The organism is Aquamicrobium terrae (assembly GCF_040545735.1).
Classification (GTDB): domain Bacteria; phylum Pseudomonadota; class Alphaproteobacteria; order Rhizobiales; family Rhizobiaceae; genus Mesorhizobium; species Mesorhizobium terrae_A.
In genome coordinates this window covers 1-112,419 of sequence record NZ_JBEPML010000016.1, presented here as the reverse complement: position 1 = coordinate 112,419, position 112,419 = coordinate 1, and the positions used below count along the sequence as shown (strand labels likewise).

Genomic DNA, 112,419 nt, shown 5'->3' with positions numbered 1-112,419 from the left:
CTGAACCGATGATCCCGAACGCATGCTCGATCCCATGCATCTGCAAGACCTTAACAAACGCTTCTTCCGTCGTCATCTTCATCGTCGTCGTTCCTGTAGCTTGCAGTGGCGGGCGGCCGGCATGCCCGCATCGAGCGCCGGCCGCGTCTCATTTCTATCTTCAAGGTCGCAATCCGGCGTCCTCGCGGCCAGCGCCGGGACCGGGCCGCCGCCATATCCGCCCCATGAACGGCAGCACCAGGATCAGCACGATGACTGCCATGATGGTGCCCGAAATGGGCCGCGTGAAGAAGACGGTCCAGTCGTTTCCGAAGCTTATCATGGAGTTCATGAACGCCTCCTCCGCCAGCGGGCCGAGGATCACGCCGAGCACCATGGGCGCGATCGGGAAGCGCAACCGCTCGAAGGCATAGCCGACGAAGCCGAACGCGATCATCAGCCACAGGTCGGTGATGTTTGAGCGGATCGACAGGGCCCCGACGAAGCAGAAGACCATGACGAAGGCCGAGACCACGGCTTCCGGCAGGTCGAGCACTTTGACCAGCGGGCGGATCGCGAAATAGCCGAGGACGCACATCAGCACGACGCCCAGGAACAGCGAGGCGAAGATGGTGTAGACCATGTCGGCAGACGTCAGCAGCACCTGCGGGCCGGGCTGGACGCCGTGCAGCATGAAGGCGCCCATGATCACCGCGGTCGCGCCCGATCCCGGTATGCCGAGCGCGAGCAGAGGAACCAGCGCACCGCCGACGGAAGCGGTGGCGGCAGCCTGCGGCGCCACGATGCCTTCCGGAACACCTTTGCCAAGTCTCTTCTTGCCCCTGTCGAGCTGTGATTCCACGCCGTAGCATACGAAGGAAGCGATGGTCGCACCGGCCCCCGGTACAATGCCGACGATGTTTCCCAGCACGGAGGAACGCAGGAACAGCATCTTGAATCCCAACATCTCGCGCAAGGAGGGCAGTTGGGTCTTCGCGCCGGAACGGGTGTCGATCGTCTTGGTCGTGAATCCGGTCTCAAGCCGCGACAACACCTCACCGACACCATAGGCGCCGACCATGACGACGAGGAACTCGATGCCGTCGGCGAGGATCGGCAGGTCGAAGGTGAAACGATAGGCGCCATAGGTGGCATCGCTGCCGACCGATGCCACCAGCAAGCCGAGTCCGAGACTGACGAGCGCATTGCTGAGGGAGCTGCCACCCAGCGCGATGACGCTCGCCAGCCCGAACAGCACGATGGCGAAATATTCCGGTGACGAGAAGCGCAGGGCGAAACTGGCGACGGGTTGCGTCATGAACACCATGATGATGCCGGAGATGAGGCCGCCAACCAGCGCCGCGACCAGCGTCCAGCCCAGAGCCTTGGCCGGTTGGCCCTTCTGCGCCATCGCGTAGCCGTCCCAAAGCAGCGGGACGTGGATCGGCTCGCCCGGTATGCGAAACAGGATGGAGGTGAACGCGCCGCCATAGGTTCCCGAGACATACATGGCGGTCAGCAGGATGATCGCGGAGGTGATGTCCATCTGGTAGGTGAAGGGCAGGAACAACACGACGCCCATGACCAATGTCAGACCGGGCAGGACCCCGACCAGCAGGCCGATCAGGATACCAAGCACGAGCACGGCCATGTGGACAGGAGTAAAGCAAGCCAGGAAGCCTGCTCCCAGTTGCGTAAGGATGTCGAGCATCGCGCTCTCCTCAACCTTGTTCGGTCAGAACATATTGACGATCAGGTCGGTAACTCGGTCGAATGGCGGTACGCCTCGCGGCAGCGAGACATAGACAAGGCGCATAAACAGGATACAGAAGACCAGCGTGCCCAGCGCCGCGTTGAGCCATATCGCCAGATGCCTGCGATAGCGCCCCACATACATGAAACAGACGAAATACAGGAATGTCGTGAGTGGAAAGCCGAGCCAGGGCAACAGGAGACCGTAGGCCACGGTGAGCGCCGCCCCGGCTACCAGAAGACGCGGGTACTTCGCAGAGACCTCTTCCTCCGCATCGTCAGCGGAGGTCAGGGTGGCGGCGAGACCTTGCGTATCGTTCGACCGGCCGAGGAAGAACGCCCTGGCAAGTTCATAGGCGCAGGTGATCCCGATCAGCAGGATAGCAGCCTTGGGCCAGAAATCTGGCCCCAACGTGCCCGGCCGCGCGGCATAGTCGATCCCGTCGGCTATGAACCAGAAGAAAACCGCCACCAGCAGCATCACTGCATAGGGCAGCCAGGCCGTCGTCTTCAGGCGTTCCATGTCGTTCCTCCCCGATTGGCCGCCAGTTCCGCGGTTGCTTTATTGCAAGGCGGCGGCCCGCTTCATGTCCTCCAGTTGGCGTGCCATGAAATCCGCCGCCTCCTGGCCGGTCAGGAAACTGTTCGCAACGCCGTATTGCTCCTCGAGAAAGGCCTTGTACTCGTCGGCCGCCGCGACCTTGGCGAGCGCCGCCGACAATTTCTCGATCGCCTCGAGCGGCGTGCCGCTGCGCACGACGATCGCCCGGAACTGCGGCAATGCCACATCGTAGCCCAGCTCCTTCGAACTGGGAACGTCGGGGAAGGCCTCCATCCGCTCCTCGCCGAATATCATCAGCGGCCGCATCTCGCCGCTATCGAGGAACTGCCGGACGTCGCCCGCCTGCTCATAGAGCAGATCGGCATGACCGCCGAGGATGGAGATGTATCTTTCGCCGGGCTTGGCGAAGGGAACCTGCACGACCTTCACGTCCTTCGCGGCCAGCGTGCGCAGGCTGAAATCGTCCACGCTGCCGAAGCCGAGCGTGGCTACCTTCAGCGTATCCGGCTTGGCCTTGGCGGCCGCCTCGAAATCGGCCCAGGTCGCATACGGGCTGTTCTTGGGTGCGAACAGAAACGACGGCCCCTGAATCATGACCGCGACAGGAACGATGTCGTCCATGCTCCAGCGCGCACCGGTGCCGGCCAGCAAGGCGTGGCTGTCGGCGATATAGATGGCCATGGAGTACCCGTCGGCGGGCGAGGCGAGAAGCTTGGCCATGCCCGTGGCACCGGTGCCGCCCGGCACATTGACCACGGGAATACCGACACCGAGCTCCGATTCGAGCATCTTTCCGACGAGGCGCGCGAGCTGGTCGGCGCCGCCGCCCGGTCCCCAGGGAACCACCAGTTCCACGGGCCGGGCCGGATAGTCCTGCGCCAGAGCCGATCCGGCACCGACAACCGATGCAAGCACGGCAAACGCGCCTGCCATTGCCATCTTCTTGAACATCGTTCTTCTCCTCCACTTGGGCAAGGATCGTTTCTTGCGACGATTGCCTTGCGTTGACGCATCCTTACTGGATGCCGGGACAGTTCATGACGGTGCCGACATATCTCTCTCCATGCCGGCACCCTCCTCCGACACCTTTGAAAACCGGGCGGGGCGACCCTGGAGTGCGGCGCGGACGGCCCCGACGATCTCGCCCGGCGTATCGACCACCCTGGCGCCGGCGTCTTCGAGCGCCCTGCGCTTGGAAGCATAGCTGCCCTTGTCGCCGCTGACGATGGCGCCGGCGTGGCCCATCTTCTTTCCGGCCGGCGAGGCACGGCCGGCGATGAAGGAGACGACCGGCTTCGTCATCGTCGCGGCATAGTCCGCGGCCTCCTCCTCCATCGACCCGCCGATCTCGCCGACGAGAACGACGGCATCCGTGTTCGCGTCCGCATCCAGCGCCTGCAATGCATCACGCGTCGTCGTGCCGATCATCGGATCACCGCCGATTCCCAAGAAGGCCGACTGGCCGAGCCCCGCCCGCGTCAGGTTGAGACAGATCAGCGTACCGAGGCTACCCGAGCGCGAGATGACGCCGACGCGCCCGGGCCGGAAGACGTTCGAGTTGTGTCCCGGCATGATACCCACAAAGGCTTCGCCGGGCGTAACCAGCCCGGCCGTGTTGGGGCCGACGATGCGCATGCCCGACGCGCGTGCTGCCGCATGCATTTCCATCACGTCATGCGCCGGAATATGCTCCGTCAAGGCGACCAGCAATCGGGCGCCGGCCTCCGCCGCATCAATGGCGGCCGCCTTCGCCATCAACGGCGGAATGAACATGACCGCGACCTCGAAGGGCTCCTCGTCCATCGCCTTGCAGGCCGTGGCAAAGACCGGCAGGCCGAGATGGCTTTCCCCCGCGCGCTTCGGATTGACGCCGCCCACGACGCGAGTTCCGCACTCTATCATCTTTTCGGTCCAGAATGTGCCCTGCTTGCCCGTCATGCCCTGGACGAGGACCTTGGTGGACCGGCGCACGATCAGGTTCATTGGCGGGTTCATCGGGCCGCCTCCACCGCTGCCTGCACGGCATCCTCCATCAAGTCGTAGGGTTCGATGCCGAGTTGCTGGCGCACGAGCGCGACCGCCCTTTCCTCGCCTGTTCCATGAATGGAGAAGAAGACCGGCACCGTGGGCTTCAGCGCCTCCCACGCCCGGACAACGCCCTCGGCCATCACATCGGTCCTTGCGAAAGCCCCGCAGAAGTTGACGACCAGGCTTTTGACGCCCGGATTGGACAGGACGAGATCGAGCGCGGTCTCGGCCTTCGTATAGGCCTCGCCGCCGATCTCGAGGAAATTGGCGGGCCGGCCGCCGAAATGACTGATCACGTCCATCGTCGTCATCGTCAGGCCCGCGCCGTTGGCGAGAACCCCGACATTGCCCTCGAGCTGGATGAACTTCAGGCCCGCCTCGACGCCCCGGCGCTCAAGCTCGCTCATCGGCTCCTCCGCGGCCATGGCCACCAGCTCCGGCTGCCTCGACGCCGACGAATCGTCCAGCGTGAGCTTCGCATCGAGCGCCACCACGCGCCCGTCGGCCAGTTCGGCCAAGGGATTGATCTCGATGAGCTCGGCATCCTTTTCCACGAAGAGGCTATGGAGGGCAGAAAGGACACGGGCGATGGCCGGCGCGGCATTGCCGAGATCGAGCCCGGACAGCATCGCTGCAGCTTCCTCGACACCGAACCGCTCGCCCGGCGCAATCGTGCGCTTGCGAATGGCCGACGGGCTCGTCGCGGCGAGTTCCTCGATGTCCATGCCGCCCTCGGCCGAGAAGAGCACCAGGGCACCGCGCGAGGCAACGTCCAGCAGGACGGCCGCGTAGAACTCGCGCGCGATTTCCGCCCGCTCCTCCAGAAGCACGCTGCTCACACGGTGGCCGCCGATCGTCATCGCAAGGATCTGTTCGGCGGTCCGGCGGGCGTCGTCTGGCGTATCGGCCGTTTTTATGCCGCCGGCCTTGCCGCGCTTGCCGGTCGGCACCTGAGCCTTGACCACACAGGGGCCGATTTCGGCGAAGGCGGCGGCGGCACCGGCCGGACTGTCGGCCACGCTTCCCTTCGGCACGGCGATGCCGGCGGGGGCGAGGACAAAAGTCTTGGCGACATGCTCTACGAAATTCATGGCGCCCTCCTCAGTGCCCGTACCTGGCCCAGTGCGGTCCGAACAGTTCCTCCTCGCTGGGGCGATCCTCGGGAATGACGGTCACCAGATGCGTTATGTTGAGGAAGTCGCGATAGCTCAGGTTCCACGAGATGGAGTTCTTCTGCCACGAGCCACAGCCCATCGACAGGGTGAAGCCGAGGCCTGAATCGAACCCGCCGCCATTGCCGAACGTATGCGCGAAATTGACCAGCACCCGCACGACGTCGAGGTCTTCCGCAAGCTCGCGCGCGTGGTCCATGTCCCTTGTGTGTATGCCGAGGGAATGGCCTCGCCCCTGATGATCGAGGATGCGGCGCACCGTCTCCTTGGCATCCGCGAAATCCCGGGCACGATAGACGGCTAGCACCAGCGCGAGCTTCTCGCCGGAGAGCGGATAGGCCTTCCCGATGCCGCTCTCCTCGACCATGAAGAACGCGGCATCCCGCGCGCCGGGCGACAGGGAGAATGCCTCAGCGAGGATAGGCGCGTCGCGCGCGATCAGATCGCGGTTGAGCTTGCCGTTGCGCCACAGCGTGCCGACGATCCGCTCCTTTTCCGCAACATCACAGAGATAGCCGCCCGCCCGCTCCAGTGCGGCGATGGCCTGGTCGTAGACGGCGTCGACGATCACGACGGCGTTTTCGGACGAGCAGGAGGTCGAATTGTCGAAGATCTTCGACGCGCAGATCTTGCGCGCAGCCTCGTCGAGATCGGCGCTTTCATCGATGATCACCGGCACGTTGCCCGCGCCCACGCCAATGGCCGGGGTGCCGCTGGAATAGGCGCGGCGCACATTGTCCTGGCTGCCGGTAACGACGACGAGGTCGACGGCACCCATGAGCGCCTGGGTCGCGTCCTTGGTGACAGGCTCGGGCAGAATCTGCACCAGATCCTGCGGCAGGCCGATCCTGGCGAGTTCAGCGCGCATGAACTCGACGGCGCGCGCCGTGGTCCGGTAGCCGAGCGGGGACGGGGCGATGACGATCGCATTGCGCCCCTTGATGGCCATCATCGCCTTGTTCACCGGAGTCGCGCCCGGATTGGTCGAGGGCGTCACCGCGCCGATCACGCCCATCGGCTTGGCATATTTGACGATGCCCTTTTCGCGATCCTCCTCGATGATGCCCACCGACTTTCCGCGCAGCAGATCGCGCAGCGTGCCGAAGGTCTTGCGCTGCTTCTTGGTGATCTTGTCGGCCACATTGCCAAGCCCGGTATCGATGACGGCAAGTTCGGCGACCTCGCGGGCATGCTCGGGCTTGTAGAGGGACCAGGCGAGCGCCCTGACCGCCTCGTCGGTCCGTTCCTGGCTCGCCTCGGCGAAACTCTCCTGGGCGACCCGGGCGCGCCCGACCACGGCCGCCACCATCGCCTTCGTTTCATCTGGCCCTTCCGTGGATCGCCCGTCTTCGGACCGCCGTTCTCTGGTCTCTGCTGGGGCAATCGTCATGTCGGCCATTCCTCCCGTTTGCCATGACGCACCGGCCCTCCCAGGCCCGGTGGCGAATGCCGAGCATCGCTGCCCGATCTCACAGTCAGCTTAGGTCTTGTGATCTTCTAAGAAAAATTTATTTTCTTCATCCAGGTCATTCACAGGATTTATGATGATCGACTTTGAACCAGGCGTGCTCCGGACATTCGTGGCGGTCGTCGAGACCGGCAGCCTGACCGGTGCCGGCCGGCGCGTGGGCCGCACCCAACCGGCCGTGACGCACCAGCTCAACCGGCTGGAGCAGGCGATCATGCGGCCGCTGTTCGGGCCCGACCGCAGAAACCTAGTGCTGACCGCCGACGGCGAGATGCTGCTCCATTATGCGCGCGCTATCCTGCGGCTCAACGAGGAGACCCAGGAGCATTTCTCCTCCCCGCCGCTGGAGGGGCGCGTCATACTTGGCACTCCCGATCTTTACGCCGCCTATCTGCTACCCGACATTCTGTCGCGGTTTTCCCGCTCCTATCCCGGGATCGAGTTGGAACTGCGCTGCCGTCGCAGCATCTATCTTGAAACCGCCCTGCAGGAGGGCGAGCTTGATCTTGCCCTGGTCACGCGCCAGCCCGAGGGAATGGAAGGACAGCTTGTCCGTCGCGAGCCGCTGGTCTGGGTCGCCGGCGCCGAAGTCCATCCAGAGGCGGACGAGGCGGTGCCACTTGCCCTTCTGCCGGAAGGCAGCGTCTATCGGGAACAGGCTCTCGAGGCACTGGATTCCGCACGCAGGCGCTGGCGTATCGTATCGGTCAGCGATTCCATCGCAGGGCTGCTTGCGGCAGTCCTTGCCGGGCTCGCGGTGGCTGTTTTCCCGCGGTGCGCCCTGCAGCCGGGGGTGCGTCGGCTGGGGCAGCGTGACGGCTTTCCGCCCTTGCCCCAGCTTGACCTGCTGCTTCTTCGCCGCCAGTCGAAAATCTCCGATGCCGCAAAACATCTGGCCGACTACATTGCACGTGAGCTGTAGGGATATAGTCAGCAACCAACACTGCCGACTACATGGATCACTTCCTCATGACGGCATCAGGCGCACGCCCGCCAAGTCCGGCTCATGCCGGCTCATGCGGTTTCGGCTTTCACCAGCTTCAGGTCGCGCGCGCTCAGCTCCAATATGCCCATGGAATGCCGCTGCGCGGCGGCGCTGTCGCGCATGCGCAGCGCCTCCACCAGCAGGCCATGGGCCCTGACCGCCTCCTCGCGCGTCACGACCGCGTTGTTGGACTGCTGCAGCATGTAGTTGAGAGCCGCCTCGATGGTGCGGGCAAGCTGGGCAAAGACCTGGTTGTGGCTGGCCTTGAGCAGGCAGGCATGGAACTGCGCATCGGCTTCGGTAAACGCCACGGGATCGTGCTCGCTGTCGCGCATCATCTGCCAGGCCTGCTCCAGGTCAGCGATCTCCTGGAGGCTGGCCTTTTCGGCGGCCAGCACCGCGGCGGCCGGCTCGATCACCTGCCGGGCCTCAAGAATGCATTCCAGCAGGCCGAGCTCGAGAATGGTGTCGCCCAGCCATTCGATCAGCTGCGGGTCGATGATGTTCCATTCGTCGCGCTCGCACACAACGGTGCCGACGCGCGAGCGGCCGCGCACCAGCCCCTTGGCCTCCAGAACCTTCAAGGCCTCGCGGATCACGGTGCGGCTGACACCATAGCGTTCGCACAGGTCGTTTTCCCGCGGCAGGAACGAGCCAGGCTGGAACACCGAGGTACAGATGTCCAGGGCCAGCGCGGTCGTCACGCCGCTCTTCACGCGGGGCCGCGCCATCGTCATCACTTCACTGCGCGCATCCTGCTCCAACCCATTCACGAACATTCCCTCCGCCGTATTTGCTACGGATTCCGTCACTGCCTTAGCGGCATGCCGCGTGATTATAAAGGAAATCATTCATCATACAAGAACCGTTGACTGGTGTGATGATAATGCATAGAGTTTCCCGGTCATTGCCTTAACGCGGCTGGAACGGGAGGTTATCCTTATGCGTTTTCTCAATACTATATTGTTGGCAGGGGCAGTCGTCCTGATGAGCATGGTTTCGTCCTTTGCCGACGACGTGAAGATCGGCTTTGTCGTGAAGCAACCGGAAGAGCCCTGGTTCCAGGATGAGTGGAAGTTTGCCGACATCGCCGCCAAGGAAAAGGGCTTCACCCTCGTCAAGATCGCTGCCCAGGATGGCGAGAAGGTCCAGGCCGCGCTCGACAATCTCGGCGCACAGGGTGCTCAAGGCGTGATCATCTGCACGCCCGACGTCAAGCTTGGTCCCGGCATTGTCGCCAAGGCCGCTTCGCTGGACCTCAAACTGATGACGGTCGACGACCGTCTCGTCGGCCCTGACAACCAGCCGCTGGAAGACGTTGCCCATATGGGCATATCGGCAACCAAGATCGGTGAGGACGTTGGTTCTGCCATCGCCGCCGAAGTCGCCAAGCGCGGCTGGGACTGGAAGGACGTCGGGGCGATCCGCGTGTCCTATGATCAGCTTCCGACTGCCGTCGACCGTGTCGAGGGCGCGCTCTCCAAGCTGAAGGAAGCTGGCCTTCCGGAAGCCAACATCTTCGACGCTCCGCAGGCCAAGACCGATACCGAAGCCGCGCTGAACGCCTCGACTGTGGTGCTCAACAAGAACCCGCAGATCAAGTACTGGGTCGCCGTCGGCCTCAATGACGAAGCTGTGCTGGGGGCGGTGCGCGCCACCGAAAGCGTCGGCATCGACGCAGCCAATGTGGTCGTTGTCGGCATCGGCGGTTCGGACTCGGCCATCAATGAGTTCAAGAAGCCCGACGCTACCGGCTTCTTCGGCTCGGTTATCATCTCGCCGAAGCGCCACGGCTATGAAACCGCCGTCAACATGTACGACTGGATCGCCGAAGGCAAGGAGCCGGAAAAGCTGATCCTCACCTCGGGCCAGCTTGCGCTGCGCGACAATTTCGAGGCCGTCCGCAAGGAGCTTGGCATCGAATAATTTGGCTGACGGCGCGGCCGGCTTCGCTGGCCGCGTTCGCCTGTCCTTGCCTGTCGATCCCGCATCGGAGTTGTCATGGCGTCATTTCTCGACTTCCGCAACATTTCCAAATCCTATCCCGGCGTGAAGGCCCTGTCGGATGTGTCCTTCGGCGTGGCTAAGGGTGCCGTGCACGGCATCATGGGCGAGAACGGCGCCGGAAAATCCACGCTCATCCGCATCCTGTCGGGCGACCAGCCGGCCAATGAGGGTACGATCCACATAGACGGCGTCGAACAGAAATACGCATCCGCCCGCGATGCCTTCGATGCCGGCGTGGTCGTCATCCATCAGGAACTGCAGCTCGTTCCCGAGTTGACCGTGGCCGAAAATCTCTGGCTCGGGCGCTTTCCTAACAAGGGCGGGGTCGTCAATCTGCGCGCCCTAACCCACCAGGTCGCCGCCAAGCTGGCCGATATCGGCATTGACATCGATCCGGCGCAGAAGGTGGCGAAGCTTTCGATCGGCGAACGGCAGATGGTCGAGATCGCCAAGGCGATAATGCTCGATGCGCGCATCATCGCGCTCGACGAGCCGACATCTTCCCTGTCGTCGCGCGAGAGCGAAATCCTGTTCCGCCTGATCGCCCGCCTCAAGGCGGAAGGCAAGGTCATCCTCTACATCTCGCACCGCCTCGACGAGATCTTCCAGCTTTGCGACGGGTTGACCGTGCTGCGCGACGGGCGGCTGGCCGCCCACCATCCCGACCTTGAGGGCGTCACCCGCGACCAGATCATCGCCGAAATGGTCGGCCGCGAGATTATCGACATCTGGGCTTGGCGCGGCCGCCCCATCGGAGACGAAACGCGCCTGTCGGTCGACGGCGTAAGCGGCCACTTCCTGCCGCAGCCGGCCAGCTTCAAGGCGCGACGGGGCGAGATTCTCGGCCTGTTCGGCCTCATCGGCGCTGGCCGCTCGGAATTGCTGCGCCTCGTCTACGGAGCCGATACGCGCCGCACCGGAACGGTCACCGTCGACGGCAAAGCCGTGTCCGGCAACAGCCCGCGCAAGTCCGTCGAAGCCGGCGTCATGCTGTGCCCGGAGGACCGCAAGTTCGACGGCATCATCCAGGGCCGTTCGATCGAGGAAAACATCACCATCTCCGCCCGGCGCAATTTCTCGCCAGTCGGTCTCATCAATCCGTCGAAGGAAGCCGACCTGGCCGAACGCATCATCAAGCAATTGAGGGTTCGCACCCCTTCGCGCAGGCAGGACATCGTCAACCTGTCCGGCGGCAATCAGCAGAAGGTCATTCTGGGCCGCTGGTTGTCGGAGAGCAACGTCAAGGTCCTGATGATCGACGAGCCGACCCGCGGCATCGATGTCGGTGCCAAGGCCGAGATCTACGAATTGCTCTACGGCCTTGCCGAATCCGGCATCGCCATTGTCGTCGTCTCCAGCGAGCTGCCGGAGGTGATGGGCATTTCCGACCGAATCCTGGTGATGTGCGAAGGCCACATCGCCGCATCCCTCGACAGGAGCGAGTTCAACGAGCGGGCCATTCTGGCGGCCGCCCTGCCCGATCGCTCGTCCGCTCCCGCAAACGAATTCGACAAGGTTGCTGCATCATGACGGCTGTCAAGAAACTCCTGCTCGGCGAACAGGGACTGGTTGTTCTGTTCGCGATCGCCTTTGCCGTGGTCTCGCTGACGGTTCCGAATTTCCTCACCGAGCGCAATATGCTGGGCCTGCTGCAGTCGGTAGTCACGATCGGCATCGTCGCCTGCACCATGATGCTGTGCCTGGCTTCCCGCGATTTCGACCTTTCGGTCGGCTCCACCGTCGCCTTCACCGGCATGATGGCGGTCATGGCCTCTAACGCCAGCGGCTCCATCCTGATCGGCCTTCTGGCGGCGCTGGCCTCCGGTTTCATCGTCGGCTTGTTCAACGGCGTGGTGATCGCCCGCTTCAAGGTCAATGCGCTGATCGCAACGCTCGCCACCATGCAGATCGTGCGCGGTCTGGCGCTGATCTCCTCCGACGGGCGTGCCGTCGGCATCGGCGACCCCAACTTCTACCAGCTTGCCTTGTCCAAATTCTTCGGCATTCCGACCCCGATCTGGGTGATGGGCGCGCTGTTCATCATCTTCGGCTTCGTGCTCAACCGCACCGTGTTCGGCAAGAACACGCTGGCGATCGGCGGCAATCCGGAAGCCTCGCGCCTGGCCGGTGTCAATGTCGCCTCGATGCGCACCTGGATCTTCGCCTTGCAGGGGCTAATCTGCGCCATCGCCGGCATCCTGCTGGCCGCCCGCATCACCTCCGGGCAGCCCAATGCGGCAACCGGACTGGAGCTGTCGGTCATTTCCGCCTGCGTTCTCGGTGGCGTGTCGCTGGCCGGCGGGCGGGCCTCCATGCTCGGCGTCATCGTCGGCGTCATGATCATGGGCATTGCCGAGAATGTCATGAACCTGCTCAACATCCAGGCCTTTTACCAGTATGTGGTGCGCGGCCTGATCCTGCTGCTGGCGGTGTTGCTCGACAATCTGCGCTCTTCCACCATCGCGACGCGCGGCTGACAATCGAAACGGCCGCGCCCCGAAACTGCGTGGCCGTTCCTCTGACCAATATCGGAACAACCATGACGCCTTTCTGCGCGCTGATCGACTGGGGTACCTCATCCTTCCGCCTGTGGCTGGTGGACCGGCAAGGAACGGTGCTGGCTGAAAGCCGGAGCGATGAGGGCATGATGCAGTCATCGCAGACCGGCTTTGCTTCAGTGCTCGAAAACCACATGGGCAAGCTGGGCGCTCCCGCCGGCCTACCGGTTGTCATCAGCGGCATGGCGGGAGCCCGGCAGGGCTGGGTGGAAGCGCCCTATGTGGACATCCCGGCTCCGCTCGACGGGCTGACGGCCCTGGCGGTTCGCGTGCCCCACGAACCGCGAGACGTGCACATCCTGCCCGGAATGGCGCAAAACCGGGCCGACGCGGCCGATGTCATGCGCGGCGAAGAAACCCAGTTGGCCGGCATTGCCGCCACCCAACCTGACGGCCTGGTATGCATGCCCGGCACCCATTGCAAATGGGTGAGCCTTGAAGGCGGCCACGTCACCGGCATGTCCTCCTTCATGACCGGCGAGATCTTCGCAGTGGTCGGCCAGCATTCCATCCTCAAGCATGCACTGGAACCACAGGCCCGGTTCGATGCGGATCATCCGACCTTCCGCGCCGCCGCCAGTCGGGCGCTGGCCCAGCCCGCGCAAGCCATGGCCATGCTGTTTCCCATCCGCGCCGGCCAGTTGCTGGGCTTCGAGGGGCGCGATGACGGCGCACCGCATCTGTCGGGGGTGCTGATCGGGGCCGAGATCGCGGCCGCGCGCGAATTGTACGGCGCCGGCAGAGCCGCTCTGGTCGCCTCGCAACGGCTCAACGCGCTTTACAAGCCCGTCATGGAAGAGGCTGGCTTCAGCGTCGACCTGATCGATGGCGAGGAGGCCGTGCGCGCCGGGCTGGTGGCTGCCGCCCGCCAGCTTCATCCTGTTTCGGGAGAATGACATGACCGTGCACCCCGCCTGGCCCTCGCTCAAGCGCTCGCTGGTGGCGATCATCCGCGGCATCAGGCCCGAAGAGGTCGAGCCGATCCTCACCGCCCTGGTCGAGGAAGGCTTCGAGGCCATCGAGATCCCGCTCAATTCGCCGCAGCCATGGGTGTCGATCGGCTCAGCGGTGAGGCTGTTTTCCGACCGCACCCTGATCGGGGCCGGCACCATGTTGAGCACGGACAATGTCAGGCAGCTCGCCGACCTCGGCGGCAAGCTGATGGTCAGCCCCAACACCGATCCCGAGGTCATCGCCGCCGCCGCCGCCGCCGGTCTTTATTCCATGCCCGGCTGCTTCACCGCCTCGGAAGCCCTTCTGGCGCTCAAATCCGGGGCTTCGGCGCTGAAATTCTTCCCCGCCGGTGCACTCGGCCCCTCCGGCATTGCCGCCATCAGAACCGTCCTGCCGGCGACTGCGGTGGTGGGTGCGGTCGGCGGCGTTTCCGATGCCAGTTTCGCCGACTACGCCGGGGTCGGCGTCAGCACGTTCGGGCTGGGCACCAGCCTCTATCGCCCCGGCGACGACGCCGCCAAGGTGCGCGCGGCCGCGCGACGCACCATCGCGGCCTATGATGCCGCGTTCGGGAAAACGGCATGAGCCAGTTGCTCCAGCCGGAAAATCTGGCAAGGCTCGATGCGCCTTCGTGCAAGCTCGGCGAAGGCCCGACCTATGACCCCCGCACCGACACGGCCTGGTGGTTCGACATCATCGGCCGCAAATTGCTGGAACATCGCTTCCGTGACAGCCGCACACTGGTCCACGACCTGCCCTTCATGGCCAGCGCGCTGGCCCGCATCGACGACCGGCGCCAGCTTCTGTTTGCGGAAAACGGCCTGTATATCCGCACGGTCGCCGACGGCGCGTTGCACCCGCACCTGGCCATCGAGGCCGACAATGCGCTGACCCGCTGCAACGATGCGCGAGTTCACCAAAGCGGCGCGTTCTGGCTTGGCACCATGGGCCGGGACGCACAGCGGGGGGCGGGCTCGATCTATCACTATCGCGCCGGCAGGCTGACTCGCCTCTATGAGGGCATCACCATTTCCAACGGCATCTGCTTTGCGCCCGATGCCGCCACGGCCTACTACGCCGACACGGCGCTCGGCACCGTCATGAAGGTGGCGGTCGATCCACAGACCGGACTGCCCACAGGCGAGGCTTCGCCCTTCCTGAGCAGCTTTCCCGAAGGGGCAGGCCCCGACGGCGCAGTCTGCGATGCGCAAGGCAAGGTCTGGATCGCGCTGTGGGGCACCGGTTGCGTCAAAGGATACAGTTCCGAGGGCGAGTTCCTGTCGTCGTTCAGCCTGCCTGCCTCGCAGGTAAGCTGCCCGGCCTTCATCGGCCCGCAGGCCCGCGTCATGCTGGTCACCTCCGCCAACGACGGGCTCGACGACACGTCCGAGGCCGACCAGTCGGGCGCGACTTTCACCTTCGACCTGCCTTTCGCCGGGCGGTTCGAACCGGATGTTGTGCTGTAACCATGACGGAGGCACACGCGATGGATGGGACCGGGTTGATCGAACTGCGCTCTTCCACCATGACGGCGCATCTGCGCCTGCAAGGCGGGGCAATGCTCAGCCTGTGGTGGGGCGCAGGGGAAAACGGCGTGCCGCTGTTGCGACCCAGCCTGCCAGATGGCACCGCTCCCATCGACACGGCAGGATTTCCTCTGGTTCCCTTCGGCAATCGGCTGGGCAGCAACCGTTTTTCCTGCGGCGGCAAGACTTATGCGCTGGAGCCGAATTCCGATCTCGACCCGCTCTATATCCATGGCGACGGCTGGCTGGAAAGGTGGTCGCTTCAGGACCAAGGCACATCGGGCGCGACCCTTGCCTATCGCCACCGGGGCACAAACGGTCCCTATCGTTATCTGGCCGAACAGCGGTTCAGCCTAGACGACGAACGGCTGTCGCTGCGCCTAGCCGTGACCAATGAGGGCGACGACACCCTGCCCTTCGGGCTGGGCTGGCATCCTTATTTTGTGCTGGCGGACGACACCACCCTGCAATTCTCGGCCTCCAGCGTGCGGCCGGAAGGTGCCGGATCGCTACCCGGACCCGCCGTGATCCCGGCAGGCGCGTTCGACTTCGGCAAGGCCAGGCGTTTCCCCGCTGCGCGCCTCAACAATGGTTATTCGGGATGGGACGGCACGGCGCTGATCCGTTACCCCCGGCACGCGCTGGAGCTGGAGGTGAGTGCCGATCCGGTTTTTGCACACGCCTTCCTCTATGCCCCCTTCGGGGAGGCGAATGCCGGCTTCTTCTGCTTCGAGCCGATGAGCCACATGGCCGACGATCACAACCGCGACGGATTCGGCGATCTCAGGCTGCTGGAGCCGGGTCAGCGCCTCGAGGGATCGATCCGCCTTGCGCCGCGCAGCCGCCGGCCAGACTGACACCACCCGGCGCGTTTGGAACGCGCGCCTGCAAGCACGGGGGAACTGCCCATGAAGATCACCAAGCTGACCACCTATATCGTTCCGCCGCGCTGGCTATTCCTCAAGGTCGAGACCGACGAAGGCATTGCGGGCTGGGGCGAGCCGGTCATCGAGGGCCGCACCCGCACCGTCGAGGCGGCCGTGCATGAATTGTCCGGCTATCTGATCGGCAAGGACCCGCGCCTGATCGAGGACCACTGGAACGTGCTCTACCGTGGGGGCTTCTATCGCGGCGGCCCGATCCTGATGAGCGCGCTGGCCGGCATCGACCAGGCGCTGTGGGACATCAAGGGCAAGGCGCTGGGCGTGCCGGTCCACGAACTGCTGGGCGGCAAATGCCGCGACCGCATCCGCGTTTATTCCTGGGTCGGCGGCGACCGCCCCTCGGACGTTGCCGCCAATGCGCGCGACATGGTCGATCGCGGCTTTACCGCCCTGAAGATGAACGGCACGCAGGAATTGCAGATCCTCGACACCAATGACAAGCTCGAAGCCATCGTCGAGACCATCGGCCAGGTGCGTGACGCGGTCGGCCCGCATATCGGCATCGGCGTGGACTTCCACGGCCGCGTGCATCGCCCGATGGCCAAGGTGTTGGCCAGGGAACTCGAACCGTTCAGGCTGATGTTCATCGAGGAGCCGGTGCTGTCGGAACATGCCGAGGCGCTGAAGGAAATCGCCAATCACACATCCACCCCGATCGCGCTGGGCGAGCGGCTTTATTCGCGCTGGGACTTCAAGTCGATCCTGCAGGGCGGATATGTCGATGTGATCCAGCCCGACCTGTCCCATGCCGGCGGCATCACCGAATGCCGCAAGATCGCGGCCATGGCGGAAGCTTACGATGTGGCTCTAGCCCCGCACTGCCCGCTCGGCCCGATTGCGCTGGCCTCCTGCCTGCACGTGGATGCGGTGTCCTACAACGCCTTCATCCAGGAGCAGAGCCTCAACATCCATTACAACGAGTCCAATGACATTCTGGACTACATCGCCAATCGCGAGGTCTTCACCTATGAGGATGGCTTCGTCAGCATTCCCGACGGCCCCGGCCTCGGGGTCGAGATCGACGAGGACTATGTCAAGCAACGCGCCAGGATCGGCCACGACTGGAAAAACCCCATCTGGCGTCATGCCGATGGCAGCTTCGCCGAGTGGTAGCGGCATCCCGGCAATAAGGAAGAAAACATCATGGCTGGACGTCTGATCGGCAAGCGCATCTTCGTGACCGGGGCCGCGCAAGGCATCGGCCTTGCCATCGCGCAGGGATTTGCCCGCGAGGGGGCAGCTCTCTTTCTCGTCGATATGGACGGCGAACTGCTCGCCCAGGAGGCCGAGGCCCTGCGCGAGGCAGGCGCCACCCTTGGCCATGCCCGAGCCGACATTTCCGATGCGGCGGCCATTCAGGCGGCTTTCGAGCAGGCGCATGCCGAGATCGGCCGGATCAACGCGCTGGTCAACAATGCCGGCATCAACGTGTTCTCCAGGCCGCTGGAGATGGACGACGCCGCCTGGCAGCGCTGCTTCGACGTCAACCTGAAAGGGGCGTGGAACTGCTGCAAGGCGGCCCTGCCCGGCATGATCGAACAGGGCGGCGGCGTCATTCTCAACATCGCCTCGACCCATTCCTTCACCATCATTCCCCACACTTTCCCCTACCCGCTCGCCAAGCACGCGCTGCTGGGCATGACCAGGGCGCTGGGGCTGGAATATGCGCCGCAGCAGGTCCGCGTGAATGCGCTGGCCCCTGGCTATGTGCTGACGCAGAAGAACATCGATTACTGGAACAGCTTTGACGATCCCGAGGCCGCGCGGGCACAAACCATGCGCCTGCATCCCGGCGGGCGCATCGCCACGCCGGAGGAAATCGCCATGGCGGCGGTGTTCATGGTGTCCGACGAATGTCCCTTCATGAACGCCACCTGCCTGACGGTAGATGGCGGCCTGAGCGTCCAGCAGCATCCAGCCTGACACGCCCGCCAGACAATGAGCGGCATAAAGCGGGGAGATTGCGCCATGCATCTTGCGGATGGCATCTTGTGCATGGCGTTTTCCGTCTCTACATCAGCCGCGTCCGGGCTTTTTCCGGGCAGCCACCTCTTCAAGGCGCAGGTCCCCTCGGGAAAGGGACATCAGGCCTTGAGGTGACCGCACCTGTTCGGAGGAGACCTGACATGTTCAAGCCACGCCGCGCCAAGATATTCGCCCTGTTTGCAGGGCTGATGCTCGCCTTTTCCATGGTATCGGTGGACTATGCCGAGGCCCGGCGGGGCGGCAGCTTCGGCAGCCGCGGAACCCGCACCCACCAGAGCGTGCCGGCCACCCGCACCGCGCCGAACCAGGCAGCTCCCGTCGAGCGTTCCATGACGCCGAACACCGCACCCAATGCCGCCCGCCAGCCGTCGGCCGCCCAGCAGCGGCCCGGCTTCATGAACGGGCTCGGCGGCTCGCTCATGCGTGGCCTTCTGATCGGCGGCCTTATCGGCCTCCTCCTCGGGCAGGGTTTTGGCGGCCTTGCCGGCCTGCTCGGCCTGCTCTTGCAGGGCCTGCTGATCGCCGGCGCGGTGATGCTGGCCCTGCGCTTCTTCCGTGGCCAGAATGCCCGGCAGCCCGCCATGGCCGGCGCCGGCGGCGCGCCTGGCGCCAACCGCTACGGCCGTGACGCCCATTCGGATGCCGGCAAGCCGGTCGGCTTCACGGTCCCCACCATCGGCGGGCGATCGACTTCCGCGCAGGAAGCAACGACGACGCGGGATATGAAGCCGGATCAGGACGATCTTGACCGTTTCGAAGCCCTTCTCGGCGAAGTTCAGGGTGCCTTCGGCCGCGAGGATCATGCCGGACTGCGCCGGCTGGTCACGCCGGAAATGGTTTCCTACCTGTCGGAGGAGCTTGCCCGGAACGCCCATAACGGCGTGCGCAACGAGGTGAGCGATGTCCGCCTTCTGGAAGCCGATATCGCCGAAAGCTGGAGCGAGGGTGCGCGCGACTACGCCACCGCCGCCATGCGATATGAAGCCCGCGACGTGGTGCGCGACCGTGCCACCGGCAAGATCGTGGAAGGCGATGCGGACGCGGCCAGCGAGACCACCGAACTCTGGACCTTCGTGCGCGAGAACGGTCAGGACTGGAAGCTCTCCGCGATCCAGCAGCCCGCCTGACCAGGCCGACGCCTGTCGATCGGAAACGCCCGCGGGCCCACAGGTCCGCGGCGGCGATCTCCGCTAGGTCGCCGTCCGGTATTTTTCCTTGGCGGATGACAGCAGGCGTTGAGGAGCACTGTGACCGGCATTGAAGAGGAACAGCAGCAGCCGTGACCTGCCAATGATCTGCAATCCGATGATGGAGCAGACGACCGCGATTACCGGCAGGGTGAAGAAGGTGACGGGAAACAGCTCCGATCCGTAATTTCCGAAGAAGCGCCGGAATACGATCCCCAGGAAGTTGAACAGGATCGCGTGGCTGCAAAACAGGAAGAATGCATAAGGTTCAAGGCGCGCGCACAGGCCCGCCAGCCGCGAATGTTTCACCAGCCCTATGGCCGCCCAGAAACCGCCCGCCATGGTGATGCGCAACAGCGTGTCGAGCGAAAGCCGCACCATAGCATCCATTTCACTCAACAATATGCGTTCGATGCGGATGGTCAGGAAGATCGTGACCATGACCGCCAGACCTATCGTCAAGATCCACGCCCATCGCTCCATCGTACGCAGGTCGGGAGCAGCGATGCGCAACCACATGCCCAATGCGAAGAACAGGAGAAGCTGGGGTCGTTGCATGATAAGCCAGTCCTCGCCAAACGCCATAAACAGGGTCACCGCGAGGATCGTGGCGAGCGGGGAGCGCTTCAAGCCTGCTTGAAGCAACGGCGCAAAAAGGCAACAGACGAAAAGGTCCCGCAGGAACCACAAAGGGACATCGAGCGGCCATTGGGTGAGCGCCAGTAAGGCATTCGCCAGCCCCATGGGCGTGAACGAAGGCATGTCGTGCCACTTGCCGGTGAGCAGGCCATAAACCGCAAGCAAGGCCAGCATCAGGAGATTCCATGCCACCAGCGGCACCACCAGCGTGCGCAGTTTCGAAACGGCCAGTTTCCAGAAGCCCGACTTGTGCAGGCTGGCCACCACGAAATAGCCCGATACGATGCTCAGAAGAGAAACCGAACTGAGCCCCAGAAGCCGGGAGAATATGAAATAGACGACATCGAAGAACCCGGCATCGCGGTCATAGACGTTCTCGGCTATCCCCGGCTGAACATGTACGAACATCATCAGGAAAATGCACAGGAACCGTGCAATCCGGACACGTTCCGAAAGTTCCGGCGGAACGGCGGAAACCATCGGCTTTAGGGAAGGACTGGAATTGGTCTTCAAGTTTCATCTCCTTGAAGAGTTCATGGAATCATAGCGTCATGAGAAGCATGATCCGACTTCTCGGGTTGGGCGCGAAGAAGAAGGCACGCCCGCAACGGCCACGCCTGCAGCTCGATATGTCCGACCTCATCGTCTACGCGATGGGCGACGTGCATGGCTGCCTCGACGCCTTGCTGGCTCTGGAACGCCGTATCGCCGATGATGCGGTGGCACTGCCCGGCAGGAAGCTGCTCGTGATGCTGGGCGACTATGTCGACCGGGGTCCCGCCTCGGCCCAGGTACTCGACCATCTCGTCGCGCCGCCGCCGCCGGGGTTCCACCGCATCTGCCTCGCCGGCAATCACGAGGTCGCCATGCTGGACTATCTGGAAGGCCGCATCGATCTGCGGTCGTGGCTGCTCATGGGGGCCGGCCCCACGCTGCTGTCCTACGGGATTGACCACGATCGCCTGCGCCAGATGCATGGCAACAGGCGCAGCATCGACAACGCTGTCCGCGATGCGATTCCGGCCGAGCATGTCGCTTTCCTGCGAACACTCCCGGTGCTGGTGGAGAGCCAGCGCTATGTTTTCGTCCATGCCGGCATCCGGCCGGGCGTACCAATGAGGGAGCAGGACGAGAACGATCTCGTTCTCATCCGCGCCCCCTTCTTCGACAATGCCGACCGGCTGACGCGCTATGTGGTGCATGGGCACACGCCCGTGAAGCAGGCCGGGCGCGAGGGCATGCGCGTGAACCTCGACAGCGGCGCCTATTTCAGCGGGCAGTTGACGGCCTTGCGCATCTGGCGGGATACGGGCCGCTACCTGACCAACTGAACGGGCCGGCATGCCGCTCGACGCCGTCATGACGTTTCCACGCGGCCGGTGCCGCCAGCCGCCGTGGTCTCCTCGACATAATAGCTTTGATAACGGTCGAGATACTGTTCCGCGCCTCCGAACGGACCGTAGCGGGACAGCGCCTTCATGTCGGTCTTGTTGAGCACCGCGCCAAGCATCTTGGCGGCGACCGGGCGTTCGCTCTGCAACAGCGAGCGCGCCAGCATGCGCGGCGTCTGCCCCCATTCGATCACCATCATGAAACCGTCGGCCAGCGGCGCAAACGCCTTGGCGTCGACGACCGGACCGAGCGGCGGCAGATCGACCACGATGTAATCGAAGCTCTGGCGCATATCGTCCAGCAAGGCGGCCATGGCCGGTCCGGAAATCAGGCCGCTGGTGTGCGAAATCCTCTGGCGTCCCACCGTGGGCAGGATGGCCAGCCGCGTCTTGCGATCGGTCAGGCAGGCATCCTGCCAGCGCTGCTCGCCCAGAACCACCTCGACAAGCCCCCTTTCCGGCAGGCGCGGCAGGGAGCGGCTGAGGCGCGGATTGCGCAGGTCGGCATCGATGAGCAGGGTGCGCGCGCCATTGGCCGCCAGAAGGCCGGCGAAATTCGCGGCGGCTGTCGTCTTGCCCTCGCGCGGCAGAGCGGAAACGAAGCCGATCACCTTGCAGGGCGTGTGATGCAGGACGATATCGCCGGCGAGCTTCATGTTGCGCAGCGTTTCCGCGAAGGATGAACCCGGCGAATTGATCGCCACCCGCAGCATGCGCGGCGTCACGGTTTCGAGATCCGGCCCGCCGCCCCTGTCGCCTCCATTGCCGCCAGCGGTCCTGCCTCTCGCGCCCTGCCCGGCGGCATGATTGCTGACCAAGGGCAGATAGCCAAGAAAATTCATGTTGAGCGCATCGCGCACATCGTCGCCGGTCCGGAAGAAGCGCTCGCGAAATTCGCGCACCGCTGCCCCGCCCGCCCCTGCGAACAACCCGAGTACCAGCGAAAGCCCAAGAACCATGGCCTTGCGCGGGCTCGAGGGCGAAACCGGATTGTCGGCCTGCGAGATGACCCTGGCCTCGGCAATCGGGAAGGATCGGCGCTGCGACGTTTCCTCGTAGCGGGCGAGAAACGCCTGGTAGAGCGTGGCAAGGGCCTGCGACTTCTGCTCCAGTTCGCGAAGCTTCACCTGATCCGCCCCGGTGGCGGAATTCTTGCCCGAGAGCTCTCCGACATTGGCGCGCAGCGAATCCTCGCGCGACTTGGCCACCTGATATTCGTTGCGGTAGCTCTCCGTCAGGCGCTTGAGTTCGGAGAATATCTGCCCGCTGAGATTGGCCTCTTCGCGGCGCAACGCCACCGCCTGCGGATGGTCCTTGCCGAAGCGGTCGGTGATATCCTGCTCGCGCTTGGCGATGCCCAGATAACGGGCCTTCATTTCGTTGATGGCGGCGCTGTTGCTGCCGTTGGTGCCCTTTTCCTGCGGGATCGCGGCACTGTTGACGGCATTGTCCGGGCCGCTGTCGACAATGGCCTTGAACTGGTTGTAGCGGGCGAGTGCATTGGCGGTGTCGGCCTGCGCGAGGATGAGCTGGCTGTTCAGGTCGGAAAGCTGCTGTTCCGACATCAGTTCGCCACGCACCGCCGTCAGTCCGGCCTTCGCCCGGAACTGCTCGACGGCGAGCGCTGCCTCCTGGGAATTCTCGCGCAGTTCCTCCAGCCTCCCCTGCAGCCAGACCGTCGCGCGCTGGGTTGCGTCGAAATTGGCGTCAAGCTGATCGGAAAGATAGGCCTCCGCATAGGCGCGGGTGATCGCACCGGCAAGCTTCGGATCGTAGCCCTTGAAGGAAAGCTCGATAACCAGGCTGCGCCCGACGCGCTCGGCCGTCAAACCCGCCTGCAACAAGGCAGCCGCCTTGCCCACCTTTGCCTCCTCGGCGTTGCCGGCCGGTGTGGCGGGCGCGGATGCAAACAGACCGGCAGCCGACTTCACCGTGGATTTCAGCCAGGCCAGCGGCGAGCGCGGCGGGTTGAGGAAAGCCTCATTGTCCTGAAGGTTCTCGGCGCGAACCACGGTGCGGGCAAGCCGGTTCGACTTGAGAATCTCGACTTCGCTCAGCACCATCGCATCGGCCTGCGGCCCGATCGGCGGCGCGTCCTTGTCCTCGGCAAATTGCGACAGGCTGGTATCGAGCAGGATGCGGGTCGAGGCCGTATAGAGGGCCGGCGTGAACGCCAGATAAAGCCCGCCCAGAACCAACCCGAGAACGGCGAACAGGCAGATCAGCCCGAACTGGCGCCGCACCGCGGCGACCAGCATGTCGAGATCGATAAATTCGTTCGTTTCCGTGACCGGACCTATGCCCCGGTTCTGCAACGGATAGCTTCCATGATTCATGAGTTTGCCTGCCAATGCCGCCTTTCGTTCGAAGGGCCGGCCCGGCGGAATTTCCGCCGGGCCGGCCGAAGCGGTCAGGCCGCCCGCGTGCTGCGCCTGCTGGAAACGATCATCTCCTCGATGGGAGCGAGGACACTGTCGCGCATGTCCGCACGGGCCAGCGCGAAGGCGACATTGGCCTGGATGAAACCGTCCTTGGACCCGCAATCGAACATGCGGCCTTCGAAGGGGGATGCGAAAAAGAGCTGGCTTTCCGACAACCGCACCATCGCATCGGTCAACTGGATCTCATTGCCGGCACCCCGCTGCTGGGTGCTCAATATGTCGAAGATTTGCGGCTGCAACACGTAACGGCCATTGATGTAGTAGTTGGAGGGTGCTGCCTCCGGCGCCGGCTTTTCCACCATGCCGGTAATGGCGAAGCCGCTTCCCGTGGCGGCTCCCTTGCCGACTATGCCATAGCTGCCGGTGTCCATCGGATCGCACTGCTCGACAGCAACCACATTGCCACCGGTACGCGCATAAAGGTCGATCACGCCGGACAGGCACCCCTTGTCGCCGTAGGAAACCATGTCGGGCAGGAGCAGCGCGAAAGGCTCGTCGCCGACGATATCGCGCGCGCACCACACCGCATGGCCGAGCCCATGCGGCTCCTGCTGGCGCGTGAAGGAGATGGTGCCGGGTTGCGGCTGCAGACGGCCGAGCGAGGCAAGCTGTTCGAGCTTGCCGGTGCGGGTGAGCGTGTCGAGCAATTCGGGCTGGATATCGAAATAGTCCTCGATCACATGCTTGTTGCGGCCGGTGACAAAAACGATGTGCTCGATACCCGCTTCCAGCGCCTCATCGACCGCATATTGCACGACGGGCCGATCAACCACGGTGAGCATCTCCTTGGGCATCGCCTTGGTCGCGGGCAGGAATCGCGTGCCCAGTCCGGCCACGGGGATCACAGCTTTTCTGACTTTTTTCATCTTGATCTTCCCTGTTAACGCTCGGCTCCCCGCCGATTCAGTTGGTTTTCAATCTGCTTGCCGCGGGGTGAAACGCAGCCGCGAGCCGGCGCAACCGCACCATTATCGGCATGCTGAGGTGTCTCAGCGCCGCCGGGTCGCGCAGCGCCGTGCCGGCAGCGCGCAGCGGCGCCCTGTCCTTCAGATGCCGCACCAGAAGCAGGAAGGACGCCGCCCGCCGCAGGCTCTTCGTGCGCCGCGCCAAAGCGGCCTGGGCTTGCGGTTCCAGACGATAGGCCCTTCGGAAGGCGTCATCGGCCGCCAGCATCGCTTCGACATGATGCAGTTCGAGCACGCGCGAGAGGGAACCGCCGCGAATGTGATAGCGATAGCCGGCACGCGGCTCGACCGCGCAGCGCCCGCCTGCCGCCAGTGCCGAGGCGAGCAGGATGTAGTCCTCGCCGATACGCAGCGCCTCGTCATAGCGCAGGGCGTGACGCTCAAGGAAATCCCGCCGGAAGATCGGCTTCACATAGCCGAAGGAAAACCGGCCCTGGAACATGATGTTGCCGTCGATGAAATCGGCAAGGTGGAGTTCGGGGCGCGCTTCAAGGAAGGCTTCGTCGAACATGGTCCGCGGGGCAGCGGCATTCTCCACCACGTCGAGATTGTCGACGGCAATCTGCGCACCGGCCGTATTGGCCCTGTCGATCATGCGCCGCATCCTGTCCGGATGGATGCTATCGTCGGAATCGAGGACGGCGATCCAGCGCCCGGTCGCGGTATCGAACCCCGCATTACGCGCACCTCCCGGCCCCCGATTGCAAGGAAGCGCGACCACCGTAACCTGCCGGGGGGCAAAGGCGCGGGCGATCTCGACCGTACGGTCGCTCGAGCAATCATCCACGACGATCACCTCAACCGACACGCCACGCTGGGCGAGCGCGCTTTCTATTGCCTGTGAAATGCAGGCTTCGGCATTGTAGGCGGCGATGACGAAACTCACGTCAGGCTGCATGGGTCTGTCCTTTCGCGGGCTCGTCGCCATAGAGGCGGGCTTCACGCAGGCCGAGCAAGCCACCGGCCACGCCGGCATGCATGATGCCGCGCAGGATCTGCCGGTTGCGACGGTGGGGCACCGCGATAAAGGCAAGCGCGGCGCAGAAGCTGAACGCGGCTTTGGCAGCGGCGAGGCCTGCCTGCGGCAGCGGTGACACAGGTTCGGCCGCCAGCAGCCGCGCATGTGTCTGCCCCGAGCGGAAGCGCCGTCTGGCCAGCCAGAAGAACCGTGCGCGCTGCGGCGTTACCGGCTCGCAGGCCAGCGCATCCGGCGCATAGGCGATCCTGCCGCCCGACCGGTGAAGCTGCGCGAAATATTCCGTATCCTCGCCGCCGCTGCGCCCTAGCGCCAGATTGAAGCGCCGGCCCTCGACATGGGGCGAGGCGCGCCTCAGCAGCACGTTGCCGCTGTAACCTGTGCGGATTTCACCATCGACCCAGACCGGGCCGGTCGAATGGAAATCGCCCCGTCGCATCCAGCCGGGCGCGGAAGGAGAATAGATCGCGCGCACCGGCCCCAGAACCGCATCCGCCCCGGTCGCTTCGGCGACGGCGATCAGTTCCGCCAGCCATCGCGACGTTGCCGTGGAATCGTCGTCGATGAAGGCGAGGAACGTTCCCTGCGCGGCTTCGAGACAGGCGTTGCGGGCAAGCGAGATGTTGGACGCCGGGCAGTGGATGTAGTGCAACGCGACGGGCAGTTCGTTCGCCAGCGCATCAACCAGCGCCCTGGCGCTCGGCTGTGCGTCATTGTCTGCCACGACGATCCGCAGCCTCACTTGCGACGGCAGTTCCAAAGCGGCGAGCGAACGCAGCGTCTGTTCCAGATGGGCGCGCTGGTAGGTGCATACGCATATGTCTACCGGCACCGTACGTTGCGGGGCATTGTGGCTCATGATGCCGGCACCCCCCGCTGTTTCAGGCGTTGCTGGCGCCATGCGCGCAGATATTCCAGCCAGAAGCCGGTGGACCATGCCAGATGCATGATCATGGCCGAGATGCCGGCCAGCGGTCCGTGGGGGTTGCGCTCCCTCACCGCCATCCAGGCGCCATAGCCGAGGCATGCGCCCGCCCAAAGCGATACCGGCAGCAGCGCGGTGGCGCTGACGACGGCCAGCACCGCGCCCGCCACCGCCGGCGCCACCAGAAGCGGAAGCGCCTGCCGCGGCTTCAGCGGCGTGCCATGCTTCATGGCGTTCCTGGCCCTGCCCCGGCCATAGCCCAGATATTGCCGGAACAGGGCGGCCGGAGTCGTCCGCGGATAGTAGGTCATGAAGGTCTTGTCGGTCATCCAGATGCGATAGCCGGCAGCCGCAAGCCGGTGGTCCAGTTCCGCATCCTCGTTGTGGCTGAAGCTTTCGTCATAGCCCCCCACGGCGCGAAAAGCCGACACCCGCATCAGGGCGTGGTGGCCATGATCGGTCCAGTGGCCGGGAATGCCCTCACGATGGGGGGAGCCGCCATTGCCGAGCCGGGAATTCTGCGCGGCCGCCGCCGCCTTCTGGAACGGCCGGAACCCCACCGTTTCCATCGAAACCACTACGGAATCGGCGCCGGTTTCGCGCGCCTCCTGAAGCAGCCGCTCGCAATAGTCGTCCGGATAGCCGCCATGGGCGTCGATACGGATGAGGTATTCAACCTGATGGCCGAACTCGGCCACGGCAAGGTTCAGCGCGGCACTTTGCAGGCGGCGTGGATTGTCCAGCAGGATCACGCGTGACGTTGCGGCGGCGATCTCGCGCACCGTGGCGCGCGTGCCGTCCGTGCTGCCGCCATCCGCGACAACGATCCTCATATCGAGCCGCTCGGCCGGGTCGAGCAACTGGTCGAGCAGGTCGCCGATATGATCGACCTCGTTGAGACAAGGGATCACCACCATGCAGCGACTGCCGGCCATGGCCCTGTCGTGCGGTTTCTCGAGCGGCTCGGGCATCGTCATGCTGCGGCCTCCACCGGGGTTCGTGCCCAGGCGCCACCGGCAACCCCCTTCATGCGCTCCACCAGAGCGCGGCACTCGGCGGCATCGCACACCCAGGTTTCAGGCTTGTGCACCGCCACCGCCTCGCTCAAGGCGGCGTAACGCCCAGCGGTCATGTCCTCGAGCAGGGCGGTCAATGGCTCGGCCTCCGGCCTGTCAAGCAACAGGCCGATGCCATGTCCCGCAAGGAAGCGGCCTGTTTCCGTGCCCTGCATGGCCAGCGGAACGGCGCCGAAACGGCAACCTTCATAAAGCCGGTTCGGCAGCAGCCAGTCGGAGTTCATGCCCGCTTCGAAGAAGTCGATCGCCCAGGAAAAATGGACCTCGCCATAGATGGCCGGGAGATCCTGCGGGTTGCGGTATGGGCCTTCGAAACGCATATGCGGCTCTGCCGCGACGAAGCCGTCGAAATTATCGAACTCGACATGGGCCGGGCGACCGCGCAGCACGACCTCGAACCGGCCCTGCGTGGCGCGGGTGAAGGCGGCAAGAAGCGCGAGCGAGCGGGCGCAGCGCAGCGCACCGAACCAGCCGATCCGCCATGCCTCGCCTTCCGCTGGCGGTGAGGCAGCCCGCATGGGTTGCCCGGCCCCGCCGGAAAGCTCGAGCACCTTGTTCTCAAGCAGCATCACCGGGGCATGGGACTGGCCGCGCGCCTCGAAATATTCCCGCACGAAAGCAGGCGAACTGGTCACAAGCAGCGCGGCGTTGCGGCCAAGGAAGCGCTCCGCGCCGCGCATGGCCTTGCCCACCGCCCCCTCGTCCAGCAGCAGGCGGTGGATGTCGAGGCATTCATAGACGATCGGCACATTTGCGCCGAAGAGGGCATGGACCCGGTTGGCCAGCGCCAGCATCTCGAGATTGCGGGCGACGACGATGTCGGGCTTCATCAGGCCTTTCAACCGCGCGCCCAGCATGATTGCCGCCTTGCCCACCGCAATCAGGCGCTGGGCAAAGGCCCTGTCGCCTGTCATGCCGAGGTCGATGGGCGCAATGCCGTCAAAGGTGGGCAGCGCGCCCCGCCGGAAGCCGGCAAGCGTGACATGCGCGCCACCGGCTTGCAGCATTGCGACGCGTCGGGCCGTCGCCGGGTCGCACAGGTCGTGGACCAGGTAAAGAACGTGCAGCATGTGATCTGTCACCTATCGCAGGCGTGCCGGCTGATTGCGCCGCGCCCACAGGTCGCTTTGCTCATTGCGCATCCTGTTTCAGCTTGCAGGCAATCGATTCCGGGAACTGGCAAGGCTCGCCGGGCGCCGTATAGGCGACGCGGTCCACCTCGGCGGCGACAGGGCCGCCCGGGTCTTCGAAAGCGCCCATCCAGGATTTCAGCGTGTCGCTGCCCCAAAGGCTCAGGAAGATCTTCGAGGCATGGCTCGGCACCCTGGCAGGGTCGGTCTCCTCCTCGACCAGCGCGCCGTCGACATACCAGGCGATGCGATCCTTCTCCCAGACGAAGGCATAGTCGTGGAAATCCTTGTCGGCGCCGCCTGACACCTCGGCAAGCTTGGCGCTGCCGACGCTCTCGCCATCGACATACTGGTTGACCTGCACCCTGGCGGGGTCCTTGCCGAGCACCTCGAAATCGATCTCGTCATGGGGCTGCTTGTCGACCGGGCCGATATAGGTGAAGAAGCCGGTGTTGAGGCCGGAGCCGGCCACAGCCTTCATGCGCACTTCGTATACGCCGTAGCCGAAGCGTTGCCGGGTCTGCACCTCGCCGCAGACATGACTGCGCTGCTTGTAATCCTGCTTTGCGAAACCGAGCTTGAGCCGTCCGTCCTCGACCTTCGCCTGTTTGGACGACCAGGTGCAGTTCTGGTGGTCGCCGTTCGACCAGCCGTCGGAGATGTACCAACGCCCGGTGTCGAGCTTGTCGAAGGTTTCCACGAAGGATTCGCCCTTGGCCTGGTCCGCCGATTGTGCCTGCGCGGGCGTCGTTGCCGCCAGCGCCAGCACGCCGGTCAGGAGCCATGCCGGGAGGGTCGTCGCCTGTGGTTTCGCCATCGTCACCGTCCTACTTTCTGTTCAGCCCCGACATGGGTCCGCTTCAATTTCGAGCGAATGTTGAGTGGCGTTTAGGACGGTCGCGGGATGGCAATATGGCGCGTCCCCACATTTCGGAGAGCCGGCCGGTAACTTTTTATGAGCGCGGGTTAAGCCGCCGAGACGGAAAACCGGACCGGCACCGGCCGCAGGAGTACGTTTCCAAGGCGGGTAGCCACCTGACGTCCCTTCACCGCCGGTAACGAAACCTGCATACCCACATTCAGGCCGCCCGCATTTTGCGCTGCCGCACGAGTTCGAGCAGTTTCCTCAACAGGCCGCGCTCCATCAGGAAAAGAAGCAAGCCATACAGGACGGCGCCCGCCGCGATGCCAACCATCACCTGCGATGCCGCATTCCACCACAGGCCACCCGGCAGGTCGTCCTTCATCCGGTCCAGCAGCCACCGTACCGCCACGGCCATGATGAGCGAGGCGACCATCGGGCGGGTGGTGGTGTAGAAGCCGGACAGGAAAGGAACATTGCTGGTCCGGAACACCGCCCAGGAGTAGAAAATCAGGGTGATGCCGTTGGCGACGCACAGCCAGACCATGGCTGTGAAAAGGCCGCCGGTCACGGCGCCATAGCTGACAAGGCCGTAGACGAGCCCGGCGCGCAACATGGCGACCCACCACAAGACATCGGATCGGCCCGCCCCCTTGAGGAAGGGAATGTAGGTGCTGCAAGGCGACATGATCCCCTTGGAAACGGCGAGCAGGCCGAGCACCGGCCAGGCATGCGCCCATTGCGGGCCGAAGATCAGGTACATGCCCGGCTCCGCCACCGCCCACAGGCCGAACATCATCGGCGCCAGCGCCACCGTCGAGACCTGCGTGCTGAGCATCAGCGCATCGGTGCGCCGACGCGTATCGTCGCCCATATGGCTGAAAGCCGGAAACAGCACTCCCATGAGGCCGGCCAGCAGCACCTGATTCGGAATGCTGGAAAAGCGGTTGGCTGCCGAATAGGCGCCCGCATCGGCAAGGCCCAGATAGCGCGACACCACCACCAGAGGTGACTGGAAGGTGATGAAATTGAAGAATTCGGAGCCCATGATGCCAAGGCTGTAGCGCGTCAGCGCGCCGACCCGGGCCAGCGAGAGCATGAATTTCGGCCGGTAGGCCGTAGCATGGAAGAGGCCACCAAGGCGCACGATCGCGGCCACGAAAAGCTGCGCCACCAGCGCCCAGACGCCAAAGCCCGCCAGCGCCAGTGCGACGGCGACCACCGCGCCGAGCGATTCGGAAATCACGCTCCAGGCGGCGTCCTTGCGGAAGGCCATGCGCCGCGCCAGCAGGGAATAGGCGACATCGCCGCTCAGTTGCAGCGGCACCAGAAGCGCCATCACCCGGAGCAGATAGGCCGCATCCTCCGCGCCCAGCCAGCGGGCGAAGGGCACGGCCCATATATAGATGCAGGCCGACATCGCCAGCGCCAGCGCGAGATTGACCCAGAACACCGAGTGCAGCGTCTCCTCGTCCTCCTCGCGTTCGAGCACCAGGGAGGCCGCAAGGCCCGCGCTGCCGATCATGGCCAGGAACATCACCACGGTCTGGGCGACGGCCACCGTGCCGAACTCTTCCGGGGAGAGGAGGCGCGCCAGGATCGGGACGGTGACAAATTTCAGCCCGAATATGCTGGTCTTGGAAAGCACGCTCCAGCCAACGCTGTTCGTCACGGTCTTCAAATTGATGGTCGTCGACATGGGCGAGCGCCGTTCCTTTGTGGGCGGACCCACGTTCGTCAGCGAGCCCTGCGGGGGGCACCGACCGGAATGCATCGGGCCCGTGGTGGCCCCCTAGACTCCTGAAGGCGCGAAAAAATGACGAAGTGCACAGTCATCATCCCCTACTACCAGCGAGAGCCCGGAATCCTGGGGCGGGCGTTGCGTTCCGTATTCGCGCAGACCCATGCCGATTTCGACGTGATCGTCGTCGACGACACCTCACCTTTGCCGGCCGAAACCGAGCTGCGGGAGTTCCAGCTGGAAGAACGGGCGCGGATTACCGTTATAAAACAACCGAATGCGGGACCGGGTGGGGCGCGCAACATGGGGCTCGACCATGTGCCTGCCGACAGCGCCTGCGTTGCCTTCCTCGATTCCGACGATGAGTGGGCGCCGAAGCATCTGGAGACGGCGGTGGCTGCGCTGTCACTTTTTGATGCCGACTGTTACTGGGCCTCGATCGGGGGCGGCGAGGAATTCTACTACCATTTCGGCGTGGCCGACCTGGCAGGCGCCGCACAGATGACACGGCTGAGCGACGATCCGCCCATTGTCGAGATTGCCGACCTTGGCGGCACCATGCTGAAGAACTGGAGCTTCCTGCATCTGTCCTGCATGGTTATCGGCCAGACCCTGGCCCGCAACATCCGCTTCGACGCAGCGCTGAGACTGGCGGCGGAGGACGTGTTGTTCTTCTACGATTGCGTGCGCAATGCGCGTCGTTGCGTGCTTTGCGAATCCATCGGCGCCACGCGCGGGGAAGGCATCAACATCTTCCACGGAATGGACAGCGATTCGCCGCAGTTCCTCAGGCAGCAGTTCAACACCTGGGTGGCGCTCGACCATCTGGAGAACCGGTTCGTCCATCGCCCCGAGGACCGGGCCTCGATCGAGGTCTACAAGCAGACCGCGCGCAATCAGGCGCTGTGGGGGCAGGCGCGTCTGGTCAAGACGCGCAAGGCTCCGCAATTGAAGCAGCTCGCACAATGGGCCTGGCGCGATCCGAAAATCCTGCGCAGCGCCCTGGCTCTCGCCGTCGGCAAGATTGCCCGATAGGAGGTCGAGAATGCAGCCCTTCTACTGGGAATCCGCCCATGGCAATTTCGGCGACGACCTCAACCTGTGGCTCTGGGATTTCCTCCTGCCCGGCCTGCGCGATATCCATCCCGAAACGCTGCTCGTGGGGGTAGGCACTGTCCTGAACCGGAAGCTATTGCCCGCAGGCGTGAAGAAACTCGTCATCGGCAGCGGCTTCGGCTACGGCGAAGCTCCCGACCTTTCCGATGCCGGCGAATGGGACATACGCGCGGTGCGCGGTCCGCTGACGGCGCGCACGCTCGGCCTCGACGAAGGGCTCGGCCTTGTCGATCCTGCCGTGCTGGTGGCGGACATGCCCGAATTCCGGAACCTGCAAAAGAGTGGCGGAACGATCTTCGTGCCGCATTGGGAATCCACGGTCGGCGGCATCTGGCCGCTGGTGTGCCACGAGGCAGGGCTTGGCTATGTCGATCCCTGCGGAGAGGCAAGGGACGTCATCCGCAAGATCGCGCAGGCCGATCTGGTGATCGCCGAATCGATGCATGCCGCCATACTGGCCGACGCCTTCCGCGTGCCCTGGGTGGCGGTGACGACCTCGCAGAGCATCAACAGTTTCAAATGGTGCGACTGGGCGGCCTCGCTCGAGGTGCGCTACGAACCCCGGCGCATTCCCCTCTCCTCACGCGCCGAGGCAGTCACCAAGGGCGCCCCCTTCTGGGGCATGAACTTTGCGCAGCGGGAGCACCCGGCCAACGGAGGACGCGCGCCGGACGCGGAGATGCTGGTCGCGACCCATCCGGAATCCGGATCACCGTTGCGCGCGGCAGCCAAGAAGATCCTTGCCCTGCCCGCCATCCTGGCGCTGCGCAAGGCGCGCATGGCCACACCGCAACTCAGCGCAGATGCCGTATTGGCCGGGAAGAAGGAACAGCTGGGGGCAGTGATCGAAACCGTACGTCGCGACTATTTCTGAGTGGCGATACGGGCCGCAAGCAGATAGCGCGGCGGGGCAGGCTCCTTTGAGCTTTGGCTATGGCGGCTCCGCCGCAGAGCCTCCAGCTTGTCGGCGGCGACGCCACGGATGATGGCCGGCAGTGCCGAGGGCCGTGCCAGCGCCTCAAATCCGGCGGGGATCAGGCCGCGCGTGCCCTTTCGGTCGAGGAAATGGCGCAATTCGAAGCGGCCGCGCACATGGCGTTCATGGCGAAGAAGCGCTCCTCTCGCCTCCGGCGTCAGATCGAAAGAGGCGAGCATGGCGCGATCGGCCTCGTAGAGCCGCTTCAGGTCCTCGGTGCGATGGCGGCCGCTCAGCGAATCGGCGCGCACCACGGCGCCGTAGCCGCAATCGTGCACGATCTTGTAGCGCGCGCCCTTCAACAGGGCCCGCGTGTAGAGATCGTAATCCTCGCCAAGGCGCAGGCTCTCGTCATAGCACAGGGCGTGGCGATCGAGAAAGGCGCGCCGCATCACCGGTTTCAGAAAACCGATCTCGCCGCGCGAGGCACCGCGCCGGGAAATGTTGCCGTCGATGAAACCGACCGCGTCGAGAAAACACGGCGCCGTCTCGAAGCGGGGCACCGCCAACTGCCGGTCGACCATGCTGCGCTCATCGATGAAGACGATATTGTCGGCGACGAAGTCCCAGTCTTCGCCATCGAGCATTCTGTCGAAACGGCCCGGCAGGAAGAAGTCATCGGCGTCGAGGATCGCCAGAAGCGGGGCCCTGGACATCGCGATGGCACGGTTGCGGGCATGGGCGGGCCCTCGATTGCTGTCCAGCCTCACGATGGCAAGGCGGCCGCTGCCGTCATCTGCCGCAAGCGCCCTTTCGGCGGTGGCATCGTCGGAGCCATCATCCACGACGACGACCTCGCTGACGCGCGCCTCCCGCAGCGCCGAAGCGACTGCACGCGCGATCGTCTCCTGGGCGTTCTTGGCCGCGATGATGACGCAGACGGTCGGGAATGCCATGCCGGTTTCCGCTTGAGTGCTTCCATGCGCCCGGCATGGAAATCTGTCGTTTCAGGACATGCGGCCGCAATGGGCCGACGACGTAGGCCACGCCTTATCCAGCATCACAAGGCAATTTGATGACCGCCAAGCGAAACACGCCCGGCGAAACGCCCGATCAGTGCAGCGAGGAACCCCTGGTGTTTCGCAGCGATGCGGCCTTGGCTTCGAGCTTGCCCTTCTTGGCCACCGGAGCACCGGCACCGCTTTCCGAGGGATCGCCGCCGCGTTCGCCCGGCGCACCGGATCGCCAGACCATGAACAGGATTGCTACGAAATAGCCAATCTGGATCAGCACCGCGCAAATGACAGTGCTGAGAAAGGTCGTCCATAATGATTGGGTGATCGCGTAGTTCACTATGGCAAACATGCCAAGGGCGATGAGGAAGCCGCGAAGGAACAGAGGAAAGGACATCTTATCCTTTCACACGCCGCGTGGCTGCAACACTCTCATGCAAAACCTTACTCCCGCCATTGCGAACGTGGATGAACGACTTTCACCGGCACACCCAAATCCTCGAAATGCAAAGCTTGAAAGCCTCCATTTCGTGATCGCTCGCACACCCGTAAATATAGGCGGTTTGGCAAGTCTCCGCAACATGAGTCCTGACTGCCGACTCTTTGCAACTTGATCTGGAACCAGCGGAAATTGAGCTTTCCGGAAGGCAAAAAGGCGTCACCGGCGACGCCACCCCGGAAAGCAGATGCGCCCTTTCAGAAGCAAGAAAGGCGCCTTCACCTCGAAGTAACTCAAATCACAATGATATTCTCTTATACACTTAAATAAATTATTGTTTTAAAATGATAATTATCACAAATACAATTAATATATCATTAATTATTACACTAATGAAACTAATCTACACCTGAAGCCGAGCGAACTGTTTCACTCGGTTACAAAACATGACTGACACACCCCTTTGGTGGCCGATTTTTGGCACAGAGCTGACCTATGCAGCGGCCCTTACCCTTCGCGTGCTGCAGCGCAGCATAAGTTTTCCGCTATTCAAACGGAGCAACAGGAACATGAGAGAAGCTGCCAGATTGGCCAACAGATTCTCATCCCGATCGCAAATCTGCGACCAGCAAACCCCTGGCGGCCCGTTCAAGCGCGGGTTTGACGTAATCGGAGCCATGGCGGCACTTGTGGTCTTGAGTCCCCTGCTCGCGATGCTGGCGGGGCTGATCAAGTTCGCCGACGGCGGCAGCGTGGTTTATGGCCATCGCCGAATCGGCCGTGGCGGCAAGGTCTTCCGATGCTGGAAGTTCCGGACCATGGTGGAGAATGGCGACGAAGTCCTGAACGCCTATCTGGCAGCCAACCCGCAGGCCCGCGAGGAATGGGAGGCGGCTCGCAAGTTGCAGGACGATCCGCGCGTCACCCGCGTGGGCGCCGTGTTGCGCAAATTCTCGCTGGACGAGCTGCCGCAGATCCTCAACATCCTGCGCGGCGAAATGAGCTTCGTCGGCCCCCGCCCCGTGGTGAAGGACGAGCTTGAGCTTTATGGCAATGCCGCACCCTACTATCTCAGCGCCCGTCCCGGCCTGACCGGGCTGTGGCAGGTCAGCGGCCGCAGCGATGTCTCCTATGGCGCGCGCGTCGCCTTCGACCGCCACTATGTTGAGAACTGGTCATTCACCTCCGATGTGAAGATCCTCATCCGCACCGTGCCCGCGGTGTTCTCTTCGCGCGGAAGCTATTGAGAGCGCCGCCTCTAAAGCCGCCCGGGCACAGGATTTGAAAGCTTTTCACATGCATGTCGCTTCTTCCTTCCTCCGTGCATTCACAGCTGCGATTTTCGTCCTGCTGGCGACGCTTGCCGGAGCGAGCGCGCAAACGGACGACGATTATCTGCTGGACACCATGGACCGGCTGCATATCCGCATCGCCGAATGGCAAAGCGCGGAAGGCGCGCTGCGCGACTGGTCGACGCTGAACGGCGAATATACGGTCGGGCCGTCGGGCGCTGTTTCGATGCCTTTCGTCGGCCAGCTTCCGGCGCGCGGCAAGACGGTCGGTGAACTGGCCACCGCCATCGGCGATCAGCTCCAGCAGCGGCTCGGCCTCTCCGACAGGCCGGAGGCCTCGGTGGAGATCGCCGAGTTCCGGCCGATCTTCATCGCCGGCGACGTGCAGACGCCGGGCAAATACCCCTATGGCCCGCAACTCACCGTGCTGAAGGCCCTCAGCCTGGCAGGGGGGCTGCGCCGCAGCGATGCCGGCGGCTTGGGTGGGGCCCGCGATTTCCTCAATGCACAGGGCAATCACGACGTGCTGATCGCGCAGCGCAACGGCCTGCTCGCCAGACGGGCGAGATTGATCGCCGAAGCGGAAGGAAAGGACGAGATCGACTTCCCCGACGAGCTTCGCAAGAGCGAGGCCGGCCGCAAGCTGATCAATGACGAGACCGCGCTCAAGGCGGCACGGGAAAGGCGGCTGCGGCTGCAGCTCGCCGGCCATGACGACCTGAAGAAGCTGCTGAGCTCCGAAATCGAGTCCCTCCAGCAGAAGATCGCCACCCAGAACCGCCAGCTCGAATTGCTGCGCACGGAGTTGAAGAGCATTGGCAATCTCCAGGAGAAGGGCCTGGTGGTGAACCAACGCATTCTCTCGCTGGAACAGAGCAATGCGGAACTGGAGGGCAAGATCCTCGATATGGAAACGGCAAGCCTGCGCGCCAAGCAGGACATCGCCAAGACGACGCAGGACGAGACCAGCCTCCAGAACGAGCGGGCGACGGAAATCGCGCGCGACCGTCAGCAGACCGAGGCCGACCTGCAAGAGCTCGACATGAAGATGCAGATGTATTCGGGCCTGATGATGGAGGCGCTGGAGCGGGCGCCCGCCGCTGCCGCCAACGCGCAGGACGGGGCCGAACCTATGGTGCGCTTCCGCATCACCCGCACCGATGCGGACGGCCAGTCTGTCGAAACCGAGGCGAAGGAAAACACGGCCGTCCTGCCGGGTGACGTGGTGAAGGTGGAGGTCGCCGTGCCGCAGCCGGAGAGGCCGGCCGCCGATTCGAACTGAGGTCAATCCACGCAGCCGTCCGCGACTGCGGGAAAGCGATGCCATGAAGATCCCGAAGGCCCTTCTGGTCGACCCTGAACGCAATGGCTTGTACGGCGCCCTTGCCGTGGCCTTGTCGATCTTCGTCTTCGCCTATTCCACCCGCTTCGGTCAGGTCTCCATTCTCGCCTATTACGCCTGCTGGCTGCCGCTGCTGCTCGTAGATCGAAGGCTGATCCTGGATCATTATTGGCGTTTCGGCTGGATCGCGGCCTTCGCACTTCTGGCCTGCCTCTCCACATTCTGGTCGGCGGCACCGGCAGTCAGCGCACGGGCCGGCCTGCAACTGCTTTCGCATGTGATCTGCGTCCTCATCGCCGCGCGCACGGTCAGCGTCAACACCTTGTGCCGGGGAGCTGTCATCGGCATCGGCGTCGTTCTGGCGTTTTCCTTCGTCTTCGGGCAATACAATTACGATCCGCTCGACGGCACCTACAGTTTCGTCGGCGCCTTCTCATCCAAGAACCAGATCGGACTGTTCGCCTCGCTCGGCATCTATTTCGCCTTTTCCTGCCTCTTCATCCTGCGTGAGCACATGGTCTGGCGGCTTCTGGCGCTGGGTTGCGGCCTCGTTTCAGCTATTGCCCTCGTCAAGGCCCAGTCGGCGACATCGGTCCTTGCCATCCTCGTCACGCTGGCCGTTCTGATCGCGCTGAAGGTCGCCTTGCGGTTTGCCCCCGCCACCCGCAAGGGCGCCATGGCGGCCGCCGTCATGATCGCAGTGGGCGCGGCCTTCGCCGCTGCCAATCTGGGCGCCATGGATGTCGTTCTCGGCGCCTTCGGAAAGGACTCGACGCTGACCGGCCGTACCTATCTGTGGTCGGAGGGACTGGCCGCCGCCGCCAATGCTCCCATTTTCGGCGTCGGCTATCAGGCCTATTGGGTGCAGGGATTTTCCGAGGCCGAGCGGCTGTGGGCCGAATTCTATATCGGCTCACGCAGCGGCTTCCATTTCCACAACACCTATATTGCAGCGGCAGTCGAGCTCGGCCTCGTCGGCCTTCTGCTCATCGCCTTCCTGATGGTGCGCACATCGCTGGGATTGCTGTCGCGTCTCGTCGGCTCACGCCGTGATCCGGCCGCCGTCGTCGCCTTCGGCATCGCCTGGATGTTCCTCATTCGCTCCTTCGTCGAAGTCGACGTGATCAACCCCTATGTCGTAGGCTCCTTCCTGCTCTGCTACGCCGCCGGTTTCCTGACCGCTCCGCAGCGCGAAGGTGATGCCGCCTGCGCCGCCACCCCCATCCCTCTGCTCCGGCACGGCGCTATATGAGCCGTCTTCTCGGCATACAATATTTGCGGGCCGCAGCGGCGCTGGGCGTGGTCATCTTCCATGCGGCCGAACGGGCCGGCGGCCATTTCGTCATCGGCGCGGCGGGCGTCGATGTGTTCTTCGTCATCAGCGGCTTCATCATGTGGGTTCTCGCCGAGATGCGGCAGCCTGCGCCCGCGACCTTCCTGCGCGACCGCATCGAACGCATCGTCCCGCTCTACTGGATCGTCACCGCCGTCATGGTGGCAGGGGCGCTGGCCGGGCTGTTTCCCAGCATCCGGCTCACCGTCGGGCACATCATCGGCTCCCTGATGTTCGTGCCGCACATATCACCCAGCAACGGCCAGATCTGGCCCCTGCTCGTGCAAGGCTGGACGCTGAACTACGAGCTGTTCTTCTACGCCGTGTTTTCAGCCGTGCTGATGCTTGCCGCCAGCAAGCGGCTTCCCGCCATCGCGGCCATATTTGCCGCTCTGGTCATCGCCGGGCTGCTCCTGCAGCCGCAAGCTCCTGTGTTCAAGACCTATACAAGCCCGCTGCTGCTTGAATTCCTGATGGGAATCTGCGTCGGCAAATTGTGGCTGGAGCGCCGGATGCCGTCAGCCCGGACAGGGCTGGCCCTCATGATCGTCGCGCTTGCCGGCTTTGCCTTCGTCGCCATCACTTACATCGGCTTCAACGCGTTCATCCTCGGGCCGCTGGCGTCTCTCCTTCTCATTGGCGTCCTTGCCGTCGAGGCCAGCGGGCATATGCCCCGGTCGAATACAGCCGCTTATCTCGGCGATGCCTCCTATTCGATCTATCTCTGGCACACGATGGCGATTTCAGTGGTCGCGAAATTCGGCATGCTGCTTTCCCTGCCGCCCTTGACAGTGTTCGCCATTGCCACCCTATCCGGCACAGCAATAGGGATGGTCGCCTATGAAGTGCTGGAAAAACCCATCACGGCCTTTCTGAAAAAGCGGCGTCGCAGGCAGCGACAGACAATCCCGGTTCTCGCCGACCCCGACCGTTCCAGGATGCATACCAACAAGGCAGCCAAAACCTCATAGTCCGGCATTGGCTCTAGCTGCCCGTCGTTCCCGTGGCGATCGCGACCAGCCATCGCCGGATGACTTTCTCCTCGTCCGGAGTAAGGTTCTCCACCAACGCTTCTTCCAGCTTGTAGACCTGTGTGCGGGCCGCCTTGAGCAGATCGGCGCCCTTGTCGGTCGGAAACAGCGACTTGATGCGGCCGTGAATTTCGTGCGGCTGACGGGCAATCAGCCCGGCACGCTCGAGATTTCCGATGATCACGCTGACCGTCTGCGGGGTGAGCAACGCCAGACGCGCAACGTCCGCGTTGGAAATCCCTGGATAGGCCGACAGCATCGTCAAAACCGAAAATTGCGGAGCGGTGATACCGAATTCCGCCAGGACCTGTTCCATGCGATGCCGATGGATACCCGTCGCCTGCCGCAACAGATAGCCGATACGCCCCGCTTCCCCCCGCTTGCCGGCGCCGGGAGCAGGTATCGGGGTTTGCGTCTTGCCCATTGTCAGAACTCTGATATGTTATTCGTGCACTGATATTATCAGGCATGCTTCAACAGGGATAGAGATGAACCATAACGATGAGCGAGTCAGCTACCCAGCCTTCATGGAGAAGGCCCCGGCAGCCTATGCCGGACTGGTCAGCCTCGTGAAAGCAATCCATGAATCCGGACTGGAGCCGGAGTTGATCGAACTGGTTGAAATTCGCGCCTCCCAGATAAACGGATGTGCCTTTTGCCTTCAGTACCATTTGTCGCTGGCAAGGAAGGTTCCCGTCTCCCAACAGAAACTCGACCTGCTCGCCGTCTGGCGCGAGGCCGGGATTTTCACCGCCCGGGAGAGCGCCGCACTCGCCTGGACGGAAGCCCTGACGAACATCGGCAGTGCCCACCCTTCGGACGAGACGTGGCTGGCGCTGAAGGACAAATTCACCGAGCAGGAGATCATTCTCCTCACGGTGGCCGTCGGCACGATCAACCAGTGGAACCGGATAGCCGGCGGCCTCCGCTTCAGCCCGATGATCGGGCCGGAGACGAAGCGATAATGGAACTCAGATCCGTCGAAACGTCAGGCGACCTGCACGCCTGTTTCGAACTGATGCGGGAGCTGCGGCCTCATTTGAAGACGTTTGAGGAATTCGCCGAACGGTGGTCCCGCCAACGCTTGTCCGGCTATCGGCTTGTGGCGCTGATGGATGGCGAATGTGCCGTTGCGCTGGCAGGTTTCCGGGTGCAGGAAAACCTTGTCCATGGCCGTCATCTCTATGTTGACGATCTTGTCACACGCGGTTCCGCGCGTGGAAATGGTTATGGCAAGGTGGTCATGGATGAGCTCAAGGCCGAAGCGCGGCGCTTGAATTGTTCAAAACTCGCGCTCGATACCCCAAGCACGAATTTCCGTGGCCATCGATTCTATTATCGCGAGGGGCTGGCCGCGACCGCCTTCCGGTTTGCAATGGATATAGGCTGACAGCATATGAACCAAACGCTTCTGCATCTTACCGTCAGCCCCCGCAAAACGGAGTCCTACAGCCGCCGTTACGGCCAGGAACTCGTACAAAGCCTTTGTCACGCCAATCCCGGTCTCCAGCCGACGATCAGAGACCTGACCTCTCCCGTTCTCCCACTGCCTGACGAGGGCTTTGTCGAAGCCAGCCTGAAGCCTGCCGACCAGCGCACCGAAAAGGACGAGAGCGCTCTGGCGCTATCGGAGCAACTTATTGCGGAGCTGAGTGCTGCGAGCAGCGTCGTCATCGATACGCCAATGCACAATTTCACCGTTCCCGCCTCGTTAAAGGCATGGGTCGATTACATTGTGAGGCCGAACCGGACGTTCAAAAACACGGGAAGCGGCAAGGTAGGGCTTCTGTCCAATCGCCCTGTATTCCTCATTGTCGCCTGCGGCGGGCCGGTATCGGAAGCAGCCGGTGCACAGACCGATCATCTGACGCCTTACTTGCGATACGTTTTCCAGACCATCGGCATCACGGACTTTCGGTCGAAAACACTCGACAGGATGCGTCGTGGCCCGCAAAGGGTAAAGCAAGCGGACCTGGAAGCCTTGCAATGGACCCGTCAACACCGGTTGCTGTCCAACCAAGTCGCCGGATGACGCTCGCCGCTATCGTCGTGATACTTCCGTGGTCAACGGTCCAGATCTGACCGCCAGGCAGCAAGGCGTTCCTGCATCACTTGCCGAGAGCGAACCCGCGCTTGTCGATGCCTCTTGCTCGGCAACAGGCAGCCGCGGCGCCGGGGTCTGCTCAACCCCGCCTTGCGGGCGCGCCTTATTTGTCCAGCGCTTCGGGAAACGTCGTATCGATTTCTGCAACTTGTCAGATTTAGTGGAGGGGCTTGCGGTCGGCCTTCTGTCCTATCCGCCGATCAGATTGCGCAGGCAAGCCAGCTCATCTATGAAGAAAAGGAGCTGGCCCAGGTCACTCGGCCCCCTAGGGATGCATCGCGCGCCCCTGTAGGGCAACAGGAGCACAGGGAGCAACCACAGTGCTCGGCGCAAAGATCGGGGCTCGGTTCAAAGCGGCTGTGGCTACGGAATCGCGTATGAATATCAGGTTCATAGAGACTGTAGTCTGCCTCGCCCAGTTGCGGAGCTTTCGTGCGACGGCCGAACAGATGGGCATCACGCCGGCTGCAATTTCGAGCCGGATACTCGCGATCGAGAACGAATTCGGCATCCGGCTTTTCGACCGCGATTCCAAAGAAGTTCGTATCACGCCCGATGGTGAGGAGTTCCTGTCGGGCGCGTTGAAGATAGTTGGAGACTATCGCTCACTGGTACAGACCTTGGCAAAGACCGGTGGCACGCAAGGACGCATCAGCCTCGGAGTGGTGCCGACTGTCGCACCAAGCCTGCTGCCCAGGATCATAGGCAGGCTTAAAACAGATTATCCCCGGCTGATTGTCTCGGTCGTGACCGATAGCGGGCGGCGTCTGCTTGAAATGCTCGATAATTCCGACCTGGACCTCATCCTGAGCGTCCGCAATGACGGAAGCCCTGGCAGGCGGGAAGCTCCCCTTTGGACATTGGGCATGTACTGGGTTGCCCAGACCGGCATTTTTCCTTCGGGTGCAAAACTCGGTATTCAGGACCTCATATCCCAGCCCATCATTTCCTATGAGAAGAGCTCATTGAATGGGCAAAGAATTCTCGATTATCTCGGTGCGGCGTCACAAGAAGAATACGTCATACACTATTCCAATTCGCTGGCGACCACCATCAATCTGGTCGAGGCGGGGGTCGGCATTTCGGTACTGCCGCTCATTGCCGTGCAGGAACAACTTCGCGACGGCACGCTCACGGCGCTAGATGTACAGCCGCGCTTTCCATCTACGGATTACTATATCCTCTGGTTGCAGGCATCCAACTCGCAGATGCACAGGCTTGTCGCTGAAGTGGCCTGCAATACGGCAAAGGAGATCGCGAGCGAATATTCCCGCGACCTTGTCATTCTCCCCGAATAGCACCGCAGGGAAACCGGGCGCCCAGACAGCAGAGCCGAGCGTCCACCTATCCCGTGGTTCAGCCGATCTTGGCGAGAACTTTGGCCGAAGCTCCGGACATCTCGCCCAGTTTCACCTCGCCACGGCGGACACGAGCCTCACGTTCCTTACCCGCGACCTGCATCCCGAGCGCCTTCTCCGCAACTGCCCTGACCTCGCCACGCGGAATGACGAGCACGCCGCTTTCGTCGGCGAGGATGGCATCGCCCGGCATGACCACGGCCCCGCCGCAGGATACCGGAATGTTCATCCCGCCGCCCAGATCGTAAAGCCGGGTGGTGATCGGAGCCAGTCCACGCGCCCACATGGGAAAGTCGCTGTCCTGGATCTCGGTCAGGTCGGTGCACGGACCGTCAACGATGCCCGCAACCGCGCCGGACGCCTTGGCCGCAACGGTAACGCCACCGCCCCAGCAGGCATATTTGTTATCACCCAGACGATCGACGACAAGAATGTCTCCCGGTCGCAGCAGGCCGGTCGCGTGATGCAGCAGGGTGGAATCCGAGCCCGAGATCGCAAGCGTTACCGCCGTCCCAACCACCCGGCGGCCCGGCAGCAGGGGCTGGATCGCGCGGTCCATGAAGCCCAGAAGCCTCCAGTGTCCGACCGTCGCGGTCTCGACACCGGAAAGCAGTTCCAGATCCTCTGCGGGAACCTGGACGGGCATGTCCTTGATGGTATACATCGTGCCTCCGTTAGTTGCAGGCCAGGCGGCGGTGCTGGGTCATGGGGATGAGATTGCGGACGCGCTTGATCTGCGCGGGATCGATGCGGGCAGTGACGAAGCCCTCTCCGTCCGAGGCGCGTGCGATGACATGTCCCCACGGATCGACGACCAGCGAATGTCCGTAGCAGGCCTTCGGAACGCCATCGACGATGTTCGTGCCGGTTTGCCCGCAAGCGACGAAGTAGGTCTGGGTTTCGACGGCTCGGGAGCGGGCCAGCAATTCCCAGTGGTCCTTGCCAGTCTGGAGGGTGAAGGCGGCGGGCAGCACGATGATGTCGCATCCGGCACCCTCGAGTTGCAGGAACAGCTCGAAGAAGCGGATGTCGTAGCAGATGGCGCAACCGACCTTCATGCCGTCGATGTCATAGGTAACGATCTCGTCGCCGGGCTTTACGCTGTCGGACTCGCGAAAGACCATGCCGTCCGGCGTCTCGATATCGAACATATGGATCTTACGGTAGGCCGCGACTTCCGTGCCGTCGCGGTCGAATACGAACGAGGTGTTGTAGATCCGGTTTTCGCCCTCCACCCGCTCCATTATGGTGCCGGCATGAACATAAACGCCGTGCTTGCGGGCGAAATTCTGGGCCATGGCATAAGCTTCGCCGCCGGGCGCCGGCTGGGCCGCAGCCAGCTTTTCGGCGACGCCCGTTCCGTACAGTTCGAAATATTCGGTCAGCACGATCAGGTCGGGAGAATCGGTTTTCACCGCCTCCTCCATCATGGCTTCCACGCGCGCCAGATTGGCGGCACGGTCCGGTCTGGCATGGTTCTGGATCATCGAGATTTTCATGGCACTTCCTTTTGTGAACGTGTTCAGGCCACGACGCTTTCGCGGCGCAGGACATCGACCGTGGACTGGATGCCGCCGCGCAACACCATATTTTGGGTGGCGATCACCAGCAGTTCAGCACCTTCCTCAAGGGCGAACTGCCGCTCGGCCGGTGTCCATGCGGGCATGATCCAGGTCTTGCCGGCCTCGCGGGCAGCACGGGCGATGCGGGTCAGGTCGGCGCGGTCGGCGTCGTTGAAGGCATAGGCGCCGCGACCGCAGGCCAGCGCCAGATCCGATGGGCCGGGAAACAGGCCGTCAACCGTGTCCAGCGCGATGATCTTTTCGACATCGGCGAGACTCTCGGCGGTTTCGATCATCGCGTAGCACTTCGTGCGGCGGTTCTCGTCCTCAAAGGCCGTGGTGGAAGGGCGGGCATAATCGAAGACCCGCCCGCCCGTATAGGAGCGCACACCGAGTGGTGGGTACTTCGCCGCCTTGGTGATCTCCGCGGCATGGGCCACATCGCGGATGTGGGGAATGACGACTCCCAGCGCGCCGAAATCCAGAACTTGCTGGATGGATTCCACGTTCGGTGCGATCACCTTGCAGATCGCGGGAATGTCCAGCGCCTTCGCCAGCGCCAGGAACTGGTCCAGCGTGGCAAGGTCAAAGGTGCCGTGCTCCAGCTCGACCACCAGTTTCTGAAAACCGCACAGCTTCGCCATTTCCAGAAAACTGAAATGAGGCTGCGACATCCAAAGTGCGATATTTTCCATGATAGAAGGAATGTTCCTTGTTGCGAGATGAGATCAGGGCGTCACTTGCCCATGGCCCTCGAGAAGCCCAGCGTGCGCTCGAGCACGACGATGACCAGCAGGGTGGCCAGGATGAGCGCGACGGAAACCGCGGCGGTCATCGGATCGGTCCGGCTTTCGACATAATCGAAAATCTCGACCGGAAGCGTGCGGACATTCGGCCCTGTGACGAACAGCGAGATGACCACCTCGTCGAAGGACATCAGGAACGACAGGGCAGCCGATGCTATGAACCCGGGCATCATCAGCGGCAGGGTAATGCGGCGGAAAACGGTGAAGGGCGATGCACCGAGCATTGTCGCGGCTTCCTCCACGAAAGGCGGCAGGGTGGAGAACGCCGTGGCCATGATGCGGATCACATAGGGCGTGGTCACGATCAGATGCGCGATCACCAGCCCCGTATAGGACCCCAGCAGCCGCATCTGCACGAACACCAGCAGGATTGCCAGGCCAAGCACGATGGAAGGCAGCAAAAGCGGCGCCGTGAACAGGTTCATCAGGAACTCGCACCCGGGGAACTGGAAGCGTTTCAGCGCGTATGCCGCCGGCACGCCGATCAGAAGGCTCAGGATGGTCACGACCGTGCCCAGCCATAGGCTGACCTTCAGTGCCTGCATCAGCCCTTCGTGCTGGAACATGGCGCGATACCAGCGAATTCCCCAGCTTTCGGGCGGAAACACCAAGAAGCTGTCCGCGCTGAACGACAAGGGAATGACGACCAGAACAGGCGCCAAAAGAAAGATATAGAGCAGGAACACCACGACCTTGAGCGGCAGGGACATTTGTCCGATCATCTTTGGCCTCACTCGTAGCGTTGCGACTGGCGCGAATAGAGCGCGAGAGCCAGGCCGAAGATGACCAGAACGATGACCGAGGTCGCTGCCGCCTTGGTCCATTCGAGTTGCACGACTGCCTGATCGTAGATTTCGGTGGCAAGCAGGAAGACCCGCCCGCCGCCAAGAAGCTTGGGCGTGATGAACGAGCTGATGGAGAGCACGAAGCAGAGCAGGCACCCCAGCAGCACGCCCGGCATGGTCAATGGCAGGATGATCCTACGAAAGCGCACAACGGCGTTTGCACCGAGGGTCGCGGCCGCTTCTTCATAGACTGCATCCAGCCTGCCGAAGCCGGCGATAAGCGCCAGAGCCATGTAAGGGATCAGGATTTCGATCATGCCGACATAGACGCCAAGCGCGTTGTTCATCAGCCGTATGGGAGATTCGACAACGCCTGCCTGCATCAGGAGCCCGTTGATCAGCCCCTGGTTTCCGAGGATGACCATCCAGCCATAGGTTCGCACCACGCTGGAGACCAGCAGCGGAGAAACCGTGATCACGAACAGGATATTGCGCCAGCGCGGGTTCACACGGTGCAGGAACAGCGCGATCGGGTAGGCGGCGATCAGCGTGCCGATGGTCACGATGAAGGACATGACCAGCGAGTTCCAGATGAGTTGGTAGCTGAAATAGTCGGTGAAGAAGTTGATGTAGTTGTCGAAGGTGAAGACATTGGTCAGGATGCCGCCCGACCGGCTTTCCAGCAGCGAGATCATGCCCAGCCGCGCCATCGGCAGGATGAACGCGAGCAGGTTCACCGCCGCCATCGGCAGCAACAGCGCCAGGATGAGCCAGCGCGTCGACCTCGGGGCAAAGCCGTCGGCGCTCATGATTCATCCCCATAGACGAACATGTCGGCGGGCGCCCATTCGCACATCAGCATCTCGCCCTCGACATGGCGGGGCCCGGAACTGAGCGTATGGTGCTCGACTTTGAGCTCCTGGCCACCGATATCGAGGTCGTACTGGATCAGGTCGCCGATATAGGTCACGCGCAGCAACCGCCCGCGCACGGCGTTCGTATGGTTGGAGACGATGCCCCGGTCGCGGTCCGGCGTCAGCGCGATGCGGTGGGGCCGGACGGTTGCGGTCACATCGCCCGAGATGCGGCCTTGCGTATCGGCCGAGAAGGTTTCCGAACCTATCTCGATCCTGTTGCGGCCGGTGACCCGGGCGCGGAACTTGTTGGTGCGGCCGACGAATTCCGCCACGAACAACGAATTGGGACGCTCGTAGATATCTTCGGGCGAGCCGAGTTGCGCCAGCTTGCCGCCGTGCATGACGCCCACCAGATCGCACATCGTCAGCGCCTCGACCTGATCGTGCGTCACGAAAAGCGTGGTGATCTTCAGGCGCTTCTGGATTTCGCGGATTTCGACGCGCATCTCATCGCGCAGCTTCGCGTCGAGGTTGGAGAGCGGCTCATCCAGAAGCAGGATCCTCGGGCGTATCACCAGCGCCCGCGCCAGCGAAACACGCTGCTGCTGGCCACCAGACAGTTCGCGCGGCCTGCGCGAACCCAAGCCCGGCAGACGCACCATTTCCAGCGCCTCCTCGATCTGTCCCTTGGCATCGCGGCGTGAAATCCCGCGCATTTCCAGACCGAAGGCCACGTTCTCGGCGACCGTCATGTGCGGGAACAGCGCATAGCTCTGGAAGACCAGGCCCATATCCCGCCGATGGGGCGGTTCTTGCGATACGTCCCGCCCACCGACACGAATATGTCCGGAAGTGTTCTGGACGAGGCCCGCGATCATGCGCAACGTGGTGGTCTTGCCGCAGCCGGATGGCCCCAGCAAGCCGAGCATCTTGCCTTCCGGCAGATCGACATCCAAGGCATCGACCGCCTTGTAGCCGTTCGGATACACCTTGCTGACCGAGGTGAGACTGAGGAAAGTGGGATCGGCTTCTGCCACGGCAGAAGAAATCCCCTTTGCTGGAGATTGGGTCATGCGCTGTCCTGACGTTGGGCGATCAGAGAGCCACCTGCACTGGGGCGCAGTGGCTCGGTGAGGATGTTCAGCGACCGGCGGGAATGATTTCGCGCCGCCAACTGGTCAGGAAGGTTTCGCGCAGGTCACCGATAGCCATCCAGTCGACATCGATCAGATTTGCGCGCTTTTCCGGGTCCGTAAACGGGATGCGGGCCGAGGTTTCCGGGTCCAGTTCGGTTTTCGAGTTGGTCGGAGCATAGAACATCGCCTTGGCGAAGTTGGCCTGCGCTTCAGGGCTGATCGCATAGTTGATGAAGGTTTGCGTTGCGTCCGAATCCGGCGACTTGGCGATCTGGCTGATCACGTTGATCTGCGCGGCGGTGCCTTCCTTGGGAGCGACGGAGGCGACCCGCCCGCCGGTCGAATCGAAGAAGAACTGCGCGCGTGCATTGTAGCCGATCGAGATGTTGGCCGTGCCGTCCGCCACGAGCGTATAGGCATCGGGCTTGGGCTCCCAAGTCTGCACCAGCGGAGCAACCTCGATCAGCTTGTCGATGCCGGGACGAATATCCTTCTTGTAGTCCTCCTCGCCGGCCATGCGGTTCGCCACGATGGTCAGCAGGATGGCCTGGATATCGCCGCCGCCTTGCGCCGGCAGGATGACCATGCCGTCGTTCTTCTTGTTCCACAGTTCCTCCCAGGAATCCGGGGGCGTGGGATAGACACCGGTGTTGTAGACCAGGCTAAGCGTGTCGAAGGTCAGCGGGATCGCCTTGCCGCCCAGATCCTTGCCGATGTCGGAGAGGTCGGCATAGTTCGGCAGCTTGTCCAGAGAAATATCCTCGACCAATCCCTCTTCCGAAGCGATCTTGGCGACAGACAGATCGTAGATCACGGCATTGACGGCGGGCGCGTCTTTCTGCGCGCGCATATTGCCCAGCGAGGTCGCCGCGTTCTGAACGCCGAAATACTTGACCTTGATATCAGGATGAGCAGCTTCGAACGGCTGGATCACCGCCTTGACGTAGTTCTCCTCAAACGCGCCACGATAGCCCATCACCGTTATCTCTTGCGCAATGGCGATCGTGGCGAATGCCGAACCCAGAGCCGTTGCGATCAGATAGCAGGACAGTTTCTTCATTTTTGAGTTCCCCTATTGGACTGGAGCAAGCTTGAGCGGGGCGTGGCATCAAGTCCAACGGGAAAATTGTGACGACCGACAAGAAAAGCTTTACGGGTCGGGGCCGGCTGGCCTCGCGCGACCCCTGTGAGGGCATCCGCTCCGCAATCCCTGCTAAGGCCTTAGCGGCATCATCGCTCGATAGACTGCAGGGAAACCGCACATCTTGCCGCTCAAATCTCAGGCGTGCTCGGCGATGACCGCGAGGAAGGCGGGGCCGTAGCGGTCGAGCTTGGCATCGCCGATGCCGGGCACGTTTGCCATCTCGGCGCGTGACGCGGGGCGCGACGCGGCAAGCTCGATCAGGGTCTTGTCGTGGAAAATCACATAGGGCGGCACGTTCTGCAGGCGCGCGATCTCCATGCGCTTCTGCCGCAGCGCCTGGAACAGCTCCTGGTCGGCACCGGCGACGGCAGATTGCGCCGCGCTGCGCGCGACCTTGCCACGCCTGGCGCGGCTCGGCGCCGGCACGCGCAGCATCAGCGCCGGCTTGTCGCGCAGGAAGTCGCGGCCGGCGGGGGCGATCGACAGGCCGCCATGGCCGGCGAGGTCGACATCGATCATGCGCAGCGCGATCAGCTGGCGCAGGATCGCCCGCCATGTGCGGTTGTCGTGTTCCCTGCCGATGCCATAGGTGGAGATGCAGTCATGGCCGAACTGGGCAATGCGCTCGTTTTCCACCCCCAGCAGCACGTCGACGATATAGGCCTGTCCGAAACGCTCGCCGGTGCGATAGATGCACGACAAGGCCTTTTGCGCGGCGATGGCGCCATCGAACAGCTTTGGCGGCTCCGCGCAGGTGTCGCAATTGCCGCACGGTTCACAATGGTCGCCGAAATAGGAGAGCAGGACCTGCCTGCGGCAGCTCGCCGTCTCGGCCAGTCCCAAAAGCGCGTCGAGTTTCTGCCGCTCCATGCGCTTGCGCTGCTCGGGCGCCTCGGACTCCTCGATGAAGCGGCTGCGCAACGCGATGTCGTCGTAGCCGTAGAGCATCAGCGTGTCGGACGGCAGGCCGTCACGCCCGGCGCGGCCGGTCTCCTGGTAATAGGCCTCGATGCTGCCAGGCAGGCCGATGTGGGCAACGAAGCGCACATCCGGCTTGTCGATGCCCATGCCGAAGGCGACGGTGGCGACCATGATGACCGCCTCGCCATGCTGGAAGCGCATCTGGTTGGCTTCGCGCGCCGCCTTGTCCATGCCGGCGTGATAGGCGAGCGCATCGTAGCCCAGACCCTGGAGCCAGGCGGCGGTTTCCTCCGTCCGACGCTTCGACAGGCAGTAGACGATGCCGCTCTCGCCCTCGTAGCGCTTGAGGAACTCCTTGAGCTGGGCGCGCGGATTGTCCTTTTCCTCGATTGCGTAGCGGATGTTGGGCCGGTCGAAACCGGCGATGAAGGCATCGGCCTCGTCGATTTCGAGATGCGACAGGATTTCCGCACGCGTCGGCTCGTCGGCCGTCGCCGTCAGCGCCATGCGCGGGGTGCCGGCAAAGCGGGTCACGACCGCGTCGAGCTGGCGATAGGAGGGACGAAAATCATGCCCCCATTGCGACAGGCAGTGCGCCTCGTCGATGGCGACCAGCGACAGCCTCACGCCATCGAGCAGCTCCAGAACGTCGGGCCTCAGCAAGGTTTCGGGTGCGACATAGAGGAGGTCGAGCGCACCGGAGCGAATGTCGCGCCACAGAGTGCGGCGTTCGTCGAGCGAAAGGTCGGAGTTGAGGCCTGCCGCGCGCACGCCCGCCTGCCGAAGTGCCGCCACCTGGTCGGCCATCAGCGCCAGCAGCGGCGAAACGACGAGACCCATGCCGGGGCGGACGATTGCAGGGATCTGGTAGCAGAGCGACTTGCCGCCCCCCGTCGGCATCAGCACGAAGGCGTTGTTGCCGGCAATCACATGCTCGACGATGCACGCCTGCGGCCCCCTGAAGGCATCATAGCCGTAGACGGTCTTGAGAATTTCGAGGGCGGTGGCGGTCATCGGCGGCACGGAGAATCACGGAAAGGCCCTTCATAGCAGCTTTCCCGCATTCAACGATGCGCCCATATCAAACGCTGGCCAAGGCGCACCGGGAGTGATCCGTCGCGCCTCTTGTCGCTGACACCGACGTACACCGGCTCATTGCAGCCGAGCAAATGCTTCCTCAATGGACAATTGCTTGAAAGCTTGCATAGTAAGGCGTGCAGTCAGGAGCGCACCATGCCCGAGCGAGGATCAGGAAATAATGCACAATCGACCTGAAAGCGGCGGCGGCAGGCTGGACGATGCCGCACGCGCCGGTTGGCTCTATTACGTGGCCGGCAACACGCAGGACCAGATCGCCGCGAAGCTCGGCATTTCGCGCCAGACCGCCCAGCGTCTGGTGTCCCTTGCCGTCTCGGAGCGGCTCATCAAGGTGCGGGTCGATCATCCGATCGCCAACTGCCTCGAACTGGCGGAGCGGCTTAGAGCGCGCTTCGCGCTGGATCTGGTGGAAGTCGCGCCGAGCGATCCCGCCTCGCCATCCACAACCCTCGGCATAGCTGAAGCGGCGGCGGCGGAGATCGAGCGGCGCCTGGGTTCGACGGAACCGATCGTCATGGCGATCGGCACGGGACGCACGCTGAAGGCCGCCATCGAGCAGTTGCCGTCCATGGATTGCCCCCGCCACAAGGTCGTGTCCCTGACCGGCAACATTTCGCCGGATGGTTCGGCCGCGTTCTACAACGTGATCTTCACAATGTCGGACCGTGTCAAGGCGCGCTCCTTCCCCATGCCGCTGCCGGTCATTGCGTCGTCGCCGCAGGAGCGGGAAATGCTGCTCAGCCAGCCGATGATCCAGCCGACGCTTGAACTGGCCGCAAGGGCGGACGTTACATTCGTGGGCATCGGTGACCTTGGTCCCACCGCACCGCTCTATGAGGACGGCTTCATAACAAAGGCGGAGCTGAAAGCCCTGCAAAAGGCAGGAGGCGTGGCCGAAATCGTTGGCTGGGCCTTCGACCACGAGGGGCGGCTGATCGAGGGCATCACCAACGACCGCGTCTCGTCGGCCCCGATCCCCTCACGGGAAAGCTCGCTGGTGGTCGCATTGGCCATGGGAGAGCGCAAGCTGCCCGGCATAGTGGCGGCGATGAACCGGCGCCTGATCAACGGCCTGATAACCGACGAACGGACAGCCGCCGCCATTCTGGCGAAATAGACCACCCTTCCCGACGTTGTGATGATCCGGGCGCTGGCGTGCCTGCCGCTTACGCCAGCGAGACCGCCCGTTTGTGTCGTGTTCCGGTGCGAGGGGTAAATCCAGCTTGACATAAATCACTTTAAATGAATAATTGCCCAATGCCAAGGCAAATGCTCATCTTGGCTTGGGAGGATTTTTGATGAGACTTCACACGATCATTCTCGGATTGTGTTCGGCCAGCGCCATCGCCTTTGGCGCACATGCCGAATCCATCACCATCGCCACGGTCAACAATGGCGACATGGTCCGCATGCAGAAGCTGACGGACGACTTCACCGCCAAGAACCCGGACATCCAGCTCCAGTGGGTCACGCTGGAGGAGAACGTCCTGCGGGAGCGCGTGACCACCGACATCGCCACCAAGGGTGGTCAGTATGATGTGATGACGATCGGCACATATGAGGTGCCTATCTGGGCGAAGCAGGATTGGCTCCTGCCGCTCGACAATCTCGGCGACACCTACGATGCCGGCGACATCATCCCGGCGATCGCGGGAGGCCTGTCACTCGACGGCAAGCTTTATGCCGCGCCATTCTATGGCGAAAGCTCGTTCGTGATGTACCGCAAGGACCTCATGGACAAGGCGGGGCTCACCATGCCCGAAGCGCCGACCTGGGAGTTCATCGCCGACGCGGCGCGCAAGATGACCGACCGCGCCAGCGACATCAACGGCATCTGCCTGCGTGGCAAGGCGGGCTGGGGCGAGAACATCGCGTTCCTGACCGCCATGGCGAACTCCTTCGGCGCGCGCTGGTTCGACGAGAACTGGCAGCCGCAGTTCGACCAGCCCGAGTGGAAGAACGCCTTGCAGTTCTATATCGACCTGATGAAGGACGCAGGGCCGCAAGGCGCCTCCTCCAACGGCTTCAACGAGAACCTGGCGCTGTTCCAGCAGGGCAAGTGCGGCATGTGGATCGACGCCACCGTGGCGGCTTCCTTCGTGTCGAACCCGACCGACTCCACCGTGGCCGACAAGGTCGGCTATGCGCTCGCGCCCGACACCGGGCTGGGCAAACGCGGCAACTGGCTCTGGGCCTGGTCGCTGGCCATCCCCGCAGGCACGCAGAAGGCGGAAGCCGCCCAGAAGTTCGTCGCCTGGGCCACAAGCAAGGAGTATCTCGAACTCGTGGCGTCGAAGGAAGGCTGGGCCAACGTTCCGCCCGGCACACGCACCTCGCTCTACGAAAACCCCGAGTACCAGCAGGCCGCGCCCTTTGCCAAGATGACGCTGGATTCGATCAACTCGGCCGATCCCACGCATCCCACCGTCAAGCCGGTGCCCTATGTCGGCGTCCAGTTCGTCGCTATTCCGGAGTTCCAGGGATTGGGCACGACCGTCGGCCAGCTCTTCTCGGCTGCCTTGGCCGGCCAGTCGAGCGTGGATGACGCGCTGGCCGGCGCCCAGACCGCGGCGGTGCGGGAAATGACCCGCGCCGGCTATATCAAATAAGGCCGCCTCCCAGCGCCTTGGCCGCCCGGTTCCCAGTCCGGGCGGCCACCTTCGACCGTATCGAAACTGTTCGACGCAGCGGTGATCCCCATGGCCACCCGACAGACCCGCACGCTTGCCCGCTTCATGATGGTGCCTTCCGTCATCCTTCTGCTGGTCTGGATGGTGGTGCCGCTGGCCATGACGCTGTGGTTCTCGTTCCAGAACTACAACCTGCTGAACCCGGCGAATGTCAGCTTCGGTGGCCTGTTCAATTATCGCTTCTTCTATACCGACCCGGCCTTCTTCCAGTCGATCTGGAACACGCTGGTCATCGTGGTGGGCGTGCTGCTGATCACGGTGATCGGCGGCATAGCGCTGGCGCTGCTGCTCGACCAGCCGATCTTCGGCCAGGGCATCGTGCGCATCCTGGTCATATCGCCATTCTTCGTCATGCCGCCGGTGGCGGCGCTGGTGTGGAAGAACATGCTCATGCACCCCGGCTACGGCGTGTTTGCCGACATCGCCCGCTTCGTCGGGCTGCGGCCAATCGACTGGTTCGCGCAATATCCGCTGTTTTCGATCATCCTAATCGTCGCCTGGCAATGGCTGCCTTTCGCCACGCTGATCTTGCTTACGTCTCTGCAGTCGCTCGACGGCGAGCAGAAGGAGGCGGCCGAGATGGACGGGGCGGGGGCGCTCAGCCGGTTCGTCTACCTCACCCTGCCGCACATGGCGCGCGCGATCACGGTGGTGATCCTGATCCAGAGCATCTTCCTGCTCGGCATCTACGCGGAGATCCTGGTCACCACCAATGGCGGCCCCGGCTACGCCTCGACCAACCTGCCGTTCCTGATCTATCGCACCGCGCTGCTCGGCTACGACGTCGGCGGGGCCTCGGCCGGCGGCATCATCGCGGTGGTTCTCGCCAATATCGTCGCCTTCTTCCTGATGCGCGCGGTTGGCAAGAACCTGGACAAATAGGGAGAACAGCCATGGCCCGCACCGTTCCCACCGGCACGAAACTCGGCTGGACGATCGCGGCATGGGTCGTCGCCCTGCTGATCTTCTTCCCGATCCTCTACACCATCGTGACCAGCTTCAAATCCGAAACGGAAGCAATTGCCGGGTTCAACCTTGTCCCCTCGGGCACGCTGGAGAGCTATCGCGAGGTCCAGTCGCAATACAACTATTTTAAGCCGTTCATGAACTCGGTGATCATAGCTGTCGGCTCGACCATTCTTGCATTGCTCGTGGCCATACCGGCGGCCTGGTCGATGGCCTTTTCACCGACAAAGCGCACCAAGGACATCCTGATGTGGATGCTGTCCACCAAGATGATGCCGGCGGTGGCCGTGCTTGTTCCCATGTATCTGATCTTCCGCGACTGGGGCCTGCTCGACAGCCGCATCGGGCTGACGGTGATGCTGATGCTCATCAACCTGCCGATCGTGGTGTGGATGCTTTACACCTATTTCCGCGAGATCCCCGGCGAGATCCTCGAGGCCGCGCGCATGGACGGAGCAACGCTGTGGGGCGAGATCGTCTATGTGCTAACGCCGATGGCCGTGCCCGGCATCGCCTCCACGCTGCTTCTCAACATCATCCTCGCCTGGAACGAGGCGTTCTGGACGATCCGGCTCACCACCACCAACGCGGCACCGCTGACGGCGTTCATCGTCTCGTTCTCCAGCCCCCAGGGCCTGTTCTGGGCCAAGCTGTCGGCCGCCTCCACGCTGGCCATAGCGCCGATCCTGGTGCTGGGCTGGTTCAGCCAGAAGCAACTGGTGCGCGGGCTGACCTTCGGCGCCGTCAAATAGTCCAGCACCGCTCGCGGAGTTATTTCATGGGCAACATAACACTTAGACAGGTCAGCAAGTCGTTCGGAGCGGCGACCATCATCCCCAACATCGACCTCAACATAGAGGACGGGGAGTTCGTCGTCTTCGTCGGCCCGTCCGGCTGCGGCAAGTCCACGCTGCTGCGCCTGATCGCCGGACTGGAGGACGTCAGCGGCGGCACGATCGGTATCGACGGCCGCGACGTCACCAACGAGGCGCCGGCCAGGCGCAAGCTGGCGATGGTGTTCCAGTCCTACGCGCTTTATCCGCACATGACCGTGGCCAAGAACATCGCCTTCCCGCTGAAGATGGCCGGTGAAAACCGGGAAACCATCGACCGCAAGGTCAGGGAAGCGGCGCGCGTGCTCAACCTTACCGACTATCTCGACCGACGGCCGGGGCAACTGTCCGGCGGCCAGCGCCAGCGCGTCGCCATCGGCCGCGCCATCGTGCGCCAGCCCACGGCCTTCCTGTTCGACGAGCCGCTGTCCAACCTCGATGCGGCGCTGCGCGGCACTATGCGGCTCGAGATCAGCGAGCTGCATCATCAGCTCAAGACGACCATGATCTACGTCACCCACGACCAGATCGAAGCCATGACCATGGCCGACAAGATCGTCGTGCTGAATGCAGGCAGGGTCGAGCAGGTCGGTTCGCCCATGGAGCTCTACAGGAGCCCGCAGAACCTGTTCGTCGCCGGTTTCATTGGCTCCCCGAGAATGAACCTGATCGATGGCGAGACCGCCGGGAAGCATGGCGCCCACACCATCGGCATCCGGCCCGAGCATTTGACAATATCGACCAGCGAAGGGGCATGGAAGGCAAGTGTCGGCGTGGCCGAGCATCTTGGCTCCGACACCTTCCTGCACGTCCAGGCCGAAGGTGTCGGCCCGCTCACCGTGCGGGCGGATGGCGAGTTCGCCGTCCGGCATGGCGATACCATCTATCTGAGCCCCATCTCCTCGAAGGTGCATCGCTTCGACCAGAACGGAAAGGCGATCTGAATGCGTCTGCAAGGCAAGTCGGCGCTCATCACAGGTTCGGCCCGCGGCATCGGCCGGGCTTTTGCCGAAGCCTATATCCGTGAAGGCGCGACGGTCGCCATTGCTGACATCGATCAACAGGCCGCCGAAACCACCGCGGCGGAGCTTGGTCCCGCCGCTTACGCGATCCATCTCGACGTAACCGATCAGGCTTCAATCGACGCCGCAATCAAGGCGGTCGAGCGGAAGACCGGCGGCATCGACATCCTCGTCAACAACGCCGCGCTGTTCGACCTCGCGCCCATCGTGGAGATCAGCCGGACGAGTTACGAGAAGCTTTTCTCCGTCAATGTCGCCGGAACCCTGTTCATACTGCAGGCAGCGGCGCGCTCGATGATCGCGCGCGGCAAGGGCGGCAAGATCATCAATATGGCAAGCCAGGCCGGGCGGCGCGGCGAGCCGCTGGTGGCCGTCTACTGCGCCACCAAGGCGGCGGTCATCTCCCTCACCCAGTCGGCAGGGCTCGACCTGATCAGGCACGGCATCAACGTCAACGCCATCGCGCCCGGCGTGGTCGATGGCGAGCACTGGGATCACGTCGATTCCCTCTTTGCAAAGTATGAGAACCGCCCGCTCGGCGAGAAGAAGCGTCTGGTCGGCGAGGCCGTGCCCTATGGGCGCATGGGCACGGCGCAGGACCTGGCCGGCATGGCCGTGTTCCTCGCCAGCGCGGAGGCCGACTACATCGTCTCCCAGACCTACAACGTCGATGGCGGCAACTGGATGAGCTGAGGGTCTTCCCGGCCTTGTGCCGGCTTTTGGAAGGAAATGCAGTCATGACCGTCAAGCTGTCTCTAGGAACCCTCGCAGCACTTCCCGCCGGGGTGGCCAAGCCGCGCTACGAGCGCGGCAGGCTGAGCCCCGGCATCCTGCATTTCGGCGTCGGCAATTTCCACCGTTCGCATCAGGCCGTCTATCTGGACGAGCTCTTCAACGCCGGCATCGGCCACGACTGGGCACTGGTCGGGGCCGGCGTGTTCGAAGGCGAAAGGCCAAACCGCGACAAGCTCATCGAGCAGGACTGGCTGACGACGGTGGTCGAGCAAGACGAGGACCATATCGGCGCGCGCGTTACCGGCGCGATGGTCGATTTCATCATGCCGGGAGATACCGCCGCCATCATCGGGCGGCTGGCCGACCCGGCGATCCGTATCGTTTCCCTGACCATCACCGAGGGCGGCTATTTCATCGATCCGGCGTCCGGCCATTTCGACCCCACCCATCCCGGCATCGTGACCGACGCCGCCAATATCGCCAGCCCGAAGACCGTGTTCGGACTCATACTGGCCGGGCTGATGCGACGCAGGACCGCCGGCATCGTGCACTTCACGGTGATGTCCTGCGACAACATCCCCCACAATGGCCGGGTGACCGCCGACGGGGTGATCGGGCTCGCCCGTCTGGTCGATGACGAACTCGCGGACTGGGTGGCGCAGACCGTCGCGTTCCCGAACAGCATGGTCGACCGCATCACGCCCGCGACCACGGATCGGGAACGCGCGATATTGGCGGAGGATTTCGGGGTCGAGGACAATTGGCCGGTTTTCTGCGAGCCCTTCCGGCAATGGGTGCTGGAAGACCACTTCACCGCCGGGCGCCCGCCGCTGGAACAGGCTGGCGTGCAGTTCGTCACCGACGTGGCGCCCTACGAACTGATGAAGATACGCATCCTCAATGGCGGGCACGCGGCCATCGCCTATCCTGCCGGGCTGATGGACATCCACTTCGTCCACGAGGCCATGCAGGAGAATCTGGTGCGCGATTTCCTGGCCAAAGTCGAGCATGAGGAAATCATCCCGACCGTGCCGCCAGTACCCGACACCAGCCTCGAGGATTACTACCAGCTTATCGAAAAGCGCTTTTCCAATCCGAAGATCGGCGACACGGTGCGCCGGCTGTGCCTCGACGGCTCCAACCGCCAGCCCAAATTCATCATCCCCACCATTGTCGACCGGCTGAAGGCCGGCAAATGCATTGCCGGGCTGGCGCTCGAATCCGCCCTGTGGTGCCGCTACTGCTTCGGCACCACAGATTCCGGTACCGCCATCGAGCCGAACGACCCGAACTGGGACCGCATGCAGGCAACCGCCAAAGCTGCCCGCAGCGACCCCGCCGCCTGGCTCGCGATGGAAGACATCTACGGCGAGGTGGGGCAGTCGGCCATCTTCTCAGCGGCCTTCGCGGCAGCCTTGCGGAATCTGTGGGCGAACGGCGCACGCGAAACCCTGCGCCGCTATTTGTCGAACCCATGAAGCCGCAGCCCTTGCCGTAGCGCCGGCCTCGCCCCCCACCCTCACCGCTTGCGTCGCCCCGTGCGGCCTTTATAGTCGCCGACAGTTGCGATGGCCGGCCTTGCAGGCGTGTGATCAAGAGAGCGGCGTGTTGAAGAGGGGATATGTCTGTGCTGTCGATGTTGGCACGGGCAGCGTGCGGGCCGGCATATTCGACCGCAATGGCATCCTGCTCGGCCGCGCCGCCTTCCCGATCGCCATGCACCAGCCCCTTCCCAATCATGCCGAGCACGATTCGGAAGACATCTGGCGGGCCATCTGCACGGCCGTGCGCACGGCGCGCGAAAAGGCTGAAATCGCCCCGCACGAAATCATCGGACTGGCCTTCGACGCCACATGCTCGCTGGTGGCGCGGGATCGGCAGGGCGGGCAGGTGAGCGTTTCGACTGGGAGCGAGCGGCGCTGGGACACCGTCGTCTGGCTCGACCATCGCGCCATCGCCGAAGCCGATGAATGCACGCATACGGGTCATGCCGTGCTGGACTTCATCGGCGGCGTCATGTCGCCGGAGATGGCGACGCCGAAGCTGATGTGGCTGAAGCGCCATCTGCCGCAAAGCTGGGCGCTGGCCGGCTATTTCTTCGACCTCGCCGACTTCCTCTCATGGAAGGCCACCGGATCGGCGGCGCGCTCGCAATGCACGCTCACCGCCAAATGGACCTATCTCGCCCATGAGGCCGAGCCGTGGCGTCCCGATTTCTTCGACCGGATCGGCCTTGGCGACCTGTTCGAGCGGGCAAACCTGCCGCGGCGTGCCAGTCCCGTGGGAGCCAGCCTCGGCGTGCTGTCGGTCGAAGCCGCCGATAAGCTTGGCCTGACGCGGGAATGCGTGGTCGGCACCGGGGTCATCGACGCCTATGCCGGCGCGCTGGGCGTGCTCGGGCGCTTCGCGGGCGACGCGTCCGGCATCGGCCGTCATCTTGCGCTGATTGCCGGCACGTCGAGTTGCGTCATGGCCCTGTCGCCCGAACCGCAGCCCTTCGCCGGCTTCTGGGGACCTTACTTTGGCGCGGCATTGCCGGGTCTGTGGCTGACGGAGGGCGGCCAGTCGGCCACCGGCGCGCTGCTCGACCATATCATCCGCTGCCACGGCGCGGGCGGCGAGCCAGATGTCGCCATGCATGCGCGGATCGTGGACCGCATCATGGAGTTGCGCGCCGCCGAAGGTCTCGACCTTGCCGGCCGCCTGAATGTGCTGCCGGATTTCCATGGCAACCGCTCACCGCTGGCCGATCCGCACGCCGTCGGCGTCATCAGCGGCCTGACGCTCGACGCCTCGTTCGACGGCCTGTGCCGGCTTTATTGGCGCACCGCCGTCTCCATAGCGCTTGGCGTTCGCCACATACTCGAAACGATGAACGACAACGGCTATCTGATCGACACGTTGCATGTGACGGGGGGCCACACGCGAAACCCGCTCCTGATGGAACTCTATGCCGACGCCACCGGCTGCACCGTGGTCGAGCCGCTGTCGGACGATTCCGTGCTCACCGGAACGGCCAGCCTGGCGGCAACGGCGGCCGGCCTCTATCCGGATCTTGCCGCCGCTTGCATCGGCATGCAGCAGAACGGAAGGCACAGGTTGCCGAACAGGCAAGCCGCCGCGCGTTTCGACCGCGACTATCGCATCTTCCTCGAGATGCACCGGCAAAGGCGTGCCCTCAACGCCATCGAATGAGCGGCATATGCTGCTGCCTCTGAGATCGCCCTCTGCGCGCTCCTGCATAGCTGCCTGCAACGGCACGGCATCTCCCGACTGCCCGATCTCCTCCAGCGCCCAACGGACGCGAAGATCGCGCTCGAAGCCGCAGGGGAACTCGGGCAGCCAGTTGAAGGTCTGGACGATGACGCTCAGCGGCTTTTGGCAGAGTCGAAGATCGGTTCGAACCCGCCCCACATCATGCGCATGCCGTCAAACGGCATTTCGGGAAATTCCTGTCCCTCCATGCTTGCTTCCATCGCTTTGGCCGCGGCGTCGCAGGTTGCCCTGTCTGCCCATGCCGTCCAGCTGAACAGCGGCACCTCGCCTTCCTCCGCCTTGGTCGCTCGATAGAAGTCGGTCTGCTTGCCATGTGGCACGTCGACACCCCAGGCTTCGACTATGCCCAGGCAGCCATTGGGCTTGAACGCACCTTCCCATGCTTCCTTGGCCAACTTGACGTAGGCGGCCTTGTTCTTCTCCGGCACCGCCAATGCGAAACCCTGGATATAGCCGAGGCTTCTGTCGGTGCCTTCCACGAAAATCGGCTCGAAGCCGCCAAAGATCATGCGACTGCCGTCAAACGGCATTTGCGGCATTTCCTTCATGGCCGGATCATTCTGCATCTTTTCCCAAGCAGTGTCGGCGGTCGGCTTGTCCGGCCATTCGATCCACGAGAAAACGACCGTTTCATCGTCCTTGGCATTCACCGCGCCATAGAGATCGGTGACTTTCCCCTTTTGAACGTCGACGCCCCAGTTCTCGACCATGCGGGTCGCGCCATAGTTTCGCATCAGCGGCCAGGCGACGTTCACGTGCTCGATGTATTTCTGCTTGTTCGCGGTCGGAACGGCTGCAACACAACCGGTATAATAGGCCATCTCTCTCCTCTCGGACCGGATCACAGCCCCCGCATACCCAGGATGACTCTTGTGGTACGAAAAAGCAACTGATAGTATTAAAAAATGACTAAGCACTATGAGACCTCGCGGATTCGCTATGACGAAGGCTGTCTGGCCGCGCACGCGCTGAACCTGATCGGCGATCGCTGGGCTCTGCTGGCAGTCCGCGAACTTGTGTTCGCGCCCAAGCGCTTTCAGATGATCCGTGCCGGCCTGCCGGGCATCACCGCCGGCGTGCTGAGCGGCCGGCTGGCGCAGTTGCACGAAACCGGGATCGTCGCGCATGACGAACGACTGGGCCTTTATTCCCTGACCGATGCCGGGCGAGGCCTACTGCCGGTCCTGGAAGCATTGTGCCGGTGGGCATTGACCGTACCGGGGCACGATCCCTCGCGCTTCATCAGCCCGTCGGCGCTGATGATCTCGATGGGCGTGAACCTGGTGTACGAACGGGCAGGCAGGCGCAGGGCACTGGCAGGTTTCGACTTCGGAAAGGAAGCCTTTGAGATGGAGCTGGTCGATGGCCGCCTGTCGACCGCATCGGTTGCCCGGCTCGATGCTCCCTTCGTCCTCATTGGAAACGGCAATGCGATGGCGGCAGCGGTCTATGGCACGGCGCCGCTGTCCCTGCTGATTGCCAAGGGCTTCATCGGGGTGCAAGGGGATATCCCGGCGGCTCAGGATTTCGTCGACATGTTCAGGCTCGAGGCTCGGTCTTGATCATCGTGCCGGGCAGCCGGTGCGCTCGGCCATGACCGCAACAGATCCGTAGGCGTCAGTAGGCGCGGACGGAGCCCACCACATCGACGATGACCTCGAGGCCGTCGAAGGAGGCCGGCAGGCCGCTGGCCTGTTCGCTGCGGGAAACGGAAACATTGAGGGCAAGGTCATCCTCACGTGGATTGAGGCAGATGCCGATGCCCAGAAGCCCTTTCCGATCGCCGAACCGTTCCTGGAAGGCTTTCTGGATTTCGCGCGCCTGCTCCATGGAGTGCTTGGTGGCGGCCATGTGTTACCTATATCAGCGTCACACCCAGTTCTTCGCACACCGATGATATAGGGTTCGCTCCCGTCATTCCAACGTTTCCGGCGCCGCCCGAAGCCGACCCTGCAAATAGCAGCGCCACCGGACGGCCCTCCTCGTCCACGATCAGGGACCCGCTGTCTCCGGGCCGGCTGAAAGGCTGCGGCGCCATGTCGGTCTCGATGACGATTTGCCCGTCGAACCGGGCCACGCCAACGCCGACATCGACCAGATAGTTATTGACATTGACGGCGCGCACCCGGCCACGCGTATGACGGGTTGTGCGCCCTGTCTTGAATACCGTCATGCCGGGCACCGCCTCGACCAGTGCATCCGGTCGCAGGGTGATGGCGGGCGCAGGCTCGTCGGAACTGTCATAGAGCGTGTGGCGGTCCTCGCGCCGGCCATGCTCGGTGAGCGCAGCGACCGCGGCATCCACCCGGTTGGGGAAGCCGCCGAACTGGATCGGCACGAAGCGGGCCAGCTCGCAGATGACGTCTTCCACCGGCCTGCCGCCGTCGCGCGCACCGGGCTGCATGATCGTCGTTCCGACAGCCACGGCGTTGACATCTGCAAGCACGTGATTGTTGGAAAGGATACCTGTCCTGCCACTCAGATTGTCGCGACAGAAGCAGCCAAGCGTGCCGGCATAAGGAACGGTCGTTGGGGCAATGCTCACGCCGGGCCTGATGGGATCGTTGCGCACAGTCGTCCAAAGCGGTTTCTGGCGACCGATGTAAAGCACATCGGCCTCGCCTCTGGCGAAGCCGACAATCTCGTCGACCACCGTGCTGCGAACCTTGTTGCGATTCTGCACGAGCACCGCCAGCCTGGCCTCGTCGCCTCGCGCGCCGGTGATGCCGAGCGCGATATCGTTCAGCCCTTGCCGCGGCGGCCTTCTCGGTCGCGCCGATTTCGTCTCGAACAGCATGGGATCGAGGAACAGTCCGGGGGACGGCCGGGCAACGCCCGCCATCGCCGGCAGTTCGATGAACTGGAAAATCTGCGAAAAGATGCGCGCCTGCAAATCGAGCGCGGATTCGAACTTCATCTCATCCTCCTCCAACGCCCGCCCGACGATTCGGAACTGTAGCAGAAAAGCTCACCCAGCGATTAGCGCCAGCAAACGCCATAACGGATGACGGCTGACGTGGCCGGCTTTTATCGTTGACGAAGCGCGTCGTTGAAGTAACCCGACGGACTTCGCCCCATGCTGCGCTTGAATGTTGCGGCGAATGCGCTCGCGCTTTGATAGCCGCAGTCCAATGCGACCGTTACAACGGGGCGTCCCTCTGCCAGAACGGGCAGGGCAGCGAGCAGCCGGGCCTGCTGCCGCCAACGGCCGTAGGTCATGCCGGTTTCGCGTTCGAAATGACGCATGAAACTACGCCTGCTCATCCCGGTTCGGGAGGCCGCCGCATCCAGTGATAGGTCGGTGTCCGGTTTCGCTTGCAACACGCGACAAAGGTCGCGCAGGCGTTGGTCCGAGGGCATGGGTAGATTGAGCGGTTCCGTTGGGAGAAACGTCAATTCGTCCAGCAACAGTTCGCTTATGCGTTGTGCGAAGGCCGTGACGGCGTGGCCCTGCAGTTCGACTAGGCGCAGGATCAACTCCCGCAACAGGGGCGAAACTTCCACCACGCCGCAGGATGGAGGCAAGGACCGGGCGGCATCCGAACGGACAAAGATTGTGCGAAACTGGACCGGCCCGTGGCTGCGGGTTGCATGTTCCACCATTGAAGGAACCCAGACCGCACGGTTGGGCGGCACAACCCATGTGCCGCTTTCGGTCGTGACCGACACCACGCCGGATCGCGCATAGATCAGTTGGGCATTCTGATGCCGATGCGGCGGACCGGCGAAGGAGACATCGTCCTGCGCGACGGCGGATACGGCAAGCGAAAGCGGTGCGGGATAATTCAACGACATGAGTTGACCCTTTTGCGCTCAATAATGACCTTTACGCGCAAGAATGCCAATGCTCACGTGCATATTATGGATCGCAGAAACGGATTTTCCGGAAAGCTGCCGAGTGTTCGCTTGCGCCCGCCCCCTCATGTCTTTTTCGACGGCATTCACCGCTCCGTTGGATGGCGTGCGCCTTGCTTCGTTCCTTCTTCTCCTTCGACTTACCGGCGACCGTTGGGCCTGATGGCGACCCGACGGTCGTAACCTGCCGTCAGTACCCGTTCCGTTGCCGAAGTCGCTGCCCGACGCAGCAGAAGGAATTTATTGCCATGATGCACAACCCCGTCCATAAATACCGTCCTTTCATTTCCCCGATCACGTTGCCCGACCGCCAATGGCCGAACCGCCGATTGACGCAGGCGCCACGCTGGGTTTCGACAGACCTGCGCGATGGCAATCAGGCGCTTGCCGATCCGATGGATGGCGAAAAGAAAATGCGCTTCTACCGGATGCTGCTGGAGATCGGATTCAAGGAAATCGAGGTTGCCTTTCCCTCGGCCTCGCAGACGGAGTTCAATTTCGTTCGTCGGCTCATCGAAGACGATCTTATCCCTGAGGATGTGACGATCCAGGTGTTGACGCAATCGCGCACCGACCTGATCGCGCGCACCTTCGAATCCCTGCGCGGAGCGCGACAGGCCATCGTGCATCTCTACAACGCGACGGCGCCGCTGTTTCGCCGCGTGGTGTTCAAGATGGAGAAGGAAGAGATCATCGATCTCGCGGTCTGCGGTGTAACCGCGATGCTGGAAGAAAGCCGGAAACAGCCCGAGACTCGCTGGACTTTCGAATATTCGCCGGAAACCTTCTGCTTTACCGAGCCTGATTTCGCGTTGGAAATTTGCGAACGAGTCCTCGACGTCTGGCAGCCGACGCCTGAAAACAAGGTGATCCTGAACCTGCCCGCTACGGTCGAAGTGGCAATGCCGAATGTCTATGCGGACCAGATCGAGTGGTTCTGCCGCAATCTCTCGCGCCGTGACAGCGTGATTATAAGCGTGCACCCGCATAACGACCGGGGCACGGCGGTTGCCGCGACGGAACAGGCTCTGCTCGCGGGGGCCGATCGTGTCGAGGGCTGCCTGTTCGGCAATGGCGAGCGCACCGGCAATGTCGATCTCGTGACGCTGGCGCTGAATCTCTATACGCAAGGCATCGACCCGCAACTCTATTTCCCCGAGATGCGCTCTGTGGTGCGCACGGTCGAGCATTGCAATGCCTTGCCGGTTCATCCACGTCATCCCTATGCTGGCGAACTGGTGCATACAGCCTTTTCCGGCTCCCATCAGGACGCCATCCGCAAGGGCTTTACCGCGCATGAAAGCCGCAATGACGGCATATGGGAAATGCCCTATCTGCCGATCGATCCAAAGGATATAGGCGAGACATATGAAGCCGTCATCCGCGTCAACAGCCAGTCAGGCAAGGGAGGCGTGGCATGGATACTGGAACAGGACCGCGGGCTGAAGCTGCCGCGTCCGCTGCAGATCGATTTCAGCCGCCGCGTTCAGGCATTTGCCGACGATACGGGCAAGGAAACGACTGCCGAAATGATCTGGTCGCTGTTCAGCGACGTTTATCATCTCGATAGGAACGCCGATTTCGAACTGCTGACCTACAAGGAAAGCAGACCGGCACGTAGCAGGGAAGCACGTATCTTCGCCGGGCGTATTCGACATCGCGGCAAGGAGATCGCCATAACGGGGCGAGGTAACGGTTTGATATCAAGCGCGGTCGCGGCTCTGCAGGCCAGTTGCGGCATCGACCTGGAAGTCGTCGACTATCACGAGCATTCACTGAAGAAGGGCACCTATGCGCAGGCCGCCGCCTATATTGAATGCCGCACCCATGATGGACGAAAAATCTTCGGCGTCGGAATCGATGACGATGTCGCGACCGCGTCGGTGCGGGCCGTCCTCAGCGCCGCTGCCGATTATACCGGCATCGCATAGCAATGTTCGTATCAGATAGCATATGAAAGCAATTAAAGCGGTTCCGTTTGAAACGGAACCGCTCGAACACGTTGCTTTTACGATTGAGCTCCAGGCGCCTTCGTCGCCGGAAACGAGCTCAGGTTCTTGGTCATTCGAGCCAGCCGCGCCCACAGGGCCACGCCGACGGTCTGGTTGCCATTCGTGAAGTCGTATTTCGGATTGTGCAGGATGGCGAAATCTTCGCCGTTCCGAGGCGCAGGAAGCAGCCCGGCTTGTGCTCGAGGGCGGCATGGGCCCGTGACAATCCTGGTCATTCCGCGATATCCGGAAGTATCTGATGCAGGACGATTGCCCAGACTGAACCGAAGGCGATAGACGATCCTAGAAGATATTGCATGAAGTCCGGCAGCGTTTTCACAAAATCTTGCGGAGCAAGCGTGGCGAACAGAGCCATCAGCACCGGTAGGCCGATCACCAGCATATTGCGCTCATTAAGCACGGTGGCGCGCACCACGCGGAAGCCGTTCATGGCGATAACCACGCACAAAACGCCGAACACACCGCCGATCACCGGTTCGGGAATGGAAGCAATGATGGCTGCGAGCTTACCGATCAGCCCGAAGACGACGAGGAAAATGCCGGCGGCCGCGAAGGCCACGCGGCTTGCGATGCCCGTGATTGCGATTATCCCGGCATTGGAGGAATAGCCTGTCACCGGCGTGCTGCACAAAAGTGCACTGATCAGGCAGCCGATACCCTCGCCTGTGGCACCCCGATCCAACTGCTCGTTGGATAGTGGTTTTCCGGTGACCGCGCCAATCGCAAACCACGTACCGGTCGTTTCCGCCAGCACTACGAGATAGACGATCAGCATGGAAAGGGCGGCCGGTAGCGAGAAGCTGACTTCGAGACTGGCGAATGCGAAGCGTGGCAGTGAAAACCAGCTTGCCGCTGCAACACCAGAAAAATTGAGCTGCCCCATGAAAAACGCCGCTACGCAGCCGGCTGCAAGCGCCAGAACCACCGAGAAAAGGCGGAGCCATGTTCCGCGCGCGCCAAGCACGATGCCTGTTAGCATGCAGCTGACCAGAACCGCCGCCGAAATGAAGGCTAGCAGGATATTGCCACCAACCGTTGCGCTACCGTGCACTGCAAACACGCTCGAATTGAGGGCGACCGGCATCAGCGCCACGCCAACCACGATAATGATCGTCCCGCCAACGACAGGTGGCACGAAGCGGCCCACGAGCTTGTGGAAGATCTTGGTCGGCGAACCGAGCAGGATCATCAGGATCGCGCCCGGAATCAAAGCCCCGATCACTGCCGAAAGGCCAGAAAGACCGCCGCCGGCCGCAAAGGCGATTGCCAGCACCGCGCCGATCGGCACAAAGGAAGGCCCCTGCATCACCGGCAAGCGCATGAACAGTTGCGACTGAATGAGCGTGGCGAGCCCCGCCGCCACGAAGGCTGACTGGATGAAAGAAGTGGCGTCGCCGAGCCCGAAGGAAAGTGCCGACGCGATGATGAAAGGTACGATGTAGACATCCATGGCCAGCACATGCTGCAGACCGAGCGCGGCAGCCTTGCCCGCCGGCAGGGGATCGTCCGGTTGGGCGATCAGTGTGACTTCCCTTTCGGAATGTTTCACCGCGATTTGTTCCATCTTGTTCCCCTCGATTGCGGCCGTTCCTCATATTCGAGCAGCTGCGTGCAAAGCATTGCATGCCGGTCGGTGGTCGATCATGGGATTGCATCGCAAGAAAAAACAGGGGTGCGCGGGTTTGCTCACCGGTTTTATTGTGGGTTATCCTGTACTTTCTCCCTCTTTTGATAACGGGAATCGGGATGAAAAAGCGCCCTTTCACACTTGCCGCGACAGCCTTTCACACACCGGAGCGGGGCATTTTGGAGGTGCTGGAGAAGCACCTGTTTTCAATCGATGCCGAAGGCCGTATCGCGGATATCCTCTCTCCCGCCGATGACGGGTATGAGCAAAAGAAGGAGGCCGCGCGGGCTGAGAGGACTCTGGTGGAGCTTGCGGCCGGCCAGTTTCTGCTGCCGGGGCTGATCGATTTGCATATCCACGCGCCGCAATGGCCACAGATGGGCAAGGCGCTCGATGTTCCACTCGAGGTCTGGTTGCAGAAATACACCTTTCCGCTGGAAGCGAAATATGCCGATCTCGATTTCGCCCGTACAGTCTATGCTGATCTCGTCGACGGACTGATTGCCAACGGCACGACCACCGCGCTTTACTTCGCTACCATTCACGGTCCCGCATCGTTGGCTCTGGCTGAAATATGCCTTGCAAAAGGCCAACGCGCGCTAATCGGCAAAGTGGTGATGGACGACCCCGTCCAGTGCCCAGACTTCTATCGCGATGCCGACGCAACCACGGCGATCAAGGAAACCGAACAGTTCATAGAGGCGGTGCGGGCGCTGGCACCGGGCAAGCGACCACTGGTGCAGCCGGTGATCACGCCGCGCTTCATTCCAAGTTGTACCGACGAAGCCCTGAAGGGACTCAGTCATCTCGCCGCTCGCTATGACTGCCATGTGCAAACCCATTGCTCCGAAAGCGATTGGGCGAAAACCTTTGTGGAAGACCGTTTCGGCCAAAGTGATGCGGCAAGCCTCGATGGCTTCGGCCTTCTCACGCGCCGCACCATCCTCGCCCATTCGAATTTCATCGATGAGGAGGATATGAACTTGATTGCAGCACGCGGCGCGGGCATCGCCCATTGCCCGCTTTCCAATGCCTATTTCGCCAATGCGGCGTTTCCGCTGCGCGCAGCCCTCGACCGGCATATGCATGTCGGGCTCGGAACCGATATTTCAGGAGGCTACAGCCCCTCGCTTTTCGATGGCTGCCGCCACGCCCTTTCCACCTCGCGAATGTTGCAAAGCGGCGTCCACGCCCATCTACCGCCGCAAGAACGAGGCCTCCCCGGCGCACCCATCAACCATTGCGAGGCCTTCTGGCTGGCAACGGCGGGCGGGGCCCAGGCACTCGACCTGCCTACCGGTAGCTTCCGGCGCGGCCTCGAATTCGACGCCCTGCTGCTCGACACTAGAGTCGCCCATTCCGATATCCACATCTATGACGGCTACGACACGCCGGAAGATGTGTTTCAGAAGATCGTCCTCAACGCTACTCACGGCAATATCGCAAAGGTATGGGTGAGCGGTAGGGAGATCTTGAAGGGAATTGAGCCCCGTTAGCGAAGATGTCTATCCCGAACAGGGTTGATTGCAGGGTTGCGTTGCAACCGTTGTGGTAATTCGGACGAGGTCTCCCCTTGAGGAGACCGTTTGATGTTCAAAGGCCGTCATTTCGACCGATCAATGATCCTGCTGTGCGTTTGCTGGTACCTCGCCTCTGGTCTGGGCTAAAGGCTTTGCAGCGCCACGGCAGGTCAGACCGCATCGTCATCGACGGGTAGCCGGACCAACCGGGAGGAGATCACCTCCTACGATGCCGGGAGCCGCTTGCGGGATAAGTCGGGGCGAGCGCTGAAGCGAATCAGCATCGCAAGAGCCAATACCTCAACAGCCGGATCGGGCAGGGTGATCGGCGCATCAAGCGCCGAACACAACCGTAGCCGTCACGTGGGCTCTGCAAGCTTGCGGAGACGGCCCGGCAGCTATTCAGGTGCGTTGACGATAACCTCGGTCTTCGCGAATTTCGTCACGTCGATCAGGCCCATGTCGGAAATGCGCAGTTCGGGGATGACAACCAGCGCCAGCAAAGAGTGCTGCATATAGGCGTTGTTGAGCCTACAGCCGCATTCGCGCATGGCTTCGACAAGACGGCCCGCCTTGTCGGCCACAGCTTCCGCGCGCTCGTCCGACATCAGGCCGGCGACGGGCAGCTCGACCAGCGCAACCTCCCTGCCCCCGGAGATCATGACGATGCCGCCGCCGACCTCCTGCAGGCGGTTCGCGGCCTGCGCCATGTCGGCCTTGTTGGTGCCGACCACGATCATGTGGTGGCTGTCATGCGCCACCGTGGAAGCCATGGCGCAATCGCCGGTGTATCCAAAGCCCGAGACGAAGGCGTTGACCACCTCGCCCGTGGCACGGTGGCGTTCCACCAGCGCGATCTGGCAGACATCGTTGGCGCAGTCCATCTGTACCAGTCCGTCCTTGACCGGCAGCTTGCGTTGCAGCGCCTTGGTCGGTGCCTGGTTCTCGACCACACCGATGACGCGCACATTCACCTCGGACGCACCGGGCGCGGCAATGTCGAAATCGGTGGCGGTCAGCTTCTTGCCGAGCTTCACCGTATTTTTGGCGCTGTCCGGATAGTGATAGGCCGGAATGTCGGCGACAAGCCTGCCGCCCTCAGCCAGCAGCTTGCCGCGGGCAAACACCATCTCGACCGGCAGTTCGGCCAGGTCCGAGGTGACGATCAGATCGGCGCGGCGGCCCGGCGCGATCGACCCCAGCTCGCGTTCGAGGCCGAAATGCTGGGCCGTGTTCAGCGTCGCCATCTGGATCGCGGTGACCGGCTTCAGCCCTTGTGCGATGGCATGGCGCACGACGCGGTTCATGTGCCCGTCATTGACCAGCGTGCCGGAGTGGCTGTCATCGGTGCACAGGATGAAGTTGCGCGGATCGAGCCCGCGCTCGGTGATCGCCTTGACCTGGGCTGCGACATCGTACCATGCCGAGCCGAGGCGCAGCATGGCGCGCATGCCCTGACGCACGCGGGCGATGGCGTCATCCACCGTGGTGCCTTCGTGATCGTCGGCCGGGCCGCCGGCGGCATAGGCATGGAAGGCACGGCCGAGATCCGGCGAAGCGTAGTGACCGCCCACCGTCAGGCGGGCGGCCTGCGTGGCGGAGATCTCGGCCATCATCTTGGCATCGTTGCCGGCGACACCGGGGAAATTCATCATTTCGCCGAGACCGACGATGTTGGGCCAGCCCAGTGCCTGGCGTACATCCTCGGCGCTCAGTTCCGCGCCGGCCCGCTCAAGTCCCGGCGCGCTCGGCACGCAGCTCGGCACCTGCACAAGGATGTTGATCGGCAGGCTCTGCGCCTCGTCGTTCATCAGCTTCACGCCGGCGAGGCCGAGCACGTTGGCGATCTCATGCGGATCGATGAACATGGTGGTAGTGCCATGCGGGATGACCGCGCGCGCGAATTCGGTGACCGTCACCAGTCCGCTCTCGACATGCATGTGACCGTCGCACAGTCCTGGCACCAGATAGCGCCCCGCAGCATCCACCACCTCGGTGGCCTCGCCGATGGCATGGCCGGCGTCCGGCCCGACATAGGCGAAGCGGCCGGCCGAAACGGCGATGTCGGTGTTGGGCACGATCTCGCCCGAATAGACGTTGACCCACCTGCCGTTGCGGATCACCAGATCGGCCGGCGTGCGCCCCATTGCCACATCGACCAGTCGTGGGGCGGTTTCGAACCATGGCTGCAGCATGTCCTGCATGTCCTTTCAATTCACATCACAAAACCGGACGGGACCAGACCGGCCCCGTCCTTGTCGTTGCCGGCTATTGAACCTGCATCACCAGCATGGCTGCAAGCAGGGCCACGAACCACATCACCGGCTTCACTTCTCTTGCCTTGCCGGCCACCAGCTTCAGCACGACATAGCCGATGATGGCGAGCGAGAGGCCGAGCGTTATGGAGAAGGTCAGCGGGATCAGAATAATCGCCAGGAAGGCGGGAATGGCATCCTCTACACTCGACCAGTTGATGCGGCCCATGGGCTCCGACATGAACAGGCCGGTCAGGATCAGCACCGGTGCCGTGGCAATCGCCGGCACCAGAGAAAGCAGTGGCGACAGGAACAGGAAGGGCAGGAACAGCACGCCCGAGACCAGCGCCACGAGGCCGGTGCGGCCGCCCTGGGCGATGCCGGCGCCCGATTCCAGATAGACGGTGGCCGGGCTGGTGCCGAGCGGGGCGGAGATCATCGCCGCGACGGCATCGACATGCATCGACTCCTTCACATTGCGCGGCATGCCATCCTCGTCCTTCAGATTGGCGGCTTCCGCCAGCGCAAGGAAGGTCGACAGCGCCTCGACGAAGTTGGTGAAGAGGAACACGAAGATGAAGGGCGCATAGGCGACCTGCAAGGCGCCAAGCAGGTCGATCCTGCCCACGAAGCTGAAGTCGGGCGCCGCCAGCATTCCGCTCCAGTTGACCAGCGTATGCAGGTCGGGGGTTTCGGGCCAGAAGACGCTGCCGTCACCCCACCAGCGGCCGATCGGAATGGCGAGGATGGTGGTGATGATCATGCCGGCCATCATTGCGCCGGGCACCCGGCGCACGACGAGCGCCACCGTCATGATGAAGCCGGCAATGAAGGTCAGGGTGACCGGATTGAAGGTCGTCAGTCCGACGATCGTGTCGGGGTTGGCGACGATGAACTTGGCATTCTCCAGACCGATGAGGGCGATGAACAGGCCGATGCCGCAGGCGATACCGTAGCGCAGGTCGGCGGGTATCGCCTCGATGACGGCCGTGCGCAGATTGAGAACCGCCAAGATGGTGAACAGCACGCCCGCCCACAGCACGCAACCGAGCGCGATTGCCAGCGGCACCTTGGCGCCGATCACCATCGTGTAGGCGAACAGCGCGTTGATGCCCATTCCGGGCGCCACCAGGATGGGGCTGCGGGCATAAAGGCCCATGGCGCAACTGCCGACGAAGCTCACCAGCACGGTCGCGGTGACGCCGGCCGAGAACGGAATGCCTGCATGTTGCAGGATCGAGGGGTTGACAATGATGACGTATGAAGCAGCCAGAAACGTAGTCAGGCCGGCGATGATCTCGGTACGGATCGTCGATCCGTACCGGCTTATTTCAAAGAAGCGGTCGAGGAAGCCGTGAAGCCCGGGTTGCCCCCGGCTTCCGGCGCGCGCCGCGATGTTCGACTGATAGCTCATTTTTCCTCCCGTATTGAACTTCATCGAACCGCAGAACCTCTCCTCATTCTGCGGCGATGGGCCTGGCCGTCGCGCCGGGCTCCGGCAGCAGCGGCGAGATGATCTCGAGATTGACGCAGTCCACCACGCCGAGGTCGGTGATGGCGTAATCCGGAATGGCGGTGATCTGGAGCACGAACATGTACATGAACGGCCACGGCAGATCGCAGCCGAGCGCGCGCGCCGCCTCGTCCAGCCTTATTTCGAGCGCCGCCATCTCCTGCGGATCGATGTCGGAGACAATGCCACCGATCGGCAGGTGCAGGAACTCGACGACCTTGCCGTCCTTCACCACCACCTGGCCGCCATTGTTGGCGATGAGGTGGTTGATGGCGACGGCCATGTCCTCGGCATTTGCACCGATGCAGATGATGTTGTTGTCGTCCGGGGCGGTCGAGGAGGCGATGGCGCCGGTCTTCAGGCCGAAGCCGGAGGTGAAGGCGACCGGGCGGTTGCGCGTCTTGCCGTAGCGCTCGACGACGGTGACATACTGCACATTCTGGCCGATATCGGCGAGCACCTTGCCGTCCCTGACCGGCAGTTTCACGTCGCGGCGCGTGCGCACGAAGATCTTCTCCGGCGTGACGGCGATCGCCAGCACGTCGGCGCTGTCGCCGCCACCGGCATAGGGAACGGCGAGATCGGCCGCCGTGACCGGCTCGACCCTGACCGATTTCAGCAGCGCCTCGCTGCGCACCGGCGGCATCAGTTCCACCGCCATGCGGCCGTCACGCGCGGCGACCGCACCATTGGCGATGACCGCCTCGACGCCGAAATTGCGCAGGTCGTCGACGATCAGGATGTCGGCGATCCGACCGGGCGAAATGGAGCCCACCTTGTGGTCGATGCGCAGCGCCTCGGCCCCGTTGATGGTCGCCATCTGGATCGCCGCCATCGGCGAGATGCCCATGGCAATCGCCATGCGCACCATATTGTCGAGATGGCCGCGCGCGAGGATATCGCTCGCCACCACATCGTCGGTGCAGAAGCTGATGCGGCGCAGCGCCTTCACGCCCATTTCAGTGACGATACGCAGATTGTCCGACAGGAAATGCGAGATCGAGGATTCGCGCACCACGACATGCATGCCGGCACGCAGCTTCTCCAGCATTTCCTCGGGCGTGTAACTCTCATGGTCGGCGCGCACGCCGGACTGCATATAGCCGTTGAGGCGCGCGCCGCGCGTCATCGGGCAGCAGCCGAGCACCGGCAGGCGACTCCGCTCGCCGATCTCGAGCGCCTTGAGCACGTCTTCATCCTCTTCCTGGATGAACTCGCGCACCGTCTCCCAAATGCCGACGCATTCGGGCCAATGGTGAGTGGCGAGATGATCTTCGGGGCTGAAATAATGGCCCACTGTCGAGCGCGGCATGGTGTAGGGCGTCTTGCAGGGCGCACCCCAGAAAACCTTGAGCGGCGTCTGCTTCGCCTCGTCAAGGAACTCGCGCGCGGCATCCGGGCCGCCGACGACGATGATCTGGTCGAGACCCGAGACGATCGAGGTGGTGCCGAGCGGCACCACGGCCTTGGCGAAGCTGGTGAGCGACAGCTTCGAGCATTCCACGTGGAGGTGGCCGTCGATCATGCCGGGGCACAGATATTTGCCGGTGGCGTCGACGATCTGCGTATTTGGGCCGACATGGTCGGAAATGTCGCCGATGGCGATGATGCGCTCGCCGTAGATGGCGATGTCGGCCTGGTAGATCTCCTCCGACACCACATTGACAAGTCGTCCGCCACGCACCGCCAGCGTTGCTTTGGCCTCCTTGCCCGACGCCGCGCGAATAAATTCCCGAATGTCCGTCACTTAAGCACCTCCTGATGGAAGGGGTAGTATTTGGTGACGCCGGCGTTTGCACAACTGGTCAAATCCAGCTATTTATCGGACATATCGTCCAATAAATTGAACGAGAACCATGGACCTCTCCCTTATCGACAGCTTCGTGAAGGTCGCCGACGCCCGTTCGATCTCCGCAGCCGCGCGGCTCCACCGCCTGCCGAAATCCACGCTCAGCCACCGCATCCGCCAGTTGGAAGACCAGTTCGGCGTCGAACTGTTCGTCCGCGAGGGACACAACCTGCACGTCACCGACGCGGGTTCGGAGCTGCTGCTGCATGCAAGGCGCATCCAGGCCAGCTATGACGACGCCTCGACCGCCATGGCCGAGATACGCCACGGCGTCGCCGGAACGCTGCGCGTCGGCTCCACCGGCGAGTTCGGCACGACGATCACCTCCGAACTGCTCTACGCCTTCCGCCAGCAATATCCGCAGGTCGTGCTCGACGTGGTGTTCCTGACCACGCACCAGCCTTTCGCCGATGTCACGGAAATGGCGCTCGACGGCATCTTCCACTGGGGCGAGCCGTCCGATGTCGACTATATCAGCCGGCGGCTGGCGACGGCCTCTTACGGCCTTTATGCAAGCCCCGCCTATCTCGCCCGCCACGGCACGCCACAGGTGCCCGACGACCTTTCGGAACATCGCGGCTTGGTCTTTCGCCAGCCTATCCGTCCGCAATCCTGGTATCTGGCCAAGGACAAGCGCTCCGACGTCAGCATCCTGGCGCCGGCCACCTGCCTGGCCAACGACTACTGGACGCTGAAATATTTCGCCGTGGCGGGCGAAGGCATCGCCTATCTTCCCGGCTTCTTCGTGGAAACGGAATGCCAGAGCAACCTTCTGGTGCCCGTACTACCTGACTGGCGCTCTCCCGAAACCGCGATCAACCTCATCTATTCGCGCCGCCGGCACGTATCGCGGCGCTTCAGGGCCTTCATCGAATTCTGCATCGAGTTTTATCGCGAGCGGGAGCGCGAGCAGGTGCCGCGCTACTATGTCGAGAAGGTGAAACGGGAGGAGCCGAGGAGGTGAACGGGGTGCCTGGGGCGGCCGGCCGTCAACAACGATCGGCTTCCGAGCCAAGGGCCTCGAGGATGGCCTCCGTGTGGGCGTCGATGCGAGGCGACTTGCGCTCGCCGCCCAACGCCTTGGGGCGAACGTCGCCACGTTCGCGCTCCAGTACCCGCCAACGGCTCACGCTGGTCGCGCTCATCCGCTCACCCGTGGCGCGATCTGCGAACGTGGAGCCTGGATCCCGGCTGACCGCAACATAGGTACGAAACATCTCGAAATCCTTGCCGCCATCGCCACGGCGCTGACCGGCCCAGTCGCTGTGAGAATGTTGCTGTAGAGCCTGGGCGACGTGACGAGCCAAATGCTCAAAAACTGATGATGAGCGTTTTCCGAATTCTGCGATCTCCGCGTCGCGCCGTTGGTCTGGAAGCGCACCCTGGACAACATCAAGCCGTACCTCGCCAGCCTGAGCATCTACCGCAAATACCGGCCCATGCGGACCGGCCGGACACCTGCAGCTTCGAAGAAGAGATGACAGGAACGCTCAAGAAGCAATCCGGTCCGGAAGCGATCATGCGCTGGATCGAAAAGGAGCGGTCGAAAGATGATGGTCGCCCCATGCTTGCCACGGTGACCAAAAAGCCAGTCAATACCTCGCGAGTGTCAACCACACGACCGAAAAGATTACCTCCTACGCGTCAAACGCCAGCACCGGCCTTGCCCTTCTCCATCCTGCCCCGCAGGCCGCGATGGGTTTTTATGGCTAGGTCTTTGAGGAACAGCGCGTTCATCGTGCCTTTCAGCCCGACACGCAACTCGCTAATCTCGCCCTCGACCAGCGTGACGATGGTGATGCCTGCAAATTTCAGGTGCTTGTAGAGGGTCGCCACGTCCGCCTTATCGCGGCTGATGCGGTCCAGCGCCTCGGCCAAGAGGATGTTGAACTCGCCGTGCTGCGCATCGCGCATAAGACGCTGGATGCCCGGCCACAGGATCGTGCTGGCACCGGAGATAGCCGCATCCTCGTAAGAACCCGACGATCTGCCACCGTTCCCGCGCCGCATGTTCCCGGCAAAGCCAGAAATGGTCCTCGATTGACGCCTCGTGCTGGTTGTCGGACGAATAGCGGGCGTAAAGGGCTGCGCGGGTCATAGCTTCAATCCTTTCTTCTTGGCGGTTCACTCCCGCGTCAATGCGGATTGGACATCGGTCACGGTGAAGTCATCGCCGACATACAGAAGCAGGGCCGAGTGCCGTTTGGCGAGGGCATAGGCAAAGCAGTCGCCGAAGTTCAGCCCGCCCCGTGTGCCGAACCCCTTGCCATAGTCCAGACGCGCCCGCATCGCGGCACGCGCGAGGCTTTCATCCGTGGGAGCAATGGAAATACGGAAATCGGCCAGAAACGCATCCAGATCGGCAATTGCTTCGTGCCGATCCCCAGTCTTGATCCTGTCTGCCATGACAGTGCCCGCCTCGACATAATTCACCGCCGAAATGAGGCGGGAACCATCCGCCTGGAGGGCGGTCATGCAGCCAGACGCTTCCGCCTCCTCAAACATGATCGCAATGATGGCGGACGCATCGACAACCATCATCGGGAGAAGCCAAGCTCTTCGGGCGTGTCGCCGACTGCTTCGTCCCATTCCTGCTTCGTGACCGGGCGGCGGTCATAACGTCCCGCGCGCTCGCGCACGAATGCCTTCATACGGGAAACGTAGTCGCTCTGCGCCTCCTGCTCGGCGCGCAGCCGATCCAGTCGCTCGCGCATGGCCTGCGTGATGGCGTCCGTCATCGTTTCGCCGGTCAGGCGGGACAGTTCCCGCGCCAGCCGGTCCGCCTCCTCGGTCTTAATGCTCAAGGCCATATCAGCCTCCTTCTAGATTTATAATCTAGATAACATTTCCACCCCGATCATTCAATGGCGAAGATCGGAATCCCCGCTGTTATTGATCGTCATCCTCGCAGGGACGATCTTCCTGCACGCCTGTCCGAGTCTTGAACGGCTTGTCGTCGTTTGCGGCCTGCAACGCCTCGGAGTGCTCCCGCGCGATCTGGCGTCCGATCAGGCGGGCAATGGTCAGCGCCACCGCGTCCACCCGCTCGACGCATCGGCCGCGTGCCCGGTATCCCGTCCATTGGGCGCGTGGTTGTCATTCGCCGGCCTCTGTTTTCCGTCATCGCCCCCGCTATCAGAAGACATCGAAGTCGCTGCGCGGCTTCCATCCGGCAGGTTAGGCGATCCAAAGATTGATGTCGGATTCATGCCAGCCCGCGCCGTTGGTGCTGATCTTGATCAGGCGTGGGAAGGTGCCTTCGGCGATGTTGCGGCGAAGCTACCGCACCATCGCCGAAGTGCTGCTCGGATTCAGCGGCACGAAAGGGGATTGGGAAATCGGCCCGCGCAAGAAAAGGCCCGCCGCCTCGTCGCCCACGGCATCAGGATGATGCGTGGCGGTTATCGGCTCTTATTGAATTATCGTATCGAGGAACATGTTAAGTGCCTTAGAGGTGTCTGTCCTTTGGTCTATATGCCGCCGTTTCTTGCGGCTGTGCGCCTGAGCATAGTCCGCTGCTTGACCAATAGCGCTCTTGAGTATGCCCGCATAAGTGCCGTCTCCCGCCCCCGGAAATTTGCGAAACAACCGTCGTCGGGAGCGGAATCCTTAAGCACAATACTCGACAAGCTCCGGATCGAGCGTTCTCCGTGCCTGTAGAACACGTTGCGATCGCCATCCAATCCTCTGTTGTCGGCCAATACCACGGCAATCGTACCCGCATCAGGGCCGGCCGCGGTGCGATTGTCTCGCCGCCTTCATCGGTGCTGGCACGGATTCTGCCACAAGGGCGTCACCGACCGCATGGGCGACATTGCTCAGTATCTTCCATTCCTGTTCGATCCGCCGCATGGCCGTCTGCCAGGAGCCATCCTTCGGCGTTTTGACCCGCCTTCGCGCCCACGCCAGCGAGCGGTAGAGTTCCAGCATGCTGCCTGTCGCGCGCTCGCGGGTGAACAGTCTCGCTGTCCGGCCTGCCGCCTTGCCAACAGCGCGACGTTTCCTGTCATCGAGTTCGCCAATCCACTGCACTGCTTCGGCGAAGCTGTGGGACGGCACGTCAGCGGGAAGAAGCCGGCCATTGAACCGGTCCCTGACCATCTCGCGGACACCGAAAGCGTCAAGTGCGACCACCGGCACACTGGCTGCCATCGCTTCGGCAAGCACGAGACCTTGCGTCTCGGAACGGGAAGAGAAGGCGAAGGCATCGATCGCGGCATACATCGACGCGAGGCGTTCACCCTCGCAGGCGCCTGGCATATGGATACGCTCGGCAAGGTCGTGTTCTTCGAAGAATCTGCTGATCGGTTCCTTCATCGGTCCGTCCCCGACGACAAGGAAGTGCGCACGTCTCTCGGCGGCCAGGAAACGGCCGATCGCGTCCGCGAGGTAGTCGAGGTTCTTTTCCGGGGCCAGGCGGCCGACATGGCCAACGACGAAGGCATCGGCCGGGATGCCGAGGTTCCTGCGAACCTCATTTCCGTCTCTCCCTGCAAATCCGTCAATCTCGATGCCTGTCGGGATCGTATTCACCGGGGCCTTGACGCCGCGGTCGATGAGGAAATCGGCCATGCTCCGACTCGGCGCGATGACCGCATCGCACAGATCGCTGTAGCCGAGCGCGATGCCAAGCACGAGGCGCTGCAGCACGGGAGAATCCCGGGCAATATGGTAGCTGCAGAGTTCGTAGCGCGTATGATGAGTATAAACGATCGGCAGATCGAACGACGCGGAAACCCTGAGCGCGGTATCGCCAAGCAGGAAGGGATGATGCGAATGGACAATGTCGGGAGCGAAACCGGCAAGCGTATCGCTTAGCGGCCGGGTTAGCGGAATGGGAACGGAAAAGTCGCTGCCCCGAAAATTCTGGACCGCCGGGATACGCACCACATCCGGCTCGTCCGAAGTGACGCCGGGGAACTCCGGCGCCACCACCAGCACCCGATGTCCGATCTCGCGCAAGCCATCCGCCTGCCAGGCGACGCTGTTTGCCACTCCGCTGATGTGAGGCCGGAACGTATTGGTGAACATTACGATATTCATCGGCTGCTCGGGTTATGTAACCTTTCGTTCTGCAGCAACACGAGTGCATCGAACGCCCGCGCCAGCCAAATGTTCCACTCTTGCTTTGACGGTGCCCCGAAGAAGCAAGGAAACCAGATGGCTGTGGCTATGCGTAAGTTCACCACGTCGAGGCGTTTTGAGTGCTTTCTTCCCGTCAGCCAACGTCAAGCCTGATGCTGGATGCGGTCCGGCGCCGACCGGGAAACATTGTCCACTGAAACCGATGGAGAGGAGAAAACGATGAGTGTCCAGATCATCTGATCTCCCGGGGGCCAAAACAACGGCAATCAGGTGCCGAGCGTCTTCCGCGACGATGGGCGCGATCCGTTCCTGCACAGGTCGAACTTCGCTTTCCGATGATGGAAGCGGCCATCGTACGAAAACCTCTCCCGCCCTGTTGCGGGAGAGGGACAGCTTCATGCCTTGCGATCTCCCGAAGCCCCTGCCGCAGATACCTGCTGGGCAGCGAGAAACATCAGCGCCGACGCGACGGTGCGTCGATCCCAGCCAGCGGATTCGGCCATGTCCAGCAGACCCGCCAGCAACGGCTTCAAGACGCTGCGGCATTCCGTTTCATAACCAAGGAACTCGTTCGCCGAATGTGTGGGCGGCGAAACGAATCCGATGCCGGTCATCTCGTTCATAGCTGTCTCCATGCTCTCTGCGCAAGGCACCCGCTCCCGATATCGGAAGCGGGCGCTTCGCCAGCACGCTAGAAGTCCATGCCACCGGCAGGCATGGCGGGCGCGGATGCTTCCTTCTTCGGCTTCTCGGCCACCATCGCCTCGGTGGTGACGAGCAGACCGGCGACCGAGGCCGCGTCCTGAAGCGCGGTGCGTACCACCTTGGCCGGGTCGATCACGCCTTGCTTGTAGAGATCGCCATATTCGCTGGTCTGAGCATTCCAACCCCAGGCGAATTCAGACTTTTCGCGCAGTTTGCCCACGATGATGGAACCTTCCGCACCGGCATTCTCGGCTATCTGGCGAACGGGAGCCTCGATGGCCCGGCGCACGATCTCGACACCGTGCTTCTGGTCCTCATTGTCGACGGTAACGCCGTCCAGGGCCCAGGCTGCTCGCAACAGGGCCACGCCGCCGCCGGGCAGGATGCCCTCTTCCACCGCCGCGCGGGTCGCATGCAGGGCGTCGTCAACGCGGTCCTTCTTCTCCTTGACCTCGACCTCGGTCGAGCCGCCGACGCGGATTACTGCGACCCCGCCACTCAGCTTGGCAAGACGCTCCTGGAGCTTCTCACGATCATAGTCGGAGGTGGTTTCCTCGATCTGGGCCTTGATCTGTTTCACGCGCCCTTCGATTTCTTCCTTCTTGCCCGAACCGTCGACGATGGTAGTGTTTTCCTTCTCGATCACCACCTTCTTGGCGCGACCAAGCATCTGCAAGGTCACATTTTCCAGCTTGATGCCGAGATCCTCGCTGATCGCGGTGCCACCGGTGAGGATGGCGATGTCCTCCAGCATGGCCTTGCGGCGATCGCCGAAGCCGGGAGCCTTGACGGCAGCGATCTTCAGGCCGCCGCGCAACTTGTTGACGACCAGCGTGGCAAGGGCCTCGCCTTCCACATCCTCGGCGATGATGAGCAGCGGCTTGGACGACTGCACGACAGCCTCGAGCACCGGCAGCAGGGCTTGCAGGTTGGAAAGCTTCTTCTCATGGATGAGCACGTAGGGCTCTTCCAATTCTACCCGCATCTTCTCCTGATTGGTGATGAAGTAGGGCGACAGGTAGCCGCGATCGAACTGCATGCCTTCGACGACTTCCAGCTCGGTGTCGGCGGTCTTGGCTTCCTCGACGGTGATGACGCCCTCGTTGCCGACCTTTTCCATCGCCTGCGCCAAAAAGCTGCCGATTTCGCTATCGCCATTGGCCGAGATGGTGCCGACCTGGGCGATCTCGTCGTTCTTCGTCACCTTGCGGGCATTGGCCTTGAGTTCAGCGACGACAGCATCGACAGCCTTGTCGATACCGCGCTTCAGATCCATCGGGTTCATGCCGGCGGCAACGGCCTTTGCGCCTTCCTGAACGATGGCCTGGGCGAGAACCGTGGCGGTGGTGGTGCCGTCACCGGCCAGATCATTGGTCTTCGACGCCACCTCGCGCACCATCTGCGCGCCCATGTTCTCGAACTTGTCCTCAAGCTCGATTTCCTTGGCGACGGAGACGCCGTCCTTGGTGATGCGCGGCGCACCGAAGGACTTGTCGATGACAACGTTGCGGCCCTTGGGACCAAGCGTCACCTTGACGGCATTGGCGAGGATATCGACGCCGCGCAGCATCTTCTCGCGGGCTTGTGCATTGAATTTAACTTCCTTGGCAGCCATTGGATCACTCCTTCGATAGGCAGCTTACTTTGACTGGAATGGATTTCCGGGGAAGAAGCCGTTAGGCGGCCTTCTTCACGGCAGTGGCCTGCTCGATCACGCCCATCACGTCGCTTTCCTTCATGATCAGGAGGTCTTCGCCGTTGAGCCTGATCTCGGTGCCCGACCATTTGCCGAACAGGATGCGGTCACCAACCTTGACATCGAGTTCGACCAGCTTGCCGCTCTCGTCGCGCGCGCCCGGGCCGACAGCGATCACTTCGCCCTCCTGTGGCTTCTCCTTGGCGGTGTCGGGGATGATGATGCCGCCGGCAGTCCTTTCATCGGCCTCGATGCGGCGGACCAGGACACGGTCATGCAATGGACGGAACGTCATATCGTTCTCCTTCTGGACAAACAGATTTTTGAGGTTCCTCCACACCGGACCGGTAATCGGACCGATGTGGGGCTCGCGCGACCCTTTCGGCATCGCGCGCATAACGAGCTAGTTTTGCGATTTTCGGGTTTCAAGAGGTTCCGCAAAAATTTTGGCACTCGTGCCAATCGAATGCTAGCGCGATGAAAACATACGGTTAAATTGGATTGCAGTCGCGTATTTCCGCTTGAATTTTTGAAGCGGTCGAACAAAATTATTCAAGCCCTCGCCACAGCGAGGCCTGGGAAACAGAAACCTCAATAAAGGAGCTTTTTGGAAAGACGGAGGACCAAGATGGACCGACAGAATCCTACGCCGATCATCCCTTCTCTTGTTCCCGAAACTTCCGATCTCACACTTGACCGACTGTTGTCGCCGGCAAGGCATTTCGAACATCCCGACGACGTCGTGAAAGACGACACCCTCGATATCCAGGAAAAGCGCGCGATCCTGTCGTCCTGGGCATCGGATGCCTGCGCCGTGGAATCCGTTCCCGCGCTACGAAAGCCGCCGGGCGCCGACCGGCCGGTCTCTTTCGATCAGATCATGGACGCGTTATGCCGGCTCGATATGGCGGCTACGCCATCGCGTTCGACAGGCGATCGACGGCACAATTTTGATCGCCTGGATGCTTGAAGGCGTAAGGCACAGGGGACACACATGGTCACTGCGGTCAGCAGGGAATTCCGCCTGCAGATGGAAGGCTGTGGCCTGCCCACGGCCGAAATTCACTATCATCTCCCCGATTATCCAGATCTACATCTGGCAGGAATACGATCAGGCGACTACTTTCCGGAGCTGAAGGGCACGCGTTCTTGACAGTGGCCATCCTTCGCCAATCAGCGCCTCATCGCCATTGAGCCGGGCTCAGGGCTGATGGCAATGGACAAGTTCCAAGGCACGGGCACGACCGTCGTCACCAGATTCTGAGGTGGCCGGGGGCTGATTGCCGGAAGAATCCGGCAATCAGTGGTGTATCTGCTCCTCAATCCGGGCCTTCTGCCGTCCAAAGGACGGAAGAAGCGGCAGGAAGAAAACGATGATCGCGATGCCGAGGCAGATCATGGATATGGGGTGCATGTAGAAGATGCTGATCTCATCGCCCGACATCACCATCGCCCGGCGGAAATTGGACTCCATCAGATAGCCCAGCACCAGCGCCAGTATGATCGGTGCCGGCTCGATCCGCACTTTCTGCAGGACATAGCCGACCACGCCGAAACCGACCGCGACCCAGATCGAGAAGATGTCCTTGGACTCCGAATATGTGCCAAGCAGGCAGATGGCGGCCACGATCGCGGTGATCACCCCGCGTGAAATCTGCGTTAGTTGCACCCAGAGCCGCGTGCCGTAAAGTCCGAGCATCACCATGAAAGGCATGCCGACCAGCAGTGCGATGTACATCGAGTAAGGCACTTCGGGATTGCGCTCGAAGATCAGCGGGCCCGGCTGGACGCCGTGGATCGCCAGCGCCCCGATCAGCACCGCCGTGCTTGCCTTGCCGGGAATACCGAGCGCAAGCATGGGAGCCAACGCGCCCGGCATGCAGGAATTGTTGGCCGTCTCCGCCGCCACCACGCCTTCCGGGTTGCCCTTTCCAAAGGTCTCAGGCGACTTCGACAGGCGTTTCTGGATCGAATAGGCGGTGATGGAGGCGATTGAAGCCCCAGCGCCCGGAATGACGCCGACAACATAACCCACCAGCGTGCTTCGGATCATGTTCCAGGTATGCGGTCTGATCAGGCTGAACTGGCCTGAAACGCTCGGGATATTGCGCAGCGGTATCACCGGCTCGTCCGCCGTTTCGAGCATGCGCAGCACTTCCGACAGGGCGAACAGGCCGATGAGCGCCGAAACGAAGGGAACGCCGGAAAGAAAGCCCTCCACCACGGCGAAGCGCGGGATGCCATCGACGGGATCGGTGCCGATCGTCGTCAGCAGGAGCCCGAAGAGCAGCGCGATGATGCCGCGCGTCACCGAGTCCCCCGACAGGGTGGAGATCAGGCTGAGGCCGAGCACGGCGATCGCGAAATATTCGGCAGGCCCGAAAGCCAGCGCGAACTTGGTCATCCAGCTCACGGTGAAGATAAGCAGGATCGTGCTCAGCACCGAACCGCCGGCCGAACCCAGAATGGAGAGCGTCAGCGCCTGTCCGGCCTCCCCGCGCTGACGCATGGGATAGCCGTCCAGCGCCGTGATCGCCGCCGAGGGTTCGCCGGGCGTATTGACCAGAATGGCGGGAATGGCGCCGGAATATTCGGATGCCATATAGAGGGTGATGAGCATCACGACCGAGACGATCGGATCGAGGCCGAAACTGAAAGGGATGAGCAGCGCCATGCCGACGCCGGCCGACAGGCCGGGCAGGGCGCCGACGAGATAGCCGATGATGACGCCGGCAAAAAGGCCCGCGATCACCTGCCAGCTCGAGAAGGCGGCGAGACCCGCCATGAATCCGTCGATCATCTGTCTCCTCCGGACATTTGCTGACGAGATTGGTCCGGCCTTCCCGGCGCGGACCGCAAGCGATTGGAGTCGAAACGCAGCCGGCGCCTATGGCAGAGGCGTGCCGAGCAGCATCTCGAAAACTAGCTTTGTAAAGAGCAGGAAGCCCCCGACATAGAGCACTATGGCAATCGGACTGCGGCAGTTCGCGACGTAGAGAAACGCTGAGAAGAATACGGCCATCGCGATGTAATAGCCGAGGGTGTCCATCATGAGCGGGAACATGATCAGGAGCGCGATGCCAAGCAGCACACGCATCGGCTGCCGCACGGTTATTCGCTCCTCGAGGCGGCCGGATATCATGCGCCGCACACCGGCGCCCGCGAAGATGAGGCTTGTCAGGCCAAGCAGAGCCGCCAGCCCTTTCGGGAAGTCGGCGGCGCCCACCGCCGTGCCGGAAAAGTCCGGCAGGACGGATGCCTGGAAGAAGAACCAGCTCGCCATGGCGGTGAGCGCCAGCCCGATAACGATATCACCGATTTCGAGCGAAAAGAACAGCGTGCGTGCTTCCGGCATCGTGTCCTGGTCCCGCATTTCGTCTGGGTTCGATTGCATAACCGGTCTGCTCCGACGTCGTTCAGTGCATCGACAGTCGCGTCATCCACTCTTTCGTGATCGTGTCTTGCTGATGTGCGAATTCGGTGAATTCGGCAGGCCCCTGGAACGCGGGCGTCAGCGAGGACTCCTTCATGTAGGTTTGCAGCTCCGGCGTTTCCAAAACGGCCTTGACCGCTTCTGCCAACTTGTTCTTGACGTCTTTGGGCATGCCCTTCGGCCCGATGATGCCGCGCATCTGCTGCCAGGAGGTATCCGCGTCATATCCCTGTTCCTTGAAGGTCTGCGCGTCCGGGAACTGCGGCACTCGTTCGTCCGCCATGACGGCGATGACGCGCAGATTGCCCGCCTCCACCTGGTTCTTGACCAGATCGACATAGGCGATCGCGACCTCCGCATGGCCGCCGACGGTCGCGGTCACGGCATCGCCGACGCTGTCATAGGGTATCCAGCGAACCTTGCTGCTTTCGAGATTGGCGGACTGCGCCATGATCTCCCAGGCGAAATGGCCGCCCGACCCGCGCACGAAGCCGGCCATGACGACGCTTCCCGGTTTGTCGTTCGCGACCTCGACGAGGTCCTTCATGGAATTGAGCTTACTGTCCTTGTTCACGACGAGCAGGTACGGCTCATTCACCAGTCGCGCGATCCAGTCGAAGCTGTCCACATTGTACTGCTTCAGTGTCTGATTGAAGGCGCCGATATGCGTGCTGGTAACCGATCCGATCGTATATCCATCGGGCGCGGACTTGTTGATATCGGCCAATTGCGCTGCTCCGCGCCCGCCCGCCTTGTTTTCGACAGGGACGGGAGTGCCGAGCGACTTTTCCAGACCAAGCGCGATCTTGCGCGCCATGATATCCGTCGCCCCGCCCGGCGAGACATGAAGAATATAGGATATCGGCCGTGTCGGGTAATCCTGTGCCGCTGCCGGCGCACTGATCAAGCCGATTGCCAAAGCCGCCAACGCCAGCTTTTTGAACATGTTTTCCTCCCGTTTTTGGAACATAAGTTCTCGCTTCGACCGTATACCCGCTCCTCACTTCGGGCCGGCCTGCCTCCGCAGGCCCAGCGATCAAGTCGACTCTATAGCGTAGTTGCGATTGATACAACTAAAAACTGGAACACGGCGCCGAGCGCAGTGTGCGGCTAAAACTCTACACTCGCGGAAAGGCAGAGATTGCCGTCCCCATCTCGCGCCCACAATTGATAGCCATCGCCGGAAGGCACGCCTTCTAGGAATATGCGTTCACCTGCAAAGATCGGTTTCATGGCCCGGAATCCGAAAGTTCTGAGACGTCGCACTGAGGTGTTGCGGCGCAGCGCGTTGAAAAGCAGTGTCGCGGTCAGCTGCCCATGCACGACCACATCCGGATATCCCTCGACTTCGCGCGCGTAAGGCGCGTCATAGTGAATGCGATGGGCGTTGAAGGTTACGGCGGAATAGCGGAACAGAAGTGCGGTATCGGGCTCGACCGTCTCGCTCCACGCCGCATTTTCCGGGGCGCGCTTAGGCGGGGGCGGAACCTCGTCGGGCCTGGGGTCGTCACGATAGACGATCGTCTGAACTTCAGTCAGCACATGTTCGCCGCCGCTACGGTAGGTGTTCTCGATCTTGAGGAACACCAGCAGGCCGGTCTTTCCGGCTTTCACTAATACGTCCGCAATTCGCGCTGTTTTTTCAACCTCCTCGCCGATGCGCATCGGGCGACCGAAGCTGATGTCGCTCGCGGCCCACATGCGCCTCGGCAGGCTGACCGGGGGCAGGAAACCTCCGCGCTGCGGATGCCCATCCTCTCCCATGCGTGAGCGCGGCACGGCCGGCACGAAGTAGAGCCACTGGCCGAGCGCCGGCACCTCGTCTCCTTCGCCCGTGCCGACGTCTTCCTCCAGTGCGGCTTTCAATCCCCGCACCGGCCAGGCGTCCAGCCTTTCGCGCGCGACTTCCGTACGGTCGATCCATTCCCGGTAGGTGGTCTCATCGATCTCGGTCACGAACATCTCTTCTGATTGTCAAAATCCGTATGGTTATAACGGAGTTGCTATTGCAACTACTAATGTCTCGATCTAGTGTGGAAGTCAACAGCAGCAGGAGCGAGGAGCCGTGATGGCCATTATCGACATAAAGACCGAGATTACCGGCAATGTGTGGAAGATCGTGGCCGAGGTGGGCCAGGCGATTGAGGAAGATGATCCGATTCTGATCCTCGAATCGATGAAAATGGAGATTCCGGTAACGGCGCCAGAAGGCGGCAAGCTCGTCGCCATTCTTACGGCGGAAGGCGACACTGTCACCGAGGGCACGGTGGTTGCCCGCATCGAAGCCTGAGCACTGGGATGAAGAAGATTCTGGTTGCAAACCGGGGCGAGATCGCACGCCGCATCTTTCGGTCTGCCCGCGCCCTCGGCATCGGCACGGTCGCAGTCTATTCCGAGGCCGACGCCAACGCCGCACATGTCATGGAAGCCGATGCGTCCGAGGCCATAGGTCCGGCTCCGGCGCGTGAAAGCTATCTGAACGCCGACCGCATTCTGGAAGCTGCGCGTTCGTCAGGAGCGGACGCCGTGCATCCCGGCTACGGTTTCCTGGCGGAAAACGCAGGCTTTGCAGAGCGTGTCATCGCCGCCGGGCTCACATGGGTGGGGCCTTCACCTCGCTCTATAATCGAAATGGGCGACAAGCAGCGTGCCCGCGAACTCGCCCAGGCAGCCGGCGTGCCGGTTGTCCCGGGCTCCTCCCGCTTTACCGTTGGCGACACCGAGGGGATCGAGGCCGCTGCCGAGGCGACCGGCTACCCGCTTCTGGTCAAGGCGTCTGCCGGCGGCGGCGGCATCGGGATGCGGCACGTCGACCGGCCCGATCAGCTACGCGCGACGGTCGAGGCAACGCAGTCCATGGCGCAGAAGGCTTTCGGTGACGGGTCCGTCTTCCTGGAACGCTTTGTGCCCAAGGCAAGACACGTCGAAATACAGGTATTCGGATTCGGCGACGGCAAGGCGGTGCATCTTTACGAGCGCGATTGCTCTCTGCAACGCCGCTTCCAGAAGGTGATCGAGGAGAGCCCCTCGCCCGGCCTGCCGGCCGAGGTTCGCGCCGCGATGACTTCGGCAGCTATCCGGCTGTGCGAAAAAACGCGCTATGCCGGCGCCGGCACGGTGGAATTCATCGTTGACGCGGAGAGCTTCGAGTTTTTCTTCCTGGAGATGAACACCCGCATCCAGGTGGAGCATCCCGTCACCGAAATGACCACCGGGCTCGATCTTGTCGGGATGCAGCTCGATTTCGCCCGCGGCAGACTCACCGGCATGGAGCAGTCGGCGGTGGCTACGAAGGGCCACGCCATCGAGTGCCGGTTGTACGCGGAAAACCCCGCAAAGATGTTCATGCCTTCCCCCGGAACGCTGAATGTTTACCGACCGCCGGCGACGGGAACCCATCTGCGTCTCGACAGCGCCTATCGCGAGGGAGATGCGGTGACGCCCTATTACGATCCGATGATCGGCAAGCTGGTTGTTTGGGGAGACACGCGCGACCAGGCAATCCGGCGTGCCGTCGAAGCGCTGGACGATTTCGCGATCGAGGGCCTTCACACGAACCGCGACTTCCTGGTCGCCTGCCTGAAAGACGATGGCTTCGCCTCGGGCGATGTTTTCACCGGCTTCATCGATACACATCAGAAACGGCTGCTGCTGGCAGCCTGAAAGAGGAGATTTCCGCCATGTCCAACGCACATGCAACGCTGGCCGACAGCGTCTGGTCCCGCGATCCCGCCAACAGCCTCGTCCGGGGTCTGATCCTGTCCGTCGCCGGCTCGATGTTCATCGCCGTCTGCGCGCGCATTCAGGTTCCTATGTGGCCGGTGCCGATCACCATGCTCACATTCGCGGTGCTGTTCGTGTCGCTGGTCTACGGTCCCCGCCTCGCGCTGGCGACGGTTTCGCTTTATCTGGCGCAGGGCATCGCCGGATTGCCGGTCTTCGCGGCAGGAGGCGGGATTGCCTACCTGATGGGACCGACAGGCGGCTACCTGCTTGCCTGCCTTCCCGCCGCCCTCGTCGTCGGCATGCTTGCGCAGCGGGGCTGGGGTTCCCGGGCCGTGCGGGTGTTCCTCGCCATGCTGGCCGGCAGCGCCATCTTCTATCTTGTCGGCGCAAGCTGGCTGGCCATCTTTGTCGGCCCTGAAAAAGCGATCGCCGCCGGCGTCATTCCCTTCCTGATCGGCGATGCGGTCAAGGCGATGCTGGCGGCGGCCTTGCTGCCTGCCGCATGGAAGCTGCTGCCCCGCAGCATCTGATCACAAATGCGCGGCCGGCCCTTGCGACCGGACCGCGCATTTACAAATCTTCATGTCGCATGCTAGTTCGAAACCTCCCGAAATGAATGTGAGGAGCAGGATTTGACCGCTAAGATTGCCGTCGTCGGCGCCGTTCCCGGTACGCTGGTCGCGGATCTGAAGCGGCTCGGCTTCACGGAATACGAATCCCGTATCTACGTTCAGCTCCTGCGCGAAAGCCCGGCCACGGCTTATGAAATTTCCAAAACCGCCGGCGTTCCCCGGCCGAACACCTACCACGCGCTGGAAGCGCTGTCCCAGCGCGGGGCCGTGCTTCCCGTCAGCGAGACGCCCGTCCGCTACATTGCGGCGCAGCCGAAGGAATTTCTCGACAGCCTGGCCCGCCGCACCAGCGACCTGTGCGCCAGCGTGGGCAACCAGCTCGCGAACATCGCCCAGCCGCTCGATGACCAGTATGTCTGGACGCTGACCGGCGAGTCGGCCGTGCATGAAAAAATCGATTCCCTGATCGATTCCAGCCAGTCCATCATCATGGTGAAGGCTGCTGACGACGTGTTGCGGCGGCATGCCGAGACGCTGCGGGCGGCAGCGGCGCGCGGCGTCGAGTTCCTGATCGTGCTGTTCGGGCAGAACGCAGACGAGTTCCGCTTCGCCGAAAATTCGCGTGTCTATATCCACGAGGGCAACGGCGTTCGCATGGGAACGACCGACAATCTGTTCACCATCACCTCGGACCGCAAGGAGATGGTCACCGCGGTGATGGCCGAGGATGTCACGGCCGTACATACGCGCAACCAGCCGATCGTCAACATGGCGGAATCGCTGATCCGCCATGACTACTACATGGCCGAAATCTTCGACCGGCTGGGACCAGAGATCGAATCCAATTTCGGACCCTATCTGCGCGACCTGCGCCTTGCCTGTTTCACACCTGAGCAGGCGGCTTCCTTCAAGGTCAAGACCGGACTGACCTGAGCACGTCGCCCGAGAACGGGAAATGGTTTCAGGCCAGCCTGCCTTCATTCAATTGCGGGCGGCCAGCCGCCGCTCCAGATGCCCCACGATCGACAGCGCGCGGGCCATGGCGGAAATTTCGTCGAACACCGGAACGCGGGCACGCGTGGCGCGTTCGCGATACTCACGGCGCTTCTGATCCAGTTCCGGCGAGCCATCAGTGCGCAGCGCCATGGCGAAATGCGCGATGCCCGGCCATTTGCGCAGGGTTTCCTCGACAACCGTGAAGAGATTATCGACCGGGTCCACAGTTCCCCGACCCACGAAAGCCGCGAGGTTCAGATGCATGGCAATGGCATCCGGGTTCGCATGTCTGAAGACATGCTCAAGAATCTCACCCGCGATCCAGCCGTCCTTTTCCTGTAGGGTTCTAACCGGCGTGTCGATCGGGTTGGCCGTGCTGGTGCCCGGCGGCAATCCCATCGCCGCCAGCGCCTTTCGCGCTGCGCCCTCGAAAGGTGCGATGCTCAGACCCATGCTCGCGAAGACATCGGTGCCAAGAACACTCGAACCGCCGCCATTTCCGAATAGCGTGACCTCATGCGTCGGCTTGGCGGGACGCAGGTCAAGATGCTGAAGCGCGAGCAGCGCGTCGATGAACTCGTCCACTGTCGAGACGAGCGCCGCCACCGCCTGCTTCTCGAGAGCTTCCCATGCCCGGTCGTCGCCGGCCAGTGCCCCGGTATGCGAGGCAGCAGCGAGACGGCCCTGCGAGGAGCGGCCACCCTTCAGGATGACGACCGGCTTCGTGGCGCGCCCGGACCGCAGCAGGTCGAAGAAGGCTCGTCCGTCCGTGATATCCTCCAGATAGACGCCGATGGCCTTGGTCTGCGGGTCGGCGAAATAGAAGTCCACCAGTTCCTGCGGCTGCACATCGGCGCTGTTGCCGATGCTGACCAACCCGGAAAAGCGCAGGCCCCGCCACTGGCCGCGCTTGATGATGTCGGTGCTCAATCCACCGGATTGGGAAACGATTCCGATCCGCCCGACTTCCTTCGGAGCGCCGGCGGGAAAGGTCAGGCCGCCGCGCGGCGAATAGGTGCCAAGACAATTCGGGCCGAGCACCCTTACGCCGGCCGTACGCGCTTTCTCCACGAGTTCCTTCTGAAGCTGCTCTCCTTCCTCGACCTCACCGAAACCGGACGAGATGACCTGGGCGATACGGCAACGGCCATTCGCCGCCCCAAGCACGTCGGGGATGCGCGTGGCGCCGATCGCCACATAGGCATAATCGACGATCTCCGGTGTCTCGGCCAGCGAGGGGTAGGCCTTGTAGCCTTCTATTTCTTCGGCGGAGGGGTGAATCGGGTAGATTTCACCATGGTAGCCAAAGTCGCGCGCACGGCGAATGAAGGTGTTGGCGATCGTCACGTCTTTGGTCGAGGCGCCGAGCACCGCAATCGTCTTCGGCTCGAACAGCGGGCGGAATTCTTCCAGTATGGAAGTAGGGCCCGGCGTGGTCGCCGCTTTTTCATCCTGAGCGAGGATGAAGCGGGCGTCGACTGCGATCACGCCGTCGCGGGAAGCGATGACCGGGTTGAGATCGACCTCGGCGACATGGTCGCCCAGTGTCATCAACAGGCCGTTCTCGCCACCGACCTTTACCATCGCATCGACCAGCGCCTCTTCGTTCGCGCCGGCCCCGCCGCGCGCGCCGCGCAGCAGCGCATGGCCTTTCAACTCTGCCAGCATGGCGCGGGCATCATCCCGGGAGACTGGGCAAATCCGGAAGGCCACATCCTTAAGAACTTCCACGAAGACACCGCCGAGGCCGACCATCAGCATGGGGCCGAAGCGGGAATCCCTGAACCCGCCAATGACGATTTCCAGCCCGGCGGGCGCCAATTCCTCGACCAGCCATCCCTCAACATGTGCCGAAGCGATGCCGGGCTTCCTGGTCATCGCGTCGACCGCCGCTTCGACGGCCGCGGCATCGGCCAACCCGAGCGCCACGCCGCCCACGTCGGATTTGTGCAGGATCTCGGGCGAGATGACCTTGACCACGAACGGTCCCTTCATGCCGGCGGCCAGTTCGGCCGCATGGGCGGCGTCACGCGCCACCGCCGAACGCGGCACATCGATGCCGAACTGGCGCAGCAGCGACTTGCCCGTGGATTCGTCGAGCGAGGTCTTTCCGGCTTCCAGCGCGCGGATCGCGATTTCAGCCATGGGCTGGCTTTGGATATTCATGATGCTTTCCTCAATAACTGGTCGGCCAGGTGCGCATGAGATGCTGGCCCACGCCCCCCGAGCGACGGCGGCGCTGGATTTCGAACATGCGGATGAGATAGGCCCGTGTTTCCTGAGGCTTGATCACATCCTGCGCGGAGAAGATGCGCGCCATGTCCCAGATCTCCAGATCCTTCTGGATATGGCCCAGCGCCTCTTCAAACCCTTCGTCTCCGGCCTTGAGGTTATGGACGATGCTGGTGGCGAAGACCGGGTCCATGAAGGAAACTTCCGCCCCCGGCCACGCGATCATGGCGTCGTTGTGCGCACCGCCGCCCATCGCCACATAGGCGCGCCCATACGCCTTACGGCAGATGACTGTGATCTGCGGCACGGTCGTAAGGCAGGTGGCGTTCATGAAATTCATGATGTGGCCGGGCGCGCCACGCCGCTCGGCGTCCGTGCCGACGACGAAGCCCGGCGTGTCCATCATTCTCACCAGCGGAATATTGAAGCTGTCGCACAACACCGTGAAGTCGATGATCTTACGGCAGGCCTCGGCCGAAAGCGCACCCCCGCCGACATTCGGATTGTTGGCGATGATCCCGATGACCTTGCCGTCGAGGCGGGCGAGCGCAACCATCGCCGAGCGGCCGAAACGCGGCTTGAGTTCGAACACGCTGCCGTTGTCGAAGATCAGCTCGATGATCTTCTTCATATTGTAAACTTGGGTTCTCTTTTCCGGGAGCACGTCGAGAATGCGTTCCTGCTCCAGACCCGAGCCGTCGGAAACCGGCGCGTCGGGTGGCAGTTCGCCATTATGGCTCGGCATATAGGACAGGAAGGCCCTCAAGGCCTGCATGGCCTCCTCGTCAGTATCAACAAAATGGTCGATGAGACCTGTCTGTTCGGCATGGAGCCGCCATCCCCCAAGCTCCTCCAGATCGACATTCTCGCCGATGGCCATCGAGACCAGACGGGGACTCGATACCGACATGATCGAACCCTTCTTCATCACCGCGAAGTCGGAGCAGCAGCACAGCCACGCGGACGAGCCGAACGAGGTGTCGAGGGCAGCCGCCACCCAAGGCGTATCGCGCATACGCCGGAACTGGGTAATGTCGTTGCCCAGCATGGTGCCCATGCCCTTGGACCCCATGGCGTCGGGCAACCGCGCTCCGGTGGACTCGCCCACATGGATGAAGGGCATGCCCTTCTCGGTGCAGGTTCTGCGGATATAGCCCATCTTCCTGGAATTCGTGGCGCTGGTGGACGCGCCCTTGGTGGTGAAGTCGTTCACCACCACGCCGACATCACGGCCGTCGATGCGCGCGAAACCAGTGATCTTTCCATCGCGCGGCGTACTGGCGGCATCTGCCTCCAAAGACGACTGGCCGAGCAGGCCGACCTCGAAAAAGGAATCCTTGTCGATCAGGGCGTCGAGACGCTCCTGAGCGTTGAGCTGCCCGCTTTCGCGCCGCTTGGCGAGCTTCCTCGGCCCGCCCATCGCCCTCGCAGCCTCGCGTCTTTTGTCCAGTTCGGCCAGCATCTCCTCATGCGCCATCGCAATGTCTCCTCGTTTTTTGCAATTGAAAGTGACGGCTGTCGATCGTCACGCGCTCCAGCGCCTCACGATCGACGGTTGGACGATAGCCAGCCGGTATGTGGATCGAGCCCGCCTCGAAACGCAGGGGTTCTACCAGCAGGCTTTCGCGCGATTTCAGGAAACCGTTGAACTCTCCCGCATTGCGGATCGTCTCTCGGGCCACGCATGCCTCGAGCCAGGCGTGAATGTCACTGCCGAGCCCGTCTCCCAGCACCGGCTCCATTCCGGCGGAACGAACCGCGCGCAGCCCTTCCTCCAGCCTTTCCAGACCGCCAAAGCGCTTCAGCTTGAGCTTGCAGAAGCGGACATTCGGAATGCTCGCCGCGCGTTCGATGTCCTCCAGCGAGCAGATTGGTTCATCGAGCATCAGAGGAACAGAGGAGGCATCGGCGACGGCCCTGTTGGCCTCCCAGTCGTCTGAATCGCAGGGTTGTTCGAAGAGATCGATATTTTCCGGATTCAGTTGACGCGCAAAGTCTGTTCCCTGATCCCGTGAATAGGCGCGATTGGCGTCAAGGCGCAGCGTGGCACGGCCGGCGACTGCATCCTGTATGGTTGCGACCCTGGCCAGATCCGCGGTCACATCCTTGCCGACCTTGACTTTGAAAGTCCGGAAGCCCTGTCCGATCCAGTCCTCCACCTCGGTCCGGATCTCGCCTTCCTGAGCACTGTTAATAGGCGTCAGCAGCGGCATGTTTATCGGGTGCGGAAACTCCAGGAGGCGATTGCCCTCCAGAACCTCGAGCGCCGATACCAGCGCCGTGGTGGCGACCTTGGATTCCGAAAAGCGGGCAAGCGCCGCAGTCTTGGCCTCATCTGGCTCCCGACCGACGCTTTCGGCCAGCCGTTCGCACAGAAAGGCCCAGCCCCCTTGACGCGTCTCGCTGCTCGATCCGGGCGAGATATGGGCGTCCGCGAAACCGACCCGGCCGTCGGCATCCTCCACTTCGACAAAGTAGGGCTCGAAAGTCTCGAAGGTCCGATAGGAAAGCCGGTAAGGCCGATAGAGCGGCAACTCCAGTCGCCTGAGGCTCAGTTTTCGAATTGGCGCCACTGACCTGTCTCCTCTCCGGCCCTGATCCGGGCATTGCAATTTAGTAGTTGCTATAGCTACTACGTCGATCTAGTTTATTTGAACGAAACATGCAACAAGCTTCGAAGGTCATTGAAGAAATGAACGCAGGCGAGGTTGTCGGCCGGATGCCGAACAGGCTTGGCGGGTCTCCATGCGGCCGCTGAAGAAACTGTTCCTCGTCGGCGCAATGGCGGCGGTCGGCGGTATCATCGCCAACAGGATCGGCCTGCCGGTCGGCTTTCTCATCGGGGCCGCCGTCGTAACGGCCGTCGCGGGTTTGAACGGCATGGCGGTGCAACTGCCACCAACACTGTATCGGGCCGCGCTGGTAGTGGTGGGAACGGGCGTCGGACTGGGCATCACCACCGACATCGTCGCCCGGCTGGGCTCGGTATTCTGGCAGATCCCCGCAGCCGCGCTGGTTTCCATCGCCATAAGCTGGGCAATGACGCCCCTTTTTTGCCGTCTGAGCGGAACCAGTCTTGCGACCGCACACTTCTCGCTGGTGCCGGCGGGCATCGCCGAGATGGCGGAAACCAGTGCCCGCTATGGCGCCGACACGGGCACCGTCGCCACCATGCACGCGTTGCGGGTCATGCTTGTCGTGCTGGTGCTGCCGGCCGCGCTTACCCTGCACGCCGAACCGCAAGCCTATACGGCGACCGCCATGCTGCGCTCCGGTGCCTGGACACCTGGCCTTGCGCTGGCGCTGGCCATAGGCGCCGTGGCTGGACGTCTCGGGTCTTTGGTGCGCATCCCCAATCCCTACATGCTGACGCCGATCCTCGCCGTGGTTACCCTGTCGGGTGCCGGTTTCGTGGCGGCAGCCGAGCCGCGCTTCCTCTCGGGCGCCGCCCAGATTCTCATCGGCATCAATCTGGGCGCACGGTTCGACCGATCGACCATTCGCAGGCTGCCGCGCGCCTTCGCGACGGCGATTCCCGTGATGCTGCTGCATCTGGGGCTGATGTCCGCCCTTGCGGCCGGCATGGCCTATCTGGCCGGCATCGACCTGCCGACCGCACTTCTCGGTTTCGCCACTGGTGGCACCGTCGAGATGGTCCTGACCGCAGGGGCCGTCGGTGCCAGTGTCGGCATCGTCACCGCATTCCAGGTCGCACGCGGCGTCTTCGGAAACGCGCTTGCAGGCCTCATCTACCGATACGGATATGCCCGGTCAGACTATCGCCCAACAGAAAGACAGTGAAGCTCCAATGCAGACAAGACCCCTCCGGAGCGTCCTTTATATGCCGGCCTCGAATGCCCGCGCGCTCGAAAAGGCGCGCGAGCTCGATGTCGATGCCGTCATCTTCGACCTCGAGGACTCGGTTGCACCGGAGGCCAAACCGGAAGCGCGCGCACAGGCTGTCCGCGCCGTCGGGGAAGGTGGCTATGGCCGGCGCCAGATAGCGATCCGCATCAACGGTCTCGGCACTCCGTGGGGCGCAGCCGACCTCGAAGCGGCAGTCGCTGCCGCTCCCGACGCCATTCTCATCCCCAAGGTCGGCCACCCGGACGACCTCGCCACACCACAAGCAGCGATCGCCAAGGCGGGGACTTCAAGCCGCCTCTGGGCGATGATCGAAACGCCCGCCGCCTTCGGCAACCTGCATGCGATAGCCAGTGCGGTCCGGGATACGGCGCCGGCGCTGTCTGTCTTCGTCATCGGCACCAATGATCTCGTCAAGGATATGCGCATGCGCGTTCAGCCGGGCCGCGCGAACCTGGTGGCCATGCTCGTCGCCTGCGTCGCTGCGGGGCGGGCTCACGGCCTTCAGGTGATAGACGGAGTCTACAACGCGCTGGACGATCACTCGGGCTTCGAGGCCGAGTGCGGGCAAGGTCGCGATCTCGGCATGGATGGCAAATCCCTGATCCACCCGCGTCAGGTGGCGCCCTGCAATGCCGCCTTTACACCCTCAGCCGAGGAAGTCGCCTGGGCCCGCCGTCTGGTCGATCTTTTCGACCGCGCCGAGAACAAGAATGCGAACGTGCTGCGCGTGGACGGCCAGATGGTGGAGCGGCTGCACGCCGAAGCCGCGCGCCAGATCCTGCCTCTTGCGGAAATTGCTAAAGGCTAGATGGAAAAGGGCATCATGGAGGAATTGCGGAGGAACCTGACTTTACCGCTGCCCGGTCTGCCCGAGGTCGCACATGTCAGCCTCGCGCAGGCCGAAAAGCTCGGTCTTGGCGATTTCGGGGGACTGCCCCGTTCGTTTCTGGTGCTGGCCGAGGGAATCCTGCGCGCATCCGGCCCGGAAGAGCAAATCCGCAGCAGGCTGGCGGTCCTGAAGTCGGGAGACCAGAGCACCGACATACCTTTCCAGCCGGGGCGTGCCCTGCTTCAGGACTTCATGGGCATTCCGCTGATGACCGATCTTGCATCGATGCGCGATACCCTCGTCGCGCGAGGCGCGGACCCTCTTCGCGTGCAGCCCTGCATTCCCATCGACTTCGTCATCGATCACTCCCTCGTCGTGGCGCATGCCGGTAGCTCCAACGCCCTCATGCTGAACCGACAGTTCGAGATGGAGCGCAATGCGGAGCGTTTCGCCTTCATCAAGTGGTGCCAACAGAATTTCGACAGGCTGCGCGTTATCCCACCAGGACGCGGCATCATGCATCAGGTCAATCTCGAATGGCTGGCATCGGTAGTGCGCATCGTGGACAGCCCCTCGATGATGCCGCTCGCCGTACCGGACACGATGATCGGCACCGACAGCCACACAACCATGATCAATGCGCTCGGCGTGCTTGGCTGGGGGGTCGGCGGGCTGGAAGCTGAAGCAGCCATACTGGGCATGCCGTCCGACATGGTCCGGCCGAAGGTCGTCGGAGTGCGTATGGAGGGCTGTCTGGCAGCCGGCGTGACGGCCACCGATATGGTGCTCCATCTCACCCACATGCTGCGCCGGCTGGACGTCGTGGGCGCCTTCGTCGAGTTCCACGGCCCGGGCGTTTCGGCCCTCCCGGTAGCCGACCGAGCGACCATCGCCAACATGGCTCCGGAATTCGGCGCCACCTGCGCCTATTTCCCGATCGATACCGGCACATTGAATTACCTTGCCCTGACTGGCCGCGACAGCCGACATATCGAACTGGTCGAAGCCTATGCGAAGGCGCAGGGCTTGTGGCAGTACGCAGACAGCCCGGCCCCGGTGTTCGATGAGAACCACATCTTCGACCTCGATACCGTCGAACCTTCGCTGGCCGGCCCGGTCCGGCCGCAGGATCGTGTCGGCCTTTCCCATGTACCGGCTTCCTTTAACAAACGAATGGTCGAGATCGGCGCAGCACCGCGCGAAGGTGGCCATGGCGCCATCGATCATGGCGCAGTGGTGATAGCGGCGATAACGAGCTGCACCAACACTTCCAACCCGGCCGTGATGCTAGCCGCCGGGCTGCTGGCCAAAAAGGCCGTCGAGCGCGGTCTGCGTGCAAAACCTTGGGTCAAGACATCGCTCTCGCCCGGTTCGCGCATCGTGACGGATTATCTGGACGAAGCAGGGCTCACGCCCGCGCTCGAGACGCTCGGCTTTCACAATGTCGGGTATGGCTGCGCGACCTGCAACGGCAATTCCGGCGCCCTGTCGCAGACGATCGCTGAAGAAGTGCGGTCCCGCGATCTGTGCGTGGCCGCCGTTCTTTCAGGCAACCGCAACTTCGAAGGCCGCATCCACCCGCAGGTGAAGGCCGCATATCTGGCGTCGCCGCCTATCGTCGTGGCCTATGCCATCGCCGGGTCGATGCATGTCGACCTGTCAAGCGAGCCGCTGGGAACCGACCCGCAGGGCAAGCCGGTGATGCTTGCGGATGTATGGCCGAGCGAGGATGAGATCGCGGAGGCCGTTCATCGCCATGTGCGGGCGGATCTGTTCCGCGGCGCCTACGATTCCAAGATCGAGAGCACCGAAGCATGGGAAACGATCGCAACGCCGCCCGGCCCGCAATTCCCCTGGAATCCTGCAAGCAGCTTCATCGGCCCCTCGCCCTTCGTCACTGAAAACGACGACATTTTGGAGAATTCCCGGAACTTCTCGGGATTGCGGCCGCTGCTGGTCCTCGGCAATTCCATCACCACCGATCATATCTCGCCCAACGGCGCGATCCCGCCGGAAAGTCCCGCCGGCCAGTACCTGCTCTCTTGCGGCTTGGAGCGAAGCAAGCTCGGTAATTATGGCGCACGGCGCGGGAATCCCGCCGTTTGCCTGCGTGGCATGTTCGACAACCGGCTGCTGGAAAATTCTCTCGCCGGCGGCCAGCGCGGCAACAAGACGCGCGTGGCCGGAGAACAGGATTTCCTGTCGATCTACGAGGCCGCGCAGCATTATCGCACGCAACGCAAGAGCTGCATCATCGTCGCGGGGCGCACCTACGGGGCCGGATCGTCACGTGACTGGGCGGCCAAGGGCGTGGCGTTACTCGGCGTGCGGGCAGTTCTGGCGGAAAGCTTCGAGCGAATCCACGCGTCCAACCTGATCGGCATGGGAATCCTGCCTCTGATGCTGCCCCATGGGCTGGAGGCTGCCTCCCTCGATGTGCAAGCGGAAGATTGTTTCGATCTCGATGTAGACTCGCGCACGCTGGCTGCAGACATGCCCGTCCCTGTCACGTTGCGCAAGCAGGGCACGGCCCGGCATTTTACCGCACGTCTTCTGGCAAAAACGGAATCTGACCTGGCGTTACTCGAAGGTGGCGGGCTGCTGCCCACACTGCTGCATACGCTGTCGCGATAGCAGCAGCACCTCAGCCGTGCTTTGCCGGAAAAGTAACGATAAACCGTGCGCCGCCGCCGGCGGACGTCTCCTGCCGTACGCTCGCGCCGTGGCGCTCTGCGATCTGGCGCACCAGCGCCAGGCCCAGTCCCCAGCCGCCGGCCTGCTCGCTGCGGCCCGAGGGACGATAGAACGGCTCGAACACCCGCTCGCGCTCCGCCTCGGCGATTCCCGGGCCGTGGTCGCGCACGGCGAGTTCGATCGCGCCGCCATGCCGACTGATCTTGACCGAGACAGGCGGTGCGCCGTGGCGCAGCGCGTTCTGGACCAGGTTGCGCACGAGGCGGCCAAGCAGCCGCGCATCGCCTTTCACCATCGCAGCCTCGCCCGTCACCTCGACGCCGTGGCGCGCGCCTTCCTCCGCCGCCAGCGCCAGAAGGTCGACCTCGTCGGCAAGCTCGACCGTCCCGGCATGGTCGAGACGGCTCGCCAGCAATATCTCCTCCACCAGTTCGTCCAGTTCGGACAGATTGCGCAGGATCTCGCGGCGGCGCGTCTCGCTCGGTTCAGCTTCGTGCAGCTCGCTCGCCATGCGCAGACGCGCCAGCGGCGAGCGCAACTCGTGGCTGGCGTTGGCGAGCAGCGAGCGGTGCGCGGCAACCAAGCTCTCGATCCGTTCCGCCGCGCGGTTGAAGCTCGCCGCGACCGCCGCCACCTCGTCCCCACCCTCGACCGGCACCCGCAGGGCAAGGTCGCCGCCGCCCCATTGTTCGACGCCGCGCCGGAGGCGTTCGAGCCTACCGGTCAGATGCCGCACCACCGGCCAGGCAACCAGGCCAGTGACGACGGCGATCAGCACCAGCCAGACGAGCGGGTTGGCGCGCGGCGGCCCGAAGAAGAAATCGCCGCCCAGCCGGGCGACCACCACGCGCCCGTCCGGCAATCGCGTGGACAGGTGGCGGCGATGTTCGCCGCGCCGGAAACCGGGCTTGTCATCGGGGGCGGCGAAGGAAAGCGGTGCGCCGACGCTCGCGATCACGCTACCGTCTGTGGTGAAGATCGTGATGTCGGCGTCGAAGGCCTCGCTCAGCCGCGCCAGCACGGTCTGCGTTTCCTCCATGCCGGCGTCGGCCGGCAGCATGGCGGCGATGAAGGCGTCGCGCCTTGTGCCCCAGCCGCGATCCTCCTCGTCATGGGAAAGCCGCACGAAGACGGCACTGGCCAGCGCCACCACCACGAGGCTCGCTAGCAGCGTGAGATAGACCTTGAGGAACAGGCTGTTGCGCATCGGGCCTATTTTTCCTCGTCCTGCCGGCGGGCAAACACGTAGCCTGCGCCGCGCACGGTGACGATGCGCTTCGGGTTCCTGGGATCGTCCTCGATCGCAGTGCGGATACGCGAGACGTGGACGTCGATAGACCGGTCGAAGGCCTCGGAACCCTCGCCCTTCAGCCGATCCATCAGCTGCTCGCGCGACAGCGTTCGTCCGGCGTTCTCGGCGAGCGCCACGAGCAGGTCGAACTGATGGCCGGTCATCGCGCAGTCACGGCCGTCCAGCTTGGCGACGCGCGAGGCCGGGTCGATCTCCAGCCGGCCGAAGCGCATGACGCGGTCTGCCCCTGCGCGGTTCCCGCGCCGGCGCAGGATGGCGCGCAGCCGCGCAAGCAGTTCGCGCGGGTTGAAGGGCTTGGGCAGGTAGTCGTCGGCCCCGAGTTCAAGGCCGACAATGCGGTCCGTCTCCTCGCCCTTGGCAGTCAGCATCAGGATCGGCACGTCCGAGCCGGCGCGGATGCGCCGGCAGGTCTCGAAGCCGTCGAGATCGGGCAGCATCACGTCGAGGATCACCGCATCGGGTGCCCTGCGCCTGATCTCGTCGAGGCCGTCAATGGCGGTTGCCGCCGCCCGCGCCGCAAAGCCGTTGCCGGCAAGATAGTCGCACAGCATGGCGGAAAGCCGCGTATCGTCGTCGACGATCAGGATCTGGTCCGCCATGCCGCGTATGCTCCGCCCGTCGTGCTGTGTTGGTATCAGGCGGACGATCCTACCACCGACCGAAGCCTTTGCGCTCCTTCATCTGCTCGACCAACTTGGCGCGCTGTTCCGGCGTCAGCACCTCGGCCGCATCGAGCGCCGCCGCCACCATCTTCTTCGACGCCTTGTCTATTGCCGCGATGCGCTCGGCCCGCAGCTTTTCAGCGGCATCGCGGTCGATGGTTGGCGCGGCCATCAGGTCCATGACCGCCGTGCGCGTGTCGCGGAACTCGCGCATCGCCGGCCGCATCTCGGCGCGGGCGCCGTCGATGATTGCCCAGATGCGGTCTTCCTGCTCGGCGGTGGCGTCTACCGCATCGAGCGCGCGCTCGATACCGCGTCCGCCAAAGGGACCGCCATGGTTCATGCCCATTGCCATCATGTGAGGACCCATGCCGCCGCCCATCGCGCCGGCCACGCCGATGCCGGCCAGCGCCAGCACGGCAACGCCACCGGCGACAATCCATCTGGTGCGACGCTTACCGCTAATCGGCGCTGCGTTGGCGATGCCGGTTTCCTGTCTGTCCTGTTCCATTTGGAGGCTCCTTGTCCATACGGCCCGATTGCCGTGATGAAGCCAGACTAGGAAAGGACTGTTTCGGCCGTTGCTGGCGAGTGTGAAGAAATGTGAAGCGGCTCAGAACAATCGCGGGTCGAGCGAAAAGGGTTGCTGGCGCACGATCCGGATATCGGCTGTGGCCGGATGGGTGTGATTTATCAGCACGTTGTGGTCCGGGGAATCGATGACCGGCACGATGGCGGAGGGGACGCGCAGCAGCGGCGCTGCGCGTTCCTCATGCCATTTGTCGCCCCTTTCCTGGCTCCAGCCCTCGTGGCGACGCCAGTCCGGCGACAGGTCTGCCAGGTCGATGTCTTCCACAGCGACGGTGTCTGGAAACATATAGGTGACCATGACGAGTTCCGGCAAAAGCGCGGGGTCCTCGACATGGACGAGCTTTTCAAGGACGCACAGGGCCGGCGAGGTCGCGCAATAGGTGACGGCGTGGCCCACGCTGTTCCATCGCCCTTCGAAATGAAGGCCGTAGCCGCCGTCGAGCGCCCGCGCATATTGCTTGCCCGATAGGCGCCAGAGCAGCATCAGGCGGCGGCACCCCAGGCAATCTTGCCGAGGATAGTCTCGATCACCCGCGCGCCGGCTTCGGTCTGGGCCACAGCGAGCGGCGCTTCGCCGCCGAGTTCGAGAAGGGGGCGGCGAAGCCAAGTGTTGGCCTTGTCGCGGTCGCCGAAGGTTTGCTCGGCCAGGGACTGGATGCGCAGGAAACGGACAGCGCGGTCGGACTCATCAACCGTCAGCGGCTGCTGCCTGTCTGCGCGATGGCGGCGGGTCCGCTGCGGGATCACGAATTTCTCGATTTCCTGCTCGCTCATCCCAGCCTGACTGAGCCCCCGAAGAGCCGAGAGCGGAAGCCTGTTGCGGACAGCCATGGCGAGGTCCGCCTGTGAGCGCACGACATAGCCAAGCACGCTCTGGCCTCCGAGCTTGCGTGCGACTTCCTCGACGATGGCAACCGACATGACAGCCTCCATGGCGCAAATGGCAATCTGCCGCAAATATATGTGGCAGATTGCCGATTGGCAAGAAGGGCGAAATTTATCGGGACCGCGCCATCAATCAGGCCGCCCGCTCCCCCGCGGGCAGGCGGGTGAGATAGTCGAAAGCGGCGAGCGACGCCCTTGCCCCTCGCCCATGGCGATGACGATCTGCAGCGAGTTGTTCGGAACCTCGTTGGCATGAGGGCCCGCGCAAGTAGTCAAGGAACGCCGGTCAATCCTGAAGCTATTGCAAGCCGCCCTATCGCTCACCCGGGCTTGAGAACACCTGCCCGGGACAGATTTAGGCGACCCGATATCCCCCTGTCGCCTTGATCTCCAGAAAATCGGCAAGACCGAACTCGCCGTGTTCGCGGCCGTTGCCGGACTGCTTGAAGCCGCCGAAGGGCGAAGCGGCATCCCAGTCGGCCTCGTTGATATAGACCATGCCGACACGTAGCTGCCGCGCGATCCGCCGCGCCGCGGCGTTGTCCCTTGTCTGGATGTAGCCGGCAAGGCCATAGACCGTATCGTTGGCGATACGCACGGCATCCTCTTCGTCCGCGTAGCCGAGGATCGATAGGACGGGCCCGAAAATCTCTTCGCGCAATCGTCATGTCCGGCGTCACATGGGAGAAGACTGTCGGGCGCACATAGTAGCCGCGGTTGAGACCCTGCGGACGGCCGGGACCCCCCGCAACGAGACGGGCGCCTTGCGAAATCCCGCTTTCGATGAGCGCCTGGATGCGCTCGTATTGCTGGCGGTTGACCACCGGCCCCTGTTCGGAATCGGCATCGCCGGGTGCACCCACGCGGATGGCGTCGGCCGTGCGGGCGGCTTCGTCCATCCTGTCGTGCGGCACCAGCATCCGGGTCGGCGCCTTGCAGGCCTGACCGCAATTCGTATAGCAGCCGTGCACGCCGCGGACGACGGCCTCCTCGAAATCGGCGTCCGGCAGGATGATGTTAGCGGACTTGCCGCCGAGTTCCTGATGCACGCGCTTGAGGGAAGCGCCAGCTCTTCAATCGTCGAGGTGCTCCGTCCTACGAGAGCAAGTATCCACCATGGAGCGGATGCAACCGCGCCGCCGCTCAAAATCAGATTCTTGAGCGTCGGCCTGACGTGGCGACGCAGTATGAGCAGCAGAAGGACCACGGGTGGATAGGCCCCGAGAGCGCCGGCGAATAAGCCATCGACGATGCCGGGCGAACCTTCCTGATCGCCTCTCCAGAACAGCGCGAACAGCACTATCGGCGGAAGCGGAGACAAGAGAAGCGCAATGGCAAGCCGCCACCCAGGCGGTTGGTAGCGGTGATGTTCCTGTCCATCATCGATCACATCTGATCTTCACGCGGACCTCCGCTACTCGATGTAGGTACCGACAAGCTGCATTTCGGCGTGAAGGGCGTCGGCACGATCTGACCTGCCAACCCGCTTCATCTCCGTTGCCGCACGCTCACGCTCCTGCATTTCTGCGACGAGGACCGCGCGCACCTGCGCCGGTGTCAGGGAGAGTCGCTCGATTTCCGCAGATCCATCACGGAACCGATGCAGGTCCGTGGCCTGCTGATCGGCCCTAAGCGGCGGTGCCTCCGCGTTGTCGATCGCAGCGACAAGCGCCCGGATCACTCTCGCTTCAGTGGTGCGCCCTTCCTTCATGGCGGAGCGCAGATCGGCCCGCAAACGGATTTTCATGGAGTGTGCGGCGTCGCTCATCTTCGTCACGATATCCATCTACTATTGTCCTACCGTCCTATCCGGTTGCCCGGAACCGGTCCTGAGCGGTGAGCCGCATCGTCAACGGCTCCGCATCGTCCCAGCGATAGATATCCGTGCGGAGATATCGGAGCTCATCCTCATAGGTTTCCTCGTCGACCTCGACCCACCAGGCCTTCGGCCGCCCATCGCTGCCGTCCGACCAGCGATAGCCCCGCGCCTTGAGCTGGTCCTTCATGTCGAAGGGCGAGTTCTCGGCGAAGATCCGCACCCGGCTGCGCGCGCTTGACCGCAGCAGCTCCGCGAAGGGAACTGCCCTTCCCTCGCCTGCCGGCCGCGCCAGCACCTCGAGGAGCGCGTGGCAATCGTCGGTCGCCCTGTGTCCCTCGTGGAAGAAGCCCGACTGTCCGACGAGATAGCCGAGCTTGTTGCCCTCGAAGCCGAGATCTGCCCAACGAATCTCCGAGACGGAGCAGGCCCATGCCTTCGGGATGAAGGATGGCGTGAGCTTCTCGCAGAACGGCCGGTCGAAGGCGGCGTTGTGGGCGATGACCAGATCGGCCGGCTCGATCAGCACATCGAGGACCGCCATGTCGATCTGCTGCCCGGCCACCATGTCATCCGTGATGCCGGTCAGGCGGGTGATCTCGGGCGGGATGGGATCGGAAGGTTGGCGCAGGCCGCTGAAGACCCCGACGACGTCACCGACCGTTCCATCGTCATCATAGGTGAAGGCGATGGCGCCGATCTCGATCACCTCGTCCTTCGCGTGCTGAAGGCCGGTCGTTTCTGTATCGACCAAGACGGCGAGCCGGGGAAACGGGCTTTCGCTTCGCGGCACGATCGGCCGCGGAACCAGTTTGCGCAGAACCCTGTAGCGCCCGGTCTCTTCCAGGCGATGCGCCGCTCCCTCGTCGTCCCAGACATCCGGTCTGCCGGCATGCTGCTGCCGTGGCTTTCTCGGCGCTGGCCGAGGGACCTCACGATAGCCTGGTGCTTCGTCAAAAAGATCGAACTGGGCGGACGCGTTCTTCATGCTATCGCCCTGGCCCCTTTTGCTGTTGGCTTCTTCCCGGCGGCGGTTCCGGTCCACCCCGCGCGCGCCAGCGTGTCGAGCAACGTCGATCGAGCCACGGAGAAAGTCCGGCAGACGGCCGCCTTGCTTGCTCCGGCCTCGAGCGCGGCGATGATCTGCTCGATCTTCTCCTGATCCAGCGCCGGCGGCCGCCCTCCTCGCCTGCCCCGCCGCTTGGCGGCCGCAAGCCCGGCGATCACCCTTTCACGCGTGAGGGATCGCTCATATTGCGCCAGCGCGCCGAAGATCGAGAACAGCAGCTCGCCGTGGGGCGTGGTCGTATCCATCTGCTCGGTCAGCGACCGGAAGGCGATCCCCCTCTCCTTCAGCCTGGCGATGATCGACAGCAGATGCGGAAGGGAGCGGCCGAGCCGATCCAGCTTCCACACGACGAGGCAATCCCCGCTCCGCAAGTCTTCGAGACATGCCTTCAGGCCAGGCCGGTCATCCTTCGCTCCGGACGCCTTGTCGTGATGAAGGTGCCGCTCATCGACGCCAGCGGCGATCAAGGCGTCGCGCTGCAGATCAACCGATTGCCGGTCGTCGGCCGATGAAACCCGCATGTAACCAACCAACATATACGGAAAACCCCGAATCGTGTGTTTCCGCATAGTACGTCAATCCGACAGAGATTTCCGCATATTTCTTCGCCGCCTGCGGTAGACTGTGAGTGTCCGAGCGCACAGTGTGCGGAAGTCAGGTGTTTGTCGACAGGCAGCTTTCGACCTTCATTGTCGCCGGGCGAGGTGCTTCCGTCGTCCCCCGAAACCTGCCATTTATACAGTTCCCACCAAATGGCAGAATCGTGGCCGTTAGCTCCTTAAGTGCTCTTAGGCAGCGGACCAGGAGCCTAAGCATCGCGCGCCAAGGACCCGCCCGGACAGGATGCACGCTGTCCGCCGCCATGCTGCAGCAGGAGCGTGCATGCGGCGCCATTGCTGACGCATCGCTTCCGTCTGCGCTCGATCAAACAGTGTTCGCGCGAGGCACCAGTTAGAGCCAGAACGGCATGGTTCTGGCAATTACTACCGTCGCGCTGTTCTTGCGCCGGTTGTCGTTATCCTTAATAATCAGGCGGCAAGGGGGAATCATCAATGTCACTCGCGAAAAGATTAGTTGAGCATCCGCAGCGAGAAACTGGTGGCAGTCTTGCGCAAGAACGCTTCGACTATCAGGCCCTCTGGGGACTTGCACTCATCTTCTCCAATCACGAGAAAAGTGAGGACTATGCTATCGCCTTCGAGTTTCACGATGATGTCGTAATGCTCGACAGCGCCGAGGCGCCCGCGAACGTTCGCTTCTATCAGGTAAAGACCAAGGATAAGGGACACTGGACGCTAACCGATCTATTCCGGCGGCCCGCGCTCAAGAAGGGTCAAAAGGACGAGGACCGCCCGCTCTCCTTCATGGGTAAGCTATTCTCGAATTACGAGGCCTTTCCAGGCGATACGGCATCGATGAGCTTCGTGTCGAACGTGCCGCTTGAGTTTGCAGGAGCGAACCAAGACATTGCCTTCAAAGATTGTAACAGCGACACTTTTGCTAAATTCCTGAAGCGCCTTCAGACCGAGCATGGGTCGGCCACTAAGGATCAGGCTGGTCTAATGCATTTCGTGAAGGCAGATTTGAGCCTGCACGACGCGTCAACCCATGCGAAGGGTAAGCTCAATAATTTCGTCGTCAAGGCGCATGGCGAAATCCCATACAATCTTGACGGGCTGTACCGGGCGGTAATCGAAGACTGTCGCACCCGATCGAAATACACCGGAGAAATCAAAAGCTTCGAAGATCTTATCCGATACAAGGCAATCTGTCGTGCGGACGTGCACAAATGGTTGGCTGCAGTAGGCGCGCAGGCAAAATTTCCGGAATGGAGCGAGATTGCTGCGGATCTCACCTACGACGCCATGAAGAAGATGCGGTTGCGTGCCGAATGGATGAAGTATCGCGCGAAGGTGCTCGATGCTGGCGATGAAGGAATCCGATCGGTGCGCCGCGATATCAGATCAGCTCTTGCTTCCGTCTCCGATAGCGCGCTGTCGCTCACCGACATCGCGGATACAGTTTTGGCTCAGGTCAAGTCAGTCGCGGTCGGACATCTGTCGCCCTGCACGGATGATCGCCTACTCGTTATGATTCTCTACGAGGTATTGCAGCATGGAGAGACAGGAGAACTTCAAAGCTCTGATCAGAAGCCTTCGGGTGAAGCGGCATGAAAAACTTACGATTTCAAAGCCTGCTTTTACTGTCAAAAAAGGAGAAGGCGGCCAGAAAAATAGCGTTCGATCCGAAGGCGACGGTGATACTCGGCGAGAATGACACCGGGAAGTCTTCGCTGATTAAAGCAATCTACGCTACCTTCGGCGCCGATCCCGCTGTTGTCCACCCCGACTGGAAATCGCTGGGCGTAACCTCGGTGGTGGAATTCGATGTCGATGATGTGCCGTACCGGCTCCTGCGGTCGTCGAATATCTTCGCGCTATTCGCCCAAGATGGGACGAAGCTCTGGAGCGTGTCCGGTGTCACCTCCAACTTGGCACCGCGGCTAGCCGAGATCTTGGGCATCGAGCTACGCATGCAGTCACGCGAAGGCGAATTCGTCATCCCGCCGCCCGCATATTTCTTCTCGCCCTTCTATGTAGACCAAGATGCCGGCTGGCAACGAAACTGGAACTCGTTCGCCAGTATGCAGCAGTTCGAAAAGTACCGGCAGAGCTTGGCACTGTTTCACGCGGGGATTCGGCCCAACGAATATTATGCGGCGCAAGCCGCGAAGATCGAAGCGGACCGAGCGAAAGCCGAACTGTCGAAGGAGCGTGACGCGCTCGGACGCGCGGCAAAGCGGCTTCAGGTTGGACGAAAGATGTTGGTTTTCGATCTTAAGCCAGAAGAATTCGGTGATCGGATTGATGAACTGACCCGGCGCGCGTCCGCGCTCCGAGAAAAGCAAGACGAGGTCAAGGTCAAGCTGGCAGCGCTCTACTCGACGCGCGCCATGTTGGTCGAGCAAATCAATATTGCGAGCGCATCTCTTGCTGAACTCGACGCAGACTTTGCGTTCCTGCGGAAGTCGCCAGATGCTGAAATCGCCTGCCCGACATGCGGAACGCTTCACCAGAATGATTTCATGAACAAGTTCTCGTTGATCGCAGACGTCGACGCCTGCCGGAGCTTTCTCCTCGAATCGCGGCAGGAACTCGACGGAGTCGAACAGCAGATCGACGTCGAAAAACAGCGTTTCGGCTCGTTCGCCCAAGACATTGATGCCATTGAGGGAGTTCTCAATGAAACCAAGGGCGACGTGCGCCTCCGCGATATTCTGGAGAGCGAAAGCGAGCGTCTCGTTGATGAGGCGTTCACGGACGAACGCCGCGAAATAGACCTAGCGGTAGGCGAACGCGAAGGAGCGGCTGAGGCGGCCAGCGCAGTGATGAAAAGCTACTCCGATCGCAAGCGCGAGAAGAGCATCAAAGACTTTTTTGCCGATAAGCTTCACCGCTTTGCGCTCCACCTTGAGGTGCCCACCCTTCCTGACAGCTTCTTTAAGTCGCTTTATGCGAACCCACCCGAGACAGGCAGCGACCAGCCGCGAGCGTTGCTCGCTTACTATTATGCTTTTGCGCACACTGTGTGGGAATATTCATCTGCACTGACGGCTCCCTTGGTTATCGACAGTCCAGTCCAGCAGGATCAGGACCCCGCCAACGCCGAGCGCATTATGCAGTTCGCAGTCGATAACGTGCCAAAGGGGATGCAACTCATTTTGGGTTCAGTCAGGCTACACAATGCCAGCTACGCCGGCAGGCGGATTGAGCTTGTAGACAAAAGGCGGCTGCTACGGGCTGAAGAGTTCGACGCCGTACATCAGAAAATCGAACCGCTTCTTAACAGGCTGCTTTAGAGCACGCCAAAAGGCTGAACATACCAAGCGGCATCCTGGCGCTTGGTGATGAGTGTCACCATCGGTCGAAACAGATGCAAGGCGTGACAGCCCAGCAGAAAAGCGACGCAACAATGAGTGCGCCTCCATCAAATCTTGTTTGCGGCATGACGCCGAAACCCGTTTAGGGCAGCTTCGGCAGCGTACCCGTCCAAAACCTGCCGGTGCGTTTCCCACCCCCCTCGAGACATTCCGGATCTCGGATTGACGACCGGTAATTCCGATTTCATCTGGACCACGTCACAGCATAGCAGTCTGCCATCAGTGGTGCCCCAAGGCATCGCGAAATCGTTCATAGATCGACGACTGAACCAAGATGCGTTGAGCTCCGATACAGTTCTGGCCGGCAGCCCAGAAGGAGCCCGAGACGCATCTTTCGACAGCATTGTCGAAATCGCAGTCAGCCAAGATGATGACCGGAGCGTTGCCGCCCAGTTCCATCGCCAGTTTCTTCAGTCCCGCCGTGCGTGTGATTGCCCCTGCCGCAAAACCGCCGGTGAAAGAGACCATACGGACATCACGTGCTGAAACGAGCGCCTTGCCGAGTTCCACGCCTCCAACCGCTACGGTGACAATCTCTTCCGGCAGACCGGCCTCAGCCGCAGCGCGCCGGTGAAGGTGGTGGTCTTCCAATGGCCGTGCGGCACGCCGGCCCGGCAGCGCTCACCGCGAGGGGCACGACCACGCAGCC

Annotated in this window: 103 protein-coding genes and 6 pseudogenes; 46 read left to right on the top strand and 63 right to left on the bottom strand. The window is 62.7% G+C overall.

All coding sequences use genetic code 11. The annotated features are described in order from the left end of the window. Positions 1 to 160: 160 nt before the first annotated feature. From ABID37_RS19740 to sauS, 6 genes are all read right to left on the bottom strand, one after another. Positions 161 to 1,690, bottom strand: coding sequence for a tripartite tricarboxylate transporter permease (locus ABID37_RS19740; RefSeq protein WP_354197857.1), 1,530 nt, complete (start codon positions 1,688 to 1,690; stop codon positions 161 to 163). Positions 1,691 to 1,714: 24 nt separating this feature from the next. Continuing rightward, positions 1,715 to 2,254 carry a tripartite tricarboxylate transporter TctB family protein gene (locus tag ABID37_RS19735; RefSeq protein WP_354197855.1) on the bottom strand — a complete coding sequence of 180 codons (540 nt, stop codon included), beginning with the start codon at positions 2,252 to 2,254 and terminating at the stop codon, positions 1,715 to 1,717. A gap of 39 nt (positions 2,255 to 2,293) precedes the next feature. Then, complete coding sequence (locus ABID37_RS19730) at positions 2,294 to 3,244, bottom strand: tripartite tricarboxylate transporter substrate binding protein (protein WP_354197853.1); 951 nt, start codon at positions 3,242 to 3,244, stop codon at positions 2,294 to 2,296. Positions 3,245 to 3,328: 84 nt separating this feature from the next. After that, positions 3,329 to 4,288, bottom strand: a complete 960-nt coding sequence (gene sucD / locus ABID37_RS19725) for a succinate--CoA ligase subunit alpha (RefSeq protein ID WP_354197852.1) — start codon at positions 4,286 to 4,288, stop codon at positions 3,329 to 3,331. Further along, positions 4,285 to 5,412: a succinate--CoA ligase subunit beta gene (locus ABID37_RS19720; RefSeq protein WP_354197850.1), complete on the bottom strand. Its 1,128-nt coding sequence runs from the start codon at positions 5,410 to 5,412 to the stop codon at positions 4,285 to 4,287. Before ABID37_RS19720 ends, sucD begins: the two co-directional genes overlap by 4 nt. 10 nt (positions 5,413 to 5,422) lie before the next feature. Next, positions 5,423 to 6,883, bottom strand: coding sequence for an acylating sulfoacetaldehyde dehydrogenase (gene sauS, locus ABID37_RS19715; protein WP_354197848.1), 1,461 nt, complete (start codon positions 6,881 to 6,883; stop codon positions 5,423 to 5,425). A gap of 154 nt (positions 6,884 to 7,037) precedes the next feature. Between sauS and ABID37_RS19710 the strand changes: the two genes are divergently transcribed. Beyond that, complete coding sequence (locus tag ABID37_RS19710) at positions 7,038 to 7,883, top strand: LysR substrate-binding domain-containing protein (RefSeq protein WP_354197846.1); 846 nt, start codon at positions 7,038 to 7,040, stop codon at positions 7,881 to 7,883. A 92-nt stretch (positions 7,884 to 7,975) separates the two neighbouring features. On the opposite strand, the gene ABID37_RS19705 is transcribed toward ABID37_RS19710, so the two are convergent. Next, positions 7,976 to 8,719, bottom strand: coding sequence for a FadR/GntR family transcriptional regulator (locus ABID37_RS19705; RefSeq protein ID WP_435521599.1), 744 nt, complete (start codon positions 8,717 to 8,719; stop codon positions 7,976 to 7,978). A gap of 214 nt (positions 8,720 to 8,933) precedes the next feature. Here ABID37_RS19705 and ABID37_RS19700 point away from each other — a divergent pair, with 214 nt between their 5' ends. From ABID37_RS19700 to ABID37_RS19655, 10 genes are all read left to right on the top strand, one after another. Beyond that, a complete protein-coding gene (locus tag ABID37_RS19700; RefSeq protein WP_435521598.1) occupies positions 8,934 to 9,872 on the top strand; it encodes an arabinose ABC transporter substrate-binding protein in 939 nt (312 codons plus the stop codon). A 75-nt stretch (positions 9,873 to 9,947) separates the two neighbouring features. Next, entirely contained in the window at positions 9,948 to 11,483 is a 1,536-nt protein-coding gene (araG, locus tag ABID37_RS19695; protein WP_354197840.1) for an L-arabinose ABC transporter ATP-binding protein AraG, read from the top strand. Beyond that, positions 11,480 to 12,430 carry an L-arabinose ABC transporter permease AraH gene (gene araH / locus ABID37_RS19690; protein ID WP_354197838.1) on the top strand — a complete coding sequence of 317 codons (951 nt, stop codon included), beginning with the start codon at positions 11,480 to 11,482 and terminating at the stop codon, positions 12,428 to 12,430. The genes araG and araH overlap by 4 nt, the downstream gene beginning before the upstream one ends. A gap of 62 nt (positions 12,431 to 12,492) precedes the next feature. Next, a complete protein-coding gene (locus ABID37_RS19685) occupies positions 12,493 to 13,407 on the top strand; it encodes a 2-dehydro-3-deoxygalactonokinase (RefSeq protein WP_354197836.1) in 915 nt (304 codons plus the stop codon). Between the two features lies 1 nt (position 13,408). After that, positions 13,409 to 14,050, top strand: a complete 642-nt coding sequence (locus tag ABID37_RS19680) for a 2-dehydro-3-deoxy-6-phosphogalactonate aldolase (protein WP_354197834.1) — start codon at positions 13,409 to 13,411, stop codon at positions 14,048 to 14,050. Next, positions 14,047 to 14,931 (top strand): SMP-30/gluconolactonase/LRE family protein, encoded by an 885-nt coding sequence (locus tag ABID37_RS19675; RefSeq protein WP_354197832.1) that lies wholly within the window; start codon positions 14,047 to 14,049, stop codon positions 14,929 to 14,931. Before ABID37_RS19680 ends, ABID37_RS19675 begins: the two co-directional genes overlap by 4 nt. A 20-nt stretch (positions 14,932 to 14,951) precedes the next feature. Beyond that, positions 14,952 to 15,848, top strand: coding sequence for an aldose 1-epimerase (locus ABID37_RS19670; protein WP_354197830.1), 897 nt, complete (start codon positions 14,952 to 14,954; stop codon positions 15,846 to 15,848). 51 nt (positions 15,849 to 15,899) lie between these two features. Next, positions 15,900 to 17,048, top strand: a complete 1,149-nt coding sequence (gene dgoD / locus ABID37_RS19665) for a galactonate dehydratase (RefSeq protein ID WP_354197828.1) — start codon at positions 15,900 to 15,902, stop codon at positions 17,046 to 17,048. A gap of 30 nt (positions 17,049 to 17,078) precedes the next feature. Then, a complete protein-coding gene (locus tag ABID37_RS19660) occupies positions 17,079 to 17,858 on the top strand; it encodes an SDR family oxidoreductase (protein WP_354197827.1) in 780 nt (259 codons plus the stop codon). A gap of 203 nt (positions 17,859 to 18,061) precedes the next feature. Beyond that, complete coding sequence (locus ABID37_RS19655; protein ID WP_354197826.1) at positions 18,062 to 19,048, top strand: Tim44 domain-containing protein; 987 nt, start codon at positions 18,062 to 18,064, stop codon at positions 19,046 to 19,048. 63 nt (positions 19,049 to 19,111) lie between these two features. On the opposite strand, the gene ABID37_RS19650 is transcribed toward ABID37_RS19655, so the two are convergent. Then, on the bottom strand, positions 19,112 to 20,260 hold the full coding sequence (locus tag ABID37_RS19650; protein WP_354197824.1) for an acyltransferase family protein: 1,149 nt from the start codon (positions 20,258 to 20,260) through the stop codon (positions 19,112 to 19,114). A gap of 47 nt (positions 20,261 to 20,307) precedes the next feature. Between ABID37_RS19650 and ABID37_RS19645 the strand changes: the two genes are divergently transcribed. Next, positions 20,308 to 21,078 carry a metallophosphoesterase family protein gene (locus ABID37_RS19645; protein ID WP_354197822.1) on the top strand — a complete coding sequence of 257 codons (771 nt, stop codon included), beginning with the start codon at positions 20,308 to 20,310 and terminating at the stop codon, positions 21,076 to 21,078. Positions 21,079 to 21,104: 26 nt separating this feature from the next. Here ABID37_RS19645 and ABID37_RS19640 read toward each other — a convergent pair whose 3' ends face one another. The 8 genes from ABID37_RS19640 to ABID37_RS19605 all read right to left on the bottom strand — a co-directional run bounded on the left by ABID37_RS19640 (position 21,105) and on the right by ABID37_RS19605 (position 31,212). Further along, complete coding sequence (locus tag ABID37_RS19640; RefSeq protein ID WP_354197820.1) at positions 21,105 to 23,474, bottom strand: Wzz/FepE/Etk N-terminal domain-containing protein; 2,370 nt, start codon at positions 23,472 to 23,474, stop codon at positions 21,105 to 21,107. A 74-nt stretch (positions 23,475 to 23,548) separates the two neighbouring features. Continuing rightward, a complete protein-coding gene (locus tag ABID37_RS19635; protein ID WP_354197818.1) occupies positions 23,549 to 24,445 on the bottom strand; it encodes a UTP--glucose-1-phosphate uridylyltransferase in 897 nt (298 codons plus the stop codon). A 37-nt stretch (positions 24,446 to 24,482) separates the two neighbouring features. After that, a complete protein-coding gene (locus tag ABID37_RS19630) occupies positions 24,483 to 25,442 on the bottom strand; it encodes a glycosyltransferase family 2 protein (RefSeq protein WP_354197816.1) in 960 nt (319 codons plus the stop codon). Further along, entirely contained in the window at positions 25,432 to 26,379 is a 948-nt protein-coding gene (locus ABID37_RS19625; protein ID WP_354197814.1) for a glycosyltransferase family 2 protein, read from the bottom strand. The genes ABID37_RS19630 and ABID37_RS19625 overlap by 11 nt, the downstream gene beginning before the upstream one ends. After that, the gene (locus tag ABID37_RS19620; protein WP_354197812.1) at positions 26,376 to 27,422 is read right to left on the bottom strand and encodes a glycosyltransferase family 2 protein; all 1,047 of its coding nucleotides are present in this window, start codon (positions 27,420 to 27,422) and stop codon (positions 26,376 to 26,378) included. The genes ABID37_RS19625 and ABID37_RS19620 overlap by 4 nt, the downstream gene beginning before the upstream one ends. Then, a complete protein-coding gene (locus ABID37_RS19615) occupies positions 27,419 to 28,591 on the bottom strand; it encodes a glycosyltransferase family protein (protein WP_354197810.1) in 1,173 nt (390 codons plus the stop codon). Before ABID37_RS19615 ends, ABID37_RS19620 begins: the two co-directional genes overlap by 4 nt. Positions 28,592 to 28,652: 61 nt before the next feature. Next, complete coding sequence (exoK, locus tag ABID37_RS19610) at positions 28,653 to 29,468, bottom strand: endo-1,3-1,4-beta-glycanase ExoK (RefSeq protein WP_354197808.1); 816 nt, start codon at positions 29,466 to 29,468, stop codon at positions 28,653 to 28,655. Between the two features lie 262 nt (positions 29,469 to 29,730). Continuing rightward, on the bottom strand, positions 29,731 to 31,212 hold the full coding sequence (locus tag ABID37_RS19605; protein WP_354197806.1) for a lipopolysaccharide biosynthesis protein: 1,482 nt from the start codon (positions 31,210 to 31,212) through the stop codon (positions 29,731 to 29,733). A gap of 117 nt (positions 31,213 to 31,329) precedes the next feature. Between ABID37_RS19605 and ABID37_RS19600 the strand changes: the two genes are divergently transcribed. Together ABID37_RS19600 and ABID37_RS19595 are read left to right on the top strand one after the other, a co-directional pair. After that, positions 31,330 to 32,289 (top strand): glycosyltransferase family 2 protein, encoded by a 960-nt coding sequence (locus ABID37_RS19600; RefSeq protein ID WP_354197804.1) that lies wholly within the window; start codon positions 31,330 to 31,332, stop codon positions 32,287 to 32,289. A gap of 10 nt (positions 32,290 to 32,299) precedes the next feature. Further along, positions 32,300 to 33,244, top strand: a complete 945-nt coding sequence (locus ABID37_RS19595) for a polysaccharide pyruvyl transferase family protein (protein WP_354197802.1) — start codon at positions 32,300 to 32,302, stop codon at positions 33,242 to 33,244. On the opposite strand, the gene ABID37_RS19590 is transcribed toward ABID37_RS19595, so the two are convergent. Together ABID37_RS19590 and ABID37_RS19585 are read right to left on the bottom strand one after the other, a co-directional pair. Then, positions 33,235 to 34,242 carry a glycosyltransferase family 2 protein gene (locus ABID37_RS19590; protein WP_354197800.1) on the bottom strand — a complete coding sequence of 336 codons (1,008 nt, stop codon included), beginning with the start codon at positions 34,240 to 34,242 and terminating at the stop codon, positions 33,235 to 33,237. The two genes, ABID37_RS19595 and ABID37_RS19590, sit on opposite strands and share 10 nt — an antisense overlap. Before the next feature lie 157 nt (positions 34,243 to 34,399). Next, the gene (locus ABID37_RS19585) at positions 34,400 to 34,696 is read right to left on the bottom strand and encodes an exopolysaccharide production repressor protein (protein WP_354197798.1); all 297 of its coding nucleotides are present in this window, start codon (positions 34,694 to 34,696) and stop codon (positions 34,400 to 34,402) included. 611 nt (positions 34,697 to 35,307) lie between these two features. Here ABID37_RS19585 and ABID37_RS19580 point away from each other — a divergent pair. The 4 genes from ABID37_RS19580 to ABID37_RS19565 are packed head-to-tail and all read left to right on the top strand — an operon-like array spanning position 35,308 to position 39,676. Further along, the gene (locus ABID37_RS19580) at positions 35,308 to 35,985 is read left to right on the top strand and encodes a sugar transferase (RefSeq protein WP_354197865.1); all 678 of its coding nucleotides are present in this window, start codon (positions 35,308 to 35,310) and stop codon (positions 35,983 to 35,985) included. Between the two features lie 49 nt (positions 35,986 to 36,034). Beyond that, on the top strand, positions 36,035 to 37,312 hold the full coding sequence (locus tag ABID37_RS19575) for a polysaccharide biosynthesis/export family protein (protein ID WP_354197796.1): 1,278 nt from the start codon (positions 36,035 to 36,037) through the stop codon (positions 37,310 to 37,312). 43 nt (positions 37,313 to 37,355) lie between these two features. Further along, positions 37,356 to 38,624, top strand: coding sequence for an O-antigen ligase family protein (locus ABID37_RS19570; protein WP_354197794.1), 1,269 nt, complete (start codon positions 37,356 to 37,358; stop codon positions 38,622 to 38,624). Further along, positions 38,621 to 39,676: an acyltransferase family protein gene (locus ABID37_RS19565; protein WP_354197792.1), complete on the top strand. Its 1,056-nt coding sequence runs from the start codon at positions 38,621 to 38,623 to the stop codon at positions 39,674 to 39,676. Before ABID37_RS19570 ends, ABID37_RS19565 begins: the two co-directional genes overlap by 4 nt. A gap of 13 nt (positions 39,677 to 39,689) precedes the next feature. On the opposite strand, the gene ABID37_RS19560 is transcribed toward ABID37_RS19565, so the two are convergent. Further along, positions 39,690 to 40,160 carry a MarR family winged helix-turn-helix transcriptional regulator gene (locus ABID37_RS19560; protein ID WP_354197790.1) on the bottom strand — a complete coding sequence of 157 codons (471 nt, stop codon included), beginning with the start codon at positions 40,158 to 40,160 and terminating at the stop codon, positions 39,690 to 39,692. Positions 40,161 to 40,263: 103 nt separating this feature from the next. Here ABID37_RS19560 and ABID37_RS19555 point away from each other — a divergent pair, with 103 nt between their 5' ends. The 4 genes from ABID37_RS19555 to ABID37_RS19540 all read left to right on the top strand — a co-directional run bounded on the left by ABID37_RS19555 (position 40,264) and on the right by ABID37_RS19540 (position 43,138). Continuing rightward, positions 40,264 to 40,701 carry a carboxymuconolactone decarboxylase family protein gene (locus tag ABID37_RS19555; protein ID WP_354197788.1) on the top strand — a complete coding sequence of 146 codons (438 nt, stop codon included), beginning with the start codon at positions 40,264 to 40,266 and terminating at the stop codon, positions 40,699 to 40,701. Then, positions 40,701 to 41,126, top strand: a complete 426-nt coding sequence (locus ABID37_RS19550; protein WP_354197786.1) for a GNAT family N-acetyltransferase — start codon at positions 40,701 to 40,703, stop codon at positions 41,124 to 41,126. Before ABID37_RS19555 ends, ABID37_RS19550 begins: the two co-directional genes overlap by 1 nt. Positions 41,127 to 41,132: 6 nt before the next feature. Beyond that, positions 41,133 to 41,768 (top strand): FMN-dependent NADH-azoreductase, encoded by a 636-nt coding sequence (locus ABID37_RS19545; protein WP_354197784.1) that lies wholly within the window; start codon positions 41,133 to 41,135, stop codon positions 41,766 to 41,768. Positions 41,769 to 42,217: 449 nt separating this feature from the next. After that, the gene (locus tag ABID37_RS19540) at positions 42,218 to 43,138 is read left to right on the top strand and encodes a LysR family transcriptional regulator (protein WP_354197782.1); all 921 of its coding nucleotides are present in this window, start codon (positions 42,218 to 42,220) and stop codon (positions 43,136 to 43,138) included. Between the two features lie 58 nt (positions 43,139 to 43,196). Here ABID37_RS19540 and ABID37_RS19535 read toward each other — a convergent pair whose 3' ends face one another. The 8 genes from ABID37_RS19535 to recQ form a co-directional block, all read right to left on the bottom strand. Beyond that, complete coding sequence (locus ABID37_RS19535) at positions 43,197 to 43,862, bottom strand: RraA family protein (RefSeq protein WP_354197780.1); 666 nt, start codon at positions 43,860 to 43,862, stop codon at positions 43,197 to 43,199. 10 nt (positions 43,863 to 43,872) lie between these two features. Then, entirely contained in the window at positions 43,873 to 44,697 is an 825-nt protein-coding gene (locus ABID37_RS19530) for a carbon-nitrogen hydrolase family protein (RefSeq protein ID WP_354197778.1), read from the bottom strand. 23 nt (positions 44,698 to 44,720) lie between these two features. Next, a complete protein-coding gene (locus tag ABID37_RS19525; protein WP_354197776.1) occupies positions 44,721 to 45,434 on the bottom strand; it encodes an HpcH/HpaI aldolase family protein in 714 nt (237 codons plus the stop codon). Between the two features lie 62 nt (positions 45,435 to 45,496). Then, on the bottom strand, positions 45,497 to 46,288 hold the full coding sequence (locus tag ABID37_RS19520; protein ID WP_354197774.1) for an ABC transporter permease: 792 nt from the start codon (positions 46,286 to 46,288) through the stop codon (positions 45,497 to 45,499). Positions 46,289 to 46,296: 8 nt separating this feature from the next. After that, positions 46,297 to 47,160: an ABC transporter permease gene (locus ABID37_RS19515; protein WP_354197772.1), complete on the bottom strand. Its 864-nt coding sequence runs from the start codon at positions 47,158 to 47,160 to the stop codon at positions 46,297 to 46,299. Further along, the gene (locus ABID37_RS19510) at positions 47,157 to 48,281 is read right to left on the bottom strand and encodes an ABC transporter ATP-binding protein (RefSeq protein WP_354197770.1); all 1,125 of its coding nucleotides are present in this window, start codon (positions 48,279 to 48,281) and stop codon (positions 47,157 to 47,159) included. Before ABID37_RS19510 ends, ABID37_RS19515 begins: the two co-directional genes overlap by 4 nt. A 67-nt stretch (positions 48,282 to 48,348) precedes the next feature. Next, on the bottom strand, positions 48,349 to 49,404 hold the full coding sequence (locus tag ABID37_RS19505) for an extracellular solute-binding protein (protein ID WP_354197768.1): 1,056 nt from the start codon (positions 49,402 to 49,404) through the stop codon (positions 48,349 to 48,351). A 219-nt stretch (positions 49,405 to 49,623) separates the two neighbouring features. Then, positions 49,624 to 51,423, bottom strand: a complete 1,800-nt coding sequence (gene recQ / locus ABID37_RS19500; protein ID WP_354197766.1) for a DNA helicase RecQ — start codon at positions 51,421 to 51,423, stop codon at positions 49,624 to 49,626. A gap of 244 nt (positions 51,424 to 51,667) precedes the next feature. On the opposite strand from recQ, the gene ABID37_RS19495 reads away from it, so the two are divergent. The 8 genes from ABID37_RS19495 (at position 51,668) to ABID37_RS19460 (ending at position 60,948) form a co-directional block, all read left to right on the top strand. Next, positions 51,668 to 52,624, top strand: coding sequence for a sugar-binding transcriptional regulator (locus ABID37_RS19495; RefSeq protein WP_354197764.1), 957 nt, complete (start codon positions 51,668 to 51,670; stop codon positions 52,622 to 52,624). A gap of 181 nt (positions 52,625 to 52,805) precedes the next feature. After that, the gene (locus ABID37_RS19490) at positions 52,806 to 54,116 is read left to right on the top strand and encodes an ABC transporter substrate-binding protein (RefSeq protein ID WP_354197762.1); all 1,311 of its coding nucleotides are present in this window, start codon (positions 52,806 to 52,808) and stop codon (positions 54,114 to 54,116) included. A gap of 90 nt (positions 54,117 to 54,206) precedes the next feature. Then, positions 54,207 to 55,079 (top strand): carbohydrate ABC transporter permease, encoded by an 873-nt coding sequence (locus ABID37_RS19485; protein ID WP_354197760.1) that lies wholly within the window; start codon positions 54,207 to 54,209, stop codon positions 55,077 to 55,079. Positions 55,080 to 55,090: 11 nt separating this feature from the next. Continuing rightward, on the top strand, positions 55,091 to 55,915 hold the full coding sequence (locus ABID37_RS19480; RefSeq protein ID WP_354197758.1) for a carbohydrate ABC transporter permease: 825 nt from the start codon (positions 55,091 to 55,093) through the stop codon (positions 55,913 to 55,915). Positions 55,916 to 55,941: 26 nt separating this feature from the next. Next, positions 55,942 to 56,940 carry an ABC transporter ATP-binding protein gene (locus ABID37_RS19475; RefSeq protein ID WP_354197756.1) on the top strand — a complete coding sequence of 333 codons (999 nt, stop codon included), beginning with the start codon at positions 55,942 to 55,944 and terminating at the stop codon, positions 56,938 to 56,940. After that, a complete protein-coding gene (locus ABID37_RS19470; RefSeq protein WP_354197754.1) occupies positions 56,941 to 57,711 on the top strand; it encodes an L-iditol 2-dehydrogenase in 771 nt (256 codons plus the stop codon). It begins immediately after the preceding gene. Positions 57,712 to 57,755: 44 nt separating this feature from the next. Next, complete coding sequence (locus ABID37_RS19465) at positions 57,756 to 59,231, top strand: mannitol dehydrogenase family protein (protein WP_354197752.1); 1,476 nt, start codon at positions 57,756 to 57,758, stop codon at positions 59,229 to 59,231. 127 nt (positions 59,232 to 59,358) lie between these two features. Next, positions 59,359 to 60,948: an FGGY-family carbohydrate kinase gene (locus ABID37_RS19460; RefSeq protein WP_435521597.1), complete on the top strand. Its 1,590-nt coding sequence runs from the start codon at positions 59,359 to 59,361 to the stop codon at positions 60,946 to 60,948. Positions 60,949 to 61,121: 173 nt separating this feature from the next. On the opposite strand, the gene ABID37_RS19455 is transcribed toward ABID37_RS19460, so the two are convergent. After that, the gene (locus ABID37_RS19455; RefSeq protein WP_354197750.1) at positions 61,122 to 61,850 is read right to left on the bottom strand and encodes a DUF1428 domain-containing protein; all 729 of its coding nucleotides are present in this window, start codon (positions 61,848 to 61,850) and stop codon (positions 61,122 to 61,124) included. A gap of 84 nt (positions 61,851 to 61,934) precedes the next feature. Here ABID37_RS19455 and ABID37_RS19450 point away from each other — a divergent pair, with 84 nt between their 5' ends. Then, positions 61,935 to 62,591 (top strand): winged helix-turn-helix transcriptional regulator, encoded by a 657-nt coding sequence (locus ABID37_RS19450; protein ID WP_354197748.1) that lies wholly within the window; start codon positions 61,935 to 61,937, stop codon positions 62,589 to 62,591. A gap of 55 nt (positions 62,592 to 62,646) precedes the next feature. On the opposite strand, the gene ABID37_RS19445 is transcribed toward ABID37_RS19450, so the two are convergent. The 3 genes from ABID37_RS19445 to ABID37_RS19435 all read right to left on the bottom strand — a co-directional run bounded on the left by ABID37_RS19445 (position 62,647) and on the right by ABID37_RS19435 (position 64,824). Then, positions 62,647 to 62,880, bottom strand: coding sequence for a hypothetical protein (locus ABID37_RS19445; protein ID WP_354197746.1), 234 nt, complete (start codon positions 62,878 to 62,880; stop codon positions 62,647 to 62,649). Positions 62,881 to 62,887: 7 nt separating this feature from the next. Then, positions 62,888 to 63,946 (bottom strand): trypsin-like peptidase domain-containing protein, encoded by a 1,059-nt coding sequence (locus ABID37_RS19440; protein ID WP_354197744.1) that lies wholly within the window; start codon positions 63,944 to 63,946, stop codon positions 62,888 to 62,890. 110 nt (positions 63,947 to 64,056) lie between these two features. After that, the gene (locus ABID37_RS19435) at positions 64,057 to 64,824 is read right to left on the bottom strand and encodes an AraC family transcriptional regulator (RefSeq protein WP_354197742.1); all 768 of its coding nucleotides are present in this window, start codon (positions 64,822 to 64,824) and stop codon (positions 64,057 to 64,059) included. A gap of 308 nt (positions 64,825 to 65,132) precedes the next feature. On the opposite strand from ABID37_RS19435, the gene leuA reads away from it, so the two are divergent. Then, a complete protein-coding gene (gene leuA / locus ABID37_RS19430; protein ID WP_354197861.1) occupies positions 65,133 to 66,815 on the top strand; it encodes a 2-isopropylmalate synthase in 1,683 nt (560 codons plus the stop codon). 77 nt (positions 66,816 to 66,892) lie between these two features. Here the strand turns inward: leuA and ABID37_RS19425 are convergent. Together ABID37_RS19425 and ABID37_RS19420 are read right to left on the bottom strand one after the other, a co-directional pair. Continuing rightward, positions 66,893 to 67,083, bottom strand: a pseudogene (locus tag ABID37_RS19425) (hypothetical protein); the annotation flags it as partial. Between the two features lie 24 nt (positions 67,084 to 67,107). Beyond that, positions 67,108 to 68,460: a solute carrier family 23 protein gene (locus tag ABID37_RS19420; protein WP_354197740.1), complete on the bottom strand. Its 1,353-nt coding sequence runs from the start codon at positions 68,458 to 68,460 to the stop codon at positions 67,108 to 67,110. A 182-nt stretch (positions 68,461 to 68,642) separates the two neighbouring features. On the opposite strand from ABID37_RS19420, the gene guaD reads away from it, so the two are divergent. Together guaD and ABID37_RS19410 are read left to right on the top strand one after the other, a co-directional pair. After that, on the top strand, positions 68,643 to 70,019 hold the full coding sequence (guaD, locus tag ABID37_RS19415; protein WP_354197738.1) for a guanine deaminase: 1,377 nt from the start codon (positions 68,643 to 68,645) through the stop codon (positions 70,017 to 70,019). Between the two features lie 93 nt (positions 70,020 to 70,112). Further along, a pseudogene (locus ABID37_RS19410) lies at positions 70,113 to 70,396 on the top strand (hypothetical protein); the annotation flags it as partial. A gap of 45 nt (positions 70,397 to 70,441) precedes the next feature. On the opposite strand, the gene ade reads toward ABID37_RS19410, so the two are convergent. The 3 genes from ade to ABID37_RS19395 all read right to left on the bottom strand — a co-directional run bounded on the left by ade (position 70,442) and on the right by ABID37_RS19395 (position 75,558). Next, positions 70,442 to 72,238 (bottom strand): adenine deaminase, encoded by a 1,797-nt coding sequence (gene ade / locus ABID37_RS19405; RefSeq protein ID WP_354197859.1) that lies wholly within the window; start codon positions 72,236 to 72,238, stop codon positions 70,442 to 70,444. Positions 72,239 to 72,311: 73 nt separating this feature from the next. After that, entirely contained in the window at positions 72,312 to 73,712 is a 1,401-nt protein-coding gene (locus tag ABID37_RS19400) for an NCS2 family permease (RefSeq protein ID WP_354197736.1), read from the bottom strand. Positions 73,713 to 73,755: 43 nt separating this feature from the next. Further along, positions 73,756 to 75,558 (bottom strand): adenine deaminase, encoded by a 1,803-nt coding sequence (locus tag ABID37_RS19395; RefSeq protein ID WP_354197734.1) that lies wholly within the window; start codon positions 75,556 to 75,558, stop codon positions 73,756 to 73,758. A gap of 109 nt (positions 75,559 to 75,667) precedes the next feature. Between ABID37_RS19395 and ABID37_RS19390 the strand changes: the two genes are divergently transcribed. Next, positions 75,668 to 76,624 carry a LysR family transcriptional regulator gene (locus ABID37_RS19390; protein ID WP_354197732.1) on the top strand — a complete coding sequence of 319 codons (957 nt, stop codon included), beginning with the start codon at positions 75,668 to 75,670 and terminating at the stop codon, positions 76,622 to 76,624. Positions 76,625 to 76,658: 34 nt separating this feature from the next. Here ABID37_RS19390 and ABID37_RS19385 read toward each other — a convergent pair. The 10 genes and pseudogenes from ABID37_RS19385 to ABID37_RS19335 all read right to left on the bottom strand — a co-directional run. Then, positions 76,659 to 76,877: pseudogene (locus ABID37_RS19385) on the bottom strand (IS630 family transposase); the annotation flags it as partial. 427 nt (positions 76,878 to 77,304) lie between these two features. Beyond that, positions 77,305 to 77,670, bottom strand: a complete 366-nt coding sequence (locus ABID37_RS19380) for a recombinase family protein (protein ID WP_354197730.1) — start codon at positions 77,668 to 77,670, stop codon at positions 77,305 to 77,307. Between the two features lie 114 nt (positions 77,671 to 77,784). Further along, positions 77,785 to 78,201: a type II toxin-antitoxin system VapC family toxin gene (locus ABID37_RS19375; protein ID WP_354197728.1), complete on the bottom strand. Its 417-nt coding sequence runs from the start codon at positions 78,199 to 78,201 to the stop codon at positions 77,785 to 77,787. Further along, positions 78,198 to 78,470, bottom strand: a complete 273-nt coding sequence (locus tag ABID37_RS19370) for a type II toxin-antitoxin system VapB family antitoxin (RefSeq protein WP_354197726.1) — start codon at positions 78,468 to 78,470, stop codon at positions 78,198 to 78,200. Before ABID37_RS19370 ends, ABID37_RS19375 begins: the two co-directional genes overlap by 4 nt. 79 nt (positions 78,471 to 78,549) lie before the next feature. Further along, positions 78,550 to 78,693, bottom strand: coding sequence for a hypothetical protein (locus tag ABID37_RS19365; RefSeq protein WP_354197724.1), 144 nt, complete (start codon positions 78,691 to 78,693; stop codon positions 78,550 to 78,552). A gap of 144 nt (positions 78,694 to 78,837) precedes the next feature. Next, positions 78,838 to 78,933 (bottom strand): annotated as a pseudogene (locus ABID37_RS19360) (helix-turn-helix transcriptional regulator); the annotation flags it as partial. A 450-nt stretch (positions 78,934 to 79,383) separates the two neighbouring features. Beyond that, complete coding sequence (locus tag ABID37_RS19350; RefSeq protein WP_354197723.1) at positions 79,384 to 80,703, bottom strand: glycosyltransferase; 1,320 nt, start codon at positions 80,701 to 80,703, stop codon at positions 79,384 to 79,386. Between the two features lie 437 nt (positions 80,704 to 81,140). Then, complete coding sequence (locus tag ABID37_RS19345; RefSeq protein ID WP_354197721.1) at positions 81,141 to 81,368, bottom strand: hypothetical protein; 228 nt, start codon at positions 81,366 to 81,368, stop codon at positions 81,141 to 81,143. A 68-nt stretch (positions 81,369 to 81,436) separates the two neighbouring features. Then, on the bottom strand, positions 81,437 to 83,065 hold the full coding sequence (gene groL, locus ABID37_RS19340; protein WP_354197719.1) for a chaperonin GroEL: 1,629 nt from the start codon (positions 83,063 to 83,065) through the stop codon (positions 81,437 to 81,439). Positions 83,066 to 83,126: 61 nt separating this feature from the next. Beyond that, positions 83,127 to 83,441: a co-chaperone GroES gene (locus tag ABID37_RS19335; protein WP_354197717.1), complete on the bottom strand. Its 315-nt coding sequence runs from the start codon at positions 83,439 to 83,441 to the stop codon at positions 83,127 to 83,129. 333 nt (positions 83,442 to 83,774) lie between these two features. On the opposite strand from ABID37_RS19335, the gene ABID37_RS19330 reads away from it, so the two are divergent. Beyond that, the gene (locus tag ABID37_RS19330) at positions 83,775 to 84,116 is read left to right on the top strand and encodes a hypothetical protein (RefSeq protein WP_354197715.1); all 342 of its coding nucleotides are present in this window, start codon (positions 83,775 to 83,777) and stop codon (positions 84,114 to 84,116) included. A 24-nt stretch (positions 84,117 to 84,140) separates the two neighbouring features. Continuing rightward, a complete protein-coding gene (locus ABID37_RS19325; RefSeq protein ID WP_354197713.1) occupies positions 84,141 to 84,299 on the top strand; it encodes a hypothetical protein in 159 nt (52 codons plus the stop codon). A 147-nt stretch (positions 84,300 to 84,446) separates the two neighbouring features. Here ABID37_RS19325 and ABID37_RS19320 read toward each other — a convergent pair whose 3' ends face one another. The 4 genes from ABID37_RS19320 to ABID37_RS19305 all read right to left on the bottom strand — a co-directional run bounded on the left by ABID37_RS19320 (position 84,447) and on the right by ABID37_RS19305 (position 88,535). Continuing rightward, entirely contained in the window at positions 84,447 to 85,946 is a 1,500-nt protein-coding gene (locus tag ABID37_RS19320; protein ID WP_354197711.1) for a tripartite tricarboxylate transporter permease, read from the bottom strand. An 87-nt stretch (positions 85,947 to 86,033) separates the two neighbouring features. Continuing rightward, positions 86,034 to 86,501, bottom strand: a complete 468-nt coding sequence (locus ABID37_RS19315; protein ID WP_354197709.1) for a tripartite tricarboxylate transporter TctB family protein — start codon at positions 86,499 to 86,501, stop codon at positions 86,034 to 86,036. Positions 86,502 to 86,562: 61 nt separating this feature from the next. Next, positions 86,563 to 87,525, bottom strand: coding sequence for a tripartite tricarboxylate transporter substrate binding protein (locus tag ABID37_RS19310; protein WP_354197707.1), 963 nt, complete (start codon positions 87,523 to 87,525; stop codon positions 86,563 to 86,565). Between the two features lie 164 nt (positions 87,526 to 87,689). After that, on the bottom strand, positions 87,690 to 88,535 hold the full coding sequence (locus ABID37_RS19305; RefSeq protein ID WP_354197705.1) for an HTD2 family dehydratase: 846 nt from the start codon (positions 88,533 to 88,535) through the stop codon (positions 87,690 to 87,692). A gap of 112 nt (positions 88,536 to 88,647) precedes the next feature. On the opposite strand from ABID37_RS19305, the gene ABID37_RS19300 reads away from it, so the two are divergent. The 4 genes from ABID37_RS19300 to ABID37_RS19285 all read left to right on the top strand — a co-directional run bounded on the left by ABID37_RS19300 (position 88,648) and on the right by ABID37_RS19285 (position 91,810). Beyond that, entirely contained in the window at positions 88,648 to 88,869 is a 222-nt protein-coding gene (locus tag ABID37_RS19300) for an acyl-CoA carboxylase biotin carboxyl carrier protein subunit (RefSeq protein WP_354197703.1), read from the top strand. Between the two features lie 8 nt (positions 88,870 to 88,877). After that, positions 88,878 to 90,242, top strand: a complete 1,365-nt coding sequence (locus ABID37_RS19295; RefSeq protein WP_354197701.1) for an acetyl-CoA carboxylase biotin carboxylase subunit — start codon at positions 88,878 to 88,880, stop codon at positions 90,240 to 90,242. Positions 90,243 to 90,259: 17 nt separating this feature from the next. Beyond that, positions 90,260 to 90,835 (top strand): biotin transporter BioY, encoded by a 576-nt coding sequence (locus tag ABID37_RS19290; RefSeq protein ID WP_354197699.1) that lies wholly within the window; start codon positions 90,260 to 90,262, stop codon positions 90,833 to 90,835. Positions 90,836 to 90,937: 102 nt separating this feature from the next. Continuing rightward, positions 90,938 to 91,810, top strand: a complete 873-nt coding sequence (locus ABID37_RS19285; RefSeq protein WP_354197697.1) for a TrmB family transcriptional regulator — start codon at positions 90,938 to 90,940, stop codon at positions 91,808 to 91,810. 48 nt (positions 91,811 to 91,858) lie between these two features. Here ABID37_RS19285 and ABID37_RS19280 read toward each other — a convergent pair whose 3' ends face one another. Genes ABID37_RS19280 through ABID37_RS19270 form a run of 3 tightly spaced genes read right to left on the bottom strand, consistent with a single transcriptional unit; the run spans position 91,859 to position 96,678 of the window. Then, complete coding sequence (locus ABID37_RS19280; RefSeq protein WP_354197695.1) at positions 91,859 to 94,039, bottom strand: acetate--CoA ligase family protein; 2,181 nt, start codon at positions 94,037 to 94,039, stop codon at positions 91,859 to 91,861. A gap of 10 nt (positions 94,040 to 94,049) precedes the next feature. Further along, positions 94,050 to 95,582 carry an acyl-CoA carboxylase subunit beta gene (locus ABID37_RS19275; RefSeq protein ID WP_354197693.1) on the bottom strand — a complete coding sequence of 511 codons (1,533 nt, stop codon included), beginning with the start codon at positions 95,580 to 95,582 and terminating at the stop codon, positions 94,050 to 94,052. Next, entirely contained in the window at positions 95,572 to 96,678 is a 1,107-nt protein-coding gene (locus ABID37_RS19270; protein ID WP_354197691.1) for a mandelate racemase/muconate lactonizing enzyme family protein, read from the bottom strand. The genes ABID37_RS19275 and ABID37_RS19270 overlap by 11 nt, the downstream gene beginning before the upstream one ends. A gap of 172 nt (positions 96,679 to 96,850) precedes the next feature. Between ABID37_RS19270 and ABID37_RS19265 the strand changes: the two genes are divergently transcribed. The 3 genes from ABID37_RS19265 to acnA are packed head-to-tail and all read left to right on the top strand — an operon-like array spanning position 96,851 to position 101,435. After that, positions 96,851 to 97,906, top strand: a complete 1,056-nt coding sequence (locus tag ABID37_RS19265) for an AbrB family transcriptional regulator (protein ID WP_354197690.1) — start codon at positions 96,851 to 96,853, stop codon at positions 97,904 to 97,906. Next, positions 97,869 to 98,780 (top strand): HpcH/HpaI aldolase/citrate lyase family protein, encoded by a 912-nt coding sequence (locus ABID37_RS19260; protein ID WP_354197688.1) that lies wholly within the window; start codon positions 97,869 to 97,871, stop codon positions 98,778 to 98,780. Before ABID37_RS19265 ends, ABID37_RS19260 begins: the two co-directional genes overlap by 38 nt. A gap of 15 nt (positions 98,781 to 98,795) precedes the next feature. Beyond that, the gene (gene acnA / locus ABID37_RS19255; protein WP_354197686.1) at positions 98,796 to 101,435 is read left to right on the top strand and encodes an aconitate hydratase AcnA; all 2,640 of its coding nucleotides are present in this window, start codon (positions 98,796 to 98,798) and stop codon (positions 101,433 to 101,435) included. A 10-nt stretch (positions 101,436 to 101,445) separates the two neighbouring features. Here the strand turns inward: acnA and ABID37_RS19250 are convergent, their stop codons facing one another. The 9 genes and pseudogenes from ABID37_RS19250 to ABID37_RS19210 all read right to left on the bottom strand — a co-directional run bounded on the left by ABID37_RS19250 (position 101,446) and on the right by ABID37_RS19210 (position 108,351). Then, complete coding sequence (locus ABID37_RS19250; RefSeq protein ID WP_354197684.1) at positions 101,446 to 102,702, bottom strand: sensor histidine kinase; 1,257 nt, start codon at positions 102,700 to 102,702, stop codon at positions 101,446 to 101,448. Positions 102,703 to 102,707: 5 nt separating this feature from the next. Next, on the bottom strand, positions 102,708 to 103,406 hold the full coding sequence (locus ABID37_RS19245; protein ID WP_354197682.1) for a response regulator: 699 nt from the start codon (positions 103,404 to 103,406) through the stop codon (positions 102,708 to 102,710). A 49-nt stretch (positions 103,407 to 103,455) separates the two neighbouring features. Next, positions 103,456 to 103,980, bottom strand: a complete 525-nt coding sequence (locus tag ABID37_RS19240; protein ID WP_354197680.1) for a Spy/CpxP family protein refolding chaperone — start codon at positions 103,978 to 103,980, stop codon at positions 103,456 to 103,458. Positions 103,981 to 104,082: 102 nt separating this feature from the next. Beyond that, positions 104,083 to 104,544 (bottom strand): RES family NAD+ phosphorylase, encoded by a 462-nt coding sequence (locus ABID37_RS19235; RefSeq protein ID WP_354197678.1) that lies wholly within the window; start codon positions 104,542 to 104,544, stop codon positions 104,083 to 104,085. Then, a complete protein-coding gene (locus tag ABID37_RS19230) occupies positions 104,544 to 104,981 on the bottom strand; it encodes an Xre family toxin-antitoxin system antitoxin (RefSeq protein ID WP_354197676.1) in 438 nt (145 codons plus the stop codon). Before ABID37_RS19230 ends, ABID37_RS19235 begins: the two co-directional genes overlap by 1 nt. A gap of 319 nt (positions 104,982 to 105,300) precedes the next feature. Continuing rightward, positions 105,301 to 106,015: pseudogene (locus ABID37_RS19225) on the bottom strand (aldehyde dehydrogenase family protein); the annotation flags it as partial. Between the two features lie 344 nt (positions 106,016 to 106,359). Then, the gene (locus ABID37_RS19220) at positions 106,360 to 106,731 is read right to left on the bottom strand and encodes a GatB/YqeY domain-containing protein (RefSeq protein ID WP_354197674.1); all 372 of its coding nucleotides are present in this window, start codon (positions 106,729 to 106,731) and stop codon (positions 106,360 to 106,362) included. A 19-nt stretch (positions 106,732 to 106,750) separates the two neighbouring features. Further along, the gene (locus ABID37_RS19215; protein WP_354197673.1) at positions 106,751 to 107,749 is read right to left on the bottom strand and encodes a 3'-5' exonuclease; all 999 of its coding nucleotides are present in this window, start codon (positions 107,747 to 107,749) and stop codon (positions 106,751 to 106,753) included. Further along, a complete protein-coding gene (locus ABID37_RS19210; RefSeq protein ID WP_435521596.1) occupies positions 107,746 to 108,351 on the bottom strand; it encodes a recombinase family protein in 606 nt (201 codons plus the stop codon). The genes ABID37_RS19215 and ABID37_RS19210 overlap by 4 nt, the downstream gene beginning before the upstream one ends. A 531-nt stretch (positions 108,352 to 108,882) precedes the next feature. Here ABID37_RS19210 and ABID37_RS19205 point away from each other — a divergent pair. Together ABID37_RS19205 and ABID37_RS19200 are read left to right on the top strand one after the other, a co-directional pair. Beyond that, complete coding sequence (locus ABID37_RS19205) at positions 108,883 to 110,004, top strand: DUF4297 domain-containing protein (RefSeq protein WP_354197669.1); 1,122 nt, start codon at positions 108,883 to 108,885, stop codon at positions 110,002 to 110,004. Further along, the gene (locus ABID37_RS19200) at positions 110,001 to 111,689 is read left to right on the top strand and encodes a hypothetical protein (protein WP_354197667.1); all 1,689 of its coding nucleotides are present in this window, start codon (positions 110,001 to 110,003) and stop codon (positions 111,687 to 111,689) included. Before ABID37_RS19205 ends, ABID37_RS19200 begins: the two co-directional genes overlap by 4 nt. Positions 111,690 to 112,004: 315 nt before the next feature. Here ABID37_RS19200 and ABID37_RS19195 read toward each other — a convergent pair. Continuing rightward, a pseudogene (locus ABID37_RS19195) lies at positions 112,005 to 112,325 on the bottom strand (aldehyde dehydrogenase family protein); the annotation flags it as partial. Positions 112,326 to 112,419 lie beyond the last annotated feature (94 nt).

What these genes read in the sequence shown, in the direction of transcription:
- ABID37_RS19740 (WP_354197857.1), bottom strand. Translation starts at nt 1,690, where the DNA reads ATGCTCGACATCCTTACGCAACTGGGAGCAGGCTTCCTGGCTTGCTTT.
- ABID37_RS19735 (WP_354197855.1), bottom strand. Translation starts at nt 2,254, where the DNA reads ATGGAACGCCTGAAGACGACGGCCTGGCTGCCCTATGCAGTGATGCTG.
- ABID37_RS19730 (WP_354197853.1), bottom strand. Translation starts at nt 3,244, where the DNA reads ATGTTCAAGAAGATGGCAATGGCAGGCGCGTTTGCCGTGCTTGCATCG.
- sucD (WP_354197852.1), bottom strand. Translation starts at nt 4,288, where the DNA reads ATGAACCCGCCAATGAACCTGATCGTGCGCCGGTCCACCAAGGTCCTC.
- ABID37_RS19720 (WP_354197850.1), bottom strand. Translation starts at nt 5,412, where the DNA reads ATGAATTTCGTAGAGCATGTCGCCAAGACTTTTGTCCTCGCCCCCGCC.
- sauS (WP_354197848.1), bottom strand. Translation starts at nt 6,883, where the DNA reads ATGACGATTGCCCCAGCAGAGACCAGAGAACGGCGGTCCGAAGACGGG.
- ABID37_RS19710 (WP_354197846.1), top strand. Translation starts at nt 7,038, where the DNA reads ATGATCGACTTTGAACCAGGCGTGCTCCGGACATTCGTGGCGGTCGTC.
- ABID37_RS19700 (WP_435521598.1), top strand. Translation starts at nt 8,934, where the DNA reads ATGAGCATGGTTTCGTCCTTTGCCGACGACGTGAAGATCGGCTTTGTC.
- araG (WP_354197840.1), top strand. Translation starts at nt 9,948, where the DNA reads ATGGCGTCATTTCTCGACTTCCGCAACATTTCCAAATCCTATCCCGGC.
- araH (WP_354197838.1), top strand. Translation starts at nt 11,480, where the DNA reads ATGACGGCTGTCAAGAAACTCCTGCTCGGCGAACAGGGACTGGTTGTT.
- ABID37_RS19685 (WP_354197836.1), top strand. Translation starts at nt 12,493, where the DNA reads ATGACGCCTTTCTGCGCGCTGATCGACTGGGGTACCTCATCCTTCCGC.
- ABID37_RS19680 (WP_354197834.1), top strand. Translation starts at nt 13,409, where the DNA reads ATGACCGTGCACCCCGCCTGGCCCTCGCTCAAGCGCTCGCTGGTGGCG.
- ABID37_RS19675 (WP_354197832.1), top strand. Translation starts at nt 14,047, where the DNA reads ATGAGCCAGTTGCTCCAGCCGGAAAATCTGGCAAGGCTCGATGCGCCT.
- ABID37_RS19670 (WP_354197830.1), top strand. Translation starts at nt 14,952, where the DNA reads ATGGATGGGACCGGGTTGATCGAACTGCGCTCTTCCACCATGACGGCG.
- dgoD (WP_354197828.1), top strand. Translation starts at nt 15,900, where the DNA reads ATGAAGATCACCAAGCTGACCACCTATATCGTTCCGCCGCGCTGGCTA.
- ABID37_RS19660 (WP_354197827.1), top strand. Translation starts at nt 17,079, where the DNA reads ATGGCTGGACGTCTGATCGGCAAGCGCATCTTCGTGACCGGGGCCGCG.
- ABID37_RS19655 (WP_354197826.1), top strand. Translation starts at nt 18,062, where the DNA reads ATGTTCAAGCCACGCCGCGCCAAGATATTCGCCCTGTTTGCAGGGCTG.
- ABID37_RS19645 (WP_354197822.1), top strand. Translation starts at nt 20,308, where the DNA reads ATGATCCGACTTCTCGGGTTGGGCGCGAAGAAGAAGGCACGCCCGCAA.
- ABID37_RS19640 (WP_354197820.1), bottom strand. Translation starts at nt 23,474, where the DNA reads ATGAATCATGGAAGCTATCCGTTGCAGAACCGGGGCATAGGTCCGGTC.
- ABID37_RS19635 (WP_354197818.1), bottom strand. Translation starts at nt 24,445, where the DNA reads ATGAAAAAAGTCAGAAAAGCTGTGATCCCCGTGGCCGGACTGGGCACG.
- ABID37_RS19630 (WP_354197816.1), bottom strand. Translation starts at nt 25,442, where the DNA reads ATGCAGCCTGACGTGAGTTTCGTCATCGCCGCCTACAATGCCGAAGCC.
- ABID37_RS19625 (WP_354197814.1), bottom strand. Translation starts at nt 26,379, where the DNA reads ATGAGCCACAATGCCCCGCAACGTACGGTGCCGGTAGACATATGCGTA.
- ABID37_RS19620 (WP_354197812.1), bottom strand. Translation starts at nt 27,422, where the DNA reads ATGACGATGCCCGAGCCGCTCGAGAAACCGCACGACAGGGCCATGGCC.
- ABID37_RS19615 (WP_354197810.1), bottom strand. Translation starts at nt 28,591, where the DNA reads ATGCTGCACGTTCTTTACCTGGTCCACGACCTGTGCGACCCGGCGACG.
- exoK (WP_354197808.1), bottom strand. Translation starts at nt 29,468, where the DNA reads ATGGCGAAACCACAGGCGACGACCCTCCCGGCATGGCTCCTGACCGGC.
- ABID37_RS19605 (WP_354197806.1), bottom strand. Translation starts at nt 31,212, where the DNA reads ATGTCGACGACCATCAATTTGAAGACCGTGACGAACAGCGTTGGCTGG.
- ABID37_RS19600 (WP_354197804.1), top strand. Translation starts at nt 31,330, where the DNA reads ATGACGAAGTGCACAGTCATCATCCCCTACTACCAGCGAGAGCCCGGA.
- ABID37_RS19595 (WP_354197802.1), top strand. Translation starts at nt 32,300, where the DNA reads ATGCAGCCCTTCTACTGGGAATCCGCCCATGGCAATTTCGGCGACGAC.
- ABID37_RS19590 (WP_354197800.1), bottom strand. Translation starts at nt 34,242, where the DNA reads ATGGCATTCCCGACCGTCTGCGTCATCATCGCGGCCAAGAACGCCCAG.
- ABID37_RS19585 (WP_354197798.1), bottom strand. Translation starts at nt 34,696, where the DNA reads ATGTCCTTTCCTCTGTTCCTTCGCGGCTTCCTCATCGCCCTTGGCATG.
- ABID37_RS19580 (WP_354197865.1), top strand. Translation starts at nt 35,308, where the DNA reads ATGAGAGAAGCTGCCAGATTGGCCAACAGATTCTCATCCCGATCGCAA.
- ABID37_RS19575 (WP_354197796.1), top strand. Translation starts at nt 36,035, where the DNA reads ATGCATGTCGCTTCTTCCTTCCTCCGTGCATTCACAGCTGCGATTTTC.
- ABID37_RS19570 (WP_354197794.1), top strand. Translation starts at nt 37,356, where the DNA reads ATGAAGATCCCGAAGGCCCTTCTGGTCGACCCTGAACGCAATGGCTTG.
- ABID37_RS19565 (WP_354197792.1), top strand. Translation starts at nt 38,621, where the DNA reads ATGAGCCGTCTTCTCGGCATACAATATTTGCGGGCCGCAGCGGCGCTG.
- ABID37_RS19560 (WP_354197790.1), bottom strand. Translation starts at nt 40,160, where the DNA reads ATGGGCAAGACGCAAACCCCGATACCTGCTCCCGGCGCCGGCAAGCGG.
- ABID37_RS19555 (WP_354197788.1), top strand. Translation starts at nt 40,264, where the DNA reads ATGGAGAAGGCCCCGGCAGCCTATGCCGGACTGGTCAGCCTCGTGAAA.
- ABID37_RS19550 (WP_354197786.1), top strand. Translation starts at nt 40,701, where the DNA reads ATGGAACTCAGATCCGTCGAAACGTCAGGCGACCTGCACGCCTGTTTC.
- ABID37_RS19545 (WP_354197784.1), top strand. Translation starts at nt 41,133, where the DNA reads ATGAACCAAACGCTTCTGCATCTTACCGTCAGCCCCCGCAAAACGGAG.
- ABID37_RS19540 (WP_354197782.1), top strand. Translation starts at nt 42,218, where the DNA reads ATGAATATCAGGTTCATAGAGACTGTAGTCTGCCTCGCCCAGTTGCGG.
- ABID37_RS19535 (WP_354197780.1), bottom strand. Translation starts at nt 43,862, where the DNA reads ATGTATACCATCAAGGACATGCCCGTCCAGGTTCCCGCAGAGGATCTG.
- ABID37_RS19530 (WP_354197778.1), bottom strand. Translation starts at nt 44,697, where the DNA reads ATGAAAATCTCGATGATCCAGAACCATGCCAGACCGGACCGTGCCGCC.
- ABID37_RS19525 (WP_354197776.1), bottom strand. Translation starts at nt 45,434, where the DNA reads ATGTCGCAGCCTCATTTCAGTTTTCTGGAAATGGCGAAGCTGTGCGGT.
- ABID37_RS19520 (WP_354197774.1), bottom strand. Translation starts at nt 46,288, where the DNA reads ATGATCGGACAAATGTCCCTGCCGCTCAAGGTCGTGGTGTTCCTGCTC.
- ABID37_RS19515 (WP_354197772.1), bottom strand. Translation starts at nt 47,160, where the DNA reads ATGAGCGCCGACGGCTTTGCCCCGAGGTCGACGCGCTGGCTCATCCTG.
- ABID37_RS19510 (WP_354197770.1), bottom strand. Translation starts at nt 48,281, where the DNA reads ATGACCCAATCTCCAGCAAAGGGGATTTCTTCTGCCGTGGCAGAAGCC.
- ABID37_RS19505 (WP_354197768.1), bottom strand. Translation starts at nt 49,404, where the DNA reads ATGAAGAAACTGTCCTGCTATCTGATCGCAACGGCTCTGGGTTCGGCA.
- recQ (WP_354197766.1), bottom strand. Translation starts at nt 51,423, where the DNA reads ATGACCGCCACCGCCCTCGAAATTCTCAAGACCGTCTACGGCTATGAT.
- ABID37_RS19495 (WP_354197764.1), top strand. Translation starts at nt 51,668, where the DNA reads ATGCACAATCGACCTGAAAGCGGCGGCGGCAGGCTGGACGATGCCGCA.
- ABID37_RS19490 (WP_354197762.1), top strand. Translation starts at nt 52,806, where the DNA reads ATGAGACTTCACACGATCATTCTCGGATTGTGTTCGGCCAGCGCCATC.
- ABID37_RS19485 (WP_354197760.1), top strand. Translation starts at nt 54,207, where the DNA reads ATGGCCACCCGACAGACCCGCACGCTTGCCCGCTTCATGATGGTGCCT.
- ABID37_RS19480 (WP_354197758.1), top strand. Translation starts at nt 55,091, where the DNA reads ATGGCCCGCACCGTTCCCACCGGCACGAAACTCGGCTGGACGATCGCG.
- ABID37_RS19475 (WP_354197756.1), top strand. Translation starts at nt 55,942, where the DNA reads ATGGGCAACATAACACTTAGACAGGTCAGCAAGTCGTTCGGAGCGGCG.
- ABID37_RS19470 (WP_354197754.1), top strand. Translation starts at nt 56,941, where the DNA reads ATGCGTCTGCAAGGCAAGTCGGCGCTCATCACAGGTTCGGCCCGCGGC.
- ABID37_RS19465 (WP_354197752.1), top strand. Translation starts at nt 57,756, where the DNA reads ATGACCGTCAAGCTGTCTCTAGGAACCCTCGCAGCACTTCCCGCCGGG.
- ABID37_RS19455 (WP_354197750.1), bottom strand. Translation starts at nt 61,850, where the DNA reads ATGGCCTATTATACCGGTTGTGTTGCAGCCGTTCCGACCGCGAACAAG.
- ABID37_RS19450 (WP_354197748.1), top strand. Translation starts at nt 61,935, where the DNA reads ATGACTAAGCACTATGAGACCTCGCGGATTCGCTATGACGAAGGCTGT.
- ABID37_RS19445 (WP_354197746.1), bottom strand. Translation starts at nt 62,880, where the DNA reads ATGGCCGCCACCAAGCACTCCATGGAGCAGGCGCGCGAAATCCAGAAA.
- ABID37_RS19440 (WP_354197744.1), bottom strand. Translation starts at nt 63,946, where the DNA reads ATGAAGTTCGAATCCGCGCTCGATTTGCAGGCGCGCATCTTTTCGCAG.
- ABID37_RS19435 (WP_354197742.1), bottom strand. Translation starts at nt 64,824, where the DNA reads ATGTCGTTGAATTATCCCGCACCGCTTTCGCTTGCCGTATCCGCCGTC.
- leuA (WP_354197861.1), top strand. Translation starts at nt 65,133, where the DNA reads ATGATGCACAACCCCGTCCATAAATACCGTCCTTTCATTTCCCCGATC.
- ABID37_RS19420 (WP_354197740.1), bottom strand. Translation starts at nt 68,460, where the DNA reads ATGGAACAAATCGCGGTGAAACATTCCGAAAGGGAAGTCACACTGATC.
- guaD (WP_354197738.1), top strand. Translation starts at nt 68,643, where the DNA reads ATGAAAAAGCGCCCTTTCACACTTGCCGCGACAGCCTTTCACACACCG.
- ade (WP_354197859.1), bottom strand. Translation starts at nt 72,238, where the DNA reads ATGCTGCAGCCATGGTTCGAAACCGCCCCACGACTGGTCGATGTGGCA.
- ABID37_RS19400 (WP_354197736.1), bottom strand. Translation starts at nt 73,712, where the DNA reads ATGAGCTATCAGTCGAACATCGCGGCGCGCGCCGGAAGCCGGGGGCAA.
- ABID37_RS19390 (WP_354197732.1), top strand. Translation starts at nt 75,668, where the DNA reads ATGGACCTCTCCCTTATCGACAGCTTCGTGAAGGTCGCCGACGCCCGT.
- ABID37_RS19380 (WP_354197730.1), bottom strand. Translation starts at nt 77,670, where the DNA reads ATGCGGCGCGGGAACGGTGGCAGATCGTCGGGTTCTTACGAGGATGCG.
- ABID37_RS19375 (WP_354197728.1), bottom strand. Translation starts at nt 78,201, where the DNA reads ATGATGGTTGTCGATGCGTCCGCCATCATTGCGATCATGTTTGAGGAG.
- ABID37_RS19370 (WP_354197726.1), bottom strand. Translation starts at nt 78,470, where the DNA reads ATGGCCTTGAGCATTAAGACCGAGGAGGCGGACCGGCTGGCGCGGGAA.
- ABID37_RS19350 (WP_354197723.1), bottom strand. Translation starts at nt 80,703, where the DNA reads ATGAATATCGTAATGTTCACCAATACGTTCCGGCCTCACATCAGCGGA.
- ABID37_RS19345 (WP_354197721.1), bottom strand. Translation starts at nt 81,368, where the DNA reads ATGAACGAGATGACCGGCATCGGATTCGTTTCGCCGCCCACACATTCG.
- groL (WP_354197719.1), bottom strand. Translation starts at nt 83,065, where the DNA reads ATGGCTGCCAAGGAAGTTAAATTCAATGCACAAGCCCGCGAGAAGATG.
- ABID37_RS19335 (WP_354197717.1), bottom strand. Translation starts at nt 83,441, where the DNA reads ATGACGTTCCGTCCATTGCATGACCGTGTCCTGGTCCGCCGCATCGAG.
- ABID37_RS19330 (WP_354197715.1), top strand. Translation starts at nt 83,775, where the DNA reads ATGGACCGACAGAATCCTACGCCGATCATCCCTTCTCTTGTTCCCGAA.
- ABID37_RS19325 (WP_354197713.1), top strand. Translation starts at nt 84,141, where the DNA reads ATGGTCACTGCGGTCAGCAGGGAATTCCGCCTGCAGATGGAAGGCTGT.
- ABID37_RS19320 (WP_354197711.1), bottom strand. Translation starts at nt 85,946, where the DNA reads ATGATCGACGGATTCATGGCGGGTCTCGCCGCCTTCTCGAGCTGGCAG.
- ABID37_RS19315 (WP_354197709.1), bottom strand. Translation starts at nt 86,501, where the DNA reads ATGCCGGAAGCACGCACGCTGTTCTTTTCGCTCGAAATCGGTGATATC.
- ABID37_RS19310 (WP_354197707.1), bottom strand. Translation starts at nt 87,525, where the DNA reads ATGTTCAAAAAGCTGGCGTTGGCGGCTTTGGCAATCGGCTTGATCAGT.
- ABID37_RS19300 (WP_354197703.1), top strand. Translation starts at nt 88,648, where the DNA reads ATGGCCATTATCGACATAAAGACCGAGATTACCGGCAATGTGTGGAAG.
- ABID37_RS19295 (WP_354197701.1), top strand. Translation starts at nt 88,878, where the DNA reads ATGAAGAAGATTCTGGTTGCAAACCGGGGCGAGATCGCACGCCGCATC.
- ABID37_RS19290 (WP_354197699.1), top strand. Translation starts at nt 90,260, where the DNA reads ATGTCCAACGCACATGCAACGCTGGCCGACAGCGTCTGGTCCCGCGAT.
- ABID37_RS19280 (WP_354197695.1), bottom strand. Translation starts at nt 94,039, where the DNA reads ATGAATATCCAAAGCCAGCCCATGGCTGAAATCGCGATCCGCGCGCTG.
- ABID37_RS19275 (WP_354197693.1), bottom strand. Translation starts at nt 95,582, where the DNA reads ATGGCGCATGAGGAGATGCTGGCCGAACTGGACAAAAGACGCGAGGCT.
- ABID37_RS19265 (WP_354197690.1), top strand. Translation starts at nt 96,851, where the DNA reads ATGCGGCCGCTGAAGAAACTGTTCCTCGTCGGCGCAATGGCGGCGGTC.
- ABID37_RS19260 (WP_354197688.1), top strand. Translation starts at nt 97,869, where the DNA reads ATGCCCGGTCAGACTATCGCCCAACAGAAAGACAGTGAAGCTCCAATG.
- acnA (WP_354197686.1), top strand. Translation starts at nt 98,796, where the DNA reads ATGGAGGAATTGCGGAGGAACCTGACTTTACCGCTGCCCGGTCTGCCC.
- ABID37_RS19250 (WP_354197684.1), bottom strand. Translation starts at nt 102,702, where the DNA reads ATGCGCAACAGCCTGTTCCTCAAGGTCTATCTCACGCTGCTAGCGAGC.
- ABID37_RS19245 (WP_354197682.1), bottom strand. Translation starts at nt 103,406, where the DNA reads ATGGCGGACCAGATCCTGATCGTCGACGACGATACGCGGCTTTCCGCC.
- ABID37_RS19240 (WP_354197680.1), bottom strand. Translation starts at nt 103,980, where the DNA reads ATGGAACAGGACAGACAGGAAACCGGCATCGCCAACGCAGCGCCGATT.
- ABID37_RS19235 (WP_354197678.1), bottom strand. Translation starts at nt 104,544, where the DNA reads ATGCTGCTCTGGCGCCTATCGGGCAAGCAATATGCGCGGGCGCTCGAC.
- ABID37_RS19230 (WP_354197676.1), bottom strand. Translation starts at nt 104,981, where the DNA reads ATGTCGGTTGCCATCGTCGAGGAAGTCGCACGCAAGCTCGGAGGCCAG.
- ABID37_RS19220 (WP_354197674.1), bottom strand. Translation starts at nt 106,731, where the DNA reads ATGGATATCGTGACGAAGATGAGCGACGCCGCACACTCCATGAAAATC.
- ABID37_RS19215 (WP_354197673.1), bottom strand. Translation starts at nt 107,749, where the DNA reads ATGAAGAACGCGTCCGCCCAGTTCGATCTTTTTGACGAAGCACCAGGC.
- ABID37_RS19210 (WP_435521596.1), bottom strand. Translation starts at nt 108,351, where the DNA reads ATGCGGGTTTCATCGGCCGACGACCGGCAATCGGTTGATCTGCAGCGC.
- ABID37_RS19205 (WP_354197669.1), top strand. Translation starts at nt 108,883, where the DNA reads ATGTCACTCGCGAAAAGATTAGTTGAGCATCCGCAGCGAGAAACTGGT.
- ABID37_RS19200 (WP_354197667.1), top strand. Translation starts at nt 110,001, where the DNA reads ATGAAAAACTTACGATTTCAAAGCCTGCTTTTACTGTCAAAAAAGGAG.